General features: G+C 71.2%; 117 protein-coding genes and 1 pseudogene (2 of these 118 running past the window's edge). 44 read left to right on the plus strand and 74 right to left on the minus strand.

Going from position 1 to position 109492, the window contains the following annotated elements:
• The 4 genes in view from K1T34_RS49685 to K1T34_RS49700 are tightly spaced (each overlapping or abutting the next) and all read right to left on the minus strand, a layout consistent with a single transcriptional unit that may run on beyond the window.
• Positions 1-659, minus strand: the beginning of a protein-coding gene (locus K1T34_RS49685; protein ID WP_220241713.1) for an acyl CoA:acetate/3-ketoacid CoA transferase. It extends 958 nt beyond the left edge of the window; only the first 659 of its 1617 coding nucleotides appear in the window; it begins with the start codon at positions 657-659; its stop codon lies off the left edge, out of view.
• Positions 656-1411: an SDR family NAD(P)-dependent oxidoreductase gene (locus tag K1T34_RS49690; RefSeq protein WP_220241714.1), complete on the minus strand. Its 756-nt coding sequence runs from the start codon at positions 1409-1411 to the stop codon at positions 656-658. The genes K1T34_RS49685 and K1T34_RS49690 overlap by 4 nt, the downstream gene beginning before the upstream one ends.
• Positions 1411-1917, minus strand: coding sequence for a MaoC/PaaZ C-terminal domain-containing protein (locus K1T34_RS49695; RefSeq protein WP_220241715.1), 507 nt, complete (start codon positions 1915-1917; stop codon positions 1411-1413). Before K1T34_RS49695 ends, K1T34_RS49690 begins: the two co-directional genes overlap by 1 nt.
• Positions 1914-2729 (minus strand): sugar phosphate isomerase/epimerase, encoded by an 816-nt coding sequence (locus tag K1T34_RS49700; RefSeq protein ID WP_220241716.1) that lies wholly within the window; start codon positions 2727-2729, stop codon positions 1914-1916. Before K1T34_RS49700 ends, K1T34_RS49695 begins: the two co-directional genes overlap by 4 nt.
• Before the next feature lie 170 nt (positions 2730-2899).
• Between K1T34_RS49700 and K1T34_RS49705 the strand changes: the two genes are divergently transcribed.
• Positions 2900-3709 carry an IclR family transcriptional regulator gene (locus K1T34_RS49705; protein ID WP_220241717.1) on the plus strand — a complete coding sequence of 270 codons (810 nt, stop codon included), beginning with the start codon at positions 2900-2902 and terminating at the stop codon, positions 3707-3709.
• 64 nt (positions 3710-3773) lie between these two features.
• Here K1T34_RS49705 and K1T34_RS49710 read toward each other — a convergent pair whose 3' ends face one another.
• The 3 genes from K1T34_RS49710 to K1T34_RS49720 are packed head-to-tail and all read right to left on the minus strand — an operon-like array spanning position 3774 to position 6625.
• Positions 3774-4619 carry an ABC transporter ATP-binding protein gene (locus K1T34_RS49710; RefSeq protein WP_220241718.1) on the minus strand — a complete coding sequence of 282 codons (846 nt, stop codon included), beginning with the start codon at positions 4617-4619 and terminating at the stop codon, positions 3774-3776.
• Between the two features lie 52 nt (positions 4620-4671).
• Positions 4672-5715 carry an ABC transporter substrate-binding protein gene (locus K1T34_RS49715; protein WP_220241719.1) on the minus strand — a complete coding sequence of 348 codons (1044 nt, stop codon included), beginning with the start codon at positions 5713-5715 and terminating at the stop codon, positions 4672-4674.
• A 46-nt stretch (positions 5716-5761) separates the two neighbouring features.
• Entirely contained in the window at positions 5762-6625 is an 864-nt protein-coding gene (locus K1T34_RS49720; protein ID WP_220241720.1) for an ABC transporter permease, read from the minus strand.
• A 229-nt stretch (positions 6626-6854) separates the two neighbouring features.
• Between K1T34_RS49720 and K1T34_RS49725 the strand changes: the two genes are divergently transcribed.
• The 3 genes from K1T34_RS49725 (at position 6855) to K1T34_RS54370 (ending at position 9051) form a co-directional block, all read left to right on the plus strand.
• Positions 6855-7664 (plus strand): IclR family transcriptional regulator, encoded by an 810-nt coding sequence (locus tag K1T34_RS49725; RefSeq protein WP_220241721.1) that lies wholly within the window; start codon positions 6855-6857, stop codon positions 7662-7664.
• 253 nt (positions 7665-7917) lie between these two features.
• Positions 7918-8922: a TerC/Alx family metal homeostasis membrane protein gene (locus tag K1T34_RS49730; protein WP_220247829.1), complete on the plus strand. Its 1005-nt coding sequence runs from the start codon at positions 7918-7920 to the stop codon at positions 8920-8922.
• A gap of 3 nt (positions 8923-8925) precedes the next feature.
• Positions 8926-9051 carry a hypothetical protein gene (locus K1T34_RS54370; protein WP_255638153.1) on the plus strand — a complete coding sequence of 42 codons (126 nt, stop codon included), beginning with the start codon at positions 8926-8928 and terminating at the stop codon, positions 9049-9051.
• A 140-nt stretch (positions 9052-9191) separates the two neighbouring features.
• Here K1T34_RS54370 and K1T34_RS49735 read toward each other — a convergent pair whose 3' ends face one another.
• The 16 genes from K1T34_RS49735 to K1T34_RS49810 form a co-directional block, all read right to left on the minus strand.
• Complete coding sequence (locus tag K1T34_RS49735; protein ID WP_220241722.1) at positions 9192-9356, minus strand: hypothetical protein; 165 nt, start codon at positions 9354-9356, stop codon at positions 9192-9194.
• 274 nt (positions 9357-9630) lie between these two features.
• Positions 9631-10548 (minus strand): polysaccharide deacetylase family protein, encoded by a 918-nt coding sequence (locus tag K1T34_RS49740; protein ID WP_255638154.1) that lies wholly within the window; start codon positions 10546-10548, stop codon positions 9631-9633.
• Between the two features lie 25 nt (positions 10549-10573).
• Positions 10574-12004, minus strand: a complete 1431-nt coding sequence (locus K1T34_RS49745) for an MFS transporter (RefSeq protein ID WP_220241723.1) — start codon at positions 12002-12004, stop codon at positions 10574-10576.
• 39 nt (positions 12005-12043) lie between these two features.
• Positions 12044-12415, minus strand: coding sequence for a cupin domain-containing protein (locus K1T34_RS49750; protein ID WP_220241724.1), 372 nt, complete (start codon positions 12413-12415; stop codon positions 12044-12046).
• Between the two features lie 21 nt (positions 12416-12436).
• Positions 12437-13180: a FadR/GntR family transcriptional regulator gene (locus K1T34_RS49755; protein WP_220241725.1), complete on the minus strand. Its 744-nt coding sequence runs from the start codon at positions 13178-13180 to the stop codon at positions 12437-12439.
• Positions 13181-13388: 208 nt separating this feature from the next.
• The gene (locus tag K1T34_RS49760) at positions 13389-14081 is read right to left on the minus strand and encodes a GntR family transcriptional regulator (RefSeq protein WP_255638155.1); all 693 of its coding nucleotides are present in this window, start codon (positions 14079-14081) and stop codon (positions 13389-13391) included.
• Positions 14082-14220: 139 nt separating this feature from the next.
• A complete protein-coding gene (locus tag K1T34_RS49765; protein ID WP_220241726.1) occupies positions 14221-14895 on the minus strand; it encodes a GntR family transcriptional regulator in 675 nt (224 codons plus the stop codon).
• A 108-nt stretch (positions 14896-15003) separates the two neighbouring features.
• On the minus strand, positions 15004-16152 hold the full coding sequence (locus K1T34_RS49770) for an ABC transporter ATP-binding protein (protein ID WP_255638863.1): 1149 nt from the start codon (positions 16150-16152) through the stop codon (positions 15004-15006).
• 24 nt (positions 16153-16176) lie between these two features.
• Entirely contained in the window at positions 16177-17928 is a 1752-nt protein-coding gene (locus tag K1T34_RS49775; RefSeq protein WP_220241728.1) for an iron ABC transporter permease, read from the minus strand.
• A complete protein-coding gene (locus K1T34_RS49780) occupies positions 17925-19028 on the minus strand; it encodes an ABC transporter substrate-binding protein (RefSeq protein ID WP_220241729.1) in 1104 nt (367 codons plus the stop codon). Before K1T34_RS49780 ends, K1T34_RS49775 begins: the two co-directional genes overlap by 4 nt.
• A gap of 95 nt (positions 19029-19123) precedes the next feature.
• Complete coding sequence (locus K1T34_RS49785; protein ID WP_220241730.1) at positions 19124-20083, minus strand: PDR/VanB family oxidoreductase; 960 nt, start codon at positions 20081-20083, stop codon at positions 19124-19126.
• A complete protein-coding gene (locus K1T34_RS49790; RefSeq protein WP_220241731.1) occupies positions 20080-21219 on the minus strand; it encodes a hypothetical protein in 1140 nt (379 codons plus the stop codon). Before K1T34_RS49790 ends, K1T34_RS49785 begins: the two co-directional genes overlap by 4 nt.
• 46 nt (positions 21220-21265) lie before the next feature.
• Entirely contained in the window at positions 21266-22258 is a 993-nt protein-coding gene (locus K1T34_RS49795; RefSeq protein ID WP_220241732.1) for an ABC transporter substrate-binding protein, read from the minus strand.
• Entirely contained in the window at positions 22255-22446 is a 192-nt protein-coding gene (locus tag K1T34_RS49800; RefSeq protein ID WP_220241733.1) for a hypothetical protein, read from the minus strand. Before K1T34_RS49800 ends, K1T34_RS49795 begins: the two co-directional genes overlap by 4 nt.
• 28 nt (positions 22447-22474) lie before the next feature.
• Positions 22475-23755: a Rieske 2Fe-2S domain-containing protein gene (locus K1T34_RS49805; protein ID WP_220241734.1), complete on the minus strand. Its 1281-nt coding sequence runs from the start codon at positions 23753-23755 to the stop codon at positions 22475-22477.
• 52 nt (positions 23756-23807) lie between these two features.
• Positions 23808-24920, minus strand: a complete 1113-nt coding sequence (locus K1T34_RS49810) for a zinc-binding dehydrogenase (protein ID WP_220241735.1) — start codon at positions 24918-24920, stop codon at positions 23808-23810.
• Between the two features lie 102 nt (positions 24921-25022).
• Between K1T34_RS49810 and K1T34_RS49815 the strand changes: the two genes are divergently transcribed.
• From K1T34_RS49815 to K1T34_RS49825, 3 genes are all read left to right on the plus strand, one after another.
• Positions 25023-25724: an alpha/beta fold hydrolase gene (locus K1T34_RS49815; protein WP_220241736.1), complete on the plus strand. Its 702-nt coding sequence runs from the start codon at positions 25023-25025 to the stop codon at positions 25722-25724.
• A gap of 41 nt (positions 25725-25765) precedes the next feature.
• Positions 25766-26101 carry a muconolactone Delta-isomerase gene (locus K1T34_RS49820; RefSeq protein WP_220241737.1) on the plus strand — a complete coding sequence of 112 codons (336 nt, stop codon included), beginning with the start codon at positions 25766-25768 and terminating at the stop codon, positions 26099-26101.
• A gap of 189 nt (positions 26102-26290) precedes the next feature.
• Positions 26291-27676 (plus strand): amidase, encoded by a 1386-nt coding sequence (locus K1T34_RS49825; RefSeq protein WP_220241738.1) that lies wholly within the window; start codon positions 26291-26293, stop codon positions 27674-27676.
• 93 nt (positions 27677-27769) lie between these two features.
• On the opposite strand, the gene K1T34_RS49830 is transcribed toward K1T34_RS49825, so the two are convergent.
• Complete coding sequence (locus K1T34_RS49830) at positions 27770-28573, minus strand: helix-turn-helix transcriptional regulator (protein WP_220241739.1); 804 nt, start codon at positions 28571-28573, stop codon at positions 27770-27772.
• A gap of 55 nt (positions 28574-28628) precedes the next feature.
• Between K1T34_RS49830 and K1T34_RS49835 the strand changes: the two genes are divergently transcribed.
• Positions 28629-29603: a zinc-binding dehydrogenase gene (locus tag K1T34_RS49835; protein ID WP_220241740.1), complete on the plus strand. Its 975-nt coding sequence runs from the start codon at positions 28629-28631 to the stop codon at positions 29601-29603.
• Positions 29604-29615: 12 nt separating this feature from the next.
• Here K1T34_RS49835 and K1T34_RS49840 read toward each other — a convergent pair whose 3' ends face one another.
• The 3 genes from K1T34_RS49840 to K1T34_RS49850 are packed head-to-tail and all read right to left on the minus strand — an operon-like array spanning position 29616 to position 31121.
• Positions 29616-30284 carry a hypothetical protein gene (locus tag K1T34_RS49840; protein WP_220241741.1) on the minus strand — a complete coding sequence of 223 codons (669 nt, stop codon included), beginning with the start codon at positions 30282-30284 and terminating at the stop codon, positions 29616-29618.
• Between the two features lie 26 nt (positions 30285-30310).
• Complete coding sequence (locus K1T34_RS49845; RefSeq protein ID WP_220247832.1) at positions 30311-30682, minus strand: hypothetical protein; 372 nt, start codon at positions 30680-30682, stop codon at positions 30311-30313.
• Between the two features lie 52 nt (positions 30683-30734).
• Positions 30735-31121 (minus strand): roadblock/LC7 domain-containing protein, encoded by a 387-nt coding sequence (locus tag K1T34_RS49850; RefSeq protein WP_255638156.1) that lies wholly within the window; start codon positions 31119-31121, stop codon positions 30735-30737.
• A 976-nt stretch (positions 31122-32097) separates the two neighbouring features.
• On the opposite strand from K1T34_RS49850, the pseudogene K1T34_RS55045 reads away from it, so the two are divergent.
• A pseudogene (locus K1T34_RS55045) lies at positions 32098-32610 on the plus strand (alpha/beta fold hydrolase); the annotation flags it as partial.
• Here the strand turns inward: K1T34_RS55045 and K1T34_RS49860 are convergent.
• Complete coding sequence (locus tag K1T34_RS49860) at positions 32559-33305, minus strand: IclR family transcriptional regulator (RefSeq protein WP_370643578.1); 747 nt, start codon at positions 33303-33305, stop codon at positions 32559-32561. The pseudogene K1T34_RS55045 and the gene K1T34_RS49860 overlap by 52 nt on opposite strands.
• A 79-nt stretch (positions 33306-33384) precedes the next feature.
• On the opposite strand from K1T34_RS49860, the gene K1T34_RS49865 reads away from it, so the two are divergent.
• Positions 33385-34143: an IclR family transcriptional regulator gene (locus K1T34_RS49865; protein WP_220241743.1), complete on the plus strand. Its 759-nt coding sequence runs from the start codon at positions 33385-33387 to the stop codon at positions 34141-34143.
• 57 nt (positions 34144-34200) lie between these two features.
• On the opposite strand, the gene K1T34_RS49870 is transcribed toward K1T34_RS49865, so the two are convergent.
• A complete protein-coding gene (locus tag K1T34_RS49870) occupies positions 34201-35124 on the minus strand; it encodes an alcohol dehydrogenase catalytic domain-containing protein (RefSeq protein ID WP_220241744.1) in 924 nt (307 codons plus the stop codon).
• 198 nt (positions 35125-35322) lie between these two features.
• Here K1T34_RS49870 and K1T34_RS49875 point away from each other — a divergent pair, with 198 nt between their 5' ends.
• Positions 35323-35835, plus strand: coding sequence for a hypothetical protein (locus K1T34_RS49875; RefSeq protein ID WP_220241745.1), 513 nt, complete (start codon positions 35323-35325; stop codon positions 35833-35835).
• A 156-nt stretch (positions 35836-35991) separates the two neighbouring features.
• Positions 35992-36828, plus strand: coding sequence for an alpha/beta fold hydrolase (locus K1T34_RS49880; RefSeq protein ID WP_220241746.1), 837 nt, complete (start codon positions 35992-35994; stop codon positions 36826-36828).
• Positions 36829-36882: 54 nt separating this feature from the next.
• Here K1T34_RS49880 and K1T34_RS49885 read toward each other — a convergent pair whose 3' ends face one another.
• The gene (locus K1T34_RS49885) at positions 36883-37836 is read right to left on the minus strand and encodes an SDR family NAD(P)-dependent oxidoreductase (protein WP_220241747.1); all 954 of its coding nucleotides are present in this window, start codon (positions 37834-37836) and stop codon (positions 36883-36885) included.
• A gap of 96 nt (positions 37837-37932) precedes the next feature.
• On the opposite strand from K1T34_RS49885, the gene K1T34_RS49890 reads away from it, so the two are divergent.
• Positions 37933-38499 (plus strand): TetR/AcrR family transcriptional regulator, encoded by a 567-nt coding sequence (locus K1T34_RS49890; protein ID WP_255638157.1) that lies wholly within the window; start codon positions 37933-37935, stop codon positions 38497-38499.
• A 3-nt stretch (positions 38500-38502) separates the two neighbouring features.
• On the opposite strand, the gene K1T34_RS49895 is transcribed toward K1T34_RS49890, so the two are convergent.
• Positions 38503-39342: an SDR family NAD(P)-dependent oxidoreductase gene (locus tag K1T34_RS49895; RefSeq protein ID WP_220241749.1), complete on the minus strand. Its 840-nt coding sequence runs from the start codon at positions 39340-39342 to the stop codon at positions 38503-38505.
• Between the two features lie 91 nt (positions 39343-39433).
• Between K1T34_RS49895 and K1T34_RS49900 the strand changes: the two genes are divergently transcribed.
• Together K1T34_RS49900 and K1T34_RS49905 are read left to right on the plus strand one after the other, a co-directional pair.
• A complete protein-coding gene (locus tag K1T34_RS49900) occupies positions 39434-40051 on the plus strand; it encodes a TetR/AcrR family transcriptional regulator (protein ID WP_220241750.1) in 618 nt (205 codons plus the stop codon).
• A 186-nt stretch (positions 40052-40237) separates the two neighbouring features.
• Entirely contained in the window at positions 40238-40456 is a 219-nt protein-coding gene (locus K1T34_RS49905) for a hypothetical protein (RefSeq protein WP_220241751.1), read from the plus strand.
• On the opposite strand, the gene K1T34_RS49910 is transcribed toward K1T34_RS49905, so the two are convergent.
• The 5 genes from K1T34_RS49910 to K1T34_RS49930 all read right to left on the minus strand — a co-directional run bounded on the left by K1T34_RS49910 (position 40457) and on the right by K1T34_RS49930 (position 45822).
• Complete coding sequence (locus K1T34_RS49910; protein ID WP_255638158.1) at positions 40457-41227, minus strand: GAF and ANTAR domain-containing protein; 771 nt, start codon at positions 41225-41227, stop codon at positions 40457-40459.
• Between the two features lie 323 nt (positions 41228-41550).
• Entirely contained in the window at positions 41551-41835 is a 285-nt protein-coding gene (locus K1T34_RS49915) for a hypothetical protein (protein ID WP_220241752.1), read from the minus strand.
• A 64-nt stretch (positions 41836-41899) separates the two neighbouring features.
• Positions 41900-42499 carry a hypothetical protein gene (locus K1T34_RS49920; RefSeq protein ID WP_220241753.1) on the minus strand — a complete coding sequence of 200 codons (600 nt, stop codon included), beginning with the start codon at positions 42497-42499 and terminating at the stop codon, positions 41900-41902.
• On the minus strand, positions 42496-44010 hold the full coding sequence (locus K1T34_RS49925; protein WP_220241754.1) for a DUF4389 domain-containing protein: 1515 nt from the start codon (positions 44008-44010) through the stop codon (positions 42496-42498). The genes K1T34_RS49920 and K1T34_RS49925 overlap by 4 nt, the downstream gene beginning before the upstream one ends.
• A 261-nt stretch (positions 44011-44271) precedes the next feature.
• The gene (locus K1T34_RS49930) at positions 44272-45822 is read right to left on the minus strand and encodes a GAF domain-containing sensor histidine kinase (protein WP_220241755.1); all 1551 of its coding nucleotides are present in this window, start codon (positions 45820-45822) and stop codon (positions 44272-44274) included.
• Positions 45823-45956: 134 nt separating this feature from the next.
• Here K1T34_RS49930 and K1T34_RS49935 point away from each other — a divergent pair, with 134 nt between their 5' ends.
• Positions 45957-46793: a hypothetical protein gene (locus K1T34_RS49935; protein ID WP_220241756.1), complete on the plus strand. Its 837-nt coding sequence runs from the start codon at positions 45957-45959 to the stop codon at positions 46791-46793.
• Positions 46794-47023: 230 nt separating this feature from the next.
• On the opposite strand, the gene K1T34_RS49940 is transcribed toward K1T34_RS49935, so the two are convergent.
• The gene (locus tag K1T34_RS49940) at positions 47024-47674 is read right to left on the minus strand and encodes a response regulator transcription factor (RefSeq protein ID WP_220247835.1); all 651 of its coding nucleotides are present in this window, start codon (positions 47672-47674) and stop codon (positions 47024-47026) included.
• A 106-nt stretch (positions 47675-47780) separates the two neighbouring features.
• Between K1T34_RS49940 and K1T34_RS49945 the strand changes: the two genes are divergently transcribed.
• A complete protein-coding gene (locus K1T34_RS49945; RefSeq protein ID WP_220241757.1) occupies positions 47781-48173 on the plus strand; it encodes a hypothetical protein in 393 nt (130 codons plus the stop codon).
• Positions 48174-48179: 6 nt separating this feature from the next.
• Here K1T34_RS49945 and K1T34_RS49950 read toward each other — a convergent pair whose 3' ends face one another.
• Both K1T34_RS49950 and K1T34_RS49955 read right to left on the minus strand, forming a co-directional pair.
• Positions 48180-48485, minus strand: coding sequence for a hypothetical protein (locus K1T34_RS49950; RefSeq protein WP_220241758.1), 306 nt, complete (start codon positions 48483-48485; stop codon positions 48180-48182).
• Positions 48486-48632: 147 nt separating this feature from the next.
• Complete coding sequence (locus tag K1T34_RS49955; protein ID WP_220241759.1) at positions 48633-48854, minus strand: hypothetical protein; 222 nt, start codon at positions 48852-48854, stop codon at positions 48633-48635.
• 519 nt (positions 48855-49373) lie between these two features.
• Between K1T34_RS49955 and K1T34_RS49960 the strand changes: the two genes are divergently transcribed.
• Positions 49374-49556, plus strand: a complete 183-nt coding sequence (locus K1T34_RS49960; RefSeq protein WP_220247891.1) for a hypothetical protein — start codon at positions 49374-49376, stop codon at positions 49554-49556.
• Positions 49557-49566: 10 nt separating this feature from the next.
• Here the strand turns inward: K1T34_RS49960 and K1T34_RS49965 are convergent, their stop codons facing one another.
• The 3 genes from K1T34_RS49965 to K1T34_RS49975 are packed head-to-tail and all read right to left on the minus strand — an operon-like array spanning position 49567 to position 51154.
• Complete coding sequence (locus K1T34_RS49965; protein WP_220241760.1) at positions 49567-50166, minus strand: methylated-DNA--[protein]-cysteine S-methyltransferase; 600 nt, start codon at positions 50164-50166, stop codon at positions 49567-49569.
• Complete coding sequence (locus K1T34_RS49970) at positions 50163-50657, minus strand: RNA polymerase sigma factor (protein ID WP_220247836.1); 495 nt, start codon at positions 50655-50657, stop codon at positions 50163-50165. The genes K1T34_RS49965 and K1T34_RS49970 overlap by 4 nt, the downstream gene beginning before the upstream one ends.
• Entirely contained in the window at positions 50654-51154 is a 501-nt protein-coding gene (locus K1T34_RS49975) for a methylated-DNA--[protein]-cysteine S-methyltransferase (protein ID WP_220241761.1), read from the minus strand. Before K1T34_RS49975 ends, K1T34_RS49970 begins: the two co-directional genes overlap by 4 nt.
• A gap of 175 nt (positions 51155-51329) precedes the next feature.
• On the opposite strand from K1T34_RS49975, the gene K1T34_RS49980 reads away from it, so the two are divergent.
• Positions 51330-52793 carry an amidase gene (locus tag K1T34_RS49980; protein WP_220241762.1) on the plus strand — a complete coding sequence of 488 codons (1464 nt, stop codon included), beginning with the start codon at positions 51330-51332 and terminating at the stop codon, positions 52791-52793.
• Positions 52794-52796: 3 nt separating this feature from the next.
• Here K1T34_RS49980 and K1T34_RS49985 read toward each other — a convergent pair whose 3' ends face one another.
• From K1T34_RS49985 to K1T34_RS49995, 3 genes are all read right to left on the minus strand, one after another.
• The gene (locus K1T34_RS49985) at positions 52797-53645 is read right to left on the minus strand and encodes a helix-turn-helix domain-containing protein (RefSeq protein WP_255638159.1); all 849 of its coding nucleotides are present in this window, start codon (positions 53643-53645) and stop codon (positions 52797-52799) included.
• Between the two features lie 120 nt (positions 53646-53765).
• Positions 53766-54944, minus strand: coding sequence for an LLM class flavin-dependent oxidoreductase (locus K1T34_RS49990; RefSeq protein WP_220241764.1), 1179 nt, complete (start codon positions 54942-54944; stop codon positions 53766-53768).
• Positions 54945-54973: 29 nt separating this feature from the next.
• Positions 54974-56464 carry an aldehyde dehydrogenase gene (locus K1T34_RS49995; RefSeq protein ID WP_220241765.1) on the minus strand — a complete coding sequence of 497 codons (1491 nt, stop codon included), beginning with the start codon at positions 56462-56464 and terminating at the stop codon, positions 54974-54976.
• 314 nt (positions 56465-56778) lie between these two features.
• On the opposite strand from K1T34_RS49995, the gene K1T34_RS50000 reads away from it, so the two are divergent.
• Positions 56779-57786, plus strand: a complete 1008-nt coding sequence (locus tag K1T34_RS50000; protein WP_220241766.1) for an AraC family transcriptional regulator — start codon at positions 56779-56781, stop codon at positions 57784-57786.
• A 7-nt stretch (positions 57787-57793) separates the two neighbouring features.
• Here K1T34_RS50000 and K1T34_RS50005 read toward each other — a convergent pair whose 3' ends face one another.
• The gene (locus K1T34_RS50005; RefSeq protein ID WP_220241767.1) at positions 57794-58300 is read right to left on the minus strand and encodes a flavin reductase family protein; all 507 of its coding nucleotides are present in this window, start codon (positions 58298-58300) and stop codon (positions 57794-57796) included.
• Positions 58301-58460: 160 nt separating this feature from the next.
• Between K1T34_RS50005 and K1T34_RS50010 the strand changes: the two genes are divergently transcribed.
• The 5 genes from K1T34_RS50010 (at position 58461) to K1T34_RS50030 (ending at position 64444) form a co-directional block, all read left to right on the plus strand.
• Entirely contained in the window at positions 58461-59678 is a 1218-nt protein-coding gene (locus K1T34_RS50010) for a CaiB/BaiF CoA-transferase family protein (RefSeq protein WP_255638160.1), read from the plus strand.
• Between the two features lie 9 nt (positions 59679-59687).
• Positions 59688-60593: a hydroxymethylglutaryl-CoA lyase gene (locus K1T34_RS50015; RefSeq protein WP_220241769.1), complete on the plus strand. Its 906-nt coding sequence runs from the start codon at positions 59688-59690 to the stop codon at positions 60591-60593.
• 107 nt (positions 60594-60700) lie between these two features.
• The gene (locus K1T34_RS50020; protein WP_220241770.1) at positions 60701-61957 is read left to right on the plus strand and encodes a bifunctional 3,4-dihydroxy-2-butanone-4-phosphate synthase/GTP cyclohydrolase II; all 1257 of its coding nucleotides are present in this window, start codon (positions 60701-60703) and stop codon (positions 61955-61957) included.
• A gap of 94 nt (positions 61958-62051) precedes the next feature.
• Entirely contained in the window at positions 62052-63482 is a 1431-nt protein-coding gene (locus tag K1T34_RS50025) for an alpha/beta fold hydrolase (protein ID WP_220241771.1), read from the plus strand.
• Between the two features lie 107 nt (positions 63483-63589).
• Positions 63590-64444: an LLM class flavin-dependent oxidoreductase gene (locus K1T34_RS50030; protein ID WP_220241772.1), complete on the plus strand. Its 855-nt coding sequence runs from the start codon at positions 63590-63592 to the stop codon at positions 64442-64444.
• 69 nt (positions 64445-64513) lie between these two features.
• On the opposite strand, the gene K1T34_RS50035 is transcribed toward K1T34_RS50030, so the two are convergent.
• Positions 64514-65398 carry a LysR family transcriptional regulator gene (locus K1T34_RS50035; RefSeq protein WP_220241773.1) on the minus strand — a complete coding sequence of 295 codons (885 nt, stop codon included), beginning with the start codon at positions 65396-65398 and terminating at the stop codon, positions 64514-64516.
• Positions 65399-65468: 70 nt separating this feature from the next.
• Here K1T34_RS50035 and K1T34_RS50040 point away from each other — a divergent pair, with 70 nt between their 5' ends.
• Entirely contained in the window at positions 65469-66380 is a 912-nt protein-coding gene (locus K1T34_RS50040) for a DMT family transporter (RefSeq protein WP_220241774.1), read from the plus strand.
• A gap of 6 nt (positions 66381-66386) precedes the next feature.
• Here the strand turns inward: K1T34_RS50040 and K1T34_RS50045 are convergent, their stop codons facing one another.
• From K1T34_RS50045 to K1T34_RS50065, 5 genes are all read right to left on the minus strand, one after another.
• Positions 66387-67778, minus strand: a complete 1392-nt coding sequence (locus K1T34_RS50045; RefSeq protein ID WP_220241775.1) for an MmgE/PrpD family protein — start codon at positions 67776-67778, stop codon at positions 66387-66389.
• Positions 67775-68770, minus strand: a complete 996-nt coding sequence (locus tag K1T34_RS50050) for a tripartite tricarboxylate transporter substrate binding protein (RefSeq protein ID WP_220241776.1) — start codon at positions 68768-68770, stop codon at positions 67775-67777. Before K1T34_RS50050 ends, K1T34_RS50045 begins: the two co-directional genes overlap by 4 nt.
• The gene (locus K1T34_RS50055; RefSeq protein ID WP_220241777.1) at positions 68770-70323 is read right to left on the minus strand and encodes a tripartite tricarboxylate transporter permease; all 1554 of its coding nucleotides are present in this window, start codon (positions 70321-70323) and stop codon (positions 68770-68772) included. Before K1T34_RS50055 ends, K1T34_RS50050 begins: the two co-directional genes overlap by 1 nt.
• Before the next feature lie 22 nt (positions 70324-70345).
• Positions 70346-70885: a tripartite tricarboxylate transporter TctB family protein gene (locus K1T34_RS50060; RefSeq protein ID WP_220241778.1), complete on the minus strand. Its 540-nt coding sequence runs from the start codon at positions 70883-70885 to the stop codon at positions 70346-70348.
• A 115-nt stretch (positions 70886-71000) separates the two neighbouring features.
• Positions 71001-71777 (minus strand): IclR family transcriptional regulator, encoded by a 777-nt coding sequence (locus K1T34_RS50065; RefSeq protein ID WP_220241779.1) that lies wholly within the window; start codon positions 71775-71777, stop codon positions 71001-71003.
• A 128-nt stretch (positions 71778-71905) separates the two neighbouring features.
• On the opposite strand from K1T34_RS50065, the gene K1T34_RS50070 reads away from it, so the two are divergent.
• From K1T34_RS50070 to K1T34_RS50080, 3 genes are read left to right on the plus strand one after another with little or no spacing between them, the layout of a single operon-like run.
• Positions 71906-72301, plus strand: a complete 396-nt coding sequence (locus K1T34_RS50070) for a VOC family protein (RefSeq protein WP_220241780.1) — start codon at positions 71906-71908, stop codon at positions 72299-72301.
• Positions 72302-72342: 41 nt separating this feature from the next.
• On the plus strand, positions 72343-72969 hold the full coding sequence (locus K1T34_RS50075; protein WP_220241781.1) for a chromate transporter: 627 nt from the start codon (positions 72343-72345) through the stop codon (positions 72967-72969).
• Entirely contained in the window at positions 72959-73462 is a 504-nt protein-coding gene (locus K1T34_RS50080; RefSeq protein WP_220241782.1) for a chromate transporter, read from the plus strand. The genes K1T34_RS50075 and K1T34_RS50080 overlap by 11 nt, the downstream gene beginning before the upstream one ends.
• A gap of 7 nt (positions 73463-73469) precedes the next feature.
• On the opposite strand, the gene K1T34_RS50085 is transcribed toward K1T34_RS50080, so the two are convergent.
• From K1T34_RS50085 to K1T34_RS50100, 4 genes are read right to left on the minus strand one after another with little or no spacing between them, the layout of a single operon-like run.
• On the minus strand, positions 73470-73883 hold the full coding sequence (locus tag K1T34_RS50085) for a hypothetical protein (protein WP_220241783.1): 414 nt from the start codon (positions 73881-73883) through the stop codon (positions 73470-73472).
• A 48-nt stretch (positions 73884-73931) separates the two neighbouring features.
• Entirely contained in the window at positions 73932-74555 is a 624-nt protein-coding gene (locus tag K1T34_RS50090; RefSeq protein WP_220241784.1) for a response regulator transcription factor, read from the minus strand.
• Complete coding sequence (locus K1T34_RS50095) at positions 74552-74728, minus strand: hypothetical protein (protein WP_220241785.1); 177 nt, start codon at positions 74726-74728, stop codon at positions 74552-74554. Before K1T34_RS50095 ends, K1T34_RS50090 begins: the two co-directional genes overlap by 4 nt.
• Before the next feature lie 25 nt (positions 74729-74753).
• The gene (locus K1T34_RS50100; RefSeq protein ID WP_220241786.1) at positions 74754-75854 is read right to left on the minus strand and encodes a sensor histidine kinase; all 1101 of its coding nucleotides are present in this window, start codon (positions 75852-75854) and stop codon (positions 74754-74756) included.
• A 405-nt stretch (positions 75855-76259) separates the two neighbouring features.
• Here K1T34_RS50100 and K1T34_RS50105 point away from each other — a divergent pair, with 405 nt between their 5' ends.
• Both K1T34_RS50105 and K1T34_RS50110 read left to right on the plus strand, forming a co-directional pair.
• Positions 76260-76913, plus strand: a complete 654-nt coding sequence (locus K1T34_RS50105) for a GPR1/FUN34/YaaH family transporter (protein ID WP_220241787.1) — start codon at positions 76260-76262, stop codon at positions 76911-76913.
• 101 nt (positions 76914-77014) lie between these two features.
• Positions 77015-77632, plus strand: coding sequence for an RraA family protein (locus K1T34_RS50110; RefSeq protein WP_220241788.1), 618 nt, complete (start codon positions 77015-77017; stop codon positions 77630-77632).
• A 67-nt stretch (positions 77633-77699) separates the two neighbouring features.
• Here the strand turns inward: K1T34_RS50110 and K1T34_RS50115 are convergent, their stop codons facing one another.
• Positions 77700-79526 (minus strand): coagulation factor 5/8 type domain-containing protein, encoded by a 1827-nt coding sequence (locus tag K1T34_RS50115; RefSeq protein WP_255638161.1) that lies wholly within the window; start codon positions 79524-79526, stop codon positions 77700-77702.
• Between the two features lie 229 nt (positions 79527-79755).
• On the opposite strand from K1T34_RS50115, the gene K1T34_RS50120 reads away from it, so the two are divergent.
• A complete protein-coding gene (locus K1T34_RS50120) occupies positions 79756-80058 on the plus strand; it encodes a hypothetical protein (RefSeq protein WP_220241789.1) in 303 nt (100 codons plus the stop codon).
• Between the two features lie 16 nt (positions 80059-80074).
• Here K1T34_RS50120 and K1T34_RS50125 read toward each other — a convergent pair whose 3' ends face one another.
• Positions 80075-81235: a macrolide family glycosyltransferase gene (locus K1T34_RS50125; protein ID WP_220241790.1), complete on the minus strand. Its 1161-nt coding sequence runs from the start codon at positions 81233-81235 to the stop codon at positions 80075-80077.
• Positions 81236-81556: 321 nt separating this feature from the next.
• Between K1T34_RS50125 and K1T34_RS50130 the strand changes: the two genes are divergently transcribed.
• From K1T34_RS50130 to K1T34_RS50140, 3 genes are all read left to right on the plus strand, one after another.
• Complete coding sequence (locus tag K1T34_RS50130; protein WP_220241791.1) at positions 81557-82792, plus strand: alpha/beta fold hydrolase; 1236 nt, start codon at positions 81557-81559, stop codon at positions 82790-82792.
• Positions 82793-83049: 257 nt separating this feature from the next.
• A complete protein-coding gene (locus K1T34_RS50135; RefSeq protein WP_255638162.1) occupies positions 83050-83904 on the plus strand; it encodes a hypothetical protein in 855 nt (284 codons plus the stop codon).
• A 4-nt stretch (positions 83905-83908) separates the two neighbouring features.
• Positions 83909-84505, plus strand: coding sequence for a class F sortase (locus K1T34_RS50140; RefSeq protein ID WP_220241792.1), 597 nt, complete (start codon positions 83909-83911; stop codon positions 84503-84505).
• A 1-nt stretch (position 84506) separates the two neighbouring features.
• Here K1T34_RS50140 and crcB (K1T34_RS50145) read toward each other — a convergent pair whose 3' ends face one another.
• The 7 genes from crcB (K1T34_RS50145) to K1T34_RS50175 form a co-directional block, all read right to left on the minus strand.
• On the minus strand, positions 84507-84872 hold the full coding sequence (gene crcB, locus K1T34_RS50145; RefSeq protein WP_220241793.1) for a fluoride efflux transporter CrcB: 366 nt from the start codon (positions 84870-84872) through the stop codon (positions 84507-84509).
• Positions 84869-85336, minus strand: a complete 468-nt coding sequence (gene crcB / locus K1T34_RS50150) for a fluoride efflux transporter CrcB (RefSeq protein ID WP_360586936.1) — start codon at positions 85334-85336, stop codon at positions 84869-84871. The genes crcB (K1T34_RS50145) and crcB (K1T34_RS50150) overlap by 4 nt, the downstream gene beginning before the upstream one ends.
• Positions 85337-85456: 120 nt before the next feature.
• Positions 85457-86134 (minus strand): enoyl-CoA hydratase/isomerase family protein, encoded by a 678-nt coding sequence (locus K1T34_RS50155; protein WP_220241794.1) that lies wholly within the window; start codon positions 86132-86134, stop codon positions 85457-85459.
• Positions 86135-86148: 14 nt separating this feature from the next.
• Complete coding sequence (locus K1T34_RS50160; RefSeq protein WP_220241795.1) at positions 86149-86787, minus strand: TetR/AcrR family transcriptional regulator; 639 nt, start codon at positions 86785-86787, stop codon at positions 86149-86151.
• 60 nt (positions 86788-86847) lie between these two features.
• A complete protein-coding gene (locus tag K1T34_RS50165; RefSeq protein WP_220241796.1) occupies positions 86848-87129 on the minus strand; it encodes an isoamylase early set domain-containing protein in 282 nt (93 codons plus the stop codon).
• A gap of 95 nt (positions 87130-87224) precedes the next feature.
• Positions 87225-88250, minus strand: a complete 1026-nt coding sequence (locus K1T34_RS50170; protein WP_255638163.1) for a 4Fe-4S binding protein — start codon at positions 88248-88250, stop codon at positions 87225-87227.
• A gap of 109 nt (positions 88251-88359) precedes the next feature.
• The gene (locus K1T34_RS50175) at positions 88360-89700 is read right to left on the minus strand and encodes an alginate lyase family protein (protein WP_220241797.1); all 1341 of its coding nucleotides are present in this window, start codon (positions 89698-89700) and stop codon (positions 88360-88362) included.
• Between the two features lie 159 nt (positions 89701-89859).
• On the opposite strand from K1T34_RS50175, the gene K1T34_RS50180 reads away from it, so the two are divergent.
• The gene (locus K1T34_RS50180) at positions 89860-92025 is read left to right on the plus strand and encodes a LuxR C-terminal-related transcriptional regulator (protein ID WP_220241798.1); all 2166 of its coding nucleotides are present in this window, start codon (positions 89860-89862) and stop codon (positions 92023-92025) included.
• Positions 92026-92148: 123 nt separating this feature from the next.
• On the plus strand, positions 92149-92925 hold the full coding sequence (locus tag K1T34_RS50185; RefSeq protein WP_220241799.1) for a sigma factor-like helix-turn-helix DNA-binding protein: 777 nt from the start codon (positions 92149-92151) through the stop codon (positions 92923-92925).
• A gap of 29 nt (positions 92926-92954) precedes the next feature.
• On the opposite strand, the gene K1T34_RS50190 is transcribed toward K1T34_RS50185, so the two are convergent.
• The 4 genes from K1T34_RS50190 to K1T34_RS50205 all read right to left on the minus strand — a co-directional run bounded on the left by K1T34_RS50190 (position 92955) and on the right by K1T34_RS50205 (position 97837).
• Entirely contained in the window at positions 92955-94688 is a 1734-nt protein-coding gene (locus tag K1T34_RS50190; RefSeq protein ID WP_220241800.1) for an IlvD/Edd family dehydratase, read from the minus strand.
• Positions 94689-94753: 65 nt separating this feature from the next.
• Positions 94754-95578 (minus strand): carbohydrate ABC transporter permease, encoded by an 825-nt coding sequence (locus K1T34_RS50195; protein ID WP_220241801.1) that lies wholly within the window; start codon positions 95576-95578, stop codon positions 94754-94756.
• A 1-nt stretch (position 95579) separates the two neighbouring features.
• On the minus strand, positions 95580-96545 hold the full coding sequence (locus tag K1T34_RS50200; protein ID WP_220241802.1) for a carbohydrate ABC transporter permease: 966 nt from the start codon (positions 96543-96545) through the stop codon (positions 95580-95582).
• Entirely contained in the window at positions 96545-97837 is a 1293-nt protein-coding gene (locus tag K1T34_RS50205) for an ABC transporter substrate-binding protein (protein ID WP_220241803.1), read from the minus strand. Before K1T34_RS50205 ends, K1T34_RS50200 begins: the two co-directional genes overlap by 1 nt.
• Before the next feature lie 133 nt (positions 97838-97970).
• Here K1T34_RS50205 and K1T34_RS50210 point away from each other — a divergent pair, with 133 nt between their 5' ends.
• The 4 genes from K1T34_RS50210 to K1T34_RS50225 all read left to right on the plus strand — a co-directional run bounded on the left by K1T34_RS50210 (position 97971) and on the right by K1T34_RS50225 (position 102723).
• Positions 97971-98990, plus strand: a complete 1020-nt coding sequence (locus K1T34_RS50210; RefSeq protein ID WP_220241804.1) for a LacI family DNA-binding transcriptional regulator — start codon at positions 97971-97973, stop codon at positions 98988-98990.
• Positions 98987-101281 carry a beta-glucosidase gene (locus tag K1T34_RS50215; RefSeq protein ID WP_220241805.1) on the plus strand — a complete coding sequence of 765 codons (2295 nt, stop codon included), beginning with the start codon at positions 98987-98989 and terminating at the stop codon, positions 101279-101281. Before K1T34_RS50210 ends, K1T34_RS50215 begins: the two co-directional genes overlap by 4 nt.
• Positions 101282-101369: 88 nt before the next feature.
• Positions 101370-101645: a YggT family protein gene (locus K1T34_RS50220; RefSeq protein WP_220241806.1), complete on the plus strand. Its 276-nt coding sequence runs from the start codon at positions 101370-101372 to the stop codon at positions 101643-101645.
• A gap of 139 nt (positions 101646-101784) precedes the next feature.
• The gene (locus K1T34_RS50225; protein ID WP_220241807.1) at positions 101785-102723 is read left to right on the plus strand and encodes an alpha/beta hydrolase; all 939 of its coding nucleotides are present in this window, start codon (positions 101785-101787) and stop codon (positions 102721-102723) included.
• A gap of 3 nt (positions 102724-102726) precedes the next feature.
• Here the strand turns inward: K1T34_RS50225 and K1T34_RS50230 are convergent, their stop codons facing one another.
• On the minus strand, positions 102727-103488 hold the full coding sequence (locus tag K1T34_RS50230) for an SDR family NAD(P)-dependent oxidoreductase (protein ID WP_220241808.1): 762 nt from the start codon (positions 103486-103488) through the stop codon (positions 102727-102729).
• A gap of 11 nt (positions 103489-103499) precedes the next feature.
• Positions 103500-104498 (minus strand): acetamidase/formamidase family protein, encoded by a 999-nt coding sequence (locus K1T34_RS50235; protein WP_220241809.1) that lies wholly within the window; start codon positions 104496-104498, stop codon positions 103500-103502.
• 192 nt (positions 104499-104690) lie between these two features.
• On the opposite strand from K1T34_RS50235, the gene fdhA reads away from it, so the two are divergent.
• On the plus strand, positions 104691-105905 hold the full coding sequence (gene fdhA, locus K1T34_RS50240) for a formaldehyde dehydrogenase, glutathione-independent (protein WP_220241810.1): 1215 nt from the start codon (positions 104691-104693) through the stop codon (positions 105903-105905).
• Positions 105906-105952: 47 nt separating this feature from the next.
• Here the strand turns inward: fdhA and K1T34_RS50245 are convergent, their stop codons facing one another.
• Positions 105953-106354 carry a MerR family transcriptional regulator gene (locus K1T34_RS50245; protein WP_220241811.1) on the minus strand — a complete coding sequence of 134 codons (402 nt, stop codon included), beginning with the start codon at positions 106352-106354 and terminating at the stop codon, positions 105953-105955.
• A gap of 90 nt (positions 106355-106444) precedes the next feature.
• Between K1T34_RS50245 and K1T34_RS50250 the strand changes: the two genes are divergently transcribed.
• A complete protein-coding gene (locus K1T34_RS50250) occupies positions 106445-107431 on the plus strand; it encodes an aldo/keto reductase (RefSeq protein WP_220241812.1) in 987 nt (328 codons plus the stop codon).
• 7 nt (positions 107432-107438) lie between these two features.
• On the opposite strand, the gene K1T34_RS50255 is transcribed toward K1T34_RS50250, so the two are convergent.
• Positions 107439-107978, minus strand: coding sequence for a MarR family winged helix-turn-helix transcriptional regulator (locus K1T34_RS50255; RefSeq protein ID WP_220241813.1), 540 nt, complete (start codon positions 107976-107978; stop codon positions 107439-107441).
• Positions 107979-108047: 69 nt separating this feature from the next.
• On the opposite strand from K1T34_RS50255, the gene K1T34_RS50260 reads away from it, so the two are divergent.
• Complete coding sequence (locus tag K1T34_RS50260) at positions 108048-108872, plus strand: oxidoreductase (protein WP_220241814.1); 825 nt, start codon at positions 108048-108050, stop codon at positions 108870-108872.
• Positions 108873-108908: 36 nt separating this feature from the next.
• Here the strand turns inward: K1T34_RS50260 and K1T34_RS50265 are convergent, their stop codons facing one another.
• Positions 108909-109492 carry the 3' portion of a class I SAM-dependent methyltransferase gene (locus K1T34_RS50265; RefSeq protein WP_220241815.1) on the minus strand. The gene runs 232 nt beyond the window's last position, so only the last 584 of its 816 coding nucleotides appear in the window; the start codon falls outside the window, past its right edge; its stop codon occupies positions 108909-108911.

Raw genomic sequence — 109492 nt, forward strand, 5'->3', positions numbered from 1 at the left:
CTGGCGTGCGTGGCCTGCGCGATCGCGAGGTTGTCGCCGAACGCGGCTTCGTCGTCCATGCCGATGTTGCCGTCGACGTCGGCTTCGGTGGCGCGCAGCAGCGCGATGTCGACGCCGAACCGCGGGTAGAACAGCCACTCCTGCCCACCGAGGGTCACCAGCTCGCTCAGCCCGGTGGTGGTGCGCTCGTTCATCCGCCCCCACTGCCGACGGGGGTCGACGAAGGTGCCCAAGCCGATGTCGGTGAGCAGGCCGGGCCGGCCGGCAGCGATCTCCCGGTACAGCAAGGAGATCGTGCCCGCGGGCAGGCCGACGGCCTCGACCTCGTCGCGCGCGATCACCCCCTGCTCCCGCGGTGAGAGCACGAAGTGCGAGCCCACGAACCGGCGGACGAGCCCCGGGATCGCGACGTGGTCCACACCCCGCCCTTCGTGGTCGCCCAGCCCCATCACGTGCACGACCGTGAGACCGGACGGCGAACCGCCGTCCTCCCAGCGCTGTTCGAGCGCTGCGAGGAGCGTTTCGGGGACCTGCAGGAGGGAGCCGGTGCCCCCGACCGCCACGGTCGCACCGCTGGGCACGAGCGCGACGGCCGCCTCGGGCGAAAGGTGCAAGTCGGTGCGGTCCCGGCCGGAGGGCGCCGCGTCGAGCGGGATCACGCCATCACGTCCCCGCCGCACACGTTCACGCACTCGCCGGTGATGTACGACGCGTCGTCGGACGCGAGGAACGCCACCGCGGCCGCCACCTCGTCGGGCCGGCCGATGCGGCCCAGCGGGTTGGTCGAGAGCCGGCGTTGCAGCGCTTCCGCCGCGTCTTGGCCGGTGATGCGTCCGACTTGTTCGCTGCCGAAGTCGGACAGGGCGGTGTCGATCCGGCCCGGCGCCACCGCGTTGGCCCGGATCCCGCGCGGTGCGAGCTCGGCCGCGAACGACTTGGTCAGGCTGAGCACGGCGGCCTTGGAGGCGGCGTAGTTCGCCGAAAGCGCGTTGGGCAGCAGCGCCTGGATCGAGGCGACGGTGACCGCCGCGCCGCCCTCGCGCAGGCATCGCGCGGCCAGTTGCAGCGTGAGCAGCGTGCCGCGCGCGTTGACGTCGAGCACCCGGTCCCAGTCGGCGACGGTCAGCTCGCTCGCGGGAGCGAAGGTCTGGATGCCCGCGTTGGCGACCACCACGTCGAGCCGCTCGTCGAACGATGCGAACGAGGCGGGGTCGCCGACGTCGAGGGTTCGTGCCTCGACGGTGAAGCCCTTGTCCCGCAGGGCTTCCGCCGCCGACCGGGCGTGTGCGAGGTCGACGTCGGCCACCACGACCGCGGCGTCTTCCGCCGCGAGACGCTCCACGATCGCGCGGCCGATGCCCCGGCCCCCACCTGTGACCAGAGCGCGCTTGCCGGTGAACCGTCCCGCCATCAGTCGCCGGCCTTCTCACTCGCGGCGACGCCACCCAGCGGCACCTTGGACAGCAGTTCGACCTTCTGCCCCTGCTGGCAGACCCGCCCGTCCTGGTCGACCACCTCGACGTCGAAGGTCACGATCGCCTGGTCCGGCTTGGACTTCGAGTCGCGCATTTCGGCGACCGAGTAGTTCACGAAGATCGTGTCGCCGATGAAGATCGGCCCGACGAACCGCCACTCCTTGATGCCCAGGAACGCGATCGCGGTGTTCCGCAGCAGTTCCGTGCGCGGCCACATCAGCCCGTGGGCGTAGGCCAGCCCGAGCATGCCGTGGGCGATCCGCCGCCCGAACTGGCTGGCTTTGGCGTACACGTCACTCGTGTGCACCTCGGAAAAGTCCCCGGTGAGCCCGGCGAAGCCGATGACGTCGGCATCCGTGATCGTGCGGCCGGGGCTGCGGAACGAAAGACCGACGGACAGGTCCTCGTACAGCAGTCCTTGCCGGGGAATCTCCTTGCTCATGCGCGGCTTCCTTCCTCTGCCCCGACACCGGTGTCGTCGAGAGCGGTCTTGAGCGAACGGGCGGCATCGAGCGGCGGCAGCGACCGGAACCGGTCGCCGAGCACCTCGATCTCGAGCGCGCCCGCGTAGCCGGCTTCTCGGGTGAGCCGGACGAACTCGCGGAGCGGGACGACGCCCTCACCGGGGAGACCCCGGGGCGGCAGGCGGCCAGGCTCCGGCACCATCCAGTCGGCGATCTGCACGGCGGCGATCCGGCGCCCGGCCCGGGTGAGCCCGGCGGCGAGCCGGTGATCCCACCACAGGTGGTAGCTGTCGACGGCGATCCCGAGGAACGGCGAATCGAGCCTCTCGACGACGTCGGTCGCCTGCGCCAACGTGACGAGCCACGACCGGTCGGCGGCGAGCACCGGGTGGAAGGGCTCCAGCGCCACGACGACGCCGGCCCGTTCCGCGGCCGGCAGGGCGAGTTCGAGTGCGGCCTCGAGGTCGGCTTCGGCCGCGCGCGGATCGCCGGGCCGCGGCGGCCCGGCGATGACCACGAGCACACCTGCGCCCAACTCGGCCGCTTCGTCGAGCGCGCGCACAGTCTCGTCGTGCTCGGAGTGGCCGAGGAAACCGCCGCGGCACACCGTGTCCACCCGGATCCCCGCGCGTTCGGCCTCCTTCGCCGTCGCACGGGCTCCGCGGTATCCCGGCGCCTGGCGCCACACCGCCACCGCGTCGAACCCGGCTCCGGCCGCCGCCGTCACGAACTCACCGGTGTCCAGGTGCAGGAAGCTGCCCTGGCTCAGCACGGTCTCGACGGCAGGCACTCCGACTCCTTTGTCTCTCGCGGCGGCAGCATCCGCCAGAAATGGAACGTACTTCAAGAGTGGAACATCGTTCTGAAAAATTGTCAATCGGCTGGTGACCACACTGAGCGCCGTCGCGGCAGCGCTCGGCTACGCTTGCCGGACGTCGGTTCGGCGGAGAGCAGGGAGCAATGGCAGCAGGGGCATTGTCGCGCGGTCTGGGTGTTCTGCAGAGCCTCGTCGGGCACGCGGAGGGCGTCCCGCTGGCGCGCATCGCCGAGGAACTGGACCTGCCGAAAAGCGCCGCGCACCGCATCCTGACGTCCCTCGTCGAGGAAGGGTTCGTACGGCAGCAGATGCCGTCGGGCAACTACGTGCTCACGTTGAAGATCGTGAGCCTCGGGCTGCGCCACCTCGCGAGCAGCACCATTTTCGAACTCGCCGTGCCCGTGCTCGCCCGGCTGGCCGCGGAGTCCGGCCAGCTCGTCCGCCTGGGCCTGGTGGACGGTGAGCAACTGCTGTGGGTGGCCAAGTCGCAGGGCGCCCGGGCCGGCCTGCGCTACGACCCCGACCACGGCTCCGAGATCCCGTTCGCGTCGTCGGCCAGCGGCGTCGCCTGGTTGTCGCGGCTCACCGACGACGAAGCGCTGCGCCTGGTCGCCCGCCAGGACTACGACGAGCGTTACCCCGCGGGACACAACGCGCCCACCAGCCTGGCCGAGGTCCAGTCCCGCATCCACGAAGCGCGCGAACGCGGCTGGGCCCACGTCCACGACAGCATCGAAGAAGGCATCTCCGCGATGGCGACCCCCTTGGTCGACCCCGACAGCGGTGCGCCGCTGGGCGTCGTGAGCATCGCCGGCCCGAGTCTCCAGCTGCCGGACGAGCGCATGACGGAACTCGCGCCCCGCCTGCTCGAGACGGCGGCGGAATTGTCGGGGCTGGCGGGCAGCCTGTCGCAGGAGATCCGGACCCGCACCGAACCCGGCGTGTCGAGCTGACCTGAGGGGGTGCCCCGGCGCCCGCACGGGCGGCGAACACCGGGACACCGCCGCCGACAGCCCGTCAGGCCTCCCCACCGGTGGTGGGCACGTCGATCCCGTGCAGGACACCCATCCGCTGAAACTGCTTGTAGATGCGGTCGACGTAGGCGAAGAACTCGGGCGACTCGCCCAGCACGATCGGCCGCGGCCGGGGCAGCTCGACCACGACCTCGTCGACGATCTCCCCCGGGCTCGGGCTCATCACGAAGATCCGGTCGGACAGGCCCACCGCCTCCTCCACCGAGTGCGTGATGAACACGACCGTCGGACGGCGCTCCAGCCAGAGAGCTTCCAGGTCGGTTCGCACCTGCAGCCGAGTGAGGGCGTCCAGCGCCCCGAACGGCTCGTCCATCAGGATCACCGACGGGTCGTGCACCAGCGTCCGGATGAGCGACACGCGTTGGCGCATGCCACCCGAGAGCTGGCGCGGGTAGCGGGACTTCGCCTGGCCCAGGCGCAGCTGCTCGAACAGCTCGTCCGAACGGGCCTTGAGTCGGGCCTTGTCCAGCCCGCGGATCTCGGCCTGCAGCAGCACGTTCTTCTCCGCCGTACGGAAATCGAGCAGCAGGTGGTCCTGGAACGCGATGCCGACGTCGGTGATCGGACCGTCGACGGTCGCATCGCCCACGGTGATGGTGCCGGTCGAACGCTCCAGCAGGCCGGCGATCATGAGCATCAGCGTGCTCTTGCCGCAGCCGGACGGGCCGACGACCGAGACGAACTCGCCGGGTGCGATGTCCATCGACACGCTCCGCACCGCCTCGAACGGTTTGTCGGTGTCTTCGCCGAAGACTTTGCTGACCCCGTCGACGACGATCGGGGTGCTCGCCGCCCGGGTACCGGGGCCGGCGGACTGTGCGGCGGTCATGGTCGGGGCCTCCCGGATGCGGGTTCTGCGTGCGGTTTCATCAGGCCGGTCCTCACTTCACGGGGCACGGCTGCAAGTCGGCCGGCAGGTAGTCGTAGCTGTAGTACTTCGTCGGGTCGACGCCCTTGGGCAGCAGGCCGACCTGGGAGAGCAGGTCCTGCGTCTTGACCCATTGGGCCGGTTCGGCCTTGCCGAGGAACTTCGCACCGCCCGCGCACAGCAGGTTGCTGCCGATGATGGCCTTCAGCTCGGCGCCGGAGGCCTTGTCCGCCTTGGCACCCCACAGCTTCGTCACGTCCGCGGTCGCCTTGTCCGGGTTCGTGGCGGCGAAATGCCAGCCCTGCAACGAAGCCTTGACGAACGCCTTCACCTCGGTCGCGTGCGACGCCGCCCAGTCCTTGTCGGCGAAGATCGACGTGCTGACCGTCGGCACACCGTTCGTCGCGAACGGCGCGACGAACAGCTTCCCGGCGTTCTGCTGCTCGAGCTGCACCTGGTAGGCGTCGGTCGACCCGAGGATGGCGTCGACGCGGTGCTGCAGCAGCGACTGGACCAGCGACGTCGGCGCGAGGTTGACCAGGTTGACGTCCTTGGCCGACAGCCCGTTCGCGGCCAGGAACAGCGGCAGCATCGTCGCCTGCGACGACGGCACCGGCGTCCCCACCTTCTTGCCCTTCAGGTCCCGCACCGACGTGATGCCGCTGCCCGGGAGGGCGAGGACGGCGTTCGGATTGGACTGGTAGACGGTGGCCAGCACCGACAGCGGTGCCTGCTTGGCGATCAGCTGCGCGGTCGCGGTGGAGTCGGCGTAGCCGATCGAGGCCTGCCCGGAGGCGACCATCTGCGCGGTCAGCGACGAACCGGTACCGGGCACGATCGTCACGTCGAGGCCGGCGGCCTTGTAGTAGCCCTCCTCGACCGCGGCGGCGAACCCGGCGTTCGACCCGCCCGGCGGGAAGTTGAGCTGGAAGCTGATCTTCGTCCCGCCCGAACCGTCCGAAGAGGACCCGGACCCGTCGGACGAACAGGCGACGGCGAGACTCACGGAACCGACGGCGGCGACGACGGCCACGGCCCTTCTGAACGCGGTGTGCATGGGAAGACCTTTCGTTGCGGGGAGGGGAGTTTTCGCGAACGACGGCTCAGGTGAGCTTCGCGCGTTGCCAGGGGGTCAGCAGGAACTCGATGAGCTCGACGAGGTAGTTCAGGATCACGCCCAGCAGCGTCAGCAGCACCAGGACCGCGAACACGGTGGTGGAGTCGAGCGTGTTGGTGGCTTGCAGCAGCACGTACCCGAGCCCACTGTTGGCCCCCACGAACTCGGCGACGATCGCGGCGGTCGCGGCCAGCGTCGCCGACGTCTTGAGGCCGGAGAAGATCACCGGGAGCGCGGCCGGGAACCGCAGGTAGCGGAAGGTCTGCCAGCCGCTCGCGCCCATCGACTTCGTCAGGTACAGCAGGCGGGTGTCCAGAATGGAGAATCCGCTGATGCTGGAAACCAGCAGGGGAAAGAAGGTCATCAGGACCGTGAGCAGGAGCTTGGAGCTGAAGCCGAGCCCGAGCCACACCACGAACAGCGGTGCGACGGCGACCTTCGGCACGAGCTGCACGAGCATCACCGGCGGGTAGATGATCTGCCGGGCCGCGAGCGACCGGGCGACCAGCAGCCCCAGCGGGATCGCGATGACGATGGAGATACCGAAGCCGAGGAGGATCTCGGCGATCGTCGTCTGCGCGTTCTCCCACAGCACGGACCAGCCGCTCACGATCTGCTCGAACACCGCCCACGGGCTCGGCAGCAGGTAGTTGGGGATGTCCAGCACGGCGACGACCAGCGCCCACAGCGCGATGATGCCCAAGAACGTGGCGATCGGGACGACGCTCCAGATCCGGCGGCGGACTCGCTTGCGGCGTGCGGCCTTGCTGCGCTCGCCGTTGCCCCCGGTCACCCGCCGAGTGTCACCCGGCGGCGACACGTCTCTTGCTGCCGACAACGACGAAGACATTCAAACTCCTTTGTTTGACTGCGAAACCGGCCCAGCGCGACCCGTTGCCGGCACGGCCGTCCTGGGGAGACCGGGGCCGGGCGTCGAAAGTGCACCATACGATGGAACGGCCTTCAAGAGTGGAACACCGTTCTGTTATGATGTCAAACGACTGACGAGAAGACCGGGCACGCGCCGACGACGCCCGGAGACGGCGGCCGGACCTCGGTGCGGCGGAGAGCGGGGAGCCATGCCAGCAGGGGCGTTGTCACGCGGCCTGGCCGTGCTGCAGTGCCTGGTCGGGTCACCGGAAGGCCTGCCGCTCACCCGCATCGCCGAGGCCGTGGACCTGCCCAAGAGCGCCGCGCACCGCATCTTGGTGAACCTCGTCGACGAGGGGTTCGCCCGGCAGCACGAGCCGTCGGGCAACTACGCGCTCACCTTGCGGATCGTCAGCCTGGGCCTCAAACACCTGGCGAGCAGCACGATCTTCGAGCTCGCCGTGCCCGTGCTGGCAAGACTGGCCACCGAATCCGGGCAACTGGTCCGGCTCGGTCTCGTCGACGGCGAGCAGCTGCTGTGGGTCGCGAAGTCCCAGGGCTCCCGCGCCGGCCTGCGCTACGACCCCGACCACGGCTCCGAGGTCCCGTTCGCGTCGACCGCCAGCGGCGTCGCGTGGCTTTCGGGCCTCAGCGACAACGACGCTCTACGCCTCGTCGCCCGCCAGGACTTCGACGAACGCTACCCGGCGGGACACAACGCACCCACGACCCTGGCCGAGGTCCAGTCCCGGATCCAGGAAGCCCGCGAGCGCGGCTGGGCCCGCGTCCACGACAGCGTCGAGGAAGGGATCTCCGCGATGGCCACCCCCCTGATCGACCCGGACACACGGGCACCGCTCGGGGTCGTGAGCATCGCCGGCCCGAGCCTGCAGCTGACCGACGAACGCATGGAAACGCTCGCGCCACGCCTCGCCGAAACCGCCGCCGAACTGTCGGGACTGGCGGGCAGCCTGACGCAGGAACTGCGCTCCCGCAACGGATTCGGCACGGCAGGCTGACCCACGGCGTCGAACCTGGTGCGGGAGCGGGGATCGCCGGCACGTTCGTCCACCTTTAATGATTCTTTACTTTCTCGAACGGCAAAGCCATACTGACCGCGAGGGGAGTACTTCCGCAGGGGCTACCCGGTCAATACGGACATCCCGGTGATGTCCTCGGGAGCCCGCCCAGGTCGGTGACACGGGGTGTCGTCGGCACAGGGTGAAGGAGACCTCGAACACGCGCGGTATGCGCTCGTTCGAGGAGGTACTTATGCCCGCGGAAGTTGTTGCGGCGGCTCCGGCCGAGTCGGTGGGGTCGCTCTGGTTGTGGCTGATCAGCATCGCGGTCCTGCTTTTGCTGCTGGTCGCCGACTTCATGGTGACACGGCGTCCGCACGAAGTGTCGATGCGGGAGGCTGTCGGCTGGTCGGTGTTCTACCTGGCGCTGCCGGTGGTGTTCGGGGCCTGGCTGTGGGTCGCGTTCGGGAGCGGCCAGGCGGTGGAGTTCCTGACCGGTTTCGTCGTCGAGAAGTCCCTGTCGGTGGACAACCTGTTCGTGTTCATGCTGCTGCTGGCCGCGTTCGCGGTCCCGTCCGCGCTGCAGCAGCGGGTGTTGCTCTACGGCATCGTCGGCGCACTGGTGCTGCGGGGAGCGTTCATCGCGGCCGGCGCCGCACTGCTGGCGGCGGGAACCTGGGCGTTCCTCGTGTTCGGGCTGGTCCTCTTCGCCTCGGCGGTGAAGATCCTGCACCAGGCGCTCACGGACGCCGATGCCGAGCCGGACCCCTCACGGATGCGATCGGTGCGGCTGCTGCGCAGGTTCATCCCGATCACCGACGACTACCAGGGAGCCCGGTTGACCGTGCGCCGGCACGGGCGACGGGTGTTCACTCCGCTGGTGGTCGTGGTGGTGGCGGTGTTCACCACCGACGTCGTGTTCGCGATCGACTCGGTGCCCGCGGTCTACGGCATCACCGAAGACCCCTATCTGGTGTTCGCCACCAACGCCTTCGCCCTGCTCGGCCTGCGCGCCCTGTACTTCGTGCTGCACACCGCGTTGGCGAAACTCCGCCACCTCAACCACGGCCTGGCCGTCATCCTCGCGTTCATCGGGCTGAAACTGGTCCTGCACTGGGCACACGGCGTCTGGCCCGCCGTGCCGCAGATCCCCACCCCGATCTCCCTGGCGGTCATCGTCCTCGTCCTGGCCACGGTCACCACCACCAGCCTCCTGCCACGCCGCACACCCGAGCCCGCCGAGAACCGACGGGATTGAGCCATGGCAACCGAACTGCTCGTCAACGCCCTGGTCGAACTCTTCCTCACGCTGCTGATCCTCGCCGCGCTGGTGATCACCTGTGCGGCGTTGACCCCACCCCGGCCGCCACGTGGCCCAGGCTCCTGAACCGGTCACCGGCGACGGCTTCTTCGTCGGGCCGACGCTCCGGGTCCGACGCTCGACGCGGTCGGCCGGATGGGGCCGGGAGCCGCCCGCTCCCCCACCCTGTCGGATCAGTCGCCGCGACCGAGCCGGCCTCTTCGCAATCACACAACCGGGATGATCAGCCCGGCCAGGAACACCTCGATGGCCTTTCCCTGGCGGGCGGCGAGGGAACCACCCGCCGCGCGGACCGCGACGAAACCGCTCGCATCCGCAAGCTCATGACCCGCAAGTACCGCCCGGCTCCTGATGGGCGGCGGGTTGCTCACGCTCTCCGCGACCGGCCGCGACCAAAGGCATTCAAGGGAGGTGCCGCCCGGGAAATCGTGAGCGCGGGCATCACCGCCGCCGCCATCGGCTGGGGGCGGCATCGCGCCAGGCGAGGGGTGACCGGCGCGTTCGCCGCCGGCGCCGTGGGCGGTGATACCGGGACGGGTCTTCCGGCTCGGCGGACGAGTTGGCCGAACGTCTCGCCCTGTCACCGAAAGACCCGTCCCGTCCTCAGGACCGGTCAGCCGATCTCAATCTCAGAGCGGGCACTGCCTACGCCTGCCCCGTGACGAATTCCGCCGAGTGCTCATTCCACCAGCGGGCGATATCCGCGCGGCGCGCGAACCAGACCCCACCCTTGGCCTGGGCGTATTCGATGAACTCCCGCAACGCCCCCGTCCGCGCGGCCTGCCCCACCAGCCGGGGATGAAGGCCGATGGACATCATCTTGGGACGGCCCCTCGAGCCTTCGAGCCACAGTTCGTCGAAGCCACGCTTCAGGTAGTCGAGAAACAGGCTCGGTGAGCGGGTTCCCTGAATGTCGTTGTAGGTCAGCGAATAGGGGACCACGAGATGCCGGACTCCGCTCACGTCGACGTAGTACGGCAGATCGTCGTTGTAGGCGTCCGAGTCGTAGAGGAATCCTCCGTGCTCCACGACCAGCTCCCGCGTGTTGATCGAGGGGCCGTAGCGGCAGTACCAGCCACTCGGCGCTTCCCCCCACGTTTCCTTGAAAGACGCGACAGCCTTCTTGATCCGGTTCGCCTCTTCCTCGCGCGACAAGCGCCATTGCTCTTCCCAGCGCCACCCGTGCCCGAGCAGGTCGTGCCCGGCTTCCCGGGCCGCCGAGGCGACCTCCGGGTTGCGCTCGAAGGCCACCGCGCAGCCGAAAAACGTGGCCTTGACGTCGTACTCGTCGAAGAGGCGAAGCAGTCGCCACACGCCGACGCGGCTGCCGTACTCGTACATCGATTCCTTGGCCAGATCCCGCAGATGAGCCGGAAAGGCGTATTCCACTTCGGCGAGACTGTCGTTCTCGCCATCTCCCATCTCGTGGGAGTACTCGGAGCCCTCCTCGTAGTTCACCACGAGGTTGACGGCCACATTGGCGCCGTTGGGCCACCGGACGACCGGAACATCCTTGCCATAGCCGACCAGGTTTCGGCTCAGGTTGCTCGAAATTTCTTGCATCGACCTCATATCCTCACTCACGAAATCACTGCCCGGAGCCGTGAAGAACCTCAAGGGGAACCCGATGGGTTTCCGGAACGAACAGCGCCGCCAGCCCCAACCCCACATACATCACGGCCACGATGGCGAACACCCAGAACTGGCCGACACCCTGCAGAAGAGAGCTGGCGATCAACGGAAGAATCGCACCGCCGACAAAACCGGTGTTGACGACGACAGCCGTTCCGAAACTGCGAACCCGGGTCGGAAAGAGCTCCGGCGCCCAAGTCCAGATGGTGGTGTTGACGAGGAGCACGAAGATCTGGAACACAAATCCCAGTGTCAGGATGAGCGCATCGCCTTGAGCGAAGATGGCGAAGGCGAGCACGGCGACGGCACTGCACACCGCACCCACACAGACCACGGTCCGGCGAGAAATGGCAAATCCGCCGTACGAGGCGATCGCGCAGCCGATGAGACCGCCCAGGTTCTGCAGCATGGTGAACGTCACGCTGCCCTGCACCGAATAACCCCGGTTGACCAGCATGATCGGCATCAGCAGCACCACACTGAACTGCGCGCCCCACGCCAGGAACGCCGCGATCCCCAACGCGATGGTGCGCCGGCGAAGTGGCTTGGTGAGGACACTCTTCAACGCCTGAGATGCGGGCCCGTCGCCCTGTGCGCTCTCCGAGACGGCGGCGGTCTGACTGTCGACGTAGGGGTGGATGTCGCCGCTTCGCACGCGCAGCCTGCCGGTCGCCAGGCGGGTGAGAGCCTCGTTCGCCTCCAGGATCTTGCCCCGGCTCAAGAGGTAGGCCGGCGTCTCGGGCAGATACCGCCTGAAGAAGAAGATCAAGACAGCGGGAAGCCCCAGCAAGCCGAAGGCCCACCGCCAGTCGTTGTCGCCGGCGCCGACCGCCGAGGCGAACGGGCCGATCACGAACAACGTGTAGGCGTAGGCGAGAAACAAGCCGACGCCCGCGGAGATCGTGTTGAACAGGGAAACGAACACGCCCCGGACCCGGGTCGGGGTCAGCTCGGACAGGTAGGTGAGCCCGACCGCGATCTCACCGCCGACCCCCAGGCCGGTCACGACCCGGGTGACACCGAGAACGGTCGAGTTCGGCGCCATGGCCGACAGCACCGAGCCCAGGCAGTAGATTCCCAGGCTGACGGCCAGCAGGCTCCTGCGGCCCAGCAGGTCCGCGATCACACCGCCGACGATGCCGCCGATGACAATGGCGATGAGACTTACCGTGGAGAGAAGCGCCAAGGCGGAGGCATCGATGCCGAGATCTTTTTGAAGAGAGGGGCCGAGCGCCGAGAGAATGAGCTGCTCGAAAACCTCGAAGAGGCCGCCCAGCACCACGAGAGCAAGTGCCAGATAGTGGGTTCTGGTGAGCCCCATGCCATCGATGATTTCACCGAGTGACCTGGGTTTTTTGCTCATGGCGGCTTTCGCATCGAATGCCATGACTCTACTTCCTACGTTTGAGTATTGCCTGTCGGGTCCTCAGGACACCCTTTGGGCGCGCGTTGACGGCCGCGAAGGAGAGGGAAAGGAGAACACGGAAACGAGGTCCTCGCCTCCGGTGTTTTCCAGCGCGTGCCACGAAGCCGCAGGGATGAAAATCGCCTGGCCTCGCTCGAAATCCAGAACGCCTTGGTCGGTGTGCAGCCGACCAGCCCCTTGGGCAACGTACATGACCTCGGAAGTGGCGTGCGCGATCGTGTCGGTCTTGGGCGATCCTGGTGGGATCGTCACCACTCCGAGGCAGTTCTGGATCTCGGGGACGTCGGCCGCACTCAGCAACAGGCCGTCAGCCGGTGGGTTCGCGGGATCGTAGGTGACCTGGACGTACTTTCCCGTGACACTGTCAGTCATGATTCCTCTTCTGGGATGCGGTCAGAGACCTGGCCACTCGACCCCCGCCTGCCCGGGGAAGAGCTGTTCCTTGTTCAGCCGCAAGTGATCCCTCATGGCATCCTCCGCACCGCGCGGGCCATCACTGCGAATCGCGTCGAGGATGCGCTGGTGATCGTTGATCAGCTTGAGGCGATTTTCGCGGTCCTGCAGCACGATCTGGTTGATCAAGACCCACAACGGCTGCCGATCGATCTCGACCAGTTCCAACGCGAAGTGGCTGAGAATGTGATTCGGGCACATCGCGGCCAAGTCGGCGTGGAACGCCATCGAGTGGTTGACGAAGTCGGGAAGCTGTGCCGGCTCGTCGATCAAGCCGGCGGCCAGGTCGACCTCGTGTTGCACCTTGTCCAGGTCAAGATCACCGGGATTTGCCGCGAGCAGGCGGGAAAGCGGTGGCTCGACCACCAGCCGTGCGGCGATGACGTGCTCGGGCGTTGAGCCGATCTCACGTCCGGAGCCCTTGAACAGCCCCCGGCTCAGGTCTGCCACGTAGGTACCGTCACCGTGCCGCACCACGATGGCACCGCTCAGCTCCAGCGCGAACAGTGCCTCGCGCACACTCGCCCTCGACACCTCGAACTTGGCGGAGAGATCGCGGTCCGAGGGCAGTCGAGCCCCAGCAGTCCAACCCCCCTGCTGGATCTCACTCAGAAGCGCCTGAGCCACGCGCAAGTACCGCCGCTGCGGCAACGAGGCACGCTCGGAGTGGTCTGAAGACTGCATCCCGAGAGATTAGACCAGTGTCCCGGGCCGCACAAGAGTCGGCACATCGGTCTGTCGAGGCCAGATTAGACCCCCCGGACCTGCGGATATTACGGAAAGTGCGCAATGGACCGCGGACCGGAACCGCCCCACCGCGGGTGCACGGAGCTCACCTCACCCGAGCCGACCGGAGTTGAACGTTCGCTGGGAACGCCGGTCAAGTTGACGTCTACGACGTGGCGCCAGTCTGTTGCAAAGCATCGAGAACAGCGCGCAAGTGCCGGCGCGTCGCGTCGGCTGCTCGGTCCGCGTCTCCGTCGCAGATCGCGGAGATGATGGCGAGGTGCTCGGTGAGGGATTCGCGAGCTCGGCCTGGCCGTGTGGTGAGGCGGAAGCGGTGCAGCACCGACTGCGCCCGCAGGCGTTCCAGGATGCGCGTCGCCGTGTGGTGAGCGCTGAGCTTTCGCACGAGTGTGTGCAACTGGTGGTTGAGTTCCGACTGCCCGGCCAGATCCGCGTCGTCGACGGCGACGCGCATGGCGTCCCCAAGTGCGTGCAGGCCACGACGCTCGGACGCATCGGCCCGCAGCGCGGCGAGTGACGCGCACAACGGTTCGAGCATCAGGCGGACGTCGCAGATCTCGACGGCCTCGTCCAGCGACACCGCGCGGACGCGGGCTCCCCGATTCCGGACCCGCTCGATCAGCCCTTCGTTCATCAGCTCCAGCAGCGCGAGCCGGACCGCGCTGCGGCTCGCGCCGAACTGGTCGGCCAGGTCGCTTTCGACCAGCCGCTGGTTCGGCACGAACTCACCCCGGAGGATCGTGTCGCGGATGGCGTCGCTGATCGCAGGGGCCGCCGTGGGCCCGAGCGGCTGTTCTCGTTCTTCCGCGGACGGCCACGTCGCACCTTCGGTGTCCACCACGTCAGGCTGCACGCGACGTCACCGGCCCCGACAGTTCCCTTAACCGAGCAGCCGACACGCCGCCGGTCCCCGCTCCGTGCTCACCCAAGCCGATCACCTCGTCGAAGTGAAACTCCACGCGGCCCGGCCGCACGCGTCACGAAGCCGGCGTGCGACCGAGCGTCGTCCTGGGCAGGCCGCCCAGCTCGCTGAGCTTCTGCAAGGACCCGACCAGGCTCGACAAGTGAGCTCGCATCGCGGCCTCGGCCCGGTCCCCGTCCCCTGAGGCGACCGCCTCGATGACGCTGACGTGCTCGGCGAGCCCTTCCTCGATCCGCCCCGGCAGCAACGACACCTGGAATTGGTACCGCACGCTGGGGTAGCGCAGCCGTTCCAGCACCTCGGTGGCCGTCCGCTGGTCGCCCAGCTCGCGGATCACGTGGTGCGATTCCTGGCTGATGTCGTTGTAGCCGGCGATGTCGCCGGCCTTCACCGCCGCGCGCATCGCCTTGGCGAGCTTCTGAAGGCGGCGCCGGTCTTCCGCACCGATCGCCGACGCGGCCTTGCGCGCGCACAGCCCCTCGACCACGGCGCGCACCTCGGTGATCTCGATCGCCTCGCGCAGCGAGATCGGCCGCACCGACGCGCCGCGGTTGCGCTCACGGATCACGAGGCCCTCGTTCTCCAGCATCACCAGGGCCTCGCGCACGCTCCCGCGCGACGATCCGAACGCGGCCGCGAGGTCGACCTCGACGAGCCGCTGGCCGGGAAAGAGCTCGCCGTGGACGATGGCGGTCCGCAACCGGTCGACGAGCGTTTCTCGGTTTTCCACAGGCGGCCGCCCTCCTTTCCAGGCCGGCCGTCCAGCCGGATCGTTGCCATTTTACCCTAACAGGATCGTTGGCAATCTGATTGGACGATCGGGTGTTTCACCGTCGGCTCAGTGCGGTTCGTCGTGTGCGTCGACCACCGACAACGCCCGCCCAGGCACCGGGACCGACACCTCGTCGCCGGGACGCACGTCCGAGTGCCGGGCCGACCGGCACTCGATGCGCTCGTCGCCGACCGCCACGATGTGCCGGATGCACTCGCCCTCGAACGACTGCGCGACCACGGTGCCGAACAGTTCGTTGGCCCCCGGCGACCCGTGGGTGCCGTCAGCGCGTCGCCGCGGCTCGAGGTCTTCGGGGCGCAGCACGAGAACGACGTCGGTGAGGCCGGCCGGGACCGCTTCGTCGAGCACCAGCGGCCCGATGTCCGTGAGCACCGTCCGGCGGCCGGAGCCGTCGTCGATCTTCGCCGACAGCAGGTTCGGCGACCCGATGAACCGGGCCACGAACAGGTTCTCCGGATTGTCGTAGATATCGCGCGGGGTGCCCTGCTGCATGATGCGGCCGCCGCTCATGATGGTGATCACGTCGGAGATCGCCAGCGCCTCGGCCTGGTCGTGGGTGACGTAGAGGGTGGTCAGCCCCAGTTCGCTCTGCAACCGCTTCAGCTCCAGGCGCATCGACGCGCGCAGCTGGGCGTCGAGGTTGGACAGCGGCTCGTCCAGCAGCAGCAGGCGCGGCCGGCCGACCATCGCGCGGGCGAACGCGAGGCGTTGCTGCTGGCCGCCGGAGAGCTTGGTGGCCGACCGGTCGATGGCCTCGCTCAGCCCGACCGACTCCAGGGCCGCCACCACCAGCTTGTCGACCTCGGCCTTGGGCCGCTTTTCCCGGCCCACCCGCATCGGGAACGCGACATTCTGCCGCACGGACATGTGCGGCCAGATCGCGTAGGACTGGAAGACCATGCCGAGCTTGCGCCGGTCCGGCGAGAGGTCGACGGACCGCTCGGCGGAGAAGAGCGTGTCGCCGCCCAGCTCGATCTCGCCGGAGTCCGGGTGCTCGAGCCCCGCGACCGAACGCAGCAGCGTGGTCTTGCCGCACCCCGAGGGCCCCAGCAGCGTGTGGAACTGCCCCTCCTCGACCCGCAGGCTCACCCCGCCCAGCGCGGGACGGTGCTTGTCGACGTCGATCCCCCGCCGCCGCAGCCGGCCGGACGAGGCGGGATCGTACTTCTTCACCACGTCGTTGATCTTGAGCATCACTTCGACCGCCTTGGGTTCGGGCTACTGGTTGCGCACGCCGCGGCGCGCCGAGATGAGCTGCGAGATGACGACCAGGACCGTCAGCACGACGACGAGGACCACGCCGATCGCCGACACGAGGGTGGTGTTGCCGTCCTGGTACTCCTGGAAGATCGTGACGGAGAGGACTTCCTTGCCCGGGGTGTAGAGCAGAATGCTGCTCTGCAGCTCCCGGAAGCTGACGATGAGGATGTAGACCCATCCGCCGATCAGGCCCGGCGCGGCCAGCGGGAGCAGCACGCGCCGCATCGTTTCGAACCAGCGAGCCCCGGAGACGTGGGCCGATTCCTCGAGCTCGGCCGACACCGTCGCGAGCGCCGAGCCCGCGTAGCGCATGCCGTAGGGGATGAACCGGGTCGTATAAGCGATGAACAGGATGATCAGCGTCCCGTAGATCGGCAGCGACGTCCGCAGGTACACCACCGCCAGCGCGACCCCGAACACGAGACCGGGGATCACCAGCGGAGAGAACGCCAGCGCGTCGAGCAGCCGCCGGCCCGACGACCTCGTGCGGACCACGACCCAGGACGCGACCGCGGACAGGACCATCGCCGCGGTGGCCGCGCAGACGGCGACGATAGCGGTGTGCTCGAACGACCGGATGATCCCGCTGTCGCCGAACAACGTGCGGTAGTTGTCGAGGTTCAGATCACCCATTGCCTGGAGGCTGGGTTGTTCGTAGTTCTTCAGCAGCGAGGAGTAGAGCAGGACCAGCAGCGGCAGCACCACGGCGAGGACGAAGTAGCCCAGCACGAACAATGCCGCGACCCACCTGCCCCGGCCGAGTTTCTCGCGCCGCGGGCGGAACGCCTTGCCGCTGATCGTCCCGGACTCGCGCAGCGACCCGCCGGCGCGCCCGGCCAGCCAGACGCCGACGCACGCGATCACCAGCAGGCCGATCCCGATCGCCCCGATCGCCTGGTAGTCGGTGGGGTATTCCTGGTACAGGTAGTAGAGCTTGCTGGTGAGCACGTAGTGACCACCCGAGAGCCCGAGAAACGTGGGGATCTCGAAGACTTCCAGCGACTGCACGAAGACGATGAGCGCGGCGCCCGCCAGCGCGGGCTTGACCATCGGCAAGGTGATCCGGGTCAGCACCCGCCACCGGCCGAGCCCGGCGACCCTCGCCGCCTCCTCCATCGACGGGTCCGCGGCCCGGAAAGCCGCCGACAGCAACAGGAAGACGATCGGCGCGGAGTGCAGGCTCTGCACCCAGATCATGCCCCACACCGAGTAGACGTCGAACGGCCGGATGCCGAACAGGAACCCGGTGACGTTGTTGAGCAGGCCGATGTTCGAGCTGCCGAGGAAGATCCACGCCGGCGCGTACAGGATCGCCGGGATGATCAGCGGGATCAGGGCCGAGAGGCTCAGCAGCCGCCGGAACGGGACGTCGGTGCGCTCGGCCAGGTAGGCGAACCCACCGCCGATCACCATCGACACGACCATCGAGCCGAAGGCGAACGCCAGCGTGTTCCCGATCATCGCCCAGGTGTCGGAGTCGTTCGGGAACGCCCGCGCGAAGCCCCCGAGACTGGCCGAGCCGTCGTCGGCGACGAAGGTGCGCCAGAGCAGGAAGCCCAGCGGCACCAGGACGAGGTAGCCGAGCAGCAGTACGACCACCGCCACGACCACGTGCTTCGCCTCGACGCGGCCGAGTACCCGGCGCAGTATCCCGGGGCCCGGCCCGGGGTCGTGACCGGCAGGCGGCCGGTCGAGAACGGTCTGGGTCATCGGGGAAGCACCGGGTCCTTGCCCTTGAGCAGGTTGCTCCACGCCTCTTGCCACGCGTTGCCCCGGTCGGAGGCCAGGGTCCGCCAGTCGTCGTACACGAAATCGGTTCCTTCCGGCAGGCGCGGCTGGTAGCCCGGGATCGCCGCGGGGTTGGTGGGGATGTATCCGGCGTCGTGCAGGTACTTCTGCGCCTCGGTGAGGTAGTAGTCGCAGAACAGCAGCGCGGCCGCCGGGTGGGCGGCGCCCTTCATCGGGTCGGCCCCCAGGATCTGCAGTGTCACGGGGTCCATGGCCGGCTGGAACGAAAGGTCCTTCGCGCGGCTGGGCACGTACTGGAGGAAGTCCGACAGGAAGACCGGGAAGTCGCCCGCCTGCAGCAGCGTCGTGTTGGAGACGTGGCCGTCGACGACCCGGACGTTCTTCGCCACGCGCTTCATCATGGCGGCGAAGTCGTTGTCGGACATGCCTTTCTGCTTCGTGTAGTAGTTGTACAAGTCCTCGTACCAGTTGAAGTCGCCTTGGTCGACCGCGACCTTGCCCTGCCACTTCGGATCGGCGTAACCCGCGAGATCGGGCGGGAGCTGGCCGGGCTGGACCAGCCGCACGTTGTGGATCGGCAGGGTGGCGATGTAGTAGGCCCCGACCATGTCGTCGGTCTTCGCCTCGGCCGGGATCGTGCCGGCGATGTCGCTCGTGTACGGGGCGATCAGTCCTTGCTGGCCCAGGATCGCCATCTCGGAGTCCTTGGTCTCGACCACGTCGTTCAGGACCCGGTGCGCGCCCGCTTCCTGCAGCACGCGCCCGCGGACCTGTTCCGTCGTCGCGCGGTAGACCGCGACGTCGATCCCGTATTCCTTTTCGAACGCGGGGACGATCTTCTTCTCGATCGCGGTGTTGGTGACGTAGATGACCAGCTGGCCCTCGGCCTTGGCGGCGTCGACGAGCTGGTCGTGGCGCGATTTCCCCTTCATGGCGGCGAATTTCGCGTAGACCGCGACCGCCTCGGTGTTCACAGGGGGAAACCCGCAGGCCGCCGTCAGGCCGCCGAGGCAGGCCACAGCGAGCAGGCAGGCAAGGCGCTGCCGCGGCTTCTCGAGCATCGTTGCTCCTCATTCCGGTAACGGCTGCGCTCCGCGCACCCGCGTACAGAGACTACGTGATGTCGAACAATATGACTAGCAATATTGTTGGACAATCAGAGGTCTACGACGAGCTCGGAAGTGGTGGCCCTGCTGCAGCAGAGCGTGATGACCGATCCGGATGCCTTCTCCCGCGGAGTCAGCACGACGTCGCGGTGGTCCGGCGTTCCCGAGAGGACCCCCACCACACAGGTGCCGCACACGCCCTGCTCGCACGCCGTCGGGACGAACACGCCCGCGCGGTCGAGGACCTGGGCCGGCGTCTCGGTTGCGCCGACCTCCACGGTCACCTTGCTCCGGGCCGCGGTCAGCACGAACGGACGCCCTTCGGTGTCGGCCTCGTGCTTGAAGTGCTCGACCCGGAACGCCTCGGCTCCGATCCCCGCGGCGAGCGCGCCCTTGCGCACGTAGTCCATGAACGGCTCGGGCCCGCACACGTAGACCGTCGAGTGTGGACCGGCCGCGCGCAGTACGTCCTCCGGGGCGAACGTGCTCCCGTCGGAGTCCGCTCCGACGTGCAGGGCGCCGGCGGGGACGAGGGACTCGAGCTCGGCGGTGTAGACCGCCCGGTCGGGCGTGCGCACGCGGTAGTGGAACTCGAAGCCGGCGTGCCGCGCGGCGAGCCGGCGAGCCATCGCCAGCAGCGGCGTCACACCGATGCCACCCGCGATCAGCACCACGTGCGCGCCGTCCTCCCCGAGCTCGAACGTGTTCTTGGGCTCGCTCACGAGGATCCGGTGCCCGGGCCGCAGCCGCTCGTGCACGAACCGCGAACCGCCCCGGGAGTCGGCGGTCTTGAGCACCGCGATCTTCGCCGTCTCGGCGCCCGCGGACGCGGCCAGCAGGGAGTACTGCCGGATCAGGCCGTTGGGCAAATGCACGTCGACGTGCGCTCCCGGCCCGTGGCCGGGCCACGGGCTGCCGTCGACCGGGCGCAGCTCGACCTCCAGCACACCGTTCCCGACGATCCGCCGCCCGCTGACCTCGACCTCGACCGTCCCTTCCGGCGCGGTCACGAACCCGTCCCCATGCGGTCGGCGGCCAGCCGCACGACCTGGCGCGAGGACAGTGCCAGCAACGGGTGCGCCCCTGCCTCGACGAGCGCGTCGAACCCCGGCCGGCGCAACGCGTCCTGGAAGCGGGCGTCGAGGCCACTGGCGGTGATCACCGCGTCGGCGTCGCGCGCGTAGTCGTCGCGCAGCTGCTCCTCCACGATCAGGCGGTGGAGGAAACGGTTGAGCGGCAGTGACTCCGGCTCGGGGAACTTGTAGTAGATGAAGTCCTCGCTGGTGAACTCGTACCCGCCGTACTTCGGCACCGACACCTCCCGGCTCGCCTCGTGCACGGTGTCGTCGGCGGCCTTGGGCAGGAACTGGACGACGCCCTGGCCGTGGTGGGCCAGCTCCTGGTACGAGAGCAGGTGCCCGGGCAGCTCGCCGATGATGCCGAGCAGCACGAACCAGGTCAGCAGCTCGCTTTCCCCGACCTCGTCGAGGTTGACGGGGGTGAGGTCGAGCAGGTCCTGGTAGCGGCCGGCGGCGGCCTCCTGGATGACCCAGCGGTCGAACTCGTAGTTCGGCGCCAGGTAGCGGGAGGTGCCCGGGAAGTGGGACATGCCGCCGCTCGCGATGATCGCGATGCGCTCGTCCCGGGTCTCCAGCGCGCGGCCGATGGCCCGGCCCAGCTCGTAGCAGCGGCGCGGGCTCGGGATCGGCGGCAGGTAGGTGTTGACCAGCAGCGGGATCACCGGGGCGTCGGTCTTGCCGAGGATGTACTTGAACGGCGTGAGGAACGCGTGTCCCAGCACGGCTTCCTGGGAGTAGGTGACGTCGAAGCCGTCGGCGATCACCTTCTTCAGCAGGTCGACGGCGACCTCGGTGTGCACCTTCTTCTGCATCCGCTGTTCCATGTAGTGCGCCTCGCACTCCTGCGAGACCACCATCGTGAAGGTGGGCACCGCCTCCAGCCAGAAGGTCTCGAGGTGGTCGAGACCGATGACGAGGACCGCGTCGGGAGCGGCTTCCTCGATGGCGGCGCCGAACGCCACCAGCGCGTCCGTGCTCTTGTCGAGCTTGTCGAGCTCCTCGTGCCGGGGCCGGCTCAGCAGCTGCGGCGCGTGGACGGCGGCCGCCGCGGCGACGATCTCAGCCATGCGTTTCTCCTTCGTGCGGATGGGGGGTGGGAACGGGCGCGGTGGCCTACAGGTCCAGGGTCTGCGGGGCGAAGACTTCGTCGAGCGGCACCTCGCGCACGGCGATGCCCTGCTCGACCACGTACTGGCGAAGCCGGTCGAGCATCGTGCGGTTGGCCTCCATGCCGTAGGGCACGGGGTCGGTCGCGGCGACCCCGCGGGCGGCGTCCGCGGTCGCGGGATCCAGCAACCGCCACGGTTCGAAGCTCCGCGCGGCCTCGGCCAGCACGGCGGCCTTGGCCTCGGTGAAGGCCGAGTACAGGTTCAGCGCCAGCCACGGCAGCTCCTCGGCGAGCTCCCGGCGCACGGCGACGCAGTGCGTGGCGTGCAGCCCGGTGCCGCCGGCGAGGTAGCGGGCGCGTTCGGCCTCGGGGTCGAACAGCCGGCGGACCCTCAGCTCGGCTTCGCTGCGCTCGGGCGAGCGGTCGACGAGGTTCTTCTCCGACAGGTACAGCAGGGATCCGGCGAGGTAGTCCTCGGCGAGCAGAGTGCCGATGTTCTCCTCCGGGGACATGACGTCGACGCGCACGCCCTCGGGCGGCCGGAAGTCGGTGGCCGCGCCGTGGCTGTGGGCGGCGCCGCGTTCCATGACCCAGTGGACGTCGGCGGGATCGACGCCGAAGTCGTGCTGCAGCACGCCGCGGCTCCACACCGCGGAGGTCTGCTGGTACTCCGGCACGCCGATCTTCCGCCCGCGCAGGTCCGCGGGGCTCTCGATACCCGAGCGCTCGCCGACGACGATGCCGAGGTGGCACAGCGTGCGGGTGGTGAACACGGGCAGGGCCACGAACCGCCGGTCGTCCAGCGAGGCCAGGCGGAAGCAGGTCGACAGCGACGCCTCGAAGACGTCGAACTCGGCGAAGTGCAGCTGCCGCCAGAACAGCTCCGACGGGTGGTAGGACAGCAGTGTCGGGTCGACGCCGGCGATTCCGACGCGACCGTCGAGCAGCGGGCGGGTGAACGTGTTGGCGGTGAGGGCGACGGTGAGCCGGCGCGTCATGCGCTCTCCCCCGCCTTGTTCAGGATGAGCAGCAGGTAGCCCGTGGTCGAGGAGTTGTAGATGATCGGCTGGATCCGGTCGAAGGTCCACCCCTCGGCGACGGCGTTGTTGAGCTCGCGTTCGAGCTCTTCGGACACGGCCTCGGGCGTGAGGCCGGTGGCGCGGATGGTCACGATCTTGTAGGTCATGGGTCGCTTTCGTGAGTTCGGCGGTGGCTCAGTACCAAGCGGACTGCAGGTCCTTGGCGGCCTCGCGCCATTCGTCGCCCTCGGCCACGAGCAGGTCTGCCGCACGGGTGTCCCGGTGGTCTTCGGGGCCGGCACCGACCATCGGCTCCCCTCGCTCGGCGCGGTCGGTCGCGTCGAGCAGGAGCTTGCGGGCGGTCGTGATCGCCAGGTCGGTGCTGCCGAGCGCTTCCTTGCTGCGGTCCACGATCCGGCCCATGCCGGTCTGGATCGCGAAGTCCTGGGTGTTGACGCCCTCGATGCCGGTGAAGGTCCGCGTGCGCTGCACCTCGCGGTCGATCATGAAATCGTTCTCCGGTTCCCGGACCAGCCAGTAGGTCCCGGGTTTGAAGTCCTGCGGGCCGCGGCCCATCTCGTCCTCGTGCTCGGCGAACCACCCCTGCGGCATCGGCTGCTCGGGCCGCGCGGAGTACACGAAGTTGTAGATGGCGGTGTTGTGGTCGTCGATCGGCACCCAGATGTGGCCGTGCAGCGCGGGATACTCGGCGTCCTCGCCCTGTCCGTGCCAGCTCAGCAGCACACTGCGGATCTGCATGAACGGCATGGCGAACTGGTACACGCGCAGGTACCGGCGCCCGCCGCCGACGCGGCGCAGGCTCGCGTAGGTGAACCCGTGCGGCTGCAGCTGGACCTCGAGCTTCGGGTGCCGGTCCAGCGCCCGCAGCGACTTGGTGTTGGACAGGTCGTTGTTGTGCGCGAACGACGAGTGGGCGGTGTCGATGCCGCCTTCGATCGCCTGCAGGTAGTTGCACGGCTCGTTGGTCTTCGAGACGCCGCGGTGCGTCTCGGGCGCGCGCAGCCATTCGTAGTCCGGCGGTTCGGGCATGGTGTCGACCGGTCCCATGTAGGTCCAGACGATCCCGCCGGCCTCGTACACCGGGTACGCCTTGATGCCGGCGCGGAACCGCAGCCGCGCACCTGGTTCCTCCGAAGGCGTGTCGAGGCAGTTGCCGTTCACGTCGAACTTCCAGCCGTGGTACACGCAGCGCAGACCGCATTCCTCGTTGCGGCCGAAGAACAACGGCGCCCGCCGATGCGAGCAGTAGGCGTCGAGCAGACCGACCTCGCCGTTGGAGTCCCGGAACGCCACCAGGTCTTCGCCGAGCAGCCGCACCCGCACGGGCGGGCTGTCGGGCTCGGGGACTTCTTCGGACAGGACTGCCGGGATCCAGTACCGGCGGAAGACCTGCCCCATGGGGGCCTCGCCCTCGACCCGGGTGAGCCGTTCGTTCTGTTCACGCGTGATGCGCATCTTGCCTCCGAGGGGAACTGTCAGGCTGCGGTGTCCAGAGCAGCGCGGGGTGTCACGGCCGTGCGACGGTGACGGTCGCGTGGATGACGTCGGCGACGGGCCCGTAACCACCGGTGGAGAGGATGGCGTCGGCCACCCGGTCGTACGGCACCGTCATCGTCGCGAGTGGACGGACGAGCTCGAGGTTGTCCTGCAGGATGCCGAGGGCCGACTCCACCGCGTCGAAACTGTGCCCGCGCATGCCGACCACGGTCAGGCACTTTCGGGACAGGGCCCCGAGATCGACTCCGTCCTGCGGCTTCCGCTCGCGCACGGGCATGACCAGCCGGCCCGATTTGCGCAGCATGGCGATCGCGTCGTTGAACACCGCGGCCGTGCCGGACGCGGTGTTGACGACCAGGTCCACGCCTTCGCCGCCGGTGGCGTCCCGAACCCGCTCCACCAGGTCGGGGCCGCTGGTGAGCGTGTGGGTGGCACCGAGGGACCGGGCCGCTTCGAGCCGCACACCGTCGCGTTCGAGACCGACCGCGACGATCACCGACGCGCCGGCGATCCGGGAGGCCAGGACGCACCCGAGGCCCTGCTGGCCCGGTCCGATCACGACGACCGCGGAGCCGGGGCCGGCGCCGCCGCTGCGGTAGGCCCACTCGTACCCGTTGGCCACCGGCAGCGCCATGGTCGCGATGTCGGACGGCAGCGAGTCCGGCACGCGGTGCAGCACCGTGCGCGGGTGCAGGTACTGCAGCTGGCTGAACCCGCCCCACAGTCCCGGCGCGACGGTCAGCGCGGTGGTCCCGTACCGCAGCGCGTCCGGGGTCGCCGACGGATCGGATTCGAGGCACCACCGGAACTCCGCCGACCGGCAGAACCGGCAGTGTCCACAAGGGAGGTATTCCTCCAGCAGCACGCGGTCCCCCGGCGCCACGCCCCACCTCGCGATCGCGGACGCCGTCGCGTCCGCGATGACCCCCACGGTCTCGTGGCCCATGACGCGAGCGGGCTCGTCGGCCCGATCGAAGGAAACCACGTCGGAACCGCAGATCCCCACCGCCTCGACGGCGAGCAGGCCGTCGCCGCCGGTCAGGTCCGGGACGGGGAGCTCGCGGAACTCGACGGTCCGGCGGCCGGTCGTGACCGCGGCCCGGGCCAGACGCTCGTTCGGCACTGAAGGTGTCCTTCCCTCGTCGCTGATCTGGTTGTACTTTATTGTTAACAATCCTGTCGCGCAATCTGCGTGAGGATGTAGTTCACATAACGAAGGGGCGGGATGAGCACCTACGTACTGGTTCACGGGGCCTGGCACGGCGGCTGGTGCTGGCAGCGGGTGACAGCCGAGCTCCAGCGGCACGGGCACCGGGTCTTCGCGCCGACGCTGACGGGGATCAGCGACCGGCGCCACCTGATCTCCCCGGACGTGGGGCTCGAAACGCACACCGAGGACGTACTCGCCCTGCTGGAGGCGTGGGACCTGACGGACGTGGTGCTGGTGGGGCACAGCTACGCCGGGCAGGTCGTCACCGAGGTGGCGGCGAGGAGCCGCGCCCGGATCGGGCGCGCGGTGTACCTGGACGCCTTCGTCGCCGACGCCGGCGAGCGCGCGATCGACCTGCTGCCCGAACACGTGGCCGGGCACTACCGGGAATCCGTGGCCGGACCCGGTTTCGGGTGGCTGATCCCCCCGCGCTCGCTGGAAGTTCTCGGCGTGACCGAACAGGACGATCTGGACTGGCTGGCCCCGCGCCTGTCACCCCATCCCTGGAAGACCTACCTGGATCCCGTGAGCGCCGCACTGCCACAAGACCTGCCGGCGACCTACCTCGACTGCACCGACTGGATGGCCGTGTTCGCGCCGTACGCCAAGCGAGCCGCGGAGCGCGGGTACGACGTCGAGGCGTTGCGCACCGGGCACGAGGCCATGGTCACCGCTCCGGCCGCGCTCGCCGATTCGCTGCGGCGCATCACCGTCTGAACCGGCCGACGCCGCGTCCACTCCGAACAGAGAGAACCTCCATGGAGTTCCTGGTCCGATCGACCACCAGCTTCCCCCCGCACCTGACCGCGGACCACATCGGCGAACTGCGCGCACAAGAGCGCACTCTCGCCATGCGGCTGCGCGCCGAGGGCATCCTGACGAAACTCTGGCGGCTGCCCGGCAAGCACGGCACGCTCGCCCTGTACGAGGCCCGGGACGCCACCCACCTGCACGAGATCCTCACCTCGCTGCCGCTGTTCCCCTACCTCGACGTCGAAGTCGAAGCCCTGGCCACCCATCCGCAGGAGCTGCTGCCCGAGGTCCTGAACCTGGCCACCGCGCCGACCGGGACGAACGGCGCAACCAGGGCGTGAACACCGCCGGCGGATGGTGCCGAAAGGCCGCGAGCGCCTCGTGCCCATCCGCCGGCCGGCGTGAACATCACTTCGGCGATCCGCCACGATCGTGGCGTCTTCTCGCCCCGTAGCGCAGGATGTGGGCATGCTTTCGTATCTGAATTGGCGCCTGCGCAGGACGAACGTCGAGGTCCCGGGGGTGCACGCGTGACCGAACCGACGATGCCCGGACGCCGGCTGCGGGGCTACGTGTCGCACGGCGAGGAACTGCGGTCCGGCCGGCTCAGCCCCCGTACGTACCTCGAAGAAACGCTGACTCGCATTGACGAGCTCGACGGCACGGTGGGCGCGTTCGTCGTCGTCAACCGCGAGGGGGCGCGGCGCGCCGCGGACGAGTCGGCGCAGCGGTGGGCCGCCGGGAAGCCGCTGTCGCCGATCGACGGCATGCCCGTCGCGATCAAGGACATCATCGAGACCGCCGACATGCCGACCGGTCAGGGCTCGCCGCTGTGGGAGGGCACCGACTGGAAGCGCGACTCGGCGAGCGTGCACGCGTTGCGCGAGGCCGGCGCGATCGTCCTGGGCAAGACCACCACGACCGAATTGGCCTCGAAACACCCGTGGCACGAGACCACGAACCCGCACGACCCGAGCCGCACGCCGGGTGGCTCGTCCAGCGGCACGGCGGCGGCCGTCGGTGCCGGGATGGCGCCGGTGGGCCTCGGTACGCAACTGCTCGGCTCGATCCTGCGCCCGGCGAGCTTCTGCGGCGCCGTGGGCTTCAAGCCGAGCGTCGGCGCAATCAACCGAAGCGGTTCGCACGACCACTTCAGCCAGAGCTGCCAGGGCTCGATCGGCGCGACGCTCGCCGACACCTGGGCGGTCCTGCGCGCCATCGCCGACCGTGCGGGCGGCGATCCCGGCTACGGGGGCCTGGCCGGCGACGTGGACTTCACCAGGCGCACCAAGCCGGTGAAGCTCGCCGTCCTCGAGACCGCCGGGTGGAGCGCGACGACCGAAGGCGCGCGCAGGGCGTTCGCCGCGGTGAAGCAACGCCTGCAGGACCACGGCGTCCAGGTGCTGGACCGCACACAGGACGACCGGGTCGAAACGGTCGAAAAGGCGGTCGCCGACGCCTTGCGGCTCACCCAGGCGATCGTCGCCTGGGAAGGTCGCTGGCCGCTCAACACCTACGCCGACATGGACGCCGCCAAGCTCAGCCTCGACGCCCGCGACCGCCTGAAAACCGCCGAAGCGATGACACAGCGGGATTACCGCGAGCTCCTCGACCAGCGCACCACCGCGCGCGCCACCTACGAGAACACCGCGGCCGACTTCGACGCGATGATCACCGTCGCCGCCTGCGGCGCCGCACCGACCGGCCTCGACTCGACCGGCAACGTCGCCATGAACGTGACCGCCTCACTGCTCGGCTGCCCCGCCCTGACCCTCCCCGTCCTGGCCGACGAAGGTCTGCCGCTCGGTTTGCAGGTACTGGGCCGCACCAACCGCGATGCGGAGCTGTTCGAGGTCGCCACCTGGATCGCGGGCGACGCGCTGGGCCGTCCCGACCTGGTGGGCGCGGTGGGGTGACCTCGGACCACGCGCTGCGCTCGGCGGGGTCGTCGGCGGAGTAGACGGCCCCGACGAGAGATCTCGCCGGCCTCAAGCCACGTGAGCATGCACTTAAGCCCCAGCGAAAACCTCGCCCTGCCGGCCGGCCCGGTGTCGCCCCGGTGTCGTGCCCACGAGTTTGGTGAACGCGGCGATGAAGTGGCTCGGATTGGCCCAGCCGCAGGCGTGCGCGACGTGCGTGGTGTCGTGGCCTTCGGAGAGGAGGATCAGGGCGTGGTAGATGCGCAGCTGGGTGCGCCACTCGTAGAAGGTCATGCCGAGTTCGTCGTGGAGCAGGCGGCTGAGGGTGCGGGCGCTGGCGCCGACGGTGCGGCCGAGGTCGGTGAGGGGGGTGTTGTCCGCGGGGGTTTCGTGCAGGGCGCGGGCGAGGGCGCGCAAGCGGTCGTCGTGGGGTTGCGGGAGGTGCAGGGGTTGTTCGGGGGCCTCGTGGAGTTCGTCGACGAGGACGCGGCGGAGGCGGGCGCGCGGCGCGGGGTCGAGGGGGCGCGCGGAAGGGTCGTAGTTGCGGGGCCCGGTGAGGGTCAGCAGGGCGCTGCGGGCGAGATCGGAGGCCGCGAACACGGCGGGGTGGTCCGGCACGAGCCGGGCGAGGGACGGCGGCAGGAAGACGATCCGCATGTCCGTGTCGCCGTGGGCGCGGTGGTGGTGGGTGGCACCGGCGGGAGTCCAGGCGACGCGGTTGGCCGGGACGATCGAGGTGCCCTGTCCGGTGTGGACCGACAGGACGCCGCGGGCGGCGTACACGAGGTGGCCGCGCGGGTGCGATTGCACGGGGCTCGTTCCGCCCGACGGCCAGACGTGCGCGCCGCCGGACGGCCAGACGTGCGAGCGGGCAGGTTGGCGGCCGTCGGGCATGGGTTGGCATTCTACCGGTGGCCAGTCAGCGCGCGTCCGGGCGAGAGTGCAGGGCATGGGTACGACGATGCGAGCGGCGGTCTGCGTCCGGGCGGGCGGGCCGGAGGTCCTGGAGATCCGTGAGGTGCCGGTGCCGGCTGTGCGGGAGGGCTGGAGCCTGGTGCGAGTGCGGGGCGCGGGCCTGAACCGGTCGGAACTGAGGACGCGCCAGGAGCACTCCCCGAATGTCACCTTCCCGCGGGTGCTGGGCATCGAGTGCGTGGGAACCGTGGCGGTCTCCACCGATCCCTTGCTGCCGGAAGGCACGACGGTCGCGGCGGTGATGGGTGAGCTGGGCCGCGAATTCGACGGTGGCTACGCGGAGTACGCCCTGGTGCCGAACCCGCTGCTGATGCCGATCACGACCACGTTGCCGTGGGACGTCCTGGCCGCGCTGCCGGAGACCTACCTGACCGCGCAGGGCGCGCTGGACACCCTGGCGGCCACGCGGGGGCGGCTGCTGATCCGCGGCGGGACGTCGTCGGTGGGGCTGGCGGCCGCGTCGATCGCGGCCGCCCGCGGGGTCCAGGTCGCGGCCACGACCCGGCGTCCGGACAAGGTCGACGCCTTGAAGGCGGCCGGTGTCGACCACGTGCTCGTCGACCCCGGTGGCTCGCTGGCGGCGAAGGTGCACGCGCTCTGGCCCGCAGGACCGGACCACGTGCTGGACCTCGTCGGGGCGAGCACGGCGATCGACTCGCTGAACCTGGTCCGGCAGACCGGGACGGTGTGCGTGGCGGGTTCGCTGAGCGGGTGGGTGATCCCGGACCTCGAACCGATCGCGATGATCCCCTCCGGCACCAAGCTCACTGCGTTCCACAGTGACAACCTCAAGGGCAGCACGCCCGTGCTGCAGCGGATCGTCCACGGGGTCGAGGCCGGCGTATACCGGCCCAGCCTCGACCGGGTCTTCGGCCTCGAGGACATCGTCGCGGCCCACCGCTACCTGGAAAACGACCGAGCCATCGGGAAACTCGTCGTGCTGCCCTAGCGGAGTGTCCACTCAGGACGGCAGCTCGACTTCGAGTCCCATGATCGTCGTGGTGCGGCTGCGGCGGAACCACCTGCGGGCCGGGGCGATGTCGGGCAGCTCGTCGAGCAGGGCCTTGCGCTGCGCCGGGGTCACCGCGCGCCAGCGCAGTTCCAGCACGGGCCGGACCGGGGACACGAAGGCGCGCACCTGCTCGTGGACCTCGGTGACGCGGGTGCGGTACTCGCGGTCCGGCTCGTAGGACAGTTCCAGGTCGATCAGCGGTTCGGCGCCCCCGGCCCGGTGCCGGCACCTCGACAGCATTCGCGCGATCTCGTCCACGGCGAGCTGCACCATGGTGGTCATCCGGTCCTGCCACGGGCCGGGGTGCGGAGCGTTGACTCCGGCCGGCGCCAGGTCCGCCAACGGCACGATCAAGGCACCGATCGCGGTCCCGGTGAGCTCGACGCGGAGCCGGCGCCCGCCCGCGTCGGCGGTGAAGCGGGGCACCCGGCCGGCCAGGCCGACGCCGGACCGCCGCCGCACCCACTCCGAGACGTCGCCGGGCGGGTGGCCCGACAGCACGAACGTGAACTCCAGCTCGTCACCCGCGAGGTTCATCTTCGCCGGGAACGGGGACCCGAGGTCGGTCATGAACGCCGAGCCGATGGTGAGAGCGACGCTGGACCCGCCTCCGGTCATCACCGCCTCCTCGTGTGGGGGTGGAGCTAGACCTGCAGGTCCGTTTCGATGCGCTTGAGGTAGTGCCGCGCCAGCGCCAGGTTCGCGCGTTCACGGTCGAGCACCAGGTAGAGGAACAGCGAGTTGCGGGAACCGACCGAGTTCAGCAGGCGGATCAGGTGGTACTGGCGGTGCAGGGTGATCAGGATGTCCTCGATGTTGTCGTTGAGCGCGAGCGAGGCCATCACCCGCAGCTTGGACCGCACCACCTCGGTGTTGCCGGCCGCGGCGACCTCGAGGTCCAGCCAGTCGCCGCCGCCGCTCGTGCCGAGCGACATCCCGCTGTCGTAGTCGACCAGGGCGACGCCGATGGCGCCGGCGATGGACATGGCTTCCTTCAACGCGGTGTCGATGTTCATCATCACTCGAACTCCTCTTGTGAACTGGTGGTGGGCGGGGTGCCGGGTTCGGCTAGGCGGCCAGGATCGCGCCGAGCCGCTCGATGACGGGGCGGGACTCGAACAGCAGGCGACCGACGTTGAGTCCCTTGTCCCCCATGACAACCAGCACCGCCACCCGGCCGATGGCGTACACGGCCATGTAGCCGTCACTGCTGAAAACCACGGTCTGCTTCAACGTGCCTTGCCCGCACACCTCCGACGCCTGGCGGGCGATCCCGAGGTCGGCGGCCGCGAGCGCGGACAGCTTCGCGGGATCGAGGTGGTCGGCCGCGTCGGCCATGATCGGTATCCCGTCGACCGCCGCGAGCACCGTGTCGGTGACGCCGGCGACGTTTTCCCGGAGTTTTCTCAGCTCGGCGGCCAGCGCGTCGAAATCCACTATTCTTTCTTCCTGCATCGAAAAAGGACGAACGGATCGGATGGAATTCCGAAGACCCGGTATACCCCGGTGAACGGGTGGGCAAGATCCGCGCACAGCACGTCCGGAGTCGGTCCGATGATCACGTTCCAGCAATGACTCCGAGTTCACTTCGTGGTGCGAAACCCGGCCGGCCGACTCGATCATCGCCCATTGGGGTCACCCTTGCGAGCGCAGACACTACCGACACCACCACTCTCGGCCAACGGGCCACGCAAGATCACTTGCAGGCCCACACGATCAGACCAACCACATTCGGTCACTCCGGCCCAGAACCGAGGGAATGGTCTGGTCGCGGTCAAAAGATCACCGAATCGCGGTTCGGACCGTTTTCCGCCTTCGATCACCGGTGCGAACTGCCACGACACAGCCGGGGAATCGCGGCCGCCGGCTCCGGATTTGCCGTCAGCTCACCTGCCCGGGCGAGCGCCGGTTCACGGTTCACGCAGTGTTGGTACAACTGTGAAACACGCCACTTCACTTGCAAAGCACGCCCATTCGGCCGCCGCGAATGCCGCATTTCGGCGAGTTCGTCTTCGCGTTCGGGCGCAGCGTCGCCGAGGACTGCCGGCGCCGGTTCGACAATCCGATGTGGACGCGGCCGGACAGTGACGGCGCGGTTAGCCCGAATGGCCGCAGCCGCAAGCCTTGATGCACTTCGAGTCGCGGGCGCGACGCAGGGGTCGATCAGCTACTCGTACTCCCCCGGCCACCCGAGCGGACCACGTCGCTGTCCTTTCGCTGACCCCGCGACCGGTCTTTTCCGCCAAGCGGGAAGAAATGCTTGGCGCGCACGCTCGCCCGGAGTTTCCTGGGGCACCTGGTTTCCGCGGGGTGTTCAAGGAGGAGCAGTGGCCGGAACGCGGTTCGTCATGGTGCACGGGGCTTGGCACGGAGGGTGGTGCTCGGACGCGGTCGCGGCGAGCTGCGCTCGCGCGGGCACCAGGTCGACGCGGTGGACCTGCCCGGTCGCACCGACCCGGCCGCAGCCGGCGCCGCGACGCTGGAGGACGCCGTCGCCACGGTGCGCGGGTCCGTCGAGGCGGTGTCCGGGCAGGTCGTGCTCGTGGCGCACAGCCTGGGCGGCATCACGGCCACCCAGGTCACCGCCCGCGTCCCGGAGCGGATCGCATGGCTCGGGTATGTGGGCGCGTTCGTGCCGGGCCACGGGCAGAGCTTCCGCGACCTCGCGTCCACCGAGCAGTTCCGGGTGTCGGTCGTCGCGCGGCACAAGAAGATCGACGTCGCCGCGGGGCTTACGTACCCGCCGGTACCCCACGAGGTGGAGGCGCTCTTCGAGGCGTGCGACCCGGAGATCGCCCGCCGGGCGGTCGCGCGGCTGGTCCCGGAGAGCCTCGCGTTCGGCACACACCCGGTGTCGCTGCCGGACGGCGCGCTGGACGGGGTGGCACGGACCTACGTGGAGACGTTGCGGGACAAGGCGCTTCCCCTCGCCTCGCAGCGGGCGATGCACACCGCGGCCGGGATCACCGACGTGGTCTCGCTCGACACCGACCACTCGCCGTCGACGTACTCGGCGTGCGCGGTGGCGTACCCGACCCGCGCCGCGCGGTCCAGCTGCGACCGGACCAGCCCGGGCGCGACGGGGGTGAAGGGCGTGAACGGCGGCAGCCGTCCACTCAGGACGGCCGGCGCGCGGTCCTTAGCCGCACCGGCGAGCAGGATCTTCCCCGCGCTGGTGGCCGCCGTCGGCAGGGCGTCGCCCGACCGGCTCAGCACGACCGTCTCCCAGTGGCCCGCGACGGAGTCGAGGCAGATCAGGCGGGTGCCGTCCAGGGCGCTGAACGCGACCGCCGAGCCGGTGCGCCGCGCGAGCCCGTGGGCGTGGGTCGCGGCCGCCGCGCGGAACTCGCGTTCCCACGGCGCCGCGACACCCAGGCGCCAGATGCGCTCCCCGAGCTGGTAGCCGCCGTCGGCTGTGCGGACGAGCGCGCCCGAGCGCAGGAGGTCACCGAGCAGCCGGTGCACGGTCGACACCGGCAGGCGCGCGTCGCGGGCGATCGCGCTCAACGTCGGCGGCGTGGCCGCTTCGGCGACGACGTCCAGCAGTGCGAAGATCCGTGCCGAGACCGAGCGCTTGACCGCGTCGTCGGGATGGGACACCATGCCCTCCTGTATCAACCTGTGATAATTCGCGATCATTCCATGATAGATTTCCGCCAAGGTCCCCGCCGGTGCGACAGCTTCGGCGGGACTCCCGACGGCAGGTGAGGACACTCGGGTGGCAGGCGCGAAAACCGGAGCGGACAGCGCTCGGCGGGCTCTGGAGATGCTGTTCGCGTTCACCGAGCAGCACCCGACGGCGTCAGTGAAGGACCTCGCCGAGAAGGTCGACGTCCCCGTGCCCTCGGCGCACCGCTACGTCGCCATGCTGCGGGAAATGGGCCTCATCGAAGAAGGCAACCGCGGCCGGTACCACCTGTCGATGCGGGTCGCGGCCCTCGGGCGGGCCGCCCGGCAGGCCACGCCCATCGTGGACCTGGCCGAGCCGCACATGCGCCGGCTGGCCGAGCAGATCGGCGAAGCCGTGCTGCTCATGCGGATGGTCGCCGGGCAGCCCGTGTGCTTCCACCGGATCGAGACGCCGAGCCGGTTCCGGCTGTCGTTCGAGCCCGGCCAGCCGCTGCCCCTGCTGCGGGGCGCGAGCGTGCGCCTGCTGCTGGGCGCCAAGACCCCCGCCGAGCGGGCGGCCTACGTCGACTCCGCTCTCGAGTCGGGCGCCCAGCCGCCGGCCCGCGGTCGCGACGAGTTCCTGCGCGAGGTGGAGCACGACGTCGAACGCGGCTGGGCGGTCAGCAACGAGGAGATCGACCAGGGCGTGTGGGCCGCTTCGGCCGCGGTGCACGAGGGGGGCCAGGTCGTGGCCGCGATCTCCGCACCCTGCCCGGCGTTCCGGATGGACGACGAACGCCGGGCCCTCGTGATCGACCGCGTGCGCGAGGCGGCGGCGAACCTCAGCCACGCGCTCGACCCGCGCTAGCCCGAGCCGGCGCCCCCGCCGGCTCGGGCTCTCCGCGGCCTTCGCGCACCCCGAGCATCAGGACCATCGCCAGCAGCGGCCCCGCGGCCAGCGTCGCGAACGCCGCGAGGAACGATCCGGTGCCGGCGAACACCGCGCCGACCAGCCGTGGCCGAGCAGGGCGACGGCGGGGTCGAGCACGGACGGGTCGCTGCCCACGGTGTCGACGACGACGTCCGCCGCGCCTTCGGGGAGGTGTCCGAACCGGACGGTCTCGTCCGCCACGACCACCGGATGCGCACCCAGTGCCTCGGCCATCTCCAGCCGTTGCGCATCGCGGGCCAGGCCCGTCACGAACACCCGGCCGGCACCCGCACGCCGCGCCGCCGCGGCGACCGCGAGCCCGTGGTAACCCGGCCCGAGGACCACGACGGTTTCCCCGCCGCGAAGCGCTCCGGCGCCGGTCACCCAGTCGATCGCGTTGGCGTACGGGAGCACCCAGGCCGCGAGCGCGTCGCTCAGCCCGGCCGGCACGCGGTGGGTCACCGCGTTGGCCGGGAGGAACGTGAACTCGGCGTTGCCGCCGGTGAGGCCGGGGCGCTCGGCCGCCGGGATCAGGCCCACGCGCCGGCCGCCGCGCCACAGGTCGGTCTCCGGGCACAGCCGGTACGGCCCGGTCGCGCACGTCAGGCACCGGCCGCAGGGCAGGTACTCCTCCAGCACCACGCGATCGCCGAGGGCCAGGTCACGTCGCCGCGCCGCCTCGGCACCGAGCGCCGCCACCCGGCCGACGACGTGGTGTCCCAGCACCGTCGGCTCGGCGACACCCCGGCCGAACAACCCCACGTCGGTGCCGCAGATCCCCGACGCGATGACCTCCAGCCAGCCTTCGCCGGGACCGGCCGGCACGAGGTCGAACGAGCGGACCTCACCCGTCGCGTCCGGCAGCGCCACGCTCGCCCGCGCCGTGGCGGGCAGCCCTGCGCCGTCCGAGCGCGTCATCACGCCACCTCCACTGTTATCACCGCTCATTTATCACTGTGTGATGTCCGCAAATCATTTAGTGATAGGGGTGTAAGTCGCGTGCGCCGAAGACGTCAAGGGCAGTGCAGCTCACCCGGACCGGGCGAGGCGGGCGAGCGGCCCGCGCCGCGACGATGGTGGGCAGACCACCGTCGGCGCGCAGACGAGGAGGCGGACGTGGCCGAGGAAACCGGCGCCGGACGCCACCCCAGGGCGCGGCGGGCCGTCGCGGCCGTCGCGGCACTGCTCGGCGCGCTCGCGATCACCGCCGCGTGCTCGGGTGGCCAAAATGGACAGACGCCGCCGCCGGCGTCCGCCCCGGCCTCGCCCGCGCCGAGCTCGGGCGGAGGGCACGTCGCGTGCGCCTCGGTCGCCACGGCGGCCCAGAACCTCGCGACCAAGACGGCCTCGCTCGTCACCGGCCAAGCGAGTCGCGACGAGGTGACCACCGCGGCGCGTGACCTGCGGTCGTCCCTCGACGCCGCCAAGGCCGAGCTCGGGCCGGAAGCGCGATCCGACCTCGACGCCGCCGAGACGGCGCTCCAGCAACTGCAGGACGTGCTGACGACCCAGCCGCTCGACGTCACTGCGCTGCGCACGGCCGCGACGCAGGTCGCGACGGCGGTCGGCGCCGTCGTCTCGGTGTGCGGCAGCTCGACGAGCACGCCGAGCACCCCGGCGACGACTTAGGCAGCGCACAAGGCCGTTCGGGGAAGTTCACCGGTCGCGGTACTGCCGCCACACCACCGCCCCGTAATACCGTTCACTCGGCAGCACCGGTGCCGGCAACGAGGCAACGACCCGAGGCTCCGCACCCACTCCGTTTCGCCAGTGAGAGGACAGTTCATGCCCAAGGTGACAGTCGGGGAAGAAAACGGCGCGCCGATCGAGCTCTACTACGAAGACCACGGCGCGGGCCGCCCGGTCGTGCTGATCCACGGCTGGCCGCTCTCGAGCCGTTCGTGGGAGGGCCAGGTGCCGGCGCTCGTCGAAGACGGCTACCGCGTGATCACCTACGACCGCCGCGGGTTCGGGCAGTCGTCGCAGCCGTGGGACGGCTACGACTACGACACCTTGGCCGACGACCTCGACAAGCTCCTCGCGGCGCTCGACCTCACCGACGTCACGCTCGTCGGGTTCTCGATGGGCGGCGGCGAGGTCGCGCGCTACGTCGGTCGCTACGGCACCGGCCGCGTCGCCAAGGCCGTGTTCGCCGCGGCCGTGCCGCCGTACCTGTTCAAGGAGGACGGGAACCCCGACGGCGGTCTCGACGAGGCCGCGCTCACGGGCTTCCACAACGGGATCCGCGCCGACCGCCCCGCCTTCGTCGAAGGGTTCGTCACGAACTTCTTCTCCGTGAAGGGCCGCACCGACCTGGTCAGCCCTTCCGTGCACGCCTACAACACGGTGATCGCCGCGTTCGCCTCCCCGAAGGGCACGCTGGACTGCACCACCGCGTTCACCAAGACCGACTTCCGCGACGACCTGAAGGCCTTCACCATCCCGACGCTGGTCATCCACGGCGACTCGGACGCGATCGTGCCGTTCGAGGTCAGCGGGAAGCGGACCGCGGAGGCCATCCCCGACAGCCGGCTCGTGCTGGTCGAGGACGCCCCGCACGGCCTCAACGTCACCCACGCCGCCACCTTCAACGCCGAACTGCTCACGTTCCTGCGCGAGTGACGGCCCGCGCCGGTGTGGTGCATCCGTGCACCCGGCACCACACCGGCGTGCCGGTCACGCGACCAGATACCCCGCTCCGGTGAGCAGTTCCGCCGAAAGCGTCCACAGCCGCCGCGCCTTCGCCGGGTCGAGCGCGAAGTCGGCGACGCCGCGCCGCACACCGGCGGTGAACGGCTCGGCTTCCTGGCAGTCCTCGAAGTATTTCCCGGTCGCGCCCTCCACGAGCGGTGACGCGGCGAGCAGCACCGAGGTCGCGGCGCCCTGCGGGATGTCCTTCACGGACACGCCGGTCGCACCGGAGGGATCGAAGGCCGAAGGCGGGTTGTCCATGTGCCGGCCGAGGTTCGTCGACCAGATGCGGCCCGGGTTGAGCGCGTTGACCGCGATCCCCTCGGCCGCCCAGAGCCGGGCGGCCTCGACGGCGAAGAGGATGTTGGCCGTCTTCGACTGGCTGTAGGCCGCCCACGGGTCGTACGGCGTGCGGGCGAAGGACACGTCGTCGAAGAGGACCTCGCCGTTGACGTGTCCCACCGAGCTGACGACGACCACGCGGGCGTGCCCCGCCGCGGCGAGCGCTCCGTGCAGGCCGGTCGCCAGCTGAAAGTGGCCGAGGTGGTTGGTGGCGAACTGCAGCTCCCAGCCGTGCGCCGTCCGGCGCTCGGGTGTGGCCATCACGCCGGCGTTGGCCACCAGGATGTGCAGCGGCCCTTCCCAGGCCGCCACGAACGCGCTGACCGAAGCCGGGTTGGCCAGGTCCAGCGTGGCCACGTGCACGGCCGCGTTGCCCGTGCTCGCCACGATCTCCCGCGCCACCCGCTGACCCGCCGCCGGGTCGCGCACGGCCAGTGTCACCTCCGCGCCGGCCGACGCGAGCGCGCGGGCCGTCTCCGCGCCGATCCCCGACGCCGCCCCGGTCACGACGGCGCGCCGGCCGCTCAGGTCGACCCCGGCGACCACTTCGGCCGCCGTGGACGTCGCGCCGAAGGGCGTGGTCACTCGCTGGGTCATGGTGCTGTCCTCTCTGCTCCGCTAGTCTCGTATGTGGAGCCGGTTCCACTTACGAACTATAAGCGGATGCGGGTCCACTTAGCAAAGAGGAGTGGCGTGACGAACACCGGACGGTCGCTGAGGGCCGACGCGCAGGAGAACCAGGACCGCATCCTCGAGGCCGCGGCGCGCGCGTTTTCCCGCCAGGGGGCGGACACCTCGCTCAAGGCCATCGCGAAGGAGGCCGGCGTCGGCATCGCCACGCTGTACCGGCGGTTCCCGGCCCGGGAAGACCTCGTGGAGGCGACCTACCGCAGCGAGACCGAACGCCTGGCCGGATCCGCCGCGGACCTGCTCGCCGAGCTGGCACCCGACGCCGCTCTCCGCGCGTGGGCGGAGCGGTTCGTGGACTACATACTCACCAAGAACGGGATGGCCGAAGCACTGCCCGGCATCCTCGCCGCCCGCGAAGGCCTGCGCACGCACAGCCGCGACCTGCTGCGCGCGGCGATCGAACGCATGCTGACCGCCGCGGCCGAGGCCGGAACGCTACGCGCCGACGTCCCGGCCGACGACGTGATGATGGCGATCGGCGGCGTCACCCTCATCGCGGGCCACGAAGACCAGCGCGAGCTGGCGTCGCGACTGCTGGACCTGGTCGTGGCCGGCCTCCGGCCCCGCTGAGCCTCAGGCGGTCTTCACCCCGACGAGCTCGGCCGAGCGGTCCCACAGCCGGCGGGCGAGGTCGTCGTCGGTCGCCTGCGGGTTCACGCGCCGGGCGATCTTGCCGCGCTCGTAGTACGCCCCGGACTCCCAGTCGACGCCCGGCGCCGTGGTGGCCAGCCAGATCAGCTGTCGCGCGCCCTTCTCCGGGCTCACCATGACCATCCGGCCGAGCGGGTTCGTGTAGACCAGCCGGAAGAAGCTGGAGCTCTCGGTCGCGAAGGCCGTGGCAACCGCACCGGGATGGAAGGCCGCCGCGGACAGGCCCCGCGCGTGGAAGCGGGTGTGAAGCTCGCGGGTGAACAGGATGTTCTCCAGTTTCGCGGTGCCGTAGGCCTTGTGCGGCGTGAACGCCGCGTCGTGGTCGAGGTCGTCGAGGCGCAGGTCGCCGAAGAGCCGGGCGCCGGAGCTCGACGTCTGGATCACCGACGCGCGCGACGCCAGCAGCTTGTCGATCAGCAGCGTGGTGAGCAGGAACGGCGACAGGTGGTTGACCTGCAGGGTCTTCTCGAAGGCGTCGGCGGTTTTCGCGCGGTCACCGAAGATGCCGCCGGCGTTGTTCACGAGCACGTCGATGCGCGGGTGGGCCGCGTCGAGCGCGGCGGCCAGGTCGCGCACCTCCGCGAAGCGCGCGAAGTCGGCGGCGTAGTGCTCGACCCCGAGCTCCTTGGCGACGGCCTCGGTCTTGGCGGGCGAGCGCCCGACGACCACGACCCGGTGGCCGTCGGCGTGCAGGCGGCGGGCCGCGGCCGCACCGATGCCGTCACTGGCACCGGTGATCACGATCGTCTTCGGTTCGGACATGACGCTCCTCGTTCTCGGATTGCTCAATCGGCACTGTACGCCACTTGTGGCACTCAGTGCCAACTCTGCCGGGCGCTGCTAGGGTGGCCCGGTGACCGACCACCGCCCCGGCCTGCGCGAACGGACCCGCCGGGCCGTGCAGCAGGACATCACCGAGGCAGCGCAGCGGTTGTTCGTCGAGCACGGCTACGAGCGCACGACGATGGACGACGTCGCCGAGGCCGCGGGCCTGTCGCGGCGCAGCCTGTTCCGCTACTTCCCCACCAAGGAAGACCTGATCGTCGGCAAGTTCGAGGTGCTGGCCGAGACGATGGTCGAGCGGCTGCGCGAGCGGCCGCTCGACGAACCGGCCTGGACCTCGCTGCGCAGGGTGTTCGACCTGCTGGTGCCCTACGTCGACGCGCCCGGCAAGCACGAGGTCGCCGAACCCATGCAGCGCATCGTCTTCGCGACGCCCGCCCTGCTGGCGAGCTACCTCGAGAAGCTGCACCGCATGGCGGCGGCGGCCGAGACCGTGCTGCGCGAACGCGCCGAAACCCGTGGCACGCCGTCCGACCCGACCGACCCGGCGCTCCCCGCCGTCGCCGGCGCCGCGTTCTCGTGCCTGCTCGCCGCGCAGCACGCGTGGCTCGCCGGCGGGGCCGCGGAGACGTTCGCCGCGTGCCTCGACCGGGCGATGGCCGCCGTCGCCCCCGCCGGGAAGGCTTGATCCGTACCGTTTTCCCCCACGTCGACAGGGATTTTTCCTGCCAGCGCTGCCCCGCGGTGGCCGGGGACCGCTGAAATCGTTGCCGCAGAAGGTGTGTCCGAGTCCCGCACAACGGCACACCGAGCGCGTAGGGTGCGAAGAGCCGCCCCTGCCCCCGGCGGCGAGCCAACGGGGTGAGGGGCCGCCGTGGATTCCGTGGACTTGACGGGCATCGCCGAACCGCACCTGAGCACCGTGGCCGCCATCGTCGGCTACGTGCGCCAGGGCCGGTTCACCGAGGCCGAGGCACAGAGGATGATCGACCGCGTCCGGGCGCGAGGCCCGGGGAGTCCACAAGGGACGGTCGGATCCGGACTGGCGCCGGCCGCCGGGGAGAAAGCTCCGGTGGAGCGGGCGAACCCGTGATCAGTTCCCGCGGTACGCCCGCATCAGCACCACGGCCGGGTCGAGCTCGCGTTCGGCCAACGAGCGGGCGACTTCGCTGAGCCGGGCGTTGTTGCTGCGCGAGTACCGGCGCAGCGCCGTGAACGCGTCGGCCATCGACAGGCGCCCGCTGACCGACAACACACCCTTCGCCTGCTCGATGATCACGCGGCTGCTCAGCGCCGACTGCAACTGGTCCGAGAGCACCTCGCCGCGGCTGATGGCGCGTTGCTGCAGGATCCCGATCGTGGCGGTGTCCGCGAGGCCCTGCGCCAGCTCGAGGTCCCCGTCCGGCACCGCCGTGCGGCCGAACAGGTTCAGCGAACCGATCGTCAGCCCGCGCAGCCGCAGCGGCAGCGCGTGCACCGAGGAGAACCCCGCCCACTGCACCGCCGCGGCGAAGCGCGGCCACCTCTGGCTGTACGCGCCGATCGAGGTCGCGTGCACCGCGGCCCCGGACCGGAAGCAGTCCACACCCGGGCCCTCGTCGACACCGAGCTCGACCAGCTCCCGCAGCCCGTCCTGCTCCCCCGGGGACGCCAGCGCCTGGAGGCTCCCCCGCTCGTCGGCGAGCGTCAGCCCGACGGCCCCGACCTCGAGCAGCTCGACGCACCGCTGCGCCAGGCCGTGCAACAGGTCGGCGACGTCGTACCCCTCGGCCATCGTGTCCGCCATCGTGACGAACGCCCTGATCACCAACCGCTCCCGGTCGCCCACGGCGGTCACCTCCCCGATCTCGCGCGTAGTACCCATATTGGACCTTTTTCCTCGGACGCGTCCAACTCCACCCGTCGCGCGACGACGTTGGCCGCGCCCTCGTGCGAGGGTGGCGCTCACCGGGTCCGCGAAGTACCCGAACTCGCGCCGCCCGCGACCAGCGACGCCGTGGCACGCTGCGCGTACAAGAGCCGCGTACAAGAACACTGTGGAGCGGCATCAGCGCGCGAAGGCGCGGCACACCCCGCCGACGACGTCGTCGCCGCGCTCACCCGCACCGGACGCGGCCACCACGTTCGCTCGCGGTGTGCCGATTTCCGCCGTCGGGACTCACCTCGGAGGGCCGGCGCCCGCCGACGTCACCGGCCGGCGTTCTCGATCAGGAACGTGTAGTGGCCCTCCAGGTCCTCCCGGACGTCGAGGACCTTCTCCGCGAGCCCGACCCTGGCCTCGCGCGAAAGGAACAGCTGTGTGTCGTCGATCGCGACGACGTCATCTCCCTTGCCCGGACACGTTGCCACCTCCACCTCGACCGCCGCCCCCGCCCGGGGCGGCCCGTCGAGGACCAGGCGGCAGCCGCCGCGCCGCCCGACGTGGTGGGCCTCGGTGATCCGGTCGATCGCCGCGATCGCCGATCGGGTCATGGTGAGCATCCGCCATCCCGCCTTCCTCCGGTCGTTTCTCCGGTCCTTCTTCGTCTCCGGCCGGTCAGGACCTCGTCTTGCCGTCCAGTTCCAGCGTCCACTCCTGCTGCCAGTGCCTGAGCCGCATGCGGTCGAGCCCGAGGACGAGGACTCCGTAGAGCAGGCTCAGCAACGCGCAGAACCCCGCCCACACCCCGAATCCCGTCATCACGCCCTCGACCGGGGCCGTGCGCGGGTCGAGCGGCGGCGGCACCGGGTCGCCGGCCCGGTCGAGCCACACCACGACCGGGTCGCCGGCCTTGGTAAGCGGGTCCGCGTCGACCTGCGCGACGCGGAAACCGCCACCGGGCAACCGCCACCGGGCGTCGCGCGGCTGGGGTCCGCCCGGCACGCCGTCGGGGCCGACGGTCTGCTGCGGCGGCCCGTCGACGAGCAGCGTCGCCTCGACGCGGTGGCGGCTCGCCGCTTCCTCGGCGGCCTGTTTTCCGCGCTGCGCGGCGGTTTCCGACCCGAGGACGCCCGCGAACGGCACCGCCACCAGCGCGAGCACCACGAAGGCGGCCAGCACCGCCGCCTGGAACCGGTCCGACGGCCGGACCACCACGCCGCCCCGCGGGAACAGGGCGTGCCACATCTGCCTGAACCAGTCGGCCGAGCGGGTCACGGTGCTCGCCCCCTGTCGTCGGGACCTCCTCCGGCCACCGGCACGGGCGTGCGGTCCCGGTGCCCCGAAGCGCCGCGGGCCGCGAGCCAGATGCACGCGACGCCACCGGCCAGGAACACCACGCCGACCACGACGAGCAGCACCGACAGCCAGCCGATCGCCGGCACGGTCGCGCCGGCCTCCGCCTCGACGGCGACGCCGCGCGAGCTGTCGGAGTTCATCACCACGACGGTCCAGTCCCCGTCGCGCACGGGCCACGCCACGGACTGCGTGCCGGGACCCGACGCCTGGCCGGCCCAGATGCCGGCCTGCTGCGGCGGGGTCGTGAGCGCGCCGCCCGGGTTGTCGACGCCGACCGCGCCGCGATCGCCGAAATCGGTCACGGTCGTGTGCTCGACGCCGGCGAGGTACCTCGCCGCGCTCGCGGCGGGCGCGATGCCGATGAAAACGCCCTGCGTGGCGTCGACGGCGGTGGCGCGGATCCGGGTGTCGCCGACGATCCCCGCGAGGTCCGGCCCGCCGGTGCCCAGGCCGTGCAGCTGCACGGGGTCGCTCGCGAGCGCGTAACCCGAAGCGCTGAACGGGGCCGATCCGGAGAAGTAGCCGTCGGCGTCGCGCTGGTTGCGGTCGGCCCACATCAGCGCGCTGCCGCCCGAGAGGAGACCGGTGGAGAACAGCACGAGCACTGCGCCGCAGACGGCGGCGGCGATTCGGCCGCCCGTCCAGCGCGTGGCCGCCGGGCCGGATCCGCTCGCCGGCGGGGTGGGGGGCGGGGCGAACGGCTGTGTCGCAGGCTCGGTCGCGGAACCGGGCGGCGGCTGGGTCAGCGGTTCCGGCGAGGGCGCCGGTCCGCCCGGTTCGCTGCCACCCAGGTCGAGCCGGAACGGCGGGTACCGGTCGGTCAGCAGAGACACGTAGGCGGCCACCCGCAGCACCCAGCGGTCGAGCCCGAGGATGAAGTCGAACAGCGGGCGCGGGTACTTTCCGGTGAACAGCAAGATGATCGCGGCGATCAGCACCAGGATGCCGACGAGCCCGCCGGCCGCCCAGGTGAAGTCGTACCGGCCCGACCGCGTGAACAGCCACGTGCCGCCGCCGACGAACAGCCCGACGATGATGAGCTGCGGCAGCGCCAGCAGCCACCACTTCACGAGCACGAGCCCGCGGGAGAGCCGTTGCGGGTACTCGACCTGCAGCCGCGCCGGGTACTCGGGCACGTCGCCGAACGTGAACGGCGGGTACCGGTCGGTGCCGAGCGCGGCGTAGGAGTAGTACTGCACGCGGAAGCTCCACCGCAGCACGCCCACGGTGAACTCGAACAGCGAACGCGGGTAGCGCCCCGTCACGAGGATCGCGAAGAACGCCGCGAGGCCCACGAACGGGTAGGCGATCCACAGGACCGCCAGGATGAGGTGGTGCGGCAGCGCCAGCAGCCACTTCACGAGCCAGAGCCAGCGGGACAACGGCTCGTCCAGCTCGGCCTCGACGCGGACAGGGTAGACGGTGTACACGGTCGTACCTCCTTCACCTCGGCCACCGGTGAGGCCGCGGATGCCCGCTTCGGTCCGAAGTGGACTCCTCTGCGCGGCAACCGCCGGAGCCGACGGGTGGCGCACCGCGGGTGCGACCGGTGCGGAGCCTCCCGGGCGCTCGGTGGAGTCCCACCTCGCCGAGGTCCGGGGCCTGCGCCGGGCAGCGCCCGAAGGGGAAGGACAGGCTTCGAGTGTTGCACGCTGTGACCGCACCCACCAGGGCCGCGGGCCGCGGCGGGTTCACCGTGACCCTCCGGAGACCACCGCGGCGGCCGGGCTGACGGGGACCGTCCACACGAGACGGGTGCCGCCCGACGACTGGCGCTCCACGCGAAACGTGCCACCCGACTCCCTCGCGCGCTGCTCGAGGTTGCGCAAGCCACTGCGCGTCACCCCCGCCGGCAGGCCCACGCCCGTGTCGGACACCTCGACCGCGAGGTGCTCGCCGAGCGTCACGGTGAGGGCAAGCTCGTCGGCGCGGGCGTGGCGCAGCACGTTGCTCACGGCTTCGCGGACCACGGCTTCGGCGTGTTCGGCGAGGATCGGCGGCACCCGTTCGAGCGGGCCGGACAGCCGCACGGTGGTGCGGATCGCCGAGTCGCCCGTCGTTTCGGTGACGGCGTGCCGGAGGCTCGCGCGAAGGCCGCCACGGCGCCCCGGGCCCGCGTGCAGCGCGAAGATCGCGCTGCGGATCTCCTCGATGACCTCCTGCAGCTGGTCGATGTGCCGGCCCAGCCGCGACGCGACGGCAGGCGTCCCCGCCCGGCGCAGCGTGTCCTGCATCTGCAACCCGACCGCGAACAGCCGCTGCACCACGTGGTCGTGCAGGTCGCGGGCGATCCGGTCGCGATCGGTCACCACGTCGAGCTCGCGGCGGGCGGCCTGGTTCCCGGCGTCGCGCAGCGCGAGCGCGGCCTGGTCGGCGAACGCGGACACGATCTGCAGCTCCTGCTCGTCGAACCGCGCCGCGTCCGGAGCGCGCACGGCGAGCAGGACGCCGGCGATCGACTCACCCGAGCGCAGCAGCACCACGAGCGCGGGGCCGAGGTCCACACGGGGGCCGTCGGCGAGGTCCACGGCGAGCCCGGAGACGCTGCGCGGCACGTGGTCGCGCAGCACGGCACCGGACGTCGACCCGGCGACGGGGATCCGGCGGCCGGTGAGGGCGTCGGAATCCGGACCGGCGCAGACGGTGACCACGAGTGCGTCTTCGTTGGCGGGCACGGCGATCAGCGCGTCGACGGAACCGGTGAGGCCGGCGGCGCGGCTCGCGATCAAGCGCAGGACTTCGCTGATCTCGGTGCCGCCGAGGAGAGCGGCGGAGATCTCGCCGATGGCTTCGAGCCAGCGCTGGCGGTTGCGGGTTTCTTCGTAGAGCCGCGCGTTGTCGACGGCGATGCCGGCCGCCGCGGCGAGCGCCGCGAGGGCTTGCTCGTCGTCGTCGGTGAACCCGGTGCCGCTTCGTTTTCCGGTGAGGTAAAGGCGCCCGAGCAGTGTGCCGCGCGCTCGCAGTGCGACGCGAAGCGAAGTTCGGCCGGCTCGACGGGTCCGCGCGCGGTCGCGGTGGTCGAACTCGGTGACGACGAAGCCGGTGGTGGCGCCGTCGGCGTCGAGCACCGCGAGCGCGCCGTAGCGGGCGTCGACGAGGTCCGCGGCGGTCGCCACGATCCGGCGCAGCGTGCCGTCCAGTTCCAGGCCGCCGGACAGCCCGAGGACGGCCGTGAGCAGCGCGTCCAGCCGGTCGCGTTCCCCGGCCGGAGCGGTTGCGGGTACCCGGTCGACGTCCGGCATCCCGTCACTGTGGCACACCAGTCGGAGCCCGGGGTCACCCGTGAACGGCGACCTTGGACCCGGCGCGCGGGACGTTCGGCACTAGCCCGGCCCGGCGCGCGGGCGCAGGGTGGGATCGGAGGCGGAGGTGACCCATGAAGGCCGGACTCATACCCGTCGGGCGGCTGAGCGCGCGCCAGGTCCGGTCCGTTCTGCTCGCCGCGACGACCCCGCCGCCCCTGCACGACACCCGGCCGTGGCGGTTCCTGTGCACGCCAGGGTCCATCGAGCTCCACGCCGGCCCGCCCGCGGGCGGCCGCCGCGGGCAGCTGCTGGACTGCGGCGCGGCCCTGCTGAACCTCCGGCTCGCGGTGAAGGCCCAGGGTTGCCATCCCGACGTGCGGCTGCTGCCCGCCGCGACGCAGCCCGACTTGCTCGCCGTGGTGCGCCCGCGCGGGCTCGAACCGGTGACGCCGGTCGACCGCCGCCTCATCGAAGCCATCCGGCTCAGGCGCGGCAACCGCAGCCCGTTCAGCGCGGCCCTGGTGCCCCCGGCGGTGCAACGCGAACTTCGCAAGGCGGCCGAGCTCGAACGCGCCTGGCTCGCCACGATCGGCGACGCACAACTGCCGCAGCTGTGCGAAATCATGCTTCCCGGGGGCGCCGCGTGCACCGACTTCGCCGCGGCGCCCGGGCGATTGCTCGTCGCCGTCGGCTCGCTGCACGACACCCCGCTCGCCCAGCTGCAGGCCGGCCAGGCCGTGCAACGCGTCCTGCTGACGGCGGCGGCCGCCGGGTTGTCCGCCGCCCACTGGTCCGACACCCTCACCCCCGCCCGCCGCCGCGACCTGCGCCGCCTTCTCGGCGGCGGCATGTGGCCCCAGGCCGTGCTGCGCCTCGGCCACGGAGCGCCCGTCCCCTTGCGACCCCACATCGGCCTCGACGCCGTGGTCACGAGCGACGAACGCCCGTTCTCCCGCGGCTGGCCGTGATCGCCCCGGCCCCGAGCCGGACGCACCACCACGCACGGAGAACGCCCGTTCTCTCACGATCGGCCGTGATCACCCTCCCGCACAACACTTTTCGCCAGGCAGCGCGGTCGGCCACACAGCGGCGTGGTGTAGCGCAGGTGCTCCACTGCGCCGGTTTCGGTGACCTCGCATGCCGCACCTGGCAAAATCGCGGCCCCCTGAGGGGAACGACCATTCTCCAGCGGCAGTGATCAGCCTCCGGCGCGGCGTTCCTCGTCGTGGAGCGCGGTGACGAGAACGGCCGCCTGGGTGCGCCGTTCCACACCGAGTTTGGCGAGCAGGCGGGAAACGTAGTTCTTCACCGTCTTCTCCGCCAGGAACATCCGTTCGGCGATCTGCCGGTTGGTCAGCCCTTCGCCGATGAGGTCCAGCAGCACGCGTTCCTGGTCGGTCAGCGCGGCGAGCGGGCCGGGGCCTCGGGTGCTCTCGCGCAGCTTCGCCATCAGGGCGGCGACCGCGCGTTCGTCGAGCAGGCTGTGGCCGGCCGCGACGCGGCGGACGGCGTCGACGAGCTGGAGGCCCTTGATGTCCTTGATGACGTAGCCGTCGGCGCCGGCCAGGACCGCGTCGACCATCGAGCGCTCGTCGGTGAAGGATGTGAGCATCAGGCAGCGCAGGCCGGGCAGCGCGGCGCGTAGGTCGCGGCACAGGCGGACGCCGTCGCCGTCGGGGAGGCGGACGTCGAGTACCGCGACGTCTGGGCGCACAGCGGGAATCCGGGCCAGCGCCTCGGCGACCGAGGCCGCCTGGCCCGCCACCGTGAGGTCGTCCTCGTCCTCCACGAGGTCGGCCACGCCGCGGCGCACCAGCTCGTGGTCGTCGACGAGGAAGACAGTGATCACCCGCGGTCCGGCCACGGACCGAGGTTACGCCTCGCCCGGCCGGTTAGACTGACCGAACACGTGGACCCCAGCCCCCGGCCACCTCGGGTTTGGGGAAAGGCGCGGGATGTCCGTGGAGAACCAGCCGAAGGCCGACGTACCGCAAGCCCTTGCGCTGCCCGGGGTTTCGCGGGTGCGCACGCTCGTGAGCGCCGGGCTCGTGACCGTCGAGGTCTCCGGCGCGCTCAGTCCCGCCGGTGATGCCGTGCTCGCCGCGCACCTCGCCGAAGCCGTGACCCTGCGCGCCGCGGACGTGGTGGTGGACCTGACGGCGTGCACCGCCCTCGGCCCGGAGTCCGTGGCCGCGCTCGCCGGCGACCGGTTCCGCGTGCGCGCCGGAAACCCCGGTGTGACAACCGTCCTCGACAGGGCGGGAGTCGCCCACGAAGCCCCCGACGACTCCGTGGAATCTCCCCCGCCCGGCCCGACGACCGTCATCCGGTCCGGCGCCGCACGCTGAACCCGCTCAGGCGCGCCGATGGCGCCCGACGTGAAAAACCCGCCATGGCAACGAACGCGGCCGGTTCCCCGCCGAATGGCGGTTATGGCCCGATGCCACGTCGGTGACGTCCGTGACCGGAACCAGTTTGCTGGAACTCGGATCCGGGGTTTCGGCGTCGACGATCGGCACGTGCGAAACCGCCGCCGCGTCGACGCACTCGCCCGCGACCACCCCGGTCCGCACAGTCACGCCGTTGTCTTCCCGAGCCAGGTAGGCGAACTTCCGCCCCACCGCGAACGGCCCGGTTTCCGTCTCGATTCCGTTGGTCATCCGCCTCCACCCTTCACCGGCCCCAGGATTGCGGAAGCCGGTTCCGGGGGCGGGCTGACGCCCTCGTCGCGAATCTACCTCATGATTTCCGGTTTCCGGGTTTTTCACCCGAACAGTCGCACCGTCCTCAGTGGATCATTCGGGCGGTCAAGGCGTTTCCCCGGCGCGGCTCGCCTTCTCGGAAGGCGGGCAGGCGTCGAGGATGTCCGTGGCCCGCACGAGGCTCACCGGGGTGTCGGCGGCGGCGCCGCGCGGACGCACCGGGACCCACGTGGTGCTGGTGTGCTCGTCGCGCAGGCTCCGGCCCGCGATCGTGCCCGTCTTCTCCTGCCACGCAGGTTCCGCGGATTCCTTGGCGGCACGGCGCACCCGGCACCGATACCGCACCTGCCAGCCCCGCGGATACCCGCCACCGTGGCGAAGTGGCCAGCCATGGAAAGCGCTTCCGGTCTTCAGATCGCCGCCCTCAACGGACGGATCGCGCGGACTGTCGTCCCCCAACACCGCCGGTCACCCCGATCCCGCGTGAAAAACATCTCTGGTCGCCGGGGTCCTGGGCAAGAAGTTCACAGATTAGGCCCGCGCAGGCCGGTGGTCGCTCGGCCACCCGGGTGGTTCCGGCGAGCGGCCGGGCACAGTCCGTGTCCGAATCGAAGATCCACAGTGGACCGGAACCTCTTCGGAGCTCCGCGAGGAAGCGTTTTCCCGGCTCTCGTCACCCCACCGGGCGAGCCCGGAACGGGATATGCTGAACGGTCCGCCCCGGCCCCCGGCGGCAGCTCCAGCGGCCGGAAGAACGGAGGGCCCGATGACCGCCCCTGCCCCATGGACCTCTGCCCCACGCACCTCTGCCCCACGCACCTGCACCGGAACCCCTGGCGGGCAGCCGTGAAGCGCACGACGGTGCCGTCCGTCGCCGACCTGCACAGCGCCCACGAGCTCCCCGAAGACCAGCGCCGCCACGTGGTCCGCCTGGTCGCCTCCGCGGCCGAGGACGTCGACGACTGCGCGCTGCTGCTCGCGATCCTCGGCCTCGACGCCGCCGACGGCCTCGCCCAGGACCACCGCTGACGAAGCCGCGTCAGGAAGCCTTCTCCAGGGCCAGCAACGCGAGTTTCGCGTTCTCGCCACCGCGGTACCGCCCGGAGCTGCCGTCGGCACGCACCACGCGATGGCACGGCACGACCAGCGGCACCGGATTGCGCGCGCACGCCGTCCCGACGGCGCGCACTGCCTTGGGGCTGCCGGCCGCGGCGGCGATTTCGGAGTAGCTGCGCGTGGTGCCGTACGGGATCTCGCCGAGCCGGCGCAGCACCTCGCGGCGGAAACCTTTGGCCAGCCGCAGATCCACGGCGACGTCGAACGTGTGGCGCCGGCCGGTGAAGTACTCGTCGAGCTCACGCGACACCGTGTCCAGACGGGCCGGCGCGGCGAGCACCCGAGGGCTGATGGCCGCGGCCAGCTCGGCGAGCACGGAACCGTGGTCCTCCACGGAGAACGCGACCCGCACGAGCCCGGCGTCGGTCGCGGCAAGGAGCAGCGGGCCGACGGGCGAGTCGACCGTGCGGTACGCGACGTCGAGCAGACCGTCGCGTTCGGCCGCGGCGCGCAGCCGGGCGCGCAGGCGGGCCTGTGCGGCCGCGTCGTCCGCCGGCAGCGCGGCGAACAGATCGGTGGTCATGGCGCGGCTCCTTCCAGCTCTCCTCGGCGTGACGCCGCGCGCAGGGCCTTCACCCCGTCGGCGGCCGCGCGGCGGGCGGCGGCCGCGGTGCCGCCCGTGATGGCGGCGACCTCCTCGTACGGGAACCCGCCGAGGTAGTGGTAGGCGACGGCCTGCCGCTGTTTGTCCGGCAACGCGGCCAGCGCGTCCCACAGATCGCCGTCCCAGTCCTCCGGACGGCCGGTGCGGCTCGGCTCGTCGGGGGTCCGCTCCACGGGCACGGCGTGCCGCGCGCGGGCACGGGTGATGTCCACGGCCTTGCGGTGCGCGATGGTGACCAGCCACGCCGCCACGTTCGCCCCGGCCGGCAGGTCGGGGTAGGCCTTGAGCGCGGCCAGGAACGTCTCGGACCACGCGTCCTCGGCGTCGTGCGGGCCCACCACCGCCCGGCAGACCCGCAGCACCATGGCCCCGTGGTCGGTGACGAGCTCGTCGAACGGGCGCGCGCTCAGAACAGCCTGCCGTTGTCCTCGGCGGGCGGCTCCTCCAGGCTCAGCAGGAACCGCTTGCGGTCCACGCCGCCCGCGTACCCCGTCAGGCCCCCGCTCGCGCCGACCACGCGGTGACACGGCACGACGATGCTGATCGGGTTCCAGCCGTTCGCGTTGCCCACCGCCTGCGCGGCGCCGGGGTCGCCCAGCTCGGCCGCGAGCTCGCCGTACGTGCGCTTCTCGCCGTACGGGATCTTTGTGAGCAGATCCCACACCAGGCGCTCGAAGCCGGATCCGCGCGGCGCCAGTTCGAGATCGAACTCCCGGCGTTCGCCCGCGAAGTACTCCCCCAGCTGCCGGATCGCGTCGCCGAAGCCCTCGTCCGAGCGCGGTCCCAGGCTCGCCAGCCGCGGTTCGCGCTTGTGGCCCTCGAAGTAGAGCCCGACGAGCGCCGTGCCGTCCGCGACCAGCGTGAGGTCGCCGACCGGCGACGCCGTGACCGTGTGCCGAACGCCCATGTCCCCGTTCCCTTCTGCTCGCCTCTCACCAGGTAGACGCGTGGGCACGCCCGAATGTGAGATCCGCGAGGCGAGCGACTTCCCGCCGCGCCACGATAGTCCGGCGAAGTCCGGGACGGCCGGTCGGACGAGCCGCTAACGTCGCCCTCGAACGTCGACATCGCGAGAGGAACGCATGGACCCGAACCTGCTTTCGGCCGGGCAGCTCGCCGCGGCCCTGCGCGCCGGCGAGGTGACGGCCGTCGAGCTGGCCGAGTCGGCGATCGAGCGCATCGATAAGTACGACGGGGCCGTCAACGCGATCTGCGTGCCCGATTTCGATCGCGCGCTCGACGCCGCCCGCGCGGCCGACGCGGCGCGCGCCCGCGGTGCGGACGGTCCGCTGCTCGGCGTGCCGATCACGGTCAAGGAGTCGTTCAACGTGGCCGGGCTGCCGACCACGTGGGGTCTCCCGCCGTTCGCGGGCTTCGTCTCGACCCAAGACGCGCTGCCCGTCGCCCGGCTCAAGGCGGCCGGCGCGGTGCTGCTCGGCAAGACCAATGTGCCGCTCGCCCTCGGCGATCTGCAGACCTACAACGACATCTACGGCACCACCGCCAACCCGTTCGACCTCGCCCGCACGCCCGGCGGTTCGTCCGGCGGCTCGGCGGCCGCGCTGGCCGCGGGGTTCGGCGCGCTGTCGATGGGCTCGGACATCGGTGGCTCGCTGCGCACCCCCGCGCACTTCTGCGGGGTCTACACGCACAAACCGTCGTACCGGCTGCTGCCGTCGCGGGGCCACACGCCGCCGCCGGCCCCTGCATTGCCGACCGAGGTGGACCTGGCCGTGATCGGCCCGATGGCCCGCAGCGCCGCCGACCTGAGCGTGCTGCTCGACCTGCTCGCCGAGCCGGATCCGCTCACACTCGGCGTCGCCTACGAGCTGCGCCTGCCGCCGGCCCGCCACGAGCGCCTGGCGGAGTTCCGCGTGCTCGTGCTCGAAGACCACCCGGACATCCCGACGTCGGCGAGCGTGCGCGCCGGTCTCACCCGCGTGGCCGGCGCGCTCACCGCGGCCGGCGCCCGCGTGGACCGTGGCAGCGCGCTGCTGCCCGACCTCACCGAGTCGGCGCGGCTGTACCTGCGGCTGCTGTTCGCCACCTTCGGCACGAACTTCCCCGCCGAGGTCTACGAACGGTTCGGCAGGCTGCTGGCGGACCTCCCGCCGGGCGACGACAGCCTCCACGCCGCCCGCGTGCGCGGGACCCGGCTGAGCTACCGCGACTGGTTCGCGGCCGACCTGGCCCGCGAACGTCTGCGCCACGCCTGGCGCGCGGTCTTCGCCGAGTACGACGTGGTGCTCTGCCCCGTCTCACCGACCCCCGCGTTCGTTCACGACCACTCGCCACACCAGGAGCTGCGGCACGTCCTCGTCGACGGCGTCGAGCACGCCTACGGCGACCAGCTGGTGTGGGCCGGCCTCGCCACCCTGCCGGGACTACCGGCCACGGTCGTGCCCACGGGTCTCGACGACGCGGGCCTCCCAGTCGGGGTCCAGCTCGTCGGGCCGATGTTCGAAGACCGCACTCCCCTGCGGCTGGCCGAGCTGCTGGAGCGGGAGATCGGCGGGTTCGCCGCACCGGACCTCGAGCGTGGGTAGCGCCTAACCCGGCGGGGCCATCGACTCGAACTCCAGCGCCCCGAGCAACGCGAGCCGTGCCGCCGACTCCGTGCCGGGCCGCGCCGTGCAGACGACGATGCGCAGGTCGCCGTGGCGGCTGGCGAGCACGTCGCGGTCGAGGTCGAGGCGCCCGACGTCGGGGTGCACCACGGTCAGGCAGGTCGGCTGGCGTGCGAGGTCGTCGACCCCGGGGGTGTCCCACCGGCTGCGGAACCCTTCGCTCGCCGAGCCCACCCGGCCGACCAGCGCCGACAGGTCGGGGTCACGCGGGTAACGCGACTGCGCGAGCCGCAGGTCGGCGACCAGCGCGGTCTCGTAGTCCTCGCGCTCGGCCGCGGTCAGCACCGTACGCGTCGGGCAGCCGGTGAAGTGGCGCCACACGGCGTTGCGCTCGTCGTCGCGCGCGGCGGGTTCGCCCAGCAGCGCGACCCACGGCCGGTTCCACGCGATCAGCGTCCACATCGCGTCGTGCACGGCGATCGGGTGGTCGTCGAGGCGTTCCAGCAGCCGCCGCGTGCTCTCGGGCACCAGCCGCCCGACGCGGCCGCCGCCCAGCTCGTGGCCGGCGAGCCGGAACAGCCGTTCCTGCTCGGCGTCGGACAGGTGCAACGCCCGCGCGAGCGCGACGCACACCTGCACCCCAGGAGCCGGTGCGCGGCCCTGTTCCAGGCGCACGACGTGGTCGACCGAAAGCCCGGCCAGCACGGCCAGCTCCTCGCGCCGCAGCCCGCGCGCCCGTCTCGGCCCGTGCACCGGCAGGCCGGCCCGGCCGGGTACCAGCCGTTCCCGCCAGCCCCGCAGCGTCGACGCCAGCTCGTCCGGGCTGTTCACACCACCCATCCTCGCAAATCGCGGCCGGTGATCCTACCGCCGCTTTTCGCAAGCCTGGAAAGGCGTTCGGCTCCGGACGGGTCCGCCACCCGCCCGGAACCGCACGTCCGGCCGCAGGGCTCAGTGGCGCAGACCGGCCTGCTTCAGCAGCGGCATCACGTTGTCGCCGAAGTACTTCAGCTCCTCGTTGTAGTCGATGAGGCCGAAGATCATGCCCTCCATCCCGGCCTCGTTGAGCGCGCCGAGCTCTTCGGTGACCTGCTCCGGAGTTCCCACGATCGGGTAGCCACCCCAGCCGGCGATGAAGCGCTCCTGCATCTCCTTCACCGCGTGGTCGAACGACTGGCTCGCGCCCGACCCGGCGATCTTGATGACGTTGCCGGCCGCACCCCAGTCGCCCTCGTCCACGACCTGCTGGAAGGCGCGCTTGGCCTCCTCCTCGGTGTCGCGGCAGACGACGAGGCCGTAGGTCATCACCTTGATGTCGCGCTGGTAGTCGTCGCGGGCCTTGGCCTTCACCTTCGCGGTGTAGGCCTTGATGTTCTCCAGCGTGTCGAGCGAGGCGAAGTTGATGTCCACGTTGCGGGCGGAGAACTCGATGCCCGCGGGCGAGTTGCCCGCGTTGAGCAGCGCCGGGCGGGGCGCCTGGTGCGGCTTCGGGTAGGCCTCGACGTCGTTGCCCTGGAAGTACTTCGAGGCGATGTCGAACGAACCTTCCTCGGTCCACAGCCGGATGGCGTAGTCGATCCACTCCTGGCCGAACGCGTAGCGCTCGTCGTGCTGGCGCTGCTCGCCGCCGAACATCTCCATCTCCGGCGGCACCCAGCCCATCACCAGGTTGAGCGCGAAGCGGCCGCCCGAGATGTGGTCGATCGTCGTGGCGGCCTTCGCCGCGACGATCGGGTGCACGGTCGGCAGGTGCGAGGTCGACGCGATGGCGATCCGCTCCGTCGCCTCGGCCAGGCCGGCGGCCCACGCGTAGGTCTCGAAGCAATTGCCGTTGAAGTTCGTCGAGCCGCCGAAGCCCTTCCAGCGCGCGACCGGCACGAGCACGTCGAAGCCAAGGCCGTCGGCGCGCTGCGCGATCTCGCGCGTGTGCTCCCAGGTGATCTTGTAGGTACTCGGGGCGTGGCTCATGATCAGCCCGTAGGAGCAGTTGGTGCCGAACAGGCCCAGCTTCATCTTCTGGTCGCCGAACAGCGGGTTCGTCTCGGCCCGGTCCACCAGCGGCCGGGTCTCGTCGGCCGGGCGCAGGTCCGTCGGGGCGAGGCCGAGGCGTTCGTTGGCGGTCATCGTCATGGGGGTCTCCTTCGCGGAATGGGGGTGGCTCAGCCGAGCTGGAACGGGTCGCGGGTGCCGCCGGTGAGCTCGACGAACACGGACTTGTTCTCCGTGTACTCGTTGATCGCGTCGACGCCGTTCTCCCGGCCGATGCCGCTGGCGCCGAAGCCGCCGAAGGGCATGTTCGGGGCGATCACGCGGTAGGCGTTGATCCACACGGTGCCGGCGCGCAGCTTCGCGGCGACGCGGTGGGCGCGGTGCACGTCCTTCGTCCAGACCGCGCCGGCCAGGCCGTAGGGCGTGTCGTTGGCGAGCTTGAGCGCCTCGTCCTCGTCGTGGAACGGGTAGACGGCCAGCACCGGGCCGAACACCTCCTCGCGGACGATGGTGTTCTCCGCCGTCACGCCCGTGACCACGGTCGGCTTCACGAACAGGCCGCCACGGGCGGCGTCGGGCTCGCCGCCGCAGGCGAACGTGGCGCCCTCCGCAGCCGCGCCCTGCAGGTAGCCGAGCACCTTCTCGTACTGCGGCCGGTTGGCGACCGGGCCCATCTCCGTGGCGGCGTCGGTCGGGTCGCCGAGCTTGATGGCGTTGGCCCGTGCGACGACCTTCTCGACCAGTGCGTCGTGGACGTCGGCGTGCACGATCAGGCGCGAGCCGGCCATGCAGGTCTGCCCGGTGGCCGCGAACACGCCCGCGATCAGGCCGTTGGCGGCGGCGTCGAGGTCGGCGTCGGGGAACACGACCTGCGGCGACTTCCCGCCCAGCTCCAGCGTCACGCGGTTGAAGTTCGCCACGGCGGCCTGGGCGACCTTGGCACCGGTCGCCGACGAGCCGGTGAACGCGACCTTGTCGATGCCCGGGTGCTTCGCCAGGGCCTCGCCGGTGGCGCGGTCCCAGCCGGTGACGACGTTGAGCACGCCCGCGGGCAGCCCGGCCTCGTGCAGCACCTCGGCGAACGCGACGGTGGAGGCCGGCGCGTGCTCCGACGGCTTGACCACCATCGTGCAGCCCGCGGCGAGCGCCGGGGCGAGCTTGAACGTGAGCAGCAGCAGCGGCGAGTTCCACGGCGTGATGGCGCCGACCACGCCGACCGGTTCCCGCCGGGTGTAGCCGAAGTAGTTCGGGTTCAGCGGCGGGACGGTGCGGCCCTCGATCTTGTCGGCCAGACCGGAGAAGTAGTAGTACCACTGCGGCAGGCTGTTGAGCTGGCCCAGCATCTCGCGCAGCAGCTTGCCCGAGTCGTTGACCTCCAGCCGGGCGAGACGCTCGGCGTTGGCCGCGATCGCGTCGCCGCAGCGGCGGATGATCGCGGCGCGCTGGAAGCCGGTCATCGCGCCCCACTCGCCCTCGAACGCCGCCCGCGCGGACGCGACGGCCTCGTCGACGTCCTCGGGACCGCCGTCCGCGAGCCGGGCCCACGCCTTGCCGGCGTAGGGGTTCTGCGACTCGAAGGTCCGGCCCGAGCGGGCGTCCACGGACTTGCCGTGGATGAAGAGCTTGAGTTCCTCCAGCGGTGGCGCTGAGGTGGTCGTCATCGACCTCTCCTTCGTTGCAGGGGGCTGGCGCCTGGGGATGCCGGGAAACGCTAGGGATCGGCGACGGCCCGCCGATATCCCCGGACGGCAGCCGCGGATCCGCTCAGCGCGAAGGTGCCCGTCCCACCCGGCGAGACGAGAAGCACACGCGGCCGGGCAGTGCTGCACTCAGCGGATAGCGCCACGCGCTTTCGGGCTAGTAAGGGGCCGCGGCGACCACCTAGTGTCGAGCTCGCCCGGAGCACCGGCCTCACCGTTCGAGGCCGCCGGACAGAACCGACACTGAGCAGAAAGACGACACAAGGAGGTGTCGGATGGCTGCCCGTCCCGAGGGCGTCCCGGCCGAGGCGCCGCTGTCGCGCTACCGGGTGCTCGGCACCCGCTCCCTCGATGAGGCCCGCGACGCGGTCACCAGGATCTACCTGGACCACGACCTGACGGTGCCCGGCAACGAGCTCGACATGACGCTGAACTCGACCGCCGACCGGATGTTCACCGTCGGCTACCTCAGCTACCAGTCGTGCGCGAAGCTCGTGATGCCGCCGACCGACGACTGCTACCACGTCAACCTGACCATCGCCGGCCGCACGGACGCCGACCGCACCGACGGGCGCCGCGCCACCACGCGGGCTCGCACCAGCGGCGTCGTGCTGCTGCCCGACCAGGTCAACACCGTGCGCTGGTCGCCGGACGCGGCGCAGCTCATCCTCAAAATCGGCCGCCGGACGCTGGAGACCCACCTCGGCGAGCACCTCAACCGCCCCGTCGACGAGGTGCTCGACTTCGACTTCGGCATCGACTTCACCACGCCCGCCGGCAGCACCCTGCTCTCGTCGGTGGAGTTCCTCGCCCGCGAGCTCGAACGGCCCGGCGGCCTCGCCGACATGCCGATCGCGCGCGAGCAGCTCGAGGCGTTCGTGATGACGCAGCTGCTGCACGCCGGGCGGCACCAGTTCGCCGACGACCTCGCGGCGCCCGACGACCCCGTGCGCCAGAGCCGCCTCGGCCCGGTGATCGAGTACATGGAGGCCCACGCCGACGAGCCCCTCACGCCGCAGGAGCTGGCGAAGGTCGGCTGCATGAGCGTGCGCACGCTGCACGCCACGTTCCAGCAGGTCCTGGGCGAGTCGCCGATGAACCACCTGCGCCGCATCCGCCTCGACCACGTGCGCGCCGAGCTGCTGCGCAGCGACCCGGCCCTCACGCGCGTCACGGACATCGCGCTGCGGTGGGGTTTCTTCCACCAGAGCCGCTTCGCGCAGCAGTACCGGGAACGCTTCGGCGAGCTGCCGCGCGAGACGCTGCGCGCGGTGTCGGCCTGAGCCGGGATCAGCTCTTCGCGCTGATCCCGTAGGCGCCGCGGTGGAACAGCAGCGGTGTGCGCGAGGGATCCGCGCCCAGCGCCTGCACGCGGGCGGCGACGATCGTGTGGTCCCCGCCCGCGTATTCGTGTTCCAGAGTGCAGTCGATCCACGCGGCGACGCCGAAGAGGATGGGTGCGCCGGACGGGGCCGGGCGCCACTCGACGCCGGCGTACTTGTCGGTGCCCGAGCGGGCGAACGCGCTGCTCAGCTCGGCGTGGTCTTCGGCGAGGACGTTGACGCAGAAGCGGCCGGCGGCGCGGATCTTCGGCCAGCTCGTGGACGAGCGGGCGGGCGCGAACGACACCAGCGGCGGGTCGAGGGAGAGCGAGCTGAACGACTGGCAGGTGAACCCGGCGGGGCCGCCCGGCGCGAGGGCCGTGACGACCACGACGCCGGAGGCGAAGTGCCCGAGGACCTCCCGCATATGCGTGGGCTCGACCTGCGGCGGCTCGGTGCGTGTCCGGTTGTCCATGCGCCGCAACGGTAAGAGCAGTTCCGTCCCGGCACCATCCGCCAACCGCGGGCGAATAGCCGCGGCGCGCGGACCGGCTTTCCCGGCGGCGCACAGGACGGATAACCCGCCACCGCGATCGGATATCTCGCCGCGCGCCCGCGTTCCTACGGTGTGCGTCGTGTCTGCCACCGACCTCCCCGCCGGCGCGCTCGCCGGGATCCGCGTTCTCGAGCTCGGCACGCTCATCGCCGGCCCGTTCTGCGGTCGGCTGCTCGCCGACCACGGCGCGGACGTGATCAAGCTCGAAGCCCCCGACCGGCCCGACCCGCTGCGCGTGTGGGGCCAGGCCGAGCTCGACGGGCACCACTTCTTCTGGACCGTCCACGCCCGCAACAAACGCTGTGTCACGCTCGATCTGCGCCGTCCCGAGGGACGCGAGCTGTTCCTGCGCCTGGTCGACACCGCCGACGTCGTGGTCGAGAGCTTCCGGCCTGGCACGCTCGAACGCTGGGGTCTCGGCTTCGACGTGCTCGCCGCGCGCAACCCCGGTCTGATCCTCGCCCGCGTGTCCGGCTACGGGCAGACCGGCCCGCACGCCGAGCGACCCGGCTACGCGTCGGTCGCCGAGGCGATCGGCGGAATGCGCTACCTCAACGGGTTCCCGGGTGGCCCGCCGCCGCGCGCGGCCTTGTCGCTCGGTGATTCGCTCGGCGGGATGTTCGCCGCGCAAGGGGTGCTCGCGGCCCTGCACGCACGCGGGACGAGCGGGCGCGGCCAGATCGTGGACGTCGCGCTGGCCGAGGCGTGCCTGGCGATGCTCGAGTCCGTGATCCCCGACTACGACGCCACCGGGCTGGTGCGCGAACCGTCGGGCACGCGGCTCGACGGGCTCGCGCCGTCCAACCTCTACCGCTGCGCCGACGAACGCTGGATCGTCATCGCCGCCAACCAGGACACGGTGTTCGCGCGGCTGTGCACGGCGATGGAGCGCGAGGACCTCGTGACCGACCAGCGGTTCGCCACCCACGTGGCGCGCGGGCGCAACCAGGACCAGATCGACGCGCTCGTCGGCGAATGGGCCGCACGCCACGATTCCGCCACGCTCACCTCGATCCTCGAAGCCGCCGGCGTCGTCGTCGGTCCGGTCGCCACCGTCGCCGACGTGGTCGCCAACCCGCAATTCCAGGCACGCGACATGCTGCTGCCGCACTTCGACGACGCGATCGGCAAGGAGGTACTGGGGCCTGGGGTGATGCCGGTGCTGAGCGGTACGCCGGGCGCGGTGCGCTGGGCCGGGCCCGCTCAGCCTGGCACGCACAACGCGGAGGTCTACACCGGACTGCTCGGCCTCACCGGCGCCGAGCTGGCCGAGCTCACCGAAGCCGGAATCGTCTGAGAGGCAAGCATGAGCTCCGTGAACCTGCGTGAAGTCGGGCTGCGCGACGGTCTTCAGCTCGAAGCACCGATCCCGCTCGCCGCCAAGCTGGACATCCTCGACGCCGTCGCCGCCACGGGCGTGCGGCGCGTGGAGGTGACGTCGTTCGTCTCCCCTTCCGCCGTGCCCGCCCTCGCCGACGCCGAGCAGCTCGCGGCCGAGCTCGGCCGCTGGCCGGACCTCGCGTTCTCCGCGCTGGTGGCCGGCCGCGGCGGCGCGCGCCGGGCCGTGGCCGCCGGGATGGCCGACCTCGAGTACGTGATCTCCGCGTCCGACGGGCACAGCCTCGCCAACGCGCGCCGGACCACGGACGAGGCCGTCGCCGCGGTGCCGGACATCGCGAAGCTCGCGCACGACACCGGCGGACGGCTGGAAGCGATCCTCGCGGTGGCGTGGGACTGTCCCTTCGACGGGCGCACGGCGGTGAGCCGCACCGTGGACCTCGCGCGGCGGGCCGTCGACCTCGGCGCGGACGAGCTGTGTTTCGGCGACACCATCGGCACCACCGTGCCCGGGCGGGTCACCGAGCTGCTGGGCCGGGTGCGCGAGGCGTGCCCGGACGTCGAGATCGGCGTGCACTTCCACAACACCCGCGGCTCAGGGCTCGCGTGCGTGCTCGCCGCGCTGCAGGCGGGTGTCACGAAGATCGACGCGTCGGTCGGCGGGCTCGGCGGCTGCCCGTTCGCGCCGGGAGCGAGCGGGAACATCGCCACCGAGGAGGTGGTGTACCTGCTGGAAGAGTCCGGTGTGGACACCGGTGTCGACCTCGGCAAGGTGCTCGAAGCCGCCGCCGTGGTGGAACGCGCCGTGGGACACGGGCTGCCGAGCAACCTCTATCGCGCCGGCGGGCCGAACCGGCCCCGCGGGCGCGGCTGACCGTTACGCACAACGGCCATTCCGCTGCGGGTTACGGCTATCCCGGCCGCCGTGGTCCTCGTAGCCTCACGCCACGCCCGTGACCACCGACCTCCCAGGAGCCGACGATGACCCAGCCCCCCACCCCGGCCGGCCTGCCCTCGACGCTCGCGGTGCAGCGCGCGGTCGCGGCGCTCGCGGCGGGCCGGATGATCGTGGTGACGGACGCGGCCGACCGGGAGAACGAGGGTGATCTGGTCCTGCCCGCCGCGGTCGCCGACGCGCAGCAGCTCGCGTTCGTCGTGCGCCACACCACCGGCATCGTCTGCGCGCCGATGACCGCCGAGCGCGCCGACGTGCTGCGCCTGCCGCCGATGGTCGAGGACAACACCGACGCCCACGGCACCGCGTTCACCGTCACGGTCGACCACGTCGGGAGCGGCACGGGCGTGTCGGCGGCGGACCGGGCCACCACGCTGCGTGCGCTCGCCGCGCCGGGCACCCGGCCCGGCGAGCTGCGGCGGCCCGGGCACGTTTTCCCGTTGCGCGCCAGGGAAGGCGGGGTGCTCGTGCGCGCCGGGCACACGGAGGCGGCCGTCGACCTGCTGCGCCTGGCCGGGCAGGAACCGGTCGGCGTGATCGGCGAGATCGTCGCCGAGGACGGCTCGATGTGCCGCGGCGAACGGCTCACGCGGTTCGCGGCCGAACACGACCTGCCGGTGCTCGCGATCGCCGACCTCGTGCGCTACCGGCGGGCCACGGAACGGTTCGTGGAGCACGTCGCCACCTCCGCGATGCCCACCGTCTTCGGTGAGTTCCGCGCCGTCGCTTACCGTTCGACGACCGACGGCACCGAGCACCTCGCCCTCGTCCACGGCGACGCGGCCGCCGCGAGCCGCAGCCCGCGCGGCGCCCTCGTGCGCGTGCACAGCGAATGCCTCACCGGCGACATCGTCGGCTCCCTGCGCTGCGACTGTGGTGCGCAACTCGAACAAGCCCTGCGCGCCATCGCCGCCGAGGGCGCGGGCGCCGTGGTCTACCTGCGCGGCCACGAGGGCCGCGGCATCGGGCTGGCGCACAAGATCCGTGCCTACGCCCTGCAGGAGACCGGCCTCGACACCGTCGACGCCAACACCGCACAGGGCCTGCCCGTCGACTCCCGCTCCTACGGCGTCGGCGCCCAGATTCTCGCCGACCTCGGCATCACCCGCCTGCGCCTGATCACCAACAACCCGGCGAAATACGGCGGCCTCGACGGCTACGGCCTCGAGATCGTCGACCGCGTCGGCCTTCCCGCCGCCGCCACGGCGCACAACCTGCGCTACCTGCGCACCAAGCAGCAGCGCCTCGGCCACACCCTCGACGTCGACGAGAGCACCGGCTGAGCCGTTACCGAACCAGTACGCGCCGCGGACAGCCCGCGCACACCCGCCCGGCACCGTCGGTCCCGACGAAGATCGACGAGGGAAGGCGGACAACGTGGCCAAGGGTGCGGCCGTGGTGCTGGCGATTCTGGCGGTGCCGTTCACGACGGCGGTGGCGCCACCGCCGTCGCAAGGCCTGCAGTGGCAGCAATGCGCGAAGATCGCCGAAGGCTGGGCGAACGGCGAAGCGAGCGAGTGCGCGACTGTGCGCGTACCGCTGGACTACCGGCAGCCCGGCGGCCGGCAGCTCACCCTCGCCGTCAGCCGGGTCCGCGCGAGCGATCCCGCGCACCGGCAAGGCGTAGTACTCGTCAACCCGGGCGGCCCCGGCGAGCAGGGCACGACCTTCCCGGACGAGCTCACCCGGACGGAGCTGGCGGGAATCGGCCGCACGCACGACCTGATCGGGTTCGATATCCGCGGTTCGGACTACAGCGACAAGATCCTCTGCCCCGAGCTGGATCCGGCGAACGTGCCGCGCCCGCCCGCCACCGCCACCGCCGAGCAGCGCTTCAAAACCCAGGCGAAGACCGTCGCGGACCGGCTGCGCACCTGCGCCGAGAAGGACCCCGACCTCGCCCGGTCGATGACCACGGCCGACGTCGCCCGCGACATGGACGTGATCCGCCGGGCCCTGGGCGAGGAGAAGATCGGCTACTTCGGCAACTCATGGGGCACGGCGCTCGGCGCCACCTACCGCAGCCTGTTCGGCGGCCACGTCGACCGGATGCTGCTGGACTCCGTGCTCGCGCCGGGCGAGGCCGTCGCGCGGTCCGACGACCAGACCGCCGCTTCCGAAGCCCATTTCGACGACTTCACGCGCTGGCTCGGCGAGCGCGACGCGACGTACGGGTTCGGCAGCACCGGCCCGGCCGTCTCGGAGGCCGTGCTCGCGCTGCGCAGCCGGCTCGCGGCCCAGCCCCTGGCCGACCGCGACGACCACTGGGCCAACCGGCAACTGCTCGCCCCGCGCGCCGAATGGGCCACCGCCGCGCAAGCGCTCGTCGCCGCGCGGGACGGGAAGCCGCCGACGACCACCGCGGCGCCCGCGTCCGCGCCGGCCGGCAACGGGTTCGATATCGGCTACCGCGACGGGGAGATCGGGTTCGTCCTGGCCGCCGTAAACTGCAACGACTCCCCCGGCGCCCGCGACATCGACCAGGCGTGGGAGCACGGCCGCGAGCTCGCCGCCCGGTACCCGGTCGCCGCCTACGAACCGGGTGCCGACGCGCGGTGCGCCGGCTGGCCGTTCGCGCCGAAGCCCACCGAGCTCTCGCGCGGCTCCAGCCCGCTGCAGCTCGTCGGGCATGAGTTCGAGACCAACACCCCGTTCCCGTGGGCGCGCGAGATGCAGGCGGAGGTCGGCGGCGCACTCCTGACCGTGGCCGACGACGTGCACTCGTCGTTCGCGCACCTCCCGTGCGCCGCGACGGGCGTCGAGTTCTTCACCACCGGGGCGACGTCGAACGGCACCTGTTCCGGATAGTCCTTTGTGGACCCGGCACCTGGGTACCCACGACGTGGAGTGGCAGGGCCCTCGGGCGGACTTCGATCATGGTCACCGGGGGTTCCACCGCGACCACGAGGAGTTGCATGAAAATCGGTATCGGCCTGCCCAGCCAGGTGCGCGAAGTCGACGCGACGGTGATCCCGGCGTGGGCGGCGAAGGCGGAGGAAGCCGGGTTCTCGACGCTCGGCACGGTCGGGCGCATCGCCTACCCGGCGGTGCTCGACACCGTCGCGCTGGCCGCGGCCGCGGGTGCCACGCACACGATCGGGCTGCTCAGCACCGTGATGCTGGCGCCGGTCTGGCCGGCGACGTTGCTGGCCAAGGAGCTCGCGGGCATCCAGGCGGTGTCCGGCGGGCGGCTCACGTTCGGCGTCGGCGTGGGCGGGCGGCCCGACGACTTCGTGGTCGAGGGCACGAGCACGAAGGGCCTCGGCAAGCGGATGGACGCGGCGCTCGAGGCGTACCGCGACCTGTGGTCGGGCAAGCTCGTCGGCGGCGGGGACAACGCGGGCGTGCCGGGTGGTTCGGTCGAGGTGCCGATGCTGTTCGGCGGGTTCGCGCCCGCCGCGCTGCGCCGGATGGCCCGGTGGGGCGAGGGGTACGTCGCGGGCGCGATGCCGGCGCCGCAGGTGGTGCCCGTGTTCGACGCCGCGCGGGAAGCCTGGCGGGCGGAAGGCCGCGACGGTGGGCCGCGGCTGGTCGCCATCGCCTACTTCGCGCTCGGCGACGTCGAGAAGGGCCGCGGCAACGCCCACCACTACTACTCCGCGGCCGGCCCCGAGTACGCCGACCTCGTGTCCGCGGGCGTGAACGGCAGCGCCGACGTGCTGCGCGAAACCGTGAAGTCCTTCCAGGACATCGGCGCCGACGAGCTCATCTTCCACCCGACCACCGACGACGTCGACGACGTCGCGCGACTGGCCGAGATCGTCCTCTGACGCGGCGGGCACGGCGCGGCCGAGGGGCGCGCCGTGCCCTCGCGCGCCGTTCTTCCTTGCGCAGCGCCGTTACGCGCCGAGGCCGGTGAGCACGGCCCGCACGTCCGGCCGCCGTCCCGTGCCCAGCCGCGTGACCGCGTACACCTTGCGCGACACCGGGTTCGCGAGCGGGTGCAGGCTCACCGGCGCGTGCGAGGCCGGCAGGGCCATGCGCGGAATCAACGCGACGCCGGCACCGGCCGCCACCAGCGCCGTCAGCACGGCGAAATCGGTGGCTTCGGCGACCACGTCGGGCACGAACCCGGCCGCGCCGCACGCGCGCTGGATCATCTCGTGGCACGAGTACTCCTTCGACGGCACCAGCCACGGCTCCGTCGAAAACCTCGCCAGACGCGCCTTTTGGCCGCCCGCCAGCGCCCGCGCCTCGGCCAGTGCCGGCGGCACGGCGAGCAGCACCGGGTCGTCGGCGAGGTGGTGTTCTTCGCACCGGGCCGGGGTTTCGCGCGGCAGCAGGCTGTAGCTGTGCACCACGGCGACGTCGGCCTCCTGGTGCAGCAGCGTGCCGATCGCCGACTCCGGCTCCTGTTCCACCAGCCGCAGCGACACGCCGGGCAACTTGGTCCACAGTGGAGCGACGAGAGTCCTGGCCGCGGACGGGAACGCGACGACCCGGACGGTGCCCGCGCCATCCGACCGCACCGCGGCCAGTGCGGACTCGGCCGCCGCGAGGTCGCTCAGGATCACGTCGGCGTGCGACACCAGCAGCTCACCGGCGGCGGTGAACGCGAGCGTGCGCCCGCGCCGTTCCAGCAGCGGCGTCCCCGCCTCGCGTTCCAGGGCCGCGAGCTGCTGCGACACCGCGGGACCGGTCAGGTTGAGCGCCTCGGCCGTGGCAGCGACGGTGCCGTGGTGCGCGAGCTCGTGCAACAGCCTCAGGCGGCGGACTTCCAACATAAGCCGAACTTCCCGATCTCGAAGCAAAGACTAACTGGATCTACCGCATTCTAACGCCCACACTGGCCAGGTGAGCACCTCGAAACCCGTTCTGGCCATCGGCGGCACCGTCGTCCTGTGGGCGTCCGCCTTCCCCTCGATCCGCGTGGGACTCGACGGCTACGGCCCGCTCGGGCTGTCGCTGGCGCGGCTCGTCGTGGCCTCGGTCGCGCTGGCCGTCGCGGCGCCGTTCCTGGGCGTGCGGCTGCCGCGGCGCAAGGACCTGCCGCTCATCGCGTTGTGCGGGCTCACGGGCATGGCGGCCTACCAGGTGCTGCTCAACTGGGGCGAAGTGCACGTGCCCGCGGGGACGGCGAGCCTGCTGGTGGCCACGGCGCCGGTGTTCAGCGCGGTACTGGCCGCCGCGTTCCTCGGCGAACGGCTCGGCGCGCGCGGCATCCTCGGCAGCGCTGTCGCGCTCGGCGGTTCGGCGCTCATCGCGCTGTCCGGCGGCGACGTGCAGTACTCCACCGCCGCGTGGGTGGTTCTCGCCGCCGCGCTCGTGCAGGGCGCGTACCACTTCTGCAGCAAACCGTTGCTGCGCCACTACTCCGGCCTCGAAGTCGCTTGCTACGCGATGTGGACCGGCACGCTCTTCTCGCTGCCGCTGGCTCCGGCGGCCTGGCACGGCCTCGAAACCGCACCCACTTCGGCGCAAGCGGCCGTGCTGTACCTGGGTTTGCTGCCGTCCGCGCTCGGGTTCGTGCTGTGGGGCTACGGGGTCGCGCGCAACACGGTCACCGCGGCGACGTCGGCGCTCTACCTCGTGCCGGTGGTGGCGCTGGCCGTCGCCTACGTCTGGCTGGGCGAGGTCCCCGCGCCCGTCGAGCTGGCGGGCGGCGCGATCGCCGTGGGCGGAGTCGTGCTCATCACTGCGCGGCGCAAGACCCGCCGCGGCTCGGCGACCGCCCCGGTGCAGGAGCCGGTCGCCGAGTCGCGCTGAGGCCGGTCAGCCCGCGTGGGACACCGGGGACACCGGAGTCACGTACGCCATCAGCTCGTCGAGGCCCGCCAGCCGGTCGAGTGCCCAGCACGATTTGACCAGCAGGTCGGTCGTCTGGTGGCCCAGCGTGGCGTCGCCCGCAGTCACGAGCTTGTCCTCCAGGTCGGCATCGGTGAGCGGGGCGGCGGGAGTCCCCTTGTTCTGTTCGACGGTGGACCGCAGCTCGGTCCGGTCGTGCAGGGTGATCCGGAGCAGACAGCCGCGTTTGGTCACCGCCTCGTCGGCCAGCACGGTGACCTTGTCCCGCAACGCCGCCACGACCGGGTCGGCCACCACGGTGTCGGTGAACTCTGCCGGTCCGGCGTGCCGGCGGGTCAGCGCGGCGGCGACGCAGTGCGCCGTGCTGAACTTCGCCGCGGCCCCCGTTTCCGGCTGGGCGAGCGCGGTGACGGCCGCGGCGAACCCCGCCATCCGCACTTCGATCGCCGCCACCTCGGCCGGGTCGACGGGATCCAGCGCCAGCACCGCGTCGATCGCCGGGTGGGTCAGCGACGCGCTCGGATACAGCTTGTGGCCGTTGTCGAGCACGTGCCAGTGCGTGTCCGATCCGTCGGTGCCCAGCCCCTCGGTGAGCAGTTCCGGGTGCGGCCGGGGCGTGATCGCGCGCAGCAGCCCGCGCTCCCCCTCCAGCGCGGTGTCGGTGGAGGTAAACCCGTTCTCCGCCAGCAGGGCCGCCAGCACTCCGTCCATCGCGGCCTTGCCGGGGTGGATCGCCTTCGTGTCGCTGCCGTACACCTCGCGCACGCCCGCGGCCTGCGTGGCCGCGCAGCCGAGCGCGTGGGTCGTCGCTTCCGCGGACAGCCCGAGCGCGTTGGCCGCGGCGGCCGCGGCGGCGAGGTGGCCCGCGGTGCCGGTGACATGCCAGCCGCTCTCGTAGTGCTGCGGCCCGGCCGCGCAGGCGACCCGCGCGCCCACCTCGAACCCGGCCACGTACGCGGCGACCAGCGCGGGCCCGGCCAGCCCGCGCGCCTGGCCGATGGCGAGCACCGCGGGCCACACGCACGAGCCGAGGTGGATGGTGGTGGCACTCGGGTTGTAGACGTCGTCGTAGTCGAGCAGGTGCGAGGTATACGCGTTGGCCAGCGCCGCGAACGGCGGGCTGGTGCGCAGCGTGGTGCCGACGACGGTGCACGGCCCGTCGCCGCCGACCGCGGCGACGACACCGCGCAGCTTCGCCGCGGCCGGCTCACCGGACCCGGCCAGCGCGGCGGCCGTCCAGTCGACGAACGCGCGCCGGGCGTTGTGCACCACCGGTTCGGGCAGCGCGTCCGCGGTGATCGAGGCGCCGAACGCCGCGAGTTCGCGGGAACGGGTCAGTACTGGTTCGGTGGTGGTCACTTGCTCCCCTGAGGCAATCGGGCGACGAGCGGTTTCATGGTTTCGGTGAACGTCGCGATCTGTTTCTTCAGCGCTTCCCCGGTGATGAACCGGGTCGCGTTGCCTTCGCTGCGCATGTACGCCGCCCAGGCCGGGGTCTTTACGAGCTTGGCGAAGATCCCGACGTAGTAGTCCACGGCCTGCTTGGACATGCCGGGCGGCCCGGCGATGCCGCGGAACTGCAACTGCTGGGGCAACCCGTCGGCGGACAGGCCCTGCTCGGTGAGCGTCGCCACGTCCGGGTAGGTCAGCGACCGGTGCGAGCCGAGCACGCCGATGATCTTCATCTGGTGCGCTGCCACCTGCTCGGAGAAGTCGGACTCCGCGCCGATCATCATCTGCGCGTCGCCGCGCAGCAATGCGGTGATCCGCGGCCCGCCGTCGGCGAACGACAGGTACTTCCACGTGGTACCGGCATCCTTTTCGTACTTCAGCGCCACCAGGTTGTCCACGGACGAGCTTGCCCCGCCCACCTGGACGAGCCTGCCGGGCTTGCGCTTGGCGTCGGCCACGAACTCGGCGAAGGTGCGGTACGGCGAGTTCGACGGCACCGCCACCACCTGCTGCTCCTCAGCCAGCTCGGCGATCGGCGTCAGATCGTCCAATGTGGCCGGTGCGTCCCCGGTGGCCATCCCGCTCACGACCCACTTCGACGTGAACGCGGCCACCACGTTGGTCTTCGAGCCACGGCCCGCCATGTACGCCATGGCACCGAGACCACCGCCCTGCGGCTTGCTGATCACCGGCCAGTTGTCGTCGATCAGCTTGGCCTGCTGCGCCATCTTCACCAGCTCGCGGGCGAACACGTCGCTGCCACCGCCCGGCCCGGTGTCCACCACGAACTGGATGTTCACCGGCGTCCCGCCGCTCGCGGCGCCGACGTGGCACCCGGCCACCGCGCCGGCCACGAGGGCCAGGCCGAGCACCGCCGTCACCGGCTTGCGGACGTGCATCAGCGTTCTCCTTCCGAGACGGTCACGAGCTCCGCGCCGGGGGCGGCGAGGGCGAGGGCGGCCCGGCGCTTGCGCTGCCGGCTGACAACCGCGAAGAGCACCACCGCGACGGTCACCCCGAGGATCGCGGCGGATACCGGGCGCTGCACGAAGATGAGCGGGCTGTCGTCCGAGAGCGTCAGCGACTGCCGGAGGGTGAGCTCGGCCTGGGGCCCGAGCACGAATGCCATCAGCATCGGTGCACTCGGGATGTCGAGCTTGCGGAACACGTAGCCGAGCGCGCTGAACCCGAGCAGCAGCCAGATGTCGAACATCGAGCCGCGCACGCTGTAGGCGCCGACGATGGCGAGCACGAGGATCACCGGGTACAGCAGCCAGTACGGGATCCGCAGAATCTGCACCCACATCGGGATCAGCGGGAGGTTGAGGACCAGCAGCGCGATCGTGCCGAGGTAGAGGCTCGCGATCACCGGCCAGCCGATCTCCGGGTGGTCGGTGAACAGCAGCGGACCGGGCTGCACGCCGTAGAGCACCAGCGCCGCGAGCATCACCGACGTGCTGGCGCTGCCGGGGAGCCCGAGGCTCAGCAAGGGGATCATCGCGCCGCCCGACTCGGAGTTGTTGGCCGCCTCCGGCCCGGCGACACCCTCGATCGCCCCCTTGCCGAACAGGTGCTTGCGCCGGGAGGTGTTCTTCACCAGCGCGTAGGACACGAACGAGCCGATGGTCGACCCGCCGCCGGGCACCGCACCGACGAAGAACCCGATCACGGAGCCGAGCGCGATGGCCACGCGCGAGCGGCGGAAGTCTTCCCGGTTCGGCAAGTAGTCACGCAGCCGCTTCGGGGCGACGAACGAGATGGTGGCCCCGCGTTTGCGCTGCAGGTTCACCAGAACCTCGCCCACGGCGAACAGGCCGAGGGTGAGGGTGAGAAACTCGATGCCGTCGTAGAGATCGATACTGCCGAACGTGTAGCGCTGGGTGCCGGTGAACAGGTCGACGCCGACGGTGGCGACCAGCAGGCCGGCGACCATCGAGATGAGGCCCTTCACCGGCGACTTGCCCGCCATGGTCACCACGAGCAGCAGACCGAAGAGCATCAGCATCGCGAACTCGGGCGGGCCGAACTTCACGGCCACCGCCGCCGCGGCCGGGGCAGCGAAGGTCAAGGCGATCACCCCGACAGTGCTCGCGATGAAGCCGGAGATCGCGGACATCCCCATCGCGGGCCCCGCGCGGCCCTGTTTGGCGAGCTCGTGGCCGTCGTAACAGAGGACGACCGACGACGTCTCGGTCGGGATGTTCAGCAGAATCGCGGTGGTAGCACCGGCGAACTTGGCGCCGTGGTAGATCCCGGCCATCGTGATCAGGCCGGTCGTGGCGGGGAGCTGGAGGGTGAGCGGGAGCAGCACCGCGAGCGTCGCCGCGGGGTTGCCGAGGCCGGGCAGGATCCCGATCATCGTGCCGAGGATCGCGCCGATGATCACCCACAGCAGGTTCATCGGGGTCAGCGCGGAGGCGAACCCGTCAAGGAGGTTCGAGAACACGGACATGCGAGGTCCCTTCGGTCCGCCGTCAGATCCCGAGCACGCCGGTGTCGAGCAGGCCGACCGGCAGCTGGATGGCCAGGAGGTCGACGAACAGCTCGTACAGCGCGATCGGCACCGCGAACGCGGCCACGAGCGGGAGCACACCGCGCCGGCGCTCGATGCCGAAGAAGAGGGCCAGGAGCAGGAGCACGGCGGTGACCACAAACCCGAACAACGGCATCACCGCCGCGGCCGCGGCGAAGGAAAGCCAGACCAGCGCCGGTTTCGGGATCCTTCGCAGCCCCGTCGGAGGTGGGCCGTCGTCCTCGGCGACGGCGGCCTTCGCGGCTTTCTCCACCTGGCTCACCGCCCCGCCGACGGCTCGCACCTCCACTTGCTGCGGGCGGGTGCCCTGCACGGCGAGGACACCGCCCAGCACCATGAGCGCGGCGGACAACGTCACCGGGAAGAACCCCGGGCCGAGTCCGCCGTCGGGCCCGAAGAAACCCATGCCGAGCGCCGGGATCAAGGCACCGACACCGACTATCGAGACGACAACACCGGAGACAACTTCGACTCTGCGCACTTCAGTCCTCCATTGGACAGAAATGATGTCTGCAAGACGCACAGACTAGGAGCCGGTCTCCGGGCGGTCAAGACCACTGCGGCGGCGCGCGGACGACGCCGGCGGGGCACGAGGATCAGTCCGACACCTCGCGGAACTCGTCGCGGACTTCCCGCAGCGCCCGCACGATATGGGTCTCGATCCGGGGGTTGAGCCTGCTCACCGGCACCGCCACGGCGATGGCGGCCACGGCGTGCCCGGCCTTGTTGAGCAGCGCGATCGCGACAGACCCGACACCTTCTTCACTCTCTTCGGAGTTGGTGGCGTATCCGCGGGCCCGCACCTCGTCCAGAGAGGCGTCGAGCGCGCGCATCGAGCGCAGCGATTGGCCGGTCTGCGCGGCGAGGTTGCCGTCCGGGTAGAGCGCGTGCACCTCGTCTTCGGACAACGCCGCGAGCAGCGCCTTGCCGGCCGACGTGCAGTGCGCGGGCAGCGCTTTCCCGGTGCGCGCGGCGACGCGCAGGGCCCGGTCGCACTCGACCGAGTCGAGGAACCTCGCCTGGTTGCCCTCGAGCGCGACCAGGTGGATGGTCTCCTCGAACTCTTCGGACAGCCGCACGAGGAAGGGCCGCACCTCGGCGCGCACGTCCATGTTCTGCACCACGGCGAGGCCGATCTCGACGAGCGTCGGACCCGGCCGGTACGTGCGGCTTCCCTTGTCCTGGCGCACGAAACCGTGGTGCACGAGCATCGCGAGCAGCCGGTGCGCGGTGGAGTGCGCGACCCCGAGGTAGGCGCACGCCTCCGTGAGCCGCACGGACTTGCGCTCCCGGAAGAGCAGCAGCAGTCGCAGGGCGTTGTCCACCGACGAGATCGGGTAGCTCGGCGCGGAAGCCGCCTCATCTTTCTCCATAGCAGACATCATAAGGATGTTCTTCTACTAACGCGACATGTTCCCTTGACCCGTGCCGCGGACCCGCCTAATGTCCTCAACTGTCCGCTCTATGGACAGAGTTTCTTACATGAGGACATGGAGGACCGATGAGGATCCGGCACATGGGCATCGTGACCAAGGACCTGGAGAAGACGGCGACCTTCTACGAGAAGGTCTTCGGCTTCAAGCGCCTCGGTGACGTGCGGACACCCGGACACTACCCGGGCAAGGCACTCGACCTGTCCGACGGCGAGGTGAACTACTCGCTGCTCTGCCCGGACGAGCGCGTCGAAACGGCACCGTGGGCGCAGGGCACCCTCGGCCCCAACCACATCGGTGTCGAGATCGCCGACACCGCTGCCGTGGTCGACTCCCTCAAGGACTTCGGCATCGAAATCTACGGCGAGGACAAGGAGCAGTGGCCCCCGCGGTTCTTCAAGTTCCTCGACCCGGACGGCGTCGAGATCGACGTGGCGACGCCCGACCGTAGCTGGAAGTTCTGACCGGATCAGCAGGAGAGGCCGACGACGCGATCGGGGGATCGATGACGGCGACCGGACGCGCACGGCGTCGGTCCTCCGATCGGCGCTGGCCGGCGGTGTTCTTCGCCTTCGCGAGGATCGGGGCGACGTCGTTCGGCGGCGGCAGCGCGACCATCGCCGCCATGCGGCGCACGAGCCTGCGGCGGGGCTGGCTCACCGAGGACGAGTTCCTCGACACCGTGGTGCTGAGCAGGCTGACACCCGGCATCACGATCCTCGCGCAGGTGCTGCTCATCGGCCGCGCCGTGGCGGGGCTCGCCGGCATGGCGGCGGCAATGCTCGGGCTGATGGCGCCGTCGATCACCATCACGATCGCGCTCGCGTGGTGCTACACCCGCGTGGCGGACCTGCCCGGCGCGGCCGGTCCGCTCGCGGCTGTGGCGGCGGTCGCCGCCGGGTTCGCGATCGCCCTGGCGCTGCAACTGGTCCGCGACGTCCTGCGCCGCGGCCGGCTGCTGCGCGGTTTCCTCTGCTACGGCGCGTTCCTGGTGCTCGCGCTGCTGATCGACAACCCGCTGGTGCTGATGGGCATCGCGGTGCTGGCCGCGCTCGTGGCACCCCAGGTGTTCACGACCGGCCACAGTGGACCGGACGGCGACGGGGAGGGCGCGCACGGCGATGCGGATTGACCAGCTCTTCGTCGCCGTGTTCCTGGCGAGCCTGCTCGGCTTCGGCGGGCTCGGCTCCCTGCCGGTGCTGCGGGGCCAGCTGACCGCGGCCGGCGTCGCACCCGACGCGCTGATCCTGCAGTCGCTCGCGGTGGGCAACATCAGCCCCGGCCCCAACGGGCTCTACCTCGTGGTGATCGGGTACTTCACCCACGGCACGGTGGGCGCACTGGTGGCATTCGCGGCGGTGCTGCTACCGCCGATGCTCGTGCTCGTGCTGGAGCGCGTGCGCAGCCGCCTGGTCCACAACAGACGGTTCCACGCCGTGCTGCAATCGCTCAGCCTCATGGTCATCGCGCTGCTCACGGTGTCCAGCGGCTCTCTCGCCGCCCACGCGACCACCGGCTGGCTGACGGGCGCCCTGGTCGCCGCGGGCACCGTGCTCCTGCTCGCGCGCGTGCCATCATTGGTGGGGGTGCTTCTCGCGGTGGGGCTGGGTTTCTTCCTCACGTGACGGCGGTTCAGCGCCCCGGACCACCCCGGCCACGCCCGCCACCGTCATCGCCACCGCGGCCACCGCCGTGATCGTCGCCGGGTTCCGAGGCACGGGTCGTGGTGTTCTCGCCGCGATGCCCTTCGCCCGCGCCAGGATTGTCGCCGGCGTGCGGGTTGTCGTCCGACGGCGGGGTCGACACCGCCGTGACGAGCGGAGGCGGCGGGATCCACAACGGGGCCGGCGCGTTCGCCGTGCTGCCCGGGTCCACGAGCGACCACACGGCCGTGCCGCCCCACACGATCCCGGCCGCGGCGCCGGCCGCCACCACGGCTCCGGCGAGAGCGCCGAGCGCCTGCCGCCCCCGCCGGGGCGCGCGTGGGCCGGCGTCGGCGCGGGTCTCGAACGCCACGGGCCGGGTGTCGGCGGCGGGATCGGTCACCGCCTCATCCTCGCGATCACCCGAGTGCGGCGCCATTGTCCGGTGGTCCTAGTACCGGTCGGCGTGCCGCTGTGCCCACAGCGCCGCCTGCGTCCGGTCGGTGACGCCGAGCCGCTGGTAGACGTTGGTCAGGTGCGCCTTCACGGTCCGCTCGGTGATCCCGAGGCGGCGCGCGATGGACTTGTTCGGCAGCCCTTCGCCGACCATGCGCAGCACCTCGCGCTCGCGGTCGGTCAGCTTCGCCGCGGGCTGCGCGGCCCGCCGATCGCTCAGCAGGACCCGCGCCGCCTTCGGGTCCAGTGGCGAGCCGCCGGCCACGATCTCGCGGATGCCGGCCAGGATCGCCTCCGGCTCGCTGTGCTTGAGCAGGTAGCCCTCGGCACCGGCGCGCAGTGCGTCGAGGATCCGCGCCTGGTCGGAGAACGATGTGAGCACCAGGACGTGCGTCTCGGGGTTGGCCTCGACGATCCGCGCCGTGGCCGCGACCCCGTCGGTGCCGGGCATCGACAGGTCCATCAGCACCACGTCCGGACCCAGCTCCGCCGCTAGCGCCACGGCCTCCTCGCCGTCGCCCGCGGCGCCGACCAGCTGCAGGTCGCCCGCGGTGCTCAACAGCTGGGTGAGGCCGGTCCGCACGATGGCGTGGTCGTCGGCTATCAGCACTCGGATCACGACAGCGGCACCTCCGCCTCCACGCGCGTGCCCCGGCCGGGCGCGGCGCGCACCGACAGCCTGCCACCGGCCTCGGCCAGCAGGTCGCCGACAGCCCGCAGCCCGAAGTGCCCGTCGCGCGCCTGCTCGGTGAGCCGGTCGCCGTCGAAGCCGCGGCCGTCGTCGTCGATCACCAGGTGGCGGCGGACTCCGCCCTGGTCACGCGCACGAGCACCGCCTGGGCCTCGCTGTGGGCCACGACGTTGCGCAGCACCTCCTGCGCGGTGCGGAACAGCAGCGCCGACGCGGCCGGGGCAGGCCGTCGGCGTCGTCCGCGTCGAGGTCCACCGCCACGCCCGTGCGTTCCAGGCCGCCCGCCGGCTCGGCCAGAGCCGGCCAGAGGCCCTCCTCGGCGAGGTTCGGCGGGTAGATGTCCACGAGCAGCGAGCGCAGCGCGCCGACGCTCGTGCGCAGCCTCCCCGCGGCGTCGGCGATGACTTCGGCGCGGCGGGTCTCGTCCGGGTTTCCGAGCCTGGCGGCGTCGAGGCTGAACGTGAGCCCGGACAGGTCCTGCACGATCCCGTCGTGCAGGTCGCGCGCGATCCGGCGGCGCTCGGCGTCGGAGGCGTCCACGGCGTGCTGCAGCAGGCGTTCCCGCTCCCGCAGCGAGCGCCGCACGCGCCGCGCCAGCGACCACGCGAACGGCACCTGCACGACCTCCAGCACCACCAGCGCGCCCAGGGAAGGCGGCGCGAATCGCGCCCACGCGGCCTGCCCGGCCTGCGTCACGGCGTCGTAGCGGTAGTAGGCCTCCAGCAGCAGCGGGCGCCCGTCGGCCGCGCGGATCCCGACGTAGACCTCCAGCAACTTCCCGAACGACGTCTCGAGCCGGTTCTCCGGCCGCGTCAGGTCGCTGACCTCGGACACGCTCCCCTGCACCCGCAGCGCCTCGGCCTCCTGGCCGCTGAGCGGGTAGCGCTCGCCCATGAGCGCGGACGCGTCGGAGTAGAGGATCGTGCCGTCCGCGGCCCAGACCTTCACGCGCACCAGCGAACCCTGCAGCACGTAGCGCCGGATCGCCGCGTCGAACGCGGTCAGCGCGGCCGGGTCGCGGTTCACCACCGCCGCGTCGAGCCGCGGTTCGACCACGCCGCGGGCCGTGACGGACGTGGTCTGCACCGCCGACTGCGTGGCCTGCGCCGTGCCCGCTTCGCGCGCGAGGTAGGCGATGAGACCGGCCAGCGCCGCGAGCACGACCACCCCGGCGATCGTGAACCGGGCCAGCAGCCCGGCCGTGGACGGGCTCCGCACCCGCGACATGCGAGCACGGTATCGGCCCGGGCGCCCGGTTCGGACCTGTCCGACCGGACTACGACCTCCGGGCCACGCGGGCGGGAAACCGGCTCCCCGGCCGGAGCACTCCGACGGTCACCCTGCGTGACATTTCGCCGGATCCACTCGGCGTAGCCGGAGCTAGGCCGTTTCGTGGCCCAGTCGTTGCTCCGCGTGAAGCGCCACGCGGCGCCGTCGGCCGGGGCCTGTGAGGGCGATCACCGCAGCGTACGGGCCGGATGTGGGCGGTGTGCCCCGGTTTCCACCTGGTCGACGGCGTCTCTAAATGAGACTCCCGCCCTGCGGGGACAGGCGTATACCGAGCGATGTGCCACCGCGACGACCAGGCACACGACCAGGCACATTCCGGATGCCCGACCAGGGAGCCCGCTCATGACCACCCTCGATGCCAGTGCCGAAAGTGTCCCCCGAGTACCTGCCCAGCACACCGCGGAGGCCGCTCCCGAAGCGCCCCCGGCCGCCGACCCGATGATGATCGGCCTGCCCAGTTTCGTCGTCGGATCCGTCGCGCTGGGGCTCGTCCTCATCGGCTACGTGCCCGCGACCGCCGTCGGCGCGTCACTCGCCGTCATCATCGCCGCGACCGGCCTCGGCCTGGTCATCGCGGCGATCTGGGCCGCCGCCGTGGGCCAGAGCGCGGTGGCGGGCGTGTTCGCCATCTTCTCCGGGTTCTGGCTGAGCTACGCGCTGCTCGTGCTCGGCCTGACCCACAACTGGTTCGGGATCGACGCGACAGCAGCCGTCGCCACCCAGGGGTTGTTCCTCATCTCCTGGCTCGTCATCGTCGGCATGCTGACACTCGCCACCCTGCGGTTGCCGGTGGCGTACACCCTGCTGTTCGCCCTCATCGAGGTCGCGCTCGTGCTCGTGCTGGTCGGCACGCTGCAGGGCTCGGCCGGCATCCTGCAGGTCGGCGGGTACGTCGTGCTCGTGTTCGCCGCCGTCGGTGTGTACCTGTTCTTCAGCTCGGCCTCGACGGCCACGGGCGGGTCCGCGCTCCCGCTCGGCCCGCCGATCATGCACTGAGCGAACTGCGTCACACGTGCCCCGGAGTCCGCGACTCCGGGGCACTTTCCTGCGACGATCGCGGTCTCGTCCAGGGGACACCAAGACGTGACAGGAGGACCATGCCCGACGGATTCCGCGACATCCCGACCACGACCCTCGCCGACCTGCTGAGCCGCGACCAGGTGATGGACATCGGCGTGCGCCCGCTATGGGGCCCGGTGCCGCGCGTCGCCGGCCCGGCCTACACCGTCCAGTGCCCGGCGGGCGACAACCTGATGCTGCACGCGGCCATTCACCGCGCCCCAGCGGGCTCGATCGTCGTGGTGGAGTCCGGCGACCTGGACTACGCGCTGGCGGGCGGCAACGTCTGCGCCGTGGCGCAGCGCAACGGGATCGCGGCGTTCGTGCTCGACGGCGTGATCCGCGACCTCGCCGAGGTGCGCGAACTGGGGTTCCCCGTGTTCGCGCGCGGCCTGATCCCGATCCCCGGCACGAAGGCGGCTGTCGCGCCGCTGGGTCAGCCCGTGAGCTGCGGCGGGGTCACCGTGCACGCGGGTGACATCGTCACCGCCGACGAGGAGGGCGTCGTGGTCACGCCGGCCGCCGACGCGGAGCGGATCCTCCTGGCCGCGCAGGCGCGCCTGGCCAAGGAGGAGGCGCAGACACTCGACGAGTGGGACGCCGACCACGAGGCCCGGATCGACGCGATCCTCAAGGAGCGCGGGTTCGCAGACTGAGGGTCCCGCGCCGCGACCGTCGTGAATGGACGGTCGCGGCGCGGGTTTCTTCGCCCGGGTCGGGTGTTTACGGGTACGACTTCAGCATCGCCAGCCCGGTGACGGCGTCCGACGGGCCACCGGTGTCGTTGACGACGTGGGCGATCGTGCCCTGGCCGCCGCCGAGCGAGAACGTGATCATGCTGTGGAACCGCACGCCCGGTCGGTGCGGCGCGGAGATGGCGCGGTCGGACACGATCGTGCGGTCACGGGAGAAGATGCAGTAGCTGCCCAGGCCCCACGCTTCGTGCGTGCGGACGTTGTCGCCCACCGCGTAGGCGGGGAAGCCGCGGTGGGTCCCGTCCATCCACGCGGCTTGGTTCGGCGGATCGTAGGGCATCTCGTTCTGGAAGAAGTAGGTGCGGCCGCCCTCGCCGTTCCACTGCACCTGGGCCTTCTGGTGGTGCTCGACGAACAGGCCGTAGGCGATCACACCCGAGCCGTTCACGACCAGGCCGACGTCGGAGGTGTTGGCGTCCCAGCCGACGCCCGCGCCGTGGTCGGCCCGCCACAGCCACATGTTGTCGATGAGCACGTCGTCGCTGTTGACGACCACGCACCGCTTGGCCTTGCCCACGCCGGCACCGCCGACGCGCACGAACACGTCGTGCATCGAGCTCGGGTTGCGCGCGTGGCCGCGGCGCGACCCGTCGGGCCCGAAGCGAATCAGCGGGTCGGACGCGACCGGTCCCGCGTCCACGAGCAGGCCGGCGACGCGTACGCCGTCCACGTCGGCGACGTCGAGCGCGGTGACTCCGTTGTCCGGGATCAGCGTGGCGTAGCCGAGACCGAGCACGACGGTGTCGGCGCGCGTGACGGTGAGCGGCTGGTCGACGTGGTAGATGCCCGGCGTGAGCAGCAGGTGCTTGCCCTGCGCGAGGGCGGCGTTGAGGTCGGCGGCGGACTCCGTCGGCTTGGCGATGTGGAACGCGTCGATGGGCAGCGAGGTGCCCTCGGGCTTGCGCGCCTCCCAGCTGGTGGCCTCCGCGTCGGTGCGGACGGCGGGCACGAACACCTGGTAGGCACCGGCGCCGTCCACGTACAGGAACGGTTTCTCGCAGATCATCGGCGTGCGCTCGACGGACGTGTACGGCGGCGTCGGGAACGAGGTCGCCGGCGCGCCTGGCGAGCCGACGAACACGAAGTTCCAGTTCGAGCCCACCCACGAGCCGACCACCGAGTTGCGCGTGAGCCACTGCTGCTGGGTGCCGGAATTGACCTGGCCGGTGAGCTGGCAGTCGGCGATGAACCCGCCGCTGGAGTAGCCGCCGTCGGACAGCTTGAGGTCGCCGAGCAGATAGATGCGGCGGTAGTAGGTGGCCTGCGAGACGGCCCAGGTGTCGACGCCGCTCTTCGGGACGGCGTTGAGGTTCTCGGCGCCGCGCCAGAAGTTCACGAGCGTGCCGTTGCCGTGCGCGTCGCCCTCCACGCCGAGCGAGCCCGTGATGCTGGCGCCGCTGGGCTGCAGGCCGAGGCCGGCGACCTGGGTGTAGTAGCCGAGCTTGACGTCGACGGAGTAGGCGCCGGGTTTGAACAGCAGCGCGTAGCGGCCCTCGCCGAACTGGCTGCCGCGCTGCTGGGCGTAGATGGCGTCGAGGGTGGCCTGGATGTTCGCGGTGCTCGAGTCGAAGACGTGGACGTTGGGGCCGAAGTCGGGCTGGCCGGCGGTGTGGGTGGCCGGGGGCGGGGCTTGGTTCGGGGTTTTCGTCACTTTCGCGGTTTCCGTCGCGGGTGCTGCCGCGGCGGGGCTCGCCAGGGTGAGCGCGGAGGTCGCCGCGAGGGCGGCGCCGGAGCCCAGCGCGAGGAAGCTTCTTCTCGCGAGGGTCTGGTCGGGGTGTTCGGACTGTGCTGGCAACGGGGAGACCGTCCTTTCGACACGACACGACACGTGGCGGCGTGTGCGGGCCGAGGAATCCGTGCGCCACCGACATTTCCGAGCCGGGCTCACCGGTGTCAAGGCGCCTGTCGGTGACCGGGACAGCCGAAAGTCCGGAACGCCCCTGCCGTGGCGGTACCGGGCAAAGCCGACAGGTTGCGGAAACGGCTAGGGTCGGGGGTGGGGACCGCGACGACAGGAGTGCCACATGACTACGAACCAGCCCGGCGACCAGGAGCCATTGGACGCCGAGATTGTCGAGAGCCCGGCGGCCCCTGGCGTGCCGGCGGCGGACCTGCCCGAGCCCGACTACAGCGAGGGCGGCGTACCGTCGTTCGACTTCGTCCGCGACCGCATCGAGAACCGCTACAACACGTCGGTGGGCGCGCAGGAGCTCGCGGGCATCGGCGGGCCGGAGACGATCGAGTCGCTCGACAAGAAAATCGCCGACCGCGACAAGGCCGCGAAGGACAAGCTCGCCGAGATCCGCCGGTCGATGGGCAAGCAGTAACGTCCCTTGTGGACGGTCAGCCCAGCAGGTCCAGCACGGCGTCGGCCGCGGCTTTCGCGCCGCCGGCGGCTGTGATCTCCTTGGCCAGCCAGGCCAGCCGGTCGTGCACGACGGGGTCGCCGGCGACGCGCAGCACCGTCTCACGCACGAGCTCCGGGGTTAGGGCCTCGGAGTCGAGCACCTCGCCGAGGCCGAGTTCCCGGACGCGGCGGGCGTTGAGGGCCTGTTCGGGCACCTGGGGCAGCGTCACCAGCGGCACGGCCCGCGAGAGCGCCTCCATGATCGAGTTCATGCCGGCGTGGGAGACGAACGCCCTCGCGTGGCCCAGCACCGCCTGCTGCGGCACCGACGGCAGCGCCTCGACGTTCGGCGGCAGCTCGCCCAGCAGCGCCGGATCCGTGCGGCCGAGCGACATCACCACGTGCCACTCCGTGTCGGCGAACGCCTGCGCGCACGCGCGGAACACGTCCGGCCGGTCGGTGAACGCCGTACCCAGCGACACGAGCAGCACCGGCTTTCCAGCCGGCGGCTCCACCTCGTCCGCGCGCACCGTCGGGCCCACGAACCGGTAGGTCTCGTCGAAGGTCTCCGCCGCGATCTGGAACGCGGCCGGCACGAACACCAGCGTCAACGGCACCGGCGGGGCCGCCATCGGCACCAGCGGCGCGGACAGACCCTGCTGCTGCGAGAACTCGTGCAGGCGCGTCGCGAACCGGACCAACGCCTCGTTGTCCGGCCGGAAGTCGGGCGGCAGCAGCTCCGCCAGCGGCAGGTGCTCGTTCACGGCCATGCTCGCCACCAACGCGACCGCCGGCACGCCCAGCCGGTGCGAAACTGCGGCCGCGACAGGCGCCACGGTCGCGTCGAAGCACACGACGTCGGCGTCTCGGACTTTCTCCACGAGCGCATCGATCCCGGGCGCCGCCGCCTCCAGTAGCCCGTCCAGCAGGTTCACGAAGCTCGTGGTGCTGAACGTCTCCCGCGACAACGCGGTGGGATCCAGCGTCCACGGCAACCGCACCGCCTCCGCCCCGGCCCCCTCAATGGCCCCCACGTGCGCCGGCCCACTCGCGAACGTCACCCGATGCCCGCGCTCCACCAGCTCCGCCACGAGCGGCAACGCCGGGTTGACATGCCCCGCCGCCGGCGCGGCGACGAAGAACAGGTGCTTGCCCACAGGTGGTTTCCCCTCGCAGTCCGGACAAGATCACCGTAGCCGCGCCTGGGGGCGTTTAGACGGGACGCTTCCCGTTCGCCCACTGCGGACCACCCGCATCGACACCCTCCCGCCGGCCCGGCGCGACCGGACCACTCGCGGCGCCTGGCCCGCGCGGACCGCCCACTCACACACCGCCGGACCCGCGACGGGACCGCTCGCGCCACAGCAGCAGTGCGAGCGGACCACTCGCGCCCCAACCCGCACCCGCCGAGACCCGGACGGAAGAACCCGCCGAAAACCACCCCACCCACCAGGCCCCGGCGTGATTTGATCGACCCCATGCCTACCTCCGTGCGCGTCCCCGGTCTGGTTCTCACCGAGCACGAGTTCGACGTCCCGTTGGATCACGGCAGGCCCGAGGGCGAGCGGATCACCGTGTTCGCGCGGGAGGTCGCGGAGCCGGGTGGCGGGGAGGAGCGGCCGTTCCTCGTCTTCCTGCAGGGTGGGCCCGGGCACGAGGCGCCGCGGCCCGCGGGTCGGGCCGCGGGGTGGCTGGGGCGGGCCCTGCGGGACTACCGGGTGCTGCTGCTGGACCAGCGGGGCACCGGCAACTCCACCCCCGTGGGCACGTTGCCCGGGCGCACGCCCGCCGAGCAAGCGGAGTACCTGGCGCACTTCCGCGCCGACTCGATCGTGCGGGACGCGGAGCTGATCCGGCAGCGGCTGGGCGTGGAGCGGTGGAGCGTGCTGGGCCAGTCGTTCGGCGGGTTCACCTCGCTCGCCTACCTCTCGCAAGCGCCGGAGGGCCTGCGGGAAGCGTTCTTCACCGGGGGCCTGCCACCCGTCGAGCGGCACCCCGACGAGGTGTACAAGGCGACGTACGCGACGCTGCTGGAGCGCAACCGCCGCTACTACCGGCGCTACCCCGGAGACCGCGAGCGCGTGCGGAAGCTGCACACGCGCCTCGACGCAGGTGAGCTCGCGCTGCCCGACGGCACGCCGATCACGTCCCGGCTGTTCCGCCAGCTCGGCCACGTCCTCGGGTCGAGCGAGGGCGCCGAGACGCTGCACTACCTGCTGGAGCGCGACCCCGACTCCCCGGCCTTCGCGCACGACGTCGCGGCGACGCTGCCGTTCTCGGCGCGCAACCCGCTCTACGCGGTGATCCACGAGGCCTGCTACGCCGACGGCCACACCACCCGCTGGTCGGCCCAGCGCACGCGCCCGGCGGAGTACGACGACGACGCCACGCTCTTCACCGGCGAGCACGTCTTCCCCTCGGTGTTCACCGACCTGCCCGGCCTCGCCCCGCTGCGCGAAGCCGCCGAGCTGCTCGCGGAGCGCGAGTGGCCGCGCCTCTACGACGCCGACGTGCTGCGAAGCTGCGAAGTGCCGTGCGCCGCCGCGATCTACGCCGAGGACGCGTATGTGGACCGCCGGTTCTCCGAAGAGACCGCAGGGCTGATCCCGACGATGCGCCCGTGGGTCACGAACGAGTACGAGCACAACGGCCTGCGCGCGGCGGGCGAGCACGTGCTCGGCCGGCTGATCGACCTCGTCCGCGGCCGCGCCTGAAGATCGAAAAGAAGTGCCGGATAGCCCACTGGAATGGTGGGCGTGTTACGATCGGTTTCGTTATCACGCCCACCAGCTTCGTTATCAGGTCGTTTCCTGAGGGCCACACCGGATCAATTCAATCGGCCCGGAAACGCGGAACGTTACAGAATTCGAGCGTGGTTTTCCCCACCCGGGAATCATTTCCCTTCGACGCTTTTCTGCGGCAGAATCCCGCCATTGCCCAACGTCGGGCACTGTCGCAGCAGGGAGTCATCGTGAAGAAACCGCTGGGCCGTCTCGCAGGTGCCGTGCTCGCCGGCGCCGCCCTCACGCTCGCGTCCGCGCCGGCCGCCTTCGCACAGGACGACCCCACCGCGCCGGTCGAGACCACGGTGACGTCCGAGTCGACGGACTCGCCGGCACCGACCACATCGGACTCCAGCACCGCCGAGACCCCGACCAGCGACTCGAGCACCCCGACGTCCGCCACTCCGCCGAGCACGACCGACGACATCGAGACGCCTGCCGACCCCGAGGTGCAGACCACCGAAGGCCGCCACGCCCCGGCCGCCGCGAAGCCCCGCGCCGCTGAAGACGCCAAAGACTCCGAAGACGGCCAGAACGCCGACGAGACCACCGAAACCACCGCCCCCACCGACCCGTACACCGACAACGCCGGCCACGGCTTCGTCGGCCTCGGCGGTGAAGGTGTGCTGGTCATCGCCTGCGCGTCCGGCGCGCCCGGGAACGTCGCCACCGTCGGCCTCACCGTGACCGCAGGACCGGACCAGGACGGCGCCGACGGCCGCTACTGGAACTACGACGTGCGCGTGATCGACGGGTTCACCGGCACCACCGCGCCGTTCAGCTGGACCTGCGACGGTCAGGAGGGGCACGGCGACGTGACCTTCGAGCAGGTCGCACCGCCCACTTCGGACACCAGCGAAACCCCGGCCACCAGCGACACCCCGACCGGCAGCACCACCTCCCCGACCACTTCGGCGTCCACTTCGGACACTCCGAAGGCCACCCCCGGCCCCGTAGTCACCCGCCCGGCGGTCCAGGTCCGCTACGCGCCCCAGGGCGGCGTCGAGACCGGCTTCGGCGGCACCGCGCGGTTCTGGTTCTGAGCCGATGAAGCGCATCGAACTCGTGGCGACAGCAGCCACCGTGCTGGCCGTCACCGCGGTGCTGGCCGGCTGCAGTTCTTCTCCCACCCCGGCGCCGGCCGCCGCGGCGAAGCCGGTCCCGAGCAGCGTCGCCGTCACCCAACCGTTCAAAGGCCTGCGCCCGACCTCCGTCAGCATCCCGAAGATCGGGGCGCAGTCCAGCCTGGTCTCCGTCGCGGTGAACCTCGAGGGCAAGATCTCCGTGCCCTCGGTGAAAACGCCGATGCAGGCCGCGTGGTACCGCCTCTCCCCCGTCCCCGGCGAGGTCGGTCCGGCCATCGTCCTCGGCCACGTGGACGGCGACAAGAAGCCCGGCATCTTCTACAAGCTCAAGGATCTCGTCCCCGGCGACGAGGTGGACATCGACCGCAGCGACGGCAAGAAGCTGAAGTTCACCGTCGACCACCTCACCCAGGTCCCCAAGGACCAGTTTCCCCAGGACGCGGTCTACGGCAACAGCACCAAACCCGAACTGCGCCTGATCACCTGCGGCGGTGTGTTCGACCACGCCGAGCACAGCTACGAGGACAACATCGTGGTGTACGCCAACCTCGCCACGTAACTCAGACGAGCGCGTGGACCACCGCGTACCCGAGCGTGGCCGCCCCCAGTCCGGCGGCCACGCTCAGCACCGAATTGGCGACCGCCGTGCCGTACGCCCGCCGCTCGAGCAGGCGCACGGTCTCGTAGCCGAAAGTGCTGTACGTCGTCAGCGCCCCGCAGAACCCCGTGCCCACCAGAATCGAGACGGTGCCGGGCAACGCCGACCCGGCGCCGGCGAGCGAGCCCAGCAACAAGGATCCCACCAGGTTGACCGTGAACGTGCCCCACGGAAACCCGCCGTGGTGGCGTGCCTGCATGAAGCGATCGGTGACGTACCGCAGCGGCGCCCCGACCACCGCGCCCAGGAACACGAGCAGTACCGTCACGACTCGACCGTCCTTTCCGGACGGATGAACAGTCTTCGCGCGAGCGCCATGCCGGCGACGACCGCGAGCAGCGCCGCCACGAGCGTGCCCGCGAGGTAGCCGAACGCGAGCCCGACCGTGCCCGGCCGCAGCAGCCCGTGGATCTCGACGACGTAGGTCGAGAACGTGGTGTAGCCGCCCAGGATCCCGACCCCGGCGAACGGCCGCACCAGCCGGTGCGCGGTCCACGCCTCGGTGACCGCGACCATGAGCACGCCGATGAGGAAGCAGCCCGAGACGTTGATCAGGAACGTCGCCAGCGGGAAGTGCCCGGGTGCGGTGGGCAGCAGTTCCGCGAGGCCGTACCGCGCGAGCGCGCCGAGGCCGCCGCCGAGGGCGACCGCGGCGAGGACCGGCGCGTTCTCCCGCACGGCCGTGCGGCGCCACAGCGGCGTCCGTTGGGAAGACCCAGGTGATTCGGGCACAGCGTCTCCTACTCCACGTGGGCATGCTAACGCCCTCGGTTCGAGTAGGGACTGTTGGCAGCGAGTGCTGCGGTTGTCCGGAAGGCCCGGAGCGGCGAGCCCCACCGCCGCGCGAGCAGCTTAGCGGACCAGATCCGCCGGCGTGCGCAGCGCCGTCAACGCGGGCGCGAACATGGTGGACTTGATCGCCCCGAGCGTGCCGCGGTCCTTGCCCGCCAGCGGAGCGACGACCTCGGTCGCAGTGCTGACCAGCGCGGCCTCGTCGGCCGTCGCGTCGACCAGGCCCAGCTCCCGGGCCTGCGGGCCGCCGAAACGGCGCCCGGTGGTCATCGACGCGACCGCCGTGGCCGGCGTGACCTTGGCCTGGATGAGCGCGGCCATGCCGGGTGTGAACGGGATGTTGATGTCGGCCTCGGGGAAGCAGAAGAACCCGCGGTCGGTGCGCATCACGCGGAAGTCGTGGGCCATCGCCAGCATCGCGCCGGCCCCGAACGCGTGCCCGTTCACCGCCGCGACGGTCGGCACCGGCAGCGCGAGCACGCGGGCGAGCAGCTCGTGGACGTCGGTGACGTACTTGCCGGCTTCGTCACCGTGGGTGGTCAGCCACTCGAGGTCGAGGCCGTTGGAGTAGAACTTGCCGCTGCCCGTGGTCACGAGCGCGGCGGGCGCGGAGCCGGTCGTGACGGTGTCGAGGTGGGTGTTCACCTCCTCCAGCCACGCGGGTGAAAACCGGTTCTCGTCGGCGCCGAAGTCGAGGACGCGGACGCGGACGGCATCGTGGCTAGTCAGTGCGGGCATCGCGAGAGTCCTTTTCAGCCGGTGGTTGCGGTACGGGACGAACGCCGCTTCGGCGGCGGGAGAGCGAGCACCGCGCGGACGGCGGCGGCGAGCCGACGGCGGCTGTCCTCGCCGACGCGGCCTTCGGCCAGCTCACGGCGGTAGATCGCGCTCGGCAGGTCGACGACACACGTGGTGATCACCTCGACGGCCACGCCGTCGCCGCGCTGCCACAGCTCGCGCGCGAGGCGCACGAGCAGGCGCACCAGGCGTTTGTCCAGCGCGTGCAGCGCGTCGGCGACCTCGTCGGGCAGCTGCGGGCCGAGCACGCGGTCGGGTGAGACGGTGATCATCAGGCGCGCGGCGTCGGGGCGCCGCGCAGCCACGACGGCCGGCGCGTCGGCCGCGGCGACCACGGCCGAGACCGGGCCGGCCTCGGCCAGCGCGGCGTCGACCAGGCCCTCCTGCACGTCGACGAAGTGGGTCGCGGCCCGCAGCCAAGCGCGCCCGACGAGCGCGGGCAGCGAGCCGAAGCTGTGGTAGATCACGCTGTTGGGCACGCCGGCGGCGAGCGCGAGCCCGCGCGCGGTGACCTCTTCCGGACCGCGCTCGGCGACGAGCCGCTCGGCGACGTCGAGCAGCCGTTCGGGGTCGTGGATCCGCGGCCTGGGCACGAACCCGAGAGTAAAGGAACACGCGCTCCACAACAACGGTGTTGTGGAGCACACGTTCCTCTACTCGGCGACGAACACGCAGTCGTGCCCGTCGCGGATGGTCACGTCGGGGTCGTCGAGCCACTGCCCGCCCGTCGCGAGGTAGCGGAAGCGCAGCTTCACACCAGGCCGCACCTCGACGGCGGCCGAGCGCGTGCCGTTGGACCGCTTGCGCATCTCGTGGCACCCGGGCTGCCAGTCGTTGAAGTCGCCGACCACGCTGACGGGCCCCGGCGGGGTGTCGAGCGGGAGGACGAACGTCACCTTCCGCACCCCGCCGCCACCTCGGCTGGTCTTGATCACGAGCGCTTCCCTTCGCTTTCCGGCTGGTTGCACCGAAAAGCGTTCCACGCGTTCGGGCTCGCGGGCGTGAGAACCGCCTGCCCGTCCGGGTGAACTCACGCCGTGCGGCCGGGGACGACCTTCACCGTCTTGTTCGGGAATCGGCGTTCCACATGGGACTTCGCGGCCGATGCCGGGGTCACGTAGATCGTTTCTTCCTTGTCCTGCAACGGTCGCAGCACCGTGCGCATGAACTCGCGACGGTCTTCGAGGTACGGCCCGAGCACGTCCTCGCCCGCCGGGCACACCGCCATGCAGTAGGCCGCCTTGTAGTTGGCCTTGAAGGAAAGGCTTTGCCACATCGACGCGTTCTCGGAATCGGTGACGCGCTCGCGGAACTCCGCGCCGTCGGCACTGTCGGCCACGGTTTCCACCCAGTCGGTGAACCCGCCCATGAACTCGCGGTAGTTGTGCGTGGAGCAGGCGGCCCAGTCGAACTCGCCCGTCTTGGCGATGGCGCCGACGGGGCACGCGGCCACGCACAGCTTGCACTCCACGCAGGGGTTGTAGTCCAGCGCCTCACCGTAGCCGGTCACCTCGGCGTCGACGAGCAGCGTGGCCAGCAGCACGAAGTTGCCGAACTTCGGGTGGATCACGTTGCGGTGCAGGCCCATCACGCCGAGACCGGCCGCGACCGCGACGGTCTTGTGCGCCACCACCCAGATCCGGCCGGGGAAGCGGTCCATCTCCATCGGGAAGGTCGCCGACGGGTTGAGCGCGCGGTAGCCGGCGTCCTGCAGCTCGCGGGTGATCGTGCGAGCCGCCTCGTTGATGATCTCACCACTGCGGTGGAACTCCTGGTTCGCGACGCTGCGTGCCGGCGTGCGCACGTTGTCGCGGTTCATCCGCACGACGAGCGAGACGAGGCTGCGCGTGCCGGGCAGCGCGGCGAGCGCGTGCGGCCGCTCCCCCGCCAGGTCGGGGTGTTCCAGCGGCACAGCCGCGACGTCGTCGGCGCCCGCGGCCAGCGCCAGCTCGCGCAGCCACGCGGCGTCGATCGGACCGGGCTTCGGCCGGGTGCCGCGCTCCAGCACGGCCCGCACCGACGGGTGGGCGGCGAGTTTGCGCGGCAGCTCGGTCACGAGGAGTCCTCCTTCGGTAGGAATTTCCAACCAACGGTCCCACGTGCTGAGTCTGATAACAAGACCGAGCCTGCCGCGGCGGGAACGCACCCGCGCCGCGGCGCCGGGCTCAGCCGGTGACCGAGATGTCGTCGAGCTGCTCGGCGGCCGGGCGGACCGGGTAGAGATCACCTCCCGGCGGGGCGGGAATGTGCGGGAGCGCGGCCCTCGCCTGGGCGTCACCCGCGTCGGCGGCGGCGTGGACGCTGTCGAGCGCCGCGTACTGCAGGAAGTTCAGGTCGGGCAGCGGCCACTGCGACGCCCCGCCGGTCGCGGCGGGCAGCAGGTGGTCGACGGCCTTGAACAGGCTGCCGCCCTCCGGCGTCCGGTAGGCCCACAGGTCCACGCCGACGTGGCGGCCGATCTGCGCGAGGCGAGTCAGCGCGACGAGGTTGAACGTGTGGTAGTGGAAGCTGCGCGTGCGCGTCGACTCCTCGGGCTGGCTGCCGTCGGCCGCGATCTGGTGGTCGAGGCGGGTTTTCTCGGCGTCGACGACGATCTGCTTCGTGAGCGCCTTGTCGCCGGTGTAGAGCGCGATGCCGGCGGAGAGCATGTCGTAGAACGATCCGTGGTTGTTGGTCTCGGCGGCTTCGTCCGTGCCGTTCTTGCTCGTGCGCAGCCAGGTCAGGAAGTCGCCCGACCAGCCTTTCATCGCCGTGGCGTCGGTCTTCGACCAGCCGGGCGCGCCCGAGTCGAGGATTCGCGCCGCGTCGAGGACCTGGGTGAAGGTGTAGGCGAACTCGATGATGCCGATGCCGCGGCCGTCGTTCTTGCACGGGATGCCCTGGGCGAAGTTCAGGTTCGGGTTCATCTTCGTGGCCGCGTCGAGGAACCAGGTGCGCAGGTCGAGGGCCGCGCGCTGCGCGTACTCGGGCTTGCGCGTGTAGAACCAGGCGAGCGAGAGCTGGTAGATCGAGCTGAACGCGGTGAGCCGCTCGGCCTTGTCGGGGACGGCGGTGGTCTCGGGGTTGAGCACGCCGTCGCGCTGGACGTAGGGGCAGCCCTGCGGGTTGTCGGCCGTCGCGGGCTGGCTGGGCCACCAGTACGGCGCGAGGCTCAGGTAGTCGTGCTTGTCGCCGCTCGGCGGCACGCGCTCCTTGTCGACGACCGTCCACGGGCCCTTGGTGAGCGCCGTGTCGGCCTGCTTGAGGAGGTCGGTCAGGGACGTGCGCAGGGTTCTGTCGCCGAGCAGCAACCCGACGCGATTCTTCGTCAGCCGCGCCCCGTCGAGCACGACGGTGTCGGGCCGGCACGCGAGCGAGACGATCGGCAGGTCGCACACCGACTTCGGTGGCTGCTGCGCCGGGGCGGCTCCGGCCGCGCCCGCGGTGGTGGTGAGCAGGCCGGCGACGGTGGCGAAGACGAGGGAGATCCGACCCAGCCGGAAACGGGACCGTGAAGGAGGCAGCACTGCAACTCCGTTCAAGTATCTGAATACCTGGCAGATATGTGAATTCAACTTAGGGAGTCGAACACGGGGAGCCCAGTCGGCAGCACGGCCTGGCGTTACGAAACCACAGAACCAGGCGCATCAATTGGCCAATGGCGGCGTTACATCTAGGCTTCCGCCATGTCGACGCTCTGCCTCACCTGCGGTGCACCGTTGCCGGCAGCGGCCGGGCGTCAGGGCGGACGACGGCCGCGGTTCTGCTCCGGCGCTTGCCGCCAGCGCGCATACCGGCGGCGGGTACGGGCGCGTCGGCCGGGTGCCGGGTGCACCGGCCGGAAAGCTGAGACGGCGACGCTGCGCCGGCTGCTCACGGGCCACCGGCTCGTGACGATCACGGGCCCGGCCGGCGTCGGCAAGACGCGGCTCGCGGCAGAGCTGACCGGCGCGGTGCGCGTCGATCCGTCCACTGTGGAGCTTCCGGCCGAGCTCGGGGACCTGCTCGTGCTGGACGGCTGCGAAGACGGGCTCGACGCGTGCGCGGCACTCGTCACGCGGCTGCTGCGTGAGCGCCCGGGCCTGCGGGTGGTGGCCACGAGCCGCGTCGCGCTCGGGGTCGAGGGTGAGCAGGTGCTGCCGCTGCGCGGCCTCTCCCCCGCCGACGCGGCCCAGCTGCTCGTGGAGCGGATCCACCTGCTGGACCCGTTCCTCACCGTTGCGCCGGCCGACGTCACGGAATTGTGCCGCGTGCTCGAAGGGGTGCCGGCGGCGCTGGAGCTGGCCGCGCCGCGCGTGCGGCTTCTGGGCGCGGCCGGGGCGGCCGAAGGCCTGACGACCGCCCTCGACCTGGCCCCGGGCAAGGTGCGCGCGGACCTCGAGAGCGACCACCGGCGGCTTTCGCCCGCCGAACGCGAGGCGTGGCACCGGCTTTCGGTGCTGCCCGGTCCGTTCGACCCGGAGCTGGCGGCCGTTCTGGGCGCCGGACCCGAGGTGCTGGAGCGGCTGGTCGCGGTGTCGCTGCTGGTGCCCGAGCCCGCCGCCGACGGCACGACCGGGCTGCGGCTGTGGGCGGCCGCGCGCGCGTTCGGCCGCGAGGCACTCGACGCCGAGGGTGGCACCGACGCCGCGTTCGAACTGCTGACGGCCCACCTCGTGGCTCAGGTCGAGCCGCACCTGCCGGCTTTCCTCCTGCCCGACGGTCTCTGCCGGCGGCTCGTCGCGCGCGCCGAGCCCGTGCTCGCGGTGATCCGCCGGCTCACCGGCCGCGGCGACGCCCGGCTCGCGGTGCTGGCGTGCGGGCTCGCGCGGTCGTGGCTCGCGCTGGGCCGCAACCTCGCCGACAGCGAACGGTTGCTGCGCGAAGCTCTGCCGCACGTCGCCGATCGGCCGGACCTCACCGCGTCGCTGCTGGCCGGGCTGTGCAGGGCCGCGCACCGCGCCGGCCGGTACGCCGAGCAGCTGCGCTTCGGGGAAGCGGCATTGGCGCTGGAGTCCACACTGGACCGCCCTGCTCGGGTCGCCTCGGTCCTCGACCTGCTCGCCGCCGGGCTGCGCGCGTCGGGAGCGGACGCCGCCGCGCGCTGCCACGAGGCGTTGGCCATCGCGCGTGGCCTCGCCGATCCGGCCGTGATCTCGTTGCTGCTCAACGACCTCGCGTGGGGATCCCTGGAATCGGGCGACCTCGACGGCGCCCGCGAAGTGCTGGCCGAAGGCCTGCCCCTCGCCCGCACCCACGCGACACCCGGCCGGCTCGCGAGCGTGCTGCACACCGCCGGTGCCGTCGCCCTCGCCGCGGGCGACCACGCCACGGCCGAGGCGCGGTTCGTGGAGGCCCTGCTCGTCACGAACCCCACCGACGGCCTCAAAGTGCCCTACTTCACCGAAGGCGTCGCCGTCGTCCTGACCACCCGAGGCGAACACGAGCGCGCCCTGAGCCTCTTCGCCTGCGCCGACGCCGTCCGCCGGAGCCTGGGCGCCGGGGCGGAACCCGCGTGGCGCCGGCGGGTCCGCGACGCCCTGGACACGGCGACCGCTGGTCTGGACCCGCGCCGTGCTCGGGCGGCCACCCGCGCGGGCGCCCGCATCTCCCTCGCCGCCGCCGTCGCCCACGCCCTCGACGCGAGCGCGCACTTCCACGCCACGGGCCACGGCGGGCTGACCCCCCAGGAGCACACCGTCGCCGCCCTGGTGACCGACGGCCTGACCAACCAGCAGATCGCGCGCCGCCTCGGCATCGCGCCCCGCACGGTCGCCACCCACTTGGAACGCATCCGCGCCAAACTGGGCGTGCGCCCCCGCTCGGCGCTGGCCGCGTGGTTCACCCGCACGACAGCCGAAACCGACTACTAGAGCGTGTGTCGGGTGGAGAGCGTGCCCACGATGGGGTGATCAAGTCGGACCGCTCGGGCTGTCACACGCGCCGGGGCTGCCTCGTCTCCCTGACGACAACCGGGCTACCAGATGAGGACCTCCATGCAAGCCATCACCGTCCGCGAACGTGACGCCGGTGTAGCCGGACTGTCCGTTGAGGACATACCTTGTCCACGCACGGCGGAGAACGACGTTCTCGTCCGGGTGCACGCCGCCGGCTTCACCACCGGCGAGCTGGATTGGCCGGGCACGTGCAACGACCGTGCCGGCCGGGATCGGACGCCGAGCGTGCCGGGGCACGACGTGTCGGGTGTCGTGGTCGAACTGGGCTACGGCACCACCGGCCTGACCGTGGGCCAGCTGACCCCACCAGAGCGGGTGGCCTTCGTCCTGCACGACGTCTTCGGCTTCGAGTTCGGCCGGATCGCCGAAGTGCTCGACGTCTCCGTACCCGGCTCCCGCCAGCTCGCCTCCCGGGCGCGACGGCGAGTGGCCCAGGCGAAGCAGTCCACTCCGGACGCACCGAAGGAGGAACGCGAACGGCTGCTGGCGACCTTTCGCGCCGCCTACGAATCCGGTGACCTGACCGACCTGGTCCGGCTCCTGCACCCGGACGCCGTCTACATCACCGACGGCGGCGGCAAGGTCACGGCGGCACGCAAGATCCTCCGCGGTGCCGAGCGCATGGCCGACGTGATGGTGCGAGTGGGCCGGATGTGGCGACCGGACCACATCGGGTTCATCGAGGTGGGCGGCGAGCTCGCCCTGATGTGCCATTGGCAGGGCCGCGTCTACTCTGTCGACACCGTGCAGATCACCGACGGCCTGATCACCGCGTACCGCAGGGTGATCAACCCGGACAAGCTTTCTCACGTCTGAGCTCGGCGTCGTACCCGCGGGCGTGGATCTCAGTGCGAATCGCGCGGCACACCAGGGCCGCGGGAGCCGTGCAGGAAGTCGAAGTCCGCACCTTGGTGCGCCTGGGTCACGTGGTGCGTGTACAGCCACGTGTACCCGCTGACATAAGGCGATTCCGGCGCCGACCACTCCGCACGCCGGGCCGCCAGCTCCTCGTCCGACACGTGCAGGGTCAGTGAACGCGCAGGAGTGTCCAGCGTGATCCGGTCGCCCGTGCGCACCAGCGCGAGCGGGCCACCCGCGGCGGACTCGGGGCTGACGTGCAGCACGACCGTGCCGTAGCCGGTGCCGGACATGCGGCCGTCGCAGATGCGCACGAGGTCGGTGACGCCGTCCTTGAGCAGTTTGGCGGGCAGGGGCACGTTGGCGACCTCCGGCATGCCTGGGTAGCCCTTCGGGCCGGCGCCGCGAATGACCAGGACGGTGTCGGCCGTGACGTCGAGATCCGGGTCGTCGGCGACGCGGTGGTAGTCCTCGGCGGTGTCGAACACCAGAGCCGGGCCGGTGTGAGTGAGCAGCTCCGGCGAGGCGGCCGACTGCTTGATCACCGCGCCGTCGGGCGCGAGGTTCCCGGTGAGCACGGCCGTGCCCGAACCCGTGGGCTGGAACGGCTCGGCCACCGGGGTGATCACCTCGTCGTTCCAGCACTCGGCGTCGGACACGTTGTCGGTCAAGGACTTCCCGGTCACCGTGACCGTGCCGGGGTGCAGCAGACCGGCTTCGGCCAAGCGCCGCACGACGACGGGCAGGCCGCCGGCGTAGCAGAAGTCCTCCATCAGGAACTTGCCCGACGGCATGAGGTTCACGAGCGTCGGCACGTCGCGGCCCAGCGCGTCGAAGTCCGCCATCTCCAGCGGCACGCCGACGCGGCCGGCGAGCGCCAGCAGGTGGATGATCGCGTTGGTGGAGCCGCCGATGGCCGCGTTCACCCGGATCGCGTTCTCGAACGCCTCACGGGTCAGGATCGACGACGGGCGCAGTTCCTCGTCCACCATCGCCACGATCCGCTGCCCCGCCGCCTGCGCCGTCTCGAAGCGGCGCGCGTCGACGGCCGGCCACGTCGCCGAGCCGGGGAGCTGCATGCCGAGCGCCTCGGCGAGACACGCCATGGTGGACGCGGTGCCCATGGTCATGCAGTGGCCGTTGGACCGTGCCATGCAGCCCTCGGCGAAGAAGCACTCCTCCTGGCTCATCCGCCCGGCCTTGAGCTCCTCCTCGAACTTCCACACGTGCGTGCCGGACCCCACGTCCTCACCGCGGAACTTGCCGTTGAGCATCGGCCCGCCGGTCACCATCACCGCGGGAAGGTCCACGCTCGCCGCGCCCATCAGCATCGCCGGGGTGGTCTTGTCGCAACCGGACAGCAGCACCACACCGTCGAGCGGGTTGGCGCGGATGAGCTCCTCGACCTCCATCGCCATCAGGTTGCGGTAGAGCATGGCGGTGGGACGCATGAGCGTCTCGCCGGTGGCCATCGTCGGGAACACCAACGGGAACCCACCGGCCTGCCACACACCGCGCTTCACCGCCTCGGCCACGCGCGTCAGGTGCACGTTGCACGGCGCCAGCTCCGACGCACTCGTCGCGATCCCGATCACGGGCCGGCCGTCGAACACGTCCGAGCCGAAGCCCTGCGACCGCATCCACGACCGGTGGATCATCCCGGCGCGGCCCGACGCGCCGAACCAAGCCGCGCTGCGCCGCTCGCCCTGCCGTTGCTCCACGCGAACCTCCCGTGCCCGGTGCCCGAACCCCCACTCCACCGCAGACCACGCGGTGGGGCAAGTGATCAGCCCTTGACCGACCCGGTCAGCCCACCGACGATCCGTCGCTGCGCCACTACGAAGAACCCCAGCGCCGGAACCATCGACAGCGCGGTGAACGCCAGCACCCGCGCCGTGTCCTGCGAATACTGCGACTGGAACGTCGCCACGCCCAGTGGCAGCGTGAAGTGCGCGCTGTCGTTGAACACCAGCAGCGGCAGCAGGTACGCGTTCCAGCTCGTGACGAACGCGAGCACCGCCACCGTGGTGAGCGCGGGCGCCGAGAGCGGCAGCATGATCCGCCAGAAGAACCCGAGCCGGCTCGCGCCGTCGAGCACGGCCGCGTCCTCGAGCTCCCCGGGCACGGCGTGCATGAACGGCCGCAGGATCACGATCGTCACGGGCAGCGAGAACGCCGCCTCCGGGATCGCGACGCCCAGCGGGTTCTCCAGCAGCCCGAGCTGGCGCAACCACAGGTACAGCGGCAGCGTGGCCACGCCCAGCGGGAACAGCAGGCCGAGCGTGAACAGGACATACACGGCTTCGCGGCCTTTGAAGGCGTAGCGGGACAAGGCGAATGCCGCCATCGAACCCAGGCCCACGGCCAGCACCGTCGCGATCACCGCGATCAGCGCGCTGTTGCCGAGGAACCGCCAGAAGTCCGGGGAGGTGACCACACTGCGGTAGTTGTTCCACACCCACGGCCCCGGCAGCCCGGCCGGATCGGTGTTGAGCTGCCCGTTGGTGCGGAAGCCGCCGAGCACCACGAACAGCAGCGGCACCACCGTGACCACCACGACGACGACCGCGGCCGCGTAGCCCGCGACCAGGCCCCAGCGCCGGCCCGCCACGTCAGCCCACCACCCTGGTCAGCGCACCCGCGGTGTCACGGCGAAGCGCGAACCGCTGGTACAGCAACGCGAACACGAAGCAGACCGCGAACAGCACCACGGCGACCGCGCTGCCGAAGCCGAACTCGTAGCGCTTGAACCCGTGGTCCACGAGGTAGCTGGCCATCGTGGTCGACGCGTTGGCCGGACCGCCCAGCGTCATGATCCACACGAGGTCGAACAGCTGCAGCGAACCGATCACGCTCAGGAACACCCAGATCCGGATCGTCGGGCCGAGCAGCGGCAGCACCACGTGCCGCGTGGTCTGCCACGCGGTGGCACCGTCGAGCGCGGCGGCTTCCCGCAGCTCCGGCGGCACGCCCTGCAGGCCCGCGAGCAACAGGATGATGCCGAAGCCGAGGTACTTCCAGGTCATGACCACGAACAGCGTGTACAGCACGATGCCCGGGTCCGCGAGCCACTGGTGCACGAGCCCGCCCAGGCCCACGCCGCGCAGCAGCTCGTCCACGAACCCGTTCGGCTGCAGCATGAGCAGCCAGATCACGGCGGTGATCGCCTCCGACAGCACGTACGGAGCGAACACGACCATCCGCAGGAACGTGCGGCCCTTGAGCTTGCGGTCCAGCAGCAGCGCGATGCCGATGCTCAGCGGCAGCTGGACCACGATCGAGAGCACGGCGATGACAACGTTGTGCGCGATCGCGCCACGGAACACCGCGCCGCCGAACGCGTCGGCGTAGTTCTGGAACCCGACGAAGTCCGTGAGCGGGCCGAACCCGTTCCACGAGTACAAGCTGTAGTACACCGCGATGCCGATCGGCACGAGCACGAACCCGGCGAACAGCACCAGCGCGGGTCCGAGCAGCAGCGCCAGCTCGAGCCGGGTGCGGCCCCGGCGCCGCGACGGGCGCCGGGGTGCACTGTGGACGGTCCGCGCGAGCGGCCGCGGCGGAGCGGGAGCCGCCATCACTTGTTCCCGGTGGCGGCCTGGTTCACGGCCTGCACCACCGCTTCCGGGTTGCCCTGCCCCGCGAACAGGTTCGCGACGGCGTCGTTGAGCGCCTGCCCGACGGCGGTCGGGAACGCGCGGTCGAAGTACATCTGCACGTACGACGCCTTGCGCGTTTGCTCGGCCACGGCCTTGAGTGACTCGCTCTTCAACGACGCCACGGCGTCGGCGTTCACTGGCAGGCCCGAGCCGGCCTCGGCGATCTTCTGCTGCACCGGCGTGCTCGTGAGGTACTGCAGGAACCCGGCGCACGCGGCCGCGGCGCGCGTCGTGCACGAGAACCCGTCGCCGCCACCGAGCAGCACGGCGGGGTCACCCGTGCCGCCGGGCACCGACGGGAAGGGGAACCAGCCGAGCTTCGAGTCGAGGTCCTTGTCGTCGGTGAGCGAGGACATCGTGCTCGGGTCCCAGTCGCCCTGCAGCTCCATCGCGGCCTTGCCGTTGGCGACGAGCCCGGCCGAGCTGCCGGCGCCCTGCTGCGCCGGCGTGCCGTTGAACCCGGTCTGGAAGGGCTGCGTCGCGAGGAAGCCCTGCAGGTCCTGGCCGGCCTTGACCCAGCACGGGTTCTGCAGTTTCACGGCCGTGATCTCGTCCTTGAGCACCTGCGCGGAGCACGCGCGCACGGCGAAGTAGTCGTAGTAGAACGCGTCGGGCCAGCGGTCCTTGCCACCGAGCGCGATGGGCGCGATGCCCGCGGCCTTCAGCTTGCCGATGGCGGCGTTGAAGTCCGCCATGGTCGTCGGCGGAGCCGTGATCCCGGCCTGGGCGAACAGGTCCTTGCGGTACCAGAACCCGACGACGTGCTGCACGTACGGCACGCCGTACTGCTTCCCGCCGACCTGCCAGCCCTGCGCCGTCGGACCGACGCTCCCGATCCAGCTCTGCACCGACGACGTCAGGTCGGCCACGCGACCCGATTCGACCTGCGAAGCCTCGTCCCCGCCGCCCCACTGCTGGTAGAGGTCCGGTGGCGTGTTCGACTGCAGCGCCAGCGGCACCTTCGTCGGGAACTCCTCGTTCTGGATCGGCTGCACCGTGAACGACACGTCGGGGTGCGCCTTGTGGTAGTCGTCGGCGACCTGCTGCCACAGCGACCGCACGGGTTCCGCGGTGCCGTTGTGCCACCAGGTCAGTGTGACCGGTCCCGACGCGGCGGCCGGGCCTTCGTCGCCACCTCCCCCGCACGCGGACAGCACGAGCGCGGCTGCCGCGACGAGCGCGGCGAGGGGAAATCTCCGGCTGGGACGCATGACGGATCCACTCCTGACGACTTCGGCCGAGTTGGACGGGGCGTGACGGCACCCGGGATGGCGAAGAGTCTGCGCGCCCGAAATTCCCGTGTCAATCGTTGTCGATAACGTTTTACATCGCTAGGCTGAGCCGGTGCAGCCCCGTTCCCGTGTCACGATCCGTGACGTCGCCGCCCGTGCCGGAGTGTCGGTCGCGACGGTGTCCAAGGTGATCAACCAGCGCTACGGCGTCGCCGCCGACACGTTCGCGCGCGTCCGCGCCGTGATCGACGAGCTGGGGTACGAGGCGAGCCTCGTGGCGCAGAGCCTGCGCAACCACAAGACCAACGTGATCGGCATCCTCGTGGCCGACCTAGAGCCGTTCAGCACCGAACTGCTCAAGGGCGCGGCCGACGCGATACGCGGCACCGGGTTCGAGCTCGTCGTGTACTCGGCGGGCGGGCGCACCGGCGACCCGGTGGGCTGGGAGCGCCGGTACCTGTCGCGCCTGAGCGGCACGCTCGTCGACGGCGCGGTGCTCGTGACGCCCGCGGCCGAACTCGAAGGCCTGCCCGGAACTCCGGTCGTCGCGGTCGATCCGCACACCGGGCGCTCGCCGCTGCCGGCGATCGTCTCCGACAACCTGCGCGGCGCGCAGCTGGCGACCGAGCACCTGCTGGAGCTCGGGCACCGGAGGATCGCGCTGCTCGCGGGCCGGCCGGACCTGCAGTCCGCCCAGCTTCGCGAGACCGGCTACCGGCGCGCGCTGGCCGCCGCCGGCGTCGAGGTGGATGAAACCCTCGTCGTGGCCGGCGACTACGACGGCGAGCTGGCCGGCGCGTCGGCGCGGGAGCTGCTGACCCGCCCCGACCGGCCGACGGCCGTGTTCGCCGCCAACGACACCTCCGCGATCGCGACTCTGGCCGCCGCCGCGGCGCTGGGCCTGCGCGTACCGGACGACGTGTCGGTGGTCGGCTTCGACAACATCCCCGAGTCGGCGCTGTGCACTCCCCCGCTCACCACGGTGCAACAGCCCATCCGCGAGATGGGCCACCGCGCCATCACCGTCCTCATCGGACTCATCAACGGCGACCCCGAGGAGCGTGAGCCCGTGGTGCTCGACACGGAACTGGTGGTGCGCTCGTCGAGCGCCGCGCCGCGGGCCGGCTCGTGACGACCGAGACCGCGCCCGAGCCCTGGCGCGACCCGCGGCTGCCCGTGGCCGAGCGTGTCCGCGATCTCGTGGCCCGGATGACCACGCGCGAGAAAGTGGCGCAGCTGTCGGGAATCTGGGTCGGCATGGACTCCGGTGGCGAGGTCGCGCCGCATCAGCACGACTTCGCCCACGACCCGCCGGACTGGGACGCGCTCGTGCCGCACGGGGTCGGGCAGCTGACCCGCGCGTTCGGCACGCGGCCGGTCGACCCGGAGATCGGCGCGCGGGGACTCGCGCGGACGCAGGAGGAGATCGTGGCGCGCGGGCGCTTCGGCATCCCCGCCGTGGTGCACGAGGAGTGCCTCACGGGCCTGGCGGCGTGGCAGGCCACGGTGTACCCGGCGCCGCTGTGCTGGGGCGCGAGCTTCGACCCGGACCTCGTGTGGCGCATGGCCGAGAAGATCGGGCGGACGATGCGGGCCCTCGGCGTGCACCAGGGGCTGGCGCCGGTGCTGGACGTCGCGCGGGACCTGCGCTGGGGCCGCGTCGAGGAGACCATCGGCGAGGACCCGTACCTCGTCGGCACGATCGGCGCGGCCTACGTCGCCGGGCTCGAGTCGGTCGGGATCGTCGCGACGCTCAAGCACTTCGCGGGCTACTCCGCGTCCAAGGCCGGGCGCAACCTCGCGCCGGTGTCGGTCGGGCCGCGCGAGTTCGCCGACGTGCTGCTGCCGCCGTTCGAGCACGCGCTGCGCGCCGGGGCGCGGTCGGTGATGAACTCCTACACCGACCTCGACGGGCTGCCGGCCGCGGCCGACCCGGAACTGCTCACCACGCTGCTGCGCGAGCGCTACGGGTTCACCGGCACGGTGGTGTCCGACTACTTCTCCGTGGCGTTCCTGCACGCCCTGCACCACGTCGCCACCGGAGCGGCGGACGCGGCGGGGCAGGCGCTGAGCGCGGGCATTGACGTCGAACTGCCCACAGTGGACTGTTACGGCACGCCGCTCCTGGCCGCGCTGGCCGACGGCAGCGTCGAGGAGTCTCTTGTGGACCGTGCGGTGTACCGCGTGCTGACGCAGAAGTTCGAGCTGGGCCTGCTGGATCCCGAGTGGTCGCCCCACCCGGCCGTGACCGAGCTGGACGACGCCGAGTCGCGGGCGCTCGCGCGAGAGCTTGCCGAGCGGTCGGTGGTGCTGCTGTCGAACACCGGAGCGTTGCCGCTGCGTTCCGGTGTTCGGCTGGCGGTCGTGGGCCCCCGCGCGGACGAACCGGGCGCGATGCTCGGCTGCTACTCGTTCCCGATGCACGTCGGCGTCCACCACCCGGACGTGCCGTTCGGCCTCGACGTGCCCACGGTCGCCGAGGCGCTGCGGGAGTCGTTCGACGTCACCTTCGCCGAGGGCTGCGGCGTCACCGGCGGCACGGACGAAGACCTCGCCGCGGCCGTCGAGGCGGCCGCGGCGGCGGACGTCTGCGTAACCGTGCTCGGCGACCGGGCGGGCCTGTTCGGCGGCGGCACCTCCGGCGAAGGCTGCGACGCCTCGGACCTGCGCCTGCCCGGCCGGCAGGAGGAACTGCTCGAAGCGGTGCTGGCGACGGGCACACCCGTGGTGCTGGTGCTGCTGTCCGGCCGGCCCTATGAGCTCTCGCGCCAGGTCGAGCGCCTGGCGGCCGTCGTGTGCGGGTTCTACCCCGGGGAAGAGGGCGCGGCGGCGCTCGCCGGGGTGCTCACGGGCCGGGTCGAGCCGTCGGGCCGCCTGCCGGTGAGCTTCCCCGCCGCCGGGGCGACCCAGCCGTCGACCTACCTCGGCGCGGCGCTGGCCGCGCGCAGCGACGTCAGTTCGGTCGACCCCACGCCCGTGTTCCCGTTCGGACACGGTCTCACCTACCACCCGGCCACGTGGGTCTCGGTGGCCGGCGGGCCCGTGTGGCCGGCCGACGGCTCGTGCCGGGTGAGCGTGACGCTGCACAACCCGCACGACACGGAGACGTCGGAAGTCGTGCAGGTCTACCTCCACGATCCGGTCGCCGAGGTCGCACGTCCGCTGCGGCAGCTGATCGCCGCGCCGCGCGTGCCGCTCCCGCCCGGACAGACCCGCGTGGTGCACCTGGACCTGCACGCGGACCTCGCCTCCTACACCGGGCGGGCCGGCGACCGGATCGTCGACACCGGGCCGGTGGAGCTGCTCGTGGGCCCGTCGAGCGCCGTCGCGCACACCGTGCTGGCGGTGCCGATCACGGGATCGCGGCGCGTCTTGGGGTTCGACCGCGTGCTCCAGCCGCGGGTCACGGTGGTCCCCGGCTGATAACTCGCTGAGAACTCCGGCAAACGGGACACTCCGCGGGCGCTCCCTGCGTTGAGCCAGGTGAACGACCCACCCTGAGGAGTGTGTGATGAGCCTGATCGGAACGCTGGTCGGGTACGTGCTGACCGTGTTCATCCTGCTGCTGATCGCGCGCATGATCCTGGACTGGACGCGCCTGGCGACGACCGGGCCGCCCTGGCTCGGGAAAGCGCGCTACTACAGCCACCGCGCGACCGAGCCCGTGATCGCCCCCGTGCGCCGCGTGCTGCGACCCGTGCGCGCCGGCGGGCTGTCGATCGATCTCGCGTTCACCGTGGTGTTCTTCGCGGCGGTGATCGTGCGGTCGATCGCGTTCGCCCTGTGACGGCTGCCCCTCACCGCCCGGGCGAGGGGCAGCACCTCACGGCCTGCGCGAAATCGGTCCGGATGCCGGGAAAACACCACCTCGTCCCGCTTCCTGGTACGGCTACCTGTCGGGGGCCGGGGTGGGTGATAGTCGGCTCGTGACCCAGGTGCTCCCCGTTCTCCCGCAGACGGCCCCGCCAGACCCCGAGCCCGCCGCCGGCCGGGTGCTCTACCGCGACGCCGTGGTCGCGCCCCTGCTCGGCTACCGGCCGCTGCTGCTCGACCTCGCCGTGCCGGCCGGTCCGCCGCCGCCCACCGGGTGGCCGGTGGTCGTGTTCGTGCACGGCGGCGCGTTCGCCGTGGGTTCGCCCAAGCACGCGCCGCTCGGCCGGTACCTCGCGGAGCGCCTGCCCGCGGCCGGGTTCGCCGTGGGCTTAGTCCACTTCAGACACAGCCGCGAAGCGGTGTACCCGGCACAGCTGCACGACGTGAAGGCCGCGGTGCGCTGGCTGCGTCAACACCACACGACGCTGGCGCTGGACCCGGAGCGGTTCGCCGCGTGGGGCCACGCCGCGGGCGGGCACCTCGCGGTGATGCTCGCCGTGACCGGCGGCCGGCCGGAGCTGGAAGGCGACATCGGCGTGCTCGGCCCGGACAGCCGCGTGCAGGCGGCCGTGGCGTGGAGCCCGCCGTCGGACTTCACGCGGCTGCCGCCGCCTCCGCCAAGCTCACCGTTCCACGCCACCGGGGAAGACCCGCACGCGTGGCTTCTCGGCGGCGCGCCCGCGCAGCACCCGGCGCTCGCCGCCGCGGCCAGCCCGCTCACGCACGTGAGCGAGTCGGCCGCGCCGCTGCTGGTCGTGCACGGCACCGCCGACGACGTCGTGCCCATCACCCAGAGCGAAACCCTCGTCGCCACGTACTGGCAGGCAGGCGCCGATGCCGAGTTCAGGTGGCTCGAGGACGCCGGCCACATCTACGGTCTCGGTACCCGCGAAACCATGACCACCGCGGGCATCGACTTCCTCCGCGAACAGCTCGGCGCTCCGAGCCCGAGGACCCGGAGCGCCGAACACCACAGCGTCCAACAGAACTGAGACCTACAGCTGCACACCCCGGGTGAGAGCGCCGTCGGCCACCAGGTTGGTGCCGGTGATGAACGACGCCAGCGGGCTGGCCAGCACGGTCACCGCGTAGGCGATCTCCTCCGGCGTGCCCATGCGGCCCATCGGGTTGAGACCCAGTGCCTGGTTGAACAGCTCCGGGTTGCCGCTCTCGGTGCTGTGCCAGATGCCGCCCTCGAAGTAGGTGTTGCCGGGCGACACCGTGTTGGCGCGGATGCCCTTCGGCGCCAGCTGCAGCGCCAGGCCCTGGATGTAGTGCACGACGGCGGCCTTCATCGTCCCGTACGCGGGGGCGGCGAAGTCGATCTCGCGGCCCGAGACGCTCGAGATGGCGATGATCGAGCCGGCCTCGCTGCGTTCCAGGTGCGGCAGCGCGGTCTCGGCGACGCGCACCGTGTGCATGAGGTCGACCTCGAAGCTGGAGCGCCAGTTCTCCTCGGTCGGGCCGATGGCCAGGGCGCTGACGTTCGCCACGACGATGTCGAGGCCGTTCAGGTCGGCCGCGGCACGCTCGACCCACGCGGTCAGCGCCGCGCCGTCGGCGACGTCCACGGCCTCGCCCGACACCGTCGCGCCGGCGTCGCGGAACTCCTTCTCGGTGGCGCGCACCTCGGATTCGGTACGCGCGCAGAACGCCACCGCGGCGCCCTCACCCGCGAGCGAGGCGACGACCGCGCGCCCGATCCCCTTGGTACCGCCGGTCACCAGGGCTTTGCGCCCGGCCAGCCGCAGATCCATGCGTTTTCCTCCTAGAGCTTCGCGGCCTGCTCGCGCAGGTACCGGTGCATTCCGCCGTACGCCTCGCCCGTGGGCAGCAAGCGCTTGGCGATCTTGGTGACGGCGCTGTAGTTCGCGTCGACGACGTTGGCCAGCGGGGCCTGGCTGATCTGCGTGAGCAGCTGGTAGGCGTCGAGCGGGTCGAGCCCGTAGAGCTCGCCGAGCCAGCCGATCATGCCGTGCTGGCTCGAGCGCCATGCGTCTTCCAGCGGGCGTGAGGAAGCGACCACCACGTAGTTCTCGTCCTGCTCGATGCGCGGCCACACCGGCGCACCGCCCTTGATCAGCTCGACGATCAGCGTCACGTTCATGGCGCCTTCCACGGCCGTGCCACAGGCCTCGCCCTCGCCCTGGCGGTAGTGCCCGTCGCCGACCGAGAACAGCGCGCCCGGCACGTTCACGCCGAGGTAACAGGTCGCGCCCGCCTTCATCTCGGGCGTGTCCATGTTGCCGCCGAACATGTCCGGCACCAGCGACGTGCGCACCTCACGCCCGGCCGGGGCGACGCCGACCGTGCCGAGCATCGGTTCCACCGGCAGGTCCACGCGGAAGTCGCCGCGCAGTGCCTCGAACACCACGATCTGCTTCTCGCGGTCGAGCTGGTAGATCCAGGTCAGCTCCGGCAGCGGTTCATGCAGCATCGCGGTGCGGTCGGTGGCGGTGAGGCCGCCGAAGAACGGGATGGTCGCCGACGCGGCCCAGTCGCGCGCCGGTTCCAGGTCCACGAAGTGCAGCGCGAGTGTGTCACCGGGTTCCGCGCCGTCCACAAAGAACGGTCCCGTCTGCGGGTTGACCTCCCGCATGTCGAGTTTTTCACTCGGTTTGTCCGACGCGCTCTGCAGCCGGCCGCTGAACGCGTCCTCGGTCCAGAGTTTCAACACCGTGCCGGGCTTCACCGTCCGGATGGGGGCGACCCCGCCAAAGGTCCAGGCGTATTGCTCGCGCTCGGGGGTGAACTCGACGATCTCCACACTGGCTCCTCATGCCGAAGGCTGCACACGACCGGCCCCCCGCCGCCGTCGATCTTGCCCACCCGCGGGGCCACGGGCAAGTCAGCACGCCGGTGTCCGGGACAGGGTTAGCATGGAATGCCTGACGTGACGGGGGAACCCCACGACGCGCCACCTGTTCACCGACGAACGAGGAAAGGCGGCAAGAAGCTCATGGCAGGCAACAAAGCGGTCACTTATGTGGGCCCGGGCAAGGTCGAGATCGACACGATCGAGTACCCCGGCTTCGTACTCAAGGACGGTCCGGGTGTGAACCCGGCGAACGTGGGTCGCGAGACCCCTCATGGCGTGATCCTGAAAAACGTCGCGACCAACATCTGTGGTTCCGACCAGCACATGGTCCGTGGCCGCACGACGGCACCGCAGGGACTGGTACTGGGTCACGAGATCACCGGAGAGGTGATCGAGACCGGCCGTGACGTGGAGTTCATCAAGGTGGGCGACCTGGTTTCGGTGCCCTTCAACATCGCGTGCGGACGCTGCCGCAACTGCAAGGAGGGCAAGACGGGGATCTGCCTGAACGTGAACCCGGACCGGCCGGGTTCGGCCTACGGCTACGTCGACATGGGCGGCTGGGTCGGCGGCCAGGCGGAGTACGTGATGGTTCCTTACGCCGACTGGAACCTGTTGAAATTCCCGGACCGCGACCAGGCGATGGAGAAGATCCTCGACCTCACGATGCTCTCGGACATCTTCCCGACCGGCTTCCACGGCTGCGTCACGGCGGGTGTCACGGTGGGGTCGACGGTCTACGTGGCGGGAGCCGGCCCGGTGGGGCTGGCCGCGGCCGCGTCGGCGCAGCTGCTCGGCGCCGCGGTGGTGATCGTGGGTGACCTCAACGCCGAACGGCTCGCGCAGGCCCGCAGCTTCGGCTGCGAGACCATCGACGTGTCGAAGGGCGACCCGAAGGACCAGCTCGCCGCCATCGTGGGTGAGCCGGAGGTCGACTGCGCGGTCGACGCCGTCGGGTTCGAGGCGCGCGGGCACGGCAAGGAGTCGGCGACCGAACACCCGGCGACGGTGCTGAACTCGCTGATGGACCTCACGCGTGCGGGCGGGGCGCTGGGCATTCCCGGCCTGTACGTGACGGGGGATCCCGGGGCCGGCGACGAGGCGGCGCGCCAGGGCTCGCTGTCGATCCGGATCGGGCTGGGCTGGGCGAAGTCGCATTCGTTCACCACGGGCCAGTGCCCGGTGATGAAGTACCACCGGAAGCTGATGATGGCGATCCTGAACGACCGCGTGCAGATCGCAAAGGCTGTGAACGCGACGCCGATCAGCATCGGCGACGCGCCTCGCGGCTACCACGAGTTCGACCAGGGCGCGGCACGCAAGTACGTGCTGGACCCGCACGGTCTGCTCAACTGAGCACCATCCGGTGGGGTGGCGTCGCGGCGCCGCTCCACCGGCTCGGCTCAGACTTTTGCCAGGTTTTCGGTCTGATCCAGCGGCGTCTGGTCGACCGCGGCACCGTAGAAGGCGATCTTCATCCGGATGTGCTCCTGGTGCCCGCGCAGCCGGTCGATCTGCTCGGCCACGCGCGTCTCGTGATCCTGCAGCACGGCGAGGCGTTCGGCCTGGGTGTCGTCGCCCTCGCGCAGCAACTCCACGTAACGCAGCATCTGCGCAATCGGCATCTCGGTGTCGCGCAGGCAGCGCAGCAGGTGCAGGAACCGCAGGTCGTCCTCGGTGAAGCGGCGGCGCCCGCCCGCGGTGCGGTGGACGTCGCGCAGCAGGCCGATGCGTTCGTAGTAGCGGAGCGTGTCGATGCTGAAGCCGGTCCGGGCGGTCACTTCGGAGGGTGAGTAGGAATCCACCCGTCCAGACTCCCACCTGGAGCGCGCTCCAGGTCAAGCTCCGGGTTCGGGACTTGACCCGGACCTCGGTCCGGGTTGTTCGCTCGGGGCATGACTGGTTTGGACGACTACCGGCCCCTGGGCCGTTCCGGGCTGCGGGTCTCGCCGCTGGCCCTGGGTGCGATGACGTTCGGCCCGAGCGGCCTCTCCTCCGACGACGCGACCTCGCGCGAGGTGTTCCGCACCTACGTCGGCGCCGGTGGCAACTACGTCGACACGGCCGACAACTACAGCGACGGGCGCAGCGAGGAGCTCGTCGGCGAGTTTCTACGCGAGGTGCCCGACCGCGACGAGCTGGTGCTGGCCACGAAGTACTCGGGCCCGCGGTTCGTCGACGGCGAGCCGGTGCGCGACGTCCTGGGGCGCAGCAACGGGCGCAAGAACATGATCGCGTCGCTGGAGCGGTCACTGCGGCGCCTGGGCGTGGACCACGTGGACCTGTACTGGCTGCACGTGTGGGACGGGTTCACCCCGGCCGAGGAGGTCGTGGCGGCTTTTGCCGATCTCATGGGCGCGGGCAAGGTGCGCGCGGTGGGGCTGAGCGATGTGCCCGCCTGGTACGCCACGAAGGCCGCGATGCTCGGCGGACCACCGATCACGGCGATGCAGCTGGAGTACTCGCTGGTGGAGCGCACGATCGAGACCGAGCACCTCCCGCTCGCCGCGGAGTTCGGCATCGCGGTACAGCCCTGGAGCGCGCTGGCCGGCGGCTTCCTCACCGGCAAGTACTCTCGCGACGGCGCCGGGTCCGGCCGGCTCGACGGCACGAAGCACTCCGAACGGCGCTGGGCGGTGCTCGACGCCGTCCGTGAGGTCGCCGCAGAGACCGGCCAGACGCCGGCGCAGGTCGCGATGCACTGGGTGCTGCGGCGGCCCGGAATCGCGGGCACCCTCGTCGGGGCGCGCTCGGCGCGGCAGCTCACGGACACGCTCGGAGCGCTGGCGCTGGACCTGCCCGCCGCGGTGCTCGACCGGCTCACGGAGGTGAGCGCGCCCGAGCTGCCGTTCCCGCACAACATCCTCGCCCGGTTTTCGTAAGGGCCGATCAGCCCTCGCCGCCGATCCGGTCCACTGTGGACGCCGGGCCGAACTCCGATTCGAAGCGGGCCAGGAGATCGGCCAGCAGTGTGTTGAGGGCCGTCAGGCGGTCGGGTTCGAGTGCGCCCGCGAAGAGGCCGCGTTCGTCGTCGGTGCGCTGCTTCGTGGCGGCGGCCCAGCGGGCGCGGCCCTTGCGGGTGAGGCGGATCGGTCGGCTGCGTCCGTCGGCGGCCGCGACGCGTTCGATCAGCCCCGCGCGGGCGAGCCGGTCGATGCGGACGCTGACGGTGCCCGACGTGACACCCAGCAGGTCACCGAGCTCCTTGGGCGTGAGCACGGGCGGTTCTCCGGAGCGGTGCAGGGCCGAGAGTGCCTGCCAGTCGCCGGGGGTGAGGTCGTGGGCGGCGGCCGCGCGGCCCAGCACCTGCTCGAACTGCCGCGACAGCCGGCCGATCCGCTGGCGCGCGGCCTCGACGTCCGCGTCGACCCCGGCGGGCATCACGCGCAGCCACGCCGCGAGGCCGGCGCCGACCGAGTCCTGGTCCACTGGACACTCCCTTGAGTCTCAAGGTAGTTTGGTTTGAGTATCAAGATACCGCGAATCGAGGAGACGGACATGAGCCGGGTCTGGTTCATCACGGGCACGAGCGCCGGTTTCGGGCGGGTGCTCGCCGAGGCGGTGCTCGCGCGGGGCGAGCGGGTCGTGGCCACCGCGCGAGACGTCGAGTCGGTGAAGGACTTCGCCGACCGTGCGCTCGTCGCGCGCCTCGACGTGACCGACCCCGCGTCGATCCGCTCGGCCGTCGACGCCGCGCTCGCCGAGTACGGGCAGATCGACGTCCTTGTGAACAACGCGGGCCACGGCCTCATCGGCGCGCTCGAAGAGCTCACCGACGAGCAGACGCGCAAGGTCATGGAGACCAACGTGTTCGGCGTGCTCGCCGTGACGCGCGCCGTCCTGCCCCACCTGCGCGCGCGGCGCAGCGGGCACATCGTGCAGCTCTCGTCGGTGGGCGGCGTCGTCGGCAACCCGGGCCACGCGATCTACGCGACGTCGAAGTTCGCGCTGGAAGGCTTGTCCGAAGCCCTCGCCGGCGAGGTGGGGCCGCTCGGGATCCGCGTCAGCATCGTCGAGCCGGGCCCGTTCCGCACCGAGTTCGCCGGCCGGTCCATGACGTTCGCCGACCCGATCGCCGACTACGCCGACACCCCTGCCGGCCGGCTGCGCTCCCAGTTCTCCGGTCAGGACGGCCACCAGCCCAACGACCCCGCCCGCGCCGCCGCGGCCATCCTGAAGCTCGTCGACACCCCCGACGCACCGCTGCGGCTGCCACTCGGGCCTGAAGCGGTGACGCGGATCAGGGCGAAGCTGGAGAAGCAGCTGGCGGACCTGGCCGAGTGGGAGGCGGTCGCGCTGGATACGCGGTATCCGGACGCGTGAGGCAGCGGCGTCGGCCGCGACACGCCGGCCCGTGAGTCAGAAGCGGTAGCGCAGCACGCACGTCCCCCGCCTGGCCACCGCCGTGCTGCGAGCCGCCAGCCGGGTGAACCAGCGCAGCGCCGGCGGCTGCAACGCGACCTCGGGCGCGCGGGACGCGAACTGCTCGTCGACCAGCTCCAGTTGCGGCACCCAGCGCTGCGGGGCGCGCGGGTCGTCGAAGCCGGGGTTGGCCACGACGCCCGCGATGGAACCGGTACCGCGGTAGTGCTTGATGGCCCAGACGTGGAAGCGCGTGTAGCTGTTGAACGCGATCTCGCCCGTCGGGAAGCGCCCGGCGATCCCGGCGAGCAGGGCGACGAACGCGTCCTGCGGCAGGAAGGCGACGAGCCCGTCGGCGACCGCGACTGCGGGCCGGTCGGCCGGGATCCGCTCGAGCCACGCCGGGTCGGTGAGGTCGGCGGCCACCGGGTGGACGTTCGCGGGCGGCGGCAGGAGCCGTTCGCGCACTGAGACGACGGCGGGCAGGTCGAGGTCGTACCAGTCCACTGTGGATGGTGGCCGCACGCGTTCGATCCGGCCGTCGAGCCCGCAGCCCAGCTCCAGCACCACGGCGTCGGGGT

The sequence above is a fragment of the Amycolatopsis sp. DSM 110486 genome (assembly GCF_019468465.1).
Lineage (GTDB): Bacteria > Actinomycetota > Actinomycetes > Mycobacteriales > Pseudonocardiaceae > Amycolatopsis.

What these genes read in the sequence shown, in the direction of transcription:
- K1T34_RS49690 (WP_220241714.1), bottom strand. Translation starts at nt 1,411, where the DNA reads ATGGCGGGACGGTTCACCGGCAAGCGCGCTCTGGTCACAGGTGGGGGC.
- K1T34_RS49695 (WP_220241715.1), bottom strand. Translation starts at nt 1,917, where the DNA reads ATGAGCAAGGAGATTCCCCGGCAAGGACTGCTGTACGAGGACCTGTCC.
- K1T34_RS49705 (WP_220241717.1), top strand. Translation starts at nt 2,900, where the DNA reads ATGGCAGCAGGGGCATTGTCGCGCGGTCTGGGTGTTCTGCAGAGCCTC.
- K1T34_RS49710 (WP_220241718.1), bottom strand. Translation starts at nt 4,619, where the DNA reads ATGACCGCCGCACAGTCCGCCGGCCCCGGTACCCGGGCGGCGAGCACC.
- K1T34_RS49715 (WP_220241719.1), bottom strand. Translation starts at nt 5,715, where the DNA reads ATGCACACCGCGTTCAGAAGGGCCGTGGCCGTCGTCGCCGCCGTCGGT.
- K1T34_RS49720 (WP_220241720.1), bottom strand. Translation starts at nt 6,625, where the DNA reads ATGTCTTCGTCGTTGTCGGCAGCAAGAGACGTGTCGCCGCCGGGTGAC.
- K1T34_RS49725 (WP_220241721.1), top strand. Translation starts at nt 6,855, where the DNA reads ATGCCAGCAGGGGCGTTGTCACGCGGCCTGGCCGTGCTGCAGTGCCTG.
- K1T34_RS49730 (WP_220247829.1), top strand. Translation starts at nt 7,918, where the DNA reads ATGCCCGCGGAAGTTGTTGCGGCGGCTCCGGCCGAGTCGGTGGGGTCG.
- K1T34_RS54370 (WP_255638153.1), top strand. Translation starts at nt 8,926, where the DNA reads ATGGCAACCGAACTGCTCGTCAACGCCCTGGTCGAACTCTTCCTCACG.
- K1T34_RS49740 (WP_255638154.1), bottom strand. Translation starts at nt 10,548, where the DNA reads ATGCAAGAAATTTCGAGCAACCTGAGCCGAAACCTGGTCGGCTATGGC.
- K1T34_RS49745 (WP_220241723.1), bottom strand. Translation starts at nt 12,004, where the DNA reads ATGGCATTCGATGCGAAAGCCGCCATGAGCAAAAAACCCAGGTCACTC.
- K1T34_RS49750 (WP_220241724.1), bottom strand. Translation starts at nt 12,415, where the DNA reads ATGACTGACAGTGTCACGGGAAAGTACGTCCAGGTCACCTACGATCCC.
- K1T34_RS49755 (WP_220241725.1), bottom strand. Translation starts at nt 13,180, where the DNA reads ATGCAGTCTTCAGACCACTCCGAGCGTGCCTCGTTGCCGCAGCGGCGG.
- K1T34_RS49770 (WP_255638863.1), bottom strand. Translation starts at nt 16,152, where the DNA reads ATGCTCAAGATCAACGACGTGGTGAAGAAGTACGATCCCGCCTCGTCC.
- K1T34_RS49775 (WP_220241728.1), bottom strand. Translation starts at nt 17,928, where the DNA reads ATGACCCAGACCGTTCTCGACCGGCCGCCTGCCGGTCACGACCCCGGG.
- K1T34_RS49780 (WP_220241729.1), bottom strand. Translation starts at nt 19,028, where the DNA reads ATGCTCGAGAAGCCGCGGCAGCGCCTTGCCTGCCTGCTCGCTGTGGCC.
- K1T34_RS49790 (WP_220241731.1), bottom strand. Translation starts at nt 21,219, where the DNA reads ATGGCTGAGATCGTCGCCGCGGCGGCCGCCGTCCACGCGCCGCAGCTG.
- K1T34_RS49795 (WP_220241732.1), bottom strand. Translation starts at nt 22,258, where the DNA reads ATGACGCGCCGGCTCACCGTCGCCCTCACCGCCAACACGTTCACCCGC.
- K1T34_RS49800 (WP_220241733.1), bottom strand. Translation starts at nt 22,446, where the DNA reads ATGACCTACAAGATCGTGACCATCCGCGCCACCGGCCTCACGCCCGAG.
- K1T34_RS49805 (WP_220241734.1), bottom strand. Translation starts at nt 23,755, where the DNA reads ATGCGCATCACGCGTGAACAGAACGAACGGCTCACCCGGGTCGAGGGC.
- K1T34_RS49815 (WP_220241736.1), top strand. Translation starts at nt 25,023, where the DNA reads ATGAGCACCTACGTACTGGTTCACGGGGCCTGGCACGGCGGCTGGTGC.
- K1T34_RS49820 (WP_220241737.1), top strand. Translation starts at nt 25,766, where the DNA reads ATGGAGTTCCTGGTCCGATCGACCACCAGCTTCCCCCCGCACCTGACC.
- K1T34_RS49830 (WP_220241739.1), bottom strand. Translation starts at nt 28,573, where the DNA reads ATGCCCGACGGCCGCCAACCTGCCCGCTCGCACGTCTGGCCGTCCGGC.
- K1T34_RS49835 (WP_220241740.1), top strand. Translation starts at nt 28,629, where the DNA reads ATGGGTACGACGATGCGAGCGGCGGTCTGCGTCCGGGCGGGCGGGCCG.
- K1T34_RS49840 (WP_220241741.1), bottom strand. Translation starts at nt 30,284, where the DNA reads ATGACCGGAGGCGGGTCCAGCGTCGCTCTCACCATCGGCTCGGCGTTC.
- K1T34_RS49845 (WP_220247832.1), bottom strand. Translation starts at nt 30,682, where the DNA reads ATGAACATCGACACCGCGTTGAAGGAAGCCATGTCCATCGCCGGCGCC.
- K1T34_RS49850 (WP_255638156.1), bottom strand. Translation starts at nt 31,121, where the DNA reads ATGCAGGAAGAAAGAATAGTGGATTTCGACGCGCTGGCCGCCGAGCTG.
- K1T34_RS49860 (WP_370643578.1), bottom strand. Translation starts at nt 33,305, where the DNA reads ATGATCGCGAATTATCACAGGTTGATACAGGAGGGCATGGTGTCCCAT.
- K1T34_RS49870 (WP_220241744.1), bottom strand. Translation starts at nt 35,124, where the DNA reads ATGACGCGCTCGGACGGCGCAGGGCTGCCCGCCACGGCGCGGGCGAGC.
- K1T34_RS49880 (WP_220241746.1), top strand. Translation starts at nt 35,992, where the DNA reads ATGCCCAAGGTGACAGTCGGGGAAGAAAACGGCGCGCCGATCGAGCTC.
- K1T34_RS49885 (WP_220241747.1), bottom strand. Translation starts at nt 37,836, where the DNA reads ATGACCCAGCGAGTGACCACGCCCTTCGGCGCGACGTCCACGGCGGCC.
- K1T34_RS49895 (WP_220241749.1), bottom strand. Translation starts at nt 39,342, where the DNA reads ATGTCCGAACCGAAGACGATCGTGATCACCGGTGCCAGTGACGGCATC.
- K1T34_RS49910 (WP_255638158.1), bottom strand. Translation starts at nt 41,227, where the DNA reads ATGGGTACTACGCGCGAGATCGGGGAGGTGACCGCCGTGGGCGACCGG.
- K1T34_RS49915 (WP_220241752.1), bottom strand. Translation starts at nt 41,835, where the DNA reads ATGACCCGATCGGCGATCGCGGCGATCGACCGGATCACCGAGGCCCAC.
- K1T34_RS49930 (WP_220241755.1), bottom strand. Translation starts at nt 45,822, where the DNA reads ATGCCGGACGTCGACCGGGTACCCGCAACCGCTCCGGCCGGGGAACGC.
- K1T34_RS49935 (WP_220241756.1), top strand. Translation starts at nt 45,957, where the DNA reads ATGAAGGCCGGACTCATACCCGTCGGGCGGCTGAGCGCGCGCCAGGTC.
- K1T34_RS49945 (WP_220241757.1), top strand. Translation starts at nt 47,781, where the DNA reads ATGTCCGTGGAGAACCAGCCGAAGGCCGACGTACCGCAAGCCCTTGCG.
- K1T34_RS49950 (WP_220241758.1), bottom strand. Translation starts at nt 48,485, where the DNA reads ATGACCAACGGAATCGAGACGGAAACCGGGCCGTTCGCGGTGGGGCGG.
- K1T34_RS49965 (WP_220241760.1), bottom strand. Translation starts at nt 50,166, where the DNA reads ATGACCACCGATCTGTTCGCCGCGCTGCCGGCGGACGACGCGGCCGCA.
- K1T34_RS49975 (WP_220241761.1), bottom strand. Translation starts at nt 51,154, where the DNA reads ATGGGCGTTCGGCACACGGTCACGGCGTCGCCGGTCGGCGACCTCACG.
- K1T34_RS49980 (WP_220241762.1), top strand. Translation starts at nt 51,330, where the DNA reads ATGGACCCGAACCTGCTTTCGGCCGGGCAGCTCGCCGCGGCCCTGCGC.
- K1T34_RS49990 (WP_220241764.1), bottom strand. Translation starts at nt 54,944, where the DNA reads ATGACGATGACCGCCAACGAACGCCTCGGCCTCGCCCCGACGGACCTG.
- K1T34_RS49995 (WP_220241765.1), bottom strand. Translation starts at nt 56,464, where the DNA reads ATGACGACCACCTCAGCGCCACCGCTGGAGGAACTCAAGCTCTTCATC.
- K1T34_RS50000 (WP_220241766.1), top strand. Translation starts at nt 56,779, where the DNA reads ATGGCTGCCCGTCCCGAGGGCGTCCCGGCCGAGGCGCCGCTGTCGCGC.
- K1T34_RS50005 (WP_220241767.1), bottom strand. Translation starts at nt 58,300, where the DNA reads ATGGACAACCGGACACGCACCGAGCCGCCGCAGGTCGAGCCCACGCAT.
- K1T34_RS50015 (WP_220241769.1), top strand. Translation starts at nt 59,688, where the DNA reads ATGAGCTCCGTGAACCTGCGTGAAGTCGGGCTGCGCGACGGTCTTCAG.
- K1T34_RS50020 (WP_220241770.1), top strand. Translation starts at nt 60,701, where the DNA reads ATGACCCAGCCCCCCACCCCGGCCGGCCTGCCCTCGACGCTCGCGGTG.
- K1T34_RS50030 (WP_220241772.1), top strand. Translation starts at nt 63,590, where the DNA reads ATGAAAATCGGTATCGGCCTGCCCAGCCAGGTGCGCGAAGTCGACGCG.
- K1T34_RS50035 (WP_220241773.1), bottom strand. Translation starts at nt 65,398, where the DNA reads ATGTTGGAAGTCCGCCGCCTGAGGCTGTTGCACGAGCTCGCGCACCAC.
- K1T34_RS50050 (WP_220241776.1), bottom strand. Translation starts at nt 68,770, where the DNA reads ATGCACGTCCGCAAGCCGGTGACGGCGGTGCTCGGCCTGGCCCTCGTG.
- K1T34_RS50055 (WP_220241777.1), bottom strand. Translation starts at nt 70,323, where the DNA reads ATGTCCGTGTTCTCGAACCTCCTTGACGGGTTCGCCTCCGCGCTGACC.
- K1T34_RS50065 (WP_220241779.1), bottom strand. Translation starts at nt 71,777, where the DNA reads ATGGAGAAAGATGAGGCGGCTTCCGCGCCGAGCTACCCGATCTCGTCG.
- K1T34_RS50070 (WP_220241780.1), top strand. Translation starts at nt 71,906, where the DNA reads ATGAGGATCCGGCACATGGGCATCGTGACCAAGGACCTGGAGAAGACG.
- K1T34_RS50075 (WP_220241781.1), top strand. Translation starts at nt 72,343, where the DNA reads ATGACGGCGACCGGACGCGCACGGCGTCGGTCCTCCGATCGGCGCTGG.
- K1T34_RS50080 (WP_220241782.1), top strand. Translation starts at nt 72,959, where the DNA reads ATGCGGATTGACCAGCTCTTCGTCGCCGTGTTCCTGGCGAGCCTGCTC.
- K1T34_RS50100 (WP_220241786.1), bottom strand. Translation starts at nt 75,854, where the DNA reads ATGTCGCGGGTGCGGAGCCCGTCCACGGCCGGGCTGCTGGCCCGGTTC.
- K1T34_RS50105 (WP_220241787.1), top strand. Translation starts at nt 76,260, where the DNA reads ATGACCACCCTCGATGCCAGTGCCGAAAGTGTCCCCCGAGTACCTGCC.
- K1T34_RS50110 (WP_220241788.1), top strand. Translation starts at nt 77,015, where the DNA reads ATGCCCGACGGATTCCGCGACATCCCGACCACGACCCTCGCCGACCTG.
- K1T34_RS50120 (WP_220241789.1), top strand. Translation starts at nt 79,756, where the DNA reads ATGACTACGAACCAGCCCGGCGACCAGGAGCCATTGGACGCCGAGATT.
- K1T34_RS50130 (WP_220241791.1), top strand. Translation starts at nt 81,557, where the DNA reads ATGCCTACCTCCGTGCGCGTCCCCGGTCTGGTTCTCACCGAGCACGAG.
- K1T34_RS50140 (WP_220241792.1), top strand. Translation starts at nt 83,909, where the DNA reads ATGAAGCGCATCGAACTCGTGGCGACAGCAGCCACCGTGCTGGCCGTC.
- K1T34_RS50155 (WP_220241794.1), bottom strand. Translation starts at nt 86,134, where the DNA reads ATGCCCGCACTGACTAGCCACGATGCCGTCCGCGTCCGCGTCCTCGAC.
- K1T34_RS50180 (WP_220241798.1), top strand. Translation starts at nt 89,860, where the DNA reads ATGTCGACGCTCTGCCTCACCTGCGGTGCACCGTTGCCGGCAGCGGCC.
- K1T34_RS50185 (WP_220241799.1), top strand. Translation starts at nt 92,149, where the DNA reads ATGCAAGCCATCACCGTCCGCGAACGTGACGCCGGTGTAGCCGGACTG.
- K1T34_RS50200 (WP_220241802.1), bottom strand. Translation starts at nt 96,545, where the DNA reads ATGGCGGCTCCCGCTCCGCCGCGGCCGCTCGCGCGGACCGTCCACAGT.
- K1T34_RS50205 (WP_220241803.1), bottom strand. Translation starts at nt 97,837, where the DNA reads ATGCGTCCCAGCCGGAGATTTCCCCTCGCCGCGCTCGTCGCGGCAGCC.
- K1T34_RS50220 (WP_220241806.1), top strand. Translation starts at nt 101,370, where the DNA reads ATGAGCCTGATCGGAACGCTGGTCGGGTACGTGCTGACCGTGTTCATC.
- K1T34_RS50230 (WP_220241808.1), bottom strand. Translation starts at nt 103,488, where the DNA reads ATGGATCTGCGGCTGGCCGGGCGCAAAGCCCTGGTGACCGGCGGTACC.
- fdhA (WP_220241810.1), top strand. Translation starts at nt 104,691, where the DNA reads ATGGCAGGCAACAAAGCGGTCACTTATGTGGGCCCGGGCAAGGTCGAG.
- K1T34_RS50250 (WP_220241812.1), top strand. Translation starts at nt 106,445, where the DNA reads ATGACTGGTTTGGACGACTACCGGCCCCTGGGCCGTTCCGGGCTGCGG.
- K1T34_RS50260 (WP_220241814.1), top strand. Translation starts at nt 108,048, where the DNA reads ATGAGCCGGGTCTGGTTCATCACGGGCACGAGCGCCGGTTTCGGGCGG.